The following is a 111757-nucleotide window of genomic DNA, read 5'->3' as shown; positions in this document are numbered from 1 at the left end:
AGCGCCTCGTGCGCCAGGACATCGGCGCCAGGCATGATGCCGAGCGGGATCGGAAAAACCAGGTCGTCCTGGGGATGATCTTCGACGAGGCGGCCGAGGGTCGGCTCTACACCGCCACGCAGTTCGCGGAGGCCTTCGAGAACCAGCATGATCTCGGCGGGCGCTACAGCATCCGCGAGCGGCTGTCGGTGCTCGCAACGAAGGGCCTGATCAAGTTCCGCCGGAGCTTCACGGAGCACGGGTACGCCGGGACGCAATCGCATTTCGGATATCTCGTGATCAGGGACATGCGCTTCGGCCGCGATCCCGTGATCGACACGGACACCGGAGAGGTCCTTGCCGAGGGCGTCGCGGTGCTGCCGACCCACTACAAATGCCCCCATTCGGGCCGCGCGCGCGAGGTCGAGAACCCCGCCGTCTGGGTCTATCCGGAGGAGGTCCATGACTGACTTCCTCATCATGAGCGCGGCCTTCCTCATTCTCATCCCTTCCTCATGGCCCAATGAAATCAATGGGTTGGCGATGAGGATGAGGAAGGCCTTCCTCATCGACCCGCCTCATCCCTTGAGCCTTGAAAAATCAACGGGAACAGAGACTTGCGGCCAGAACATGAGACGAGTGGGCAAGCCCCCATACTACGTATGGGGAGGCCAACCGGCAGGTTTGGCCTCTCCTCCCATACGTCGAGGGTGTCCGCGCGCGGGCTCCGACGCTCCCAGCACATTCCGATCCGACGACGGCGGCCCCGTACCGCCAAGCACCAGGCCACCGTCGTCTTCCACCCGAGCAGCCAACCAGAAGAGGAGACCACCCATGGCTGACTTGACTCTCGCCACCTCCGCCCATGAGGCAATCCCCGATCTGCGGCCTGTCGTCCGCGCCAACCGGGTGACGCTGGCGCTCGACCTCGGCACCACGACGGGCTGGGCGCTGCACGGCATCGACGGGCTCATCACCTCCGGCACGGCGTCCTTCCGCCCCGGGCGGTTTGATGGCGGCGGCATGCGGTATCTCCGCTTCACCAATTGGCTCACCGAGATCGACCGGCTGTCCGGGCCCATCGCCGCCATCTGGTTCGAGGAGGTCCGCCGCCATGCCGCGACCGATGCCGCCCATGTCTATGGCGGGCTGATGGCCACGCTGACCGCATGGGCCGAACTGCGCGGCATTCCCTACGAGGGCGTCCCGGTCGGCACGATCAAGCGCCACGCCACCGGCAAGGGCAACGCAAACAAGGAGGCCATGATGGCGGCGGCCCGGGCGCGCGGCTTCTCCCCCGCCGACGACAACGAAGCCGACGCCATCGCGATCCTGCTCTGGGCGCTCGAGACCCGGGGAGGTGTGCAATGAGCGGCATGCGGTTCACGCCCAAGGGCTACGGCGGCCACCGCCGCAACCCCGACGAGGTCAAGCGCGACGGCTGGAAGGAACAGGGCCTGCTGGCCGTCGCCATCGACGATGACCGCCTGACCTGGCCGGAGCGGGAGCTGGTGCGCCAGCTCGGCGAGCGGCTCTACGGCAAGCGGGAACGGGAGGCGCGTCATGGGTGAGTGGACCACAGCGCAGGTGCAGGATCGGCTTGAACTTGCGGCGGGCGTGATGCGGCAGATGCCGGGCGTCATGCCACAGGGCTTCTTCAACGCATGGCCCGAGTATTTCCACAGCTTCGCCGACAAGGTCGGTCAGGAGCCGCAGATGCGTCGCCCGAGGCCCAGCCCGCGCCAGATCACACAGGCCGAGGAAGCGATGCTCTGGCTGCGCTGGCTCGAGCCCGAGGATGGGCGCCTGGTCTGGGCCCGCGCCGACGGCATGGCGTGGAAGCCGATCTGCTGGCAGTTCGGTCTGTCGCGCACGGCCGCGACCAAGCGCTGGCAGTACGGCCTCGCGGTGATCACCTGGCGGCTGAACGGTCGCGTGCCGTCGCCCCGGCGCTCGCAGCAGTTCGTCATCGAAAACGCCAATCGGCTGTCAAGAAAAATCGTCCTCTGAGGAAATTTTCGGGTGTACATCGCAGGGCCTTACACATTTCGTCGAGGCCGTTAGAAAACCAATATGCTCGGGAGATGAGCGCGCAGGCCGACGCCGTGCCGCTGGCTTCCGGGGTCCATCGAAGGGTCCAGCCGGGGTCCAATGGGCTAACCCATTGAGGTCTTGGTTCCTTCCTGGCGATATTCGTATGCTGGCGGGCGAAGCGCGGAACATCGCCAGCGACAGGGCCGGATTTTTGGGAAGCCACCCGGAAGCCGGAGCCACGCGCGCCCCGCGCAAACACCAATGAACGCTGGCCTTCCGACCGGACACCGCTGGTGGCCGCTGGACCCCGTGTGGAGTCCGGCCCGGCATCCGGAGTCCGGAAGCCACCGGCATCCACCCGACCGAGGAACCGTGCCCATCATGACGTTGAGCTTCGCCCCGGACGCGATCGAGACGTGGCCGCTGTCGCGCCTCCAGCCCTACGCGAAGAACGCGAAGGCGCATGGCGCGGATCAGGTCGCGAAGATCGCCGCCAGCATGGCCGAGTTCGGCTGGACCGTGCCCTGCCTCGTCGGCGAGGACGGCGAACTGATAGCAGGCCACGGGCGCGTGCTGGCCGCGACGCAGCTCGGGCTGACCGAGGCGCCGGTGATCGTGCTCGGGCACCTGACCGAAGCGCAGCGCCGGGCGTACCGGATTGCGGACAACAAGCTGACGGAACTCGGCACCTGGGACGAGGCGCTGCTGTCGGCGGAACTGAACGACCTGCTGGCCGAAGACTTCGACCTGTCGCTGGTCGGGTTTTCCGATGGCGAACTCGACAAGCTGCTGGCCTTCGATCTCGACGGTGGCGGCGAGGAAGAGGGCGCCGGGGGCTCCGTGCCGCCGGTGACCATCCCCGAACCCCCACGCAATCCGGCGTCGCGGACGGGCGATCTCTGGATCCTCGGCGATCACCGGCTGCTCTGCGGCGACAGCACCAGCGCGGCCGATGTGCGCCGCCTGATGAACGGTGAGCGCGCGATCCTTTTCGCGACCGATCCACCGTATCTCGTCGACTACGACGGCTCGAACCATCCGACCCGCAACAAGGACTGGTCGGCGTCCTACGGCACGACTTGGGACGACAGTTCGCAGGGCGCGGAACTCTATGACGGGTTCATCGCTGCAGCCGTGGCGGAAGCCATCGCCGAGGATGCTGCCTGGTACTGCTGGCACGCCTCGCGCCGCCAGGCGATGCTGGAAGCCTGCTGGGAGAAGGCAGGCGCCTTTGTGCATCAGCAAATCATCTGGGTGAAAGACCGGGGCGTCCTGACCCGGTCGCATTACCTCTGGAAGCACGAGCCCTGTTTCATGGGCTGGCGTCGCCCGAACCGCCCGCCGAAGGTGGCCGAGGAAACGCTGCCATCGACATGGGCGCTTCCCAGCTTCGCCAAGGATGACCGGCCTGACCATCCGACGCCGAAGCCGCTCGACGCCTTCGGGATCCCGATGCGCCAGCATGTGGCGCGGGGCGGCCTCTGCTATGAGCCGTTCTCCGGCTCCGGGTCGCAGATCATGGCGGGCGAGGCCAATGGCCGCCGCGTCTTCGCAATGGAGATCAGCGCGGCGTATGTCGATGTCGCCGTGGAGCGTTGGCAGGCCGAAACCGACAAGGACGCGATCCTCGACGGCGACGGCCGGACCTTCGCGCAGGTGAAGGCGGAGCGGCTGGGCGACGTCACCGATACGCCGGACACGGACGCCGAACCCGAACCCGCGCGAAAGCGCCAGACCGCCGCGTGACATGCATGACCTGGCTCTACCTTCCTCCGGAGACGCTTCCGGAGCCGGAGACGCATGTCTGTTCGGCCTCTCCCTCTGCTCCGGCGCGGGCGGTATCGACCTCGGGCTCACCATCGCCATCCCCGGATATCGTGCTGTGGGCCATGTCGAACGGGAAACCTTCGCCGCAGCCACTCTCGTGGCGCGGATGGAAGACGCGTCCCTGGATCAGGCTGTTGTCTGGGACGATGTTGCAACTTTCGACGGCCGCCCGTGGCGCGGCGCGGTGGACATCGTCACTGCGGGCTATCCGTGCCAGCCGTTCTCCGTCGCGGGCAAACGCCGGGGCGCCGACGACCCGCGCCACCTCTGGCCGCATGTCGCCCGCATCATCGGCGAGGTCGAACCGCCCTTCGTCTTCCTCGAGAATGTCGCCCATCATCTCCGCCTCGGCTTCCCCGAAGTCGCCGCAGGACTGGTCGGCATGGGCTACCGCCTTGCGGCAGGCCTCTTCACGGCGGCGGAAGTCGGCGCGCCCCACAAGCGCGAGCGGCTCTTCATCCTCGCCATCCGCGAAGGGGACGAGCTGGCCGACCCCGCGCGCCTGCTCTGGCACCCGGTCGAGTGGCGGGAACCGGACGGAACTGCTGCGGCTCTGGCCGACGCCAAGGGCCAGCGCCAACGAGAACAGGCAGACAATACCGACGCCGTCGCAGAAAGCGGGCCAGCACGGCATGAACCTGGCGACCACGGCTGCGATGTGGCCCACGCCGCAGACCGACAGTTTCCGCAGCCGGGGCGGCGAACGACGAGACGAGAAGGGTCTGGACCGCATGGCGCGGGACTGGCCGACGCCGATGGCGAACGACGGCTGCAAGCCGAGCGCGGGCAACCGCAAGACGGCCGATCTGACCCATGCGGTGGGATTGTGGATGACGCCGACGGCGCGGGATCACAAGGACGGGGCGACGACACTCGCGAACACGCCGGTGAACGGCCTGCTTGGCCGCCAGGTCCTGGTGACGCCGATGGCTGGGAGCGATACCTCCGAGCCGCGCCGGACCTTGAACCCGCTGTTCGTCGAGGCACTGATGGGTTGGCCCACCGGGTGGACCGGCTTCGCCTCTGTGGCAACGGCGTGGTCCCCTTGGTTGCGGCGCATGCGCTGCGAACTCTCGCGGCTGAACTGCTGGCCGATGGATGAGGCAGCGGCATGAAGCAGACCCGCCTCATGTCGCTGGTCGAGTCCGTCGCCAACGTGATCGTCGGCTACGGCGTCGCGGTCGTGACGCAGATCCTGATCTTCCCGATCTTCGGGCTGCACACGACGCTGGCGCAGAACCTGAAGATGGGCGCCATTTTCACCGTCGTCTCGATCGCCCGTTCCTTCGCCTTGCGGCGGGTGTTCGAGGCGATCCGGATGCGGAGCGCCAAATGATCGACCGCCGCCCCGTAGGGACGGCGGTCATCAGCTTGTCGGGGTCCGGCGCGTCAGGCGGCGGGGAGTTTGTACACGCGCCCCCGATCCTCGACCTTCTCCGAGGTCACCTCGAGCCCGAGCTTCTTCTTCAGCGCCCCCGCCATCGCGCCGCGCACCGTGTGCGACTGCCAGCCCGTCGCGGCCATGATCTCCTCGATGGTCGCGCCGTCCGGTGCGCGCAGCATGGCGATCAGCGTGGCCTGCTTGGTGCCCTCGCGCGGTGTGCGCGTCTTGGGCGCGGTTTCGGCTACGGTGGGGGTGTCCGGCGCGGCCTCCTCGGTAGGCGCGTCCGTCGCGCCCGCAGGCGCGGGGTTCGCGTCCTCGGTCTCGATCCCGATGGCGGCAAGGCCCGCGTCGGTGGCAACCAGCGTGACGCCGTGGCCGTCTCCGGTCTCGCGCCACATAAGCTCGCCCTTGCGCGTGTCGGCGTCGACCTCCTGCAGGAAGTTCTTCGCGAGCATCGCGCCGACCACCTTGGCAGCGGCGCCGCCGCGCAGGCTCTCGGGCAGCGGCAGTGCGATGCGGTCCTCGCGCTGTGCGGCGGCGCTGAGGATGATGGCTTGGGTGTCAGAAAGCTTGGTCATGGGATCGTCTCCGTATTCGGGCCCGCGTCATGCGGCGCCTCCTACGACCCCGAGCCGCGCAGGGCGCGCGGCGGGAGTTCCGGCAGTGCCGGAGATCAGCGGGCGTGCTCGCCCTCGCCGAAGGCGCTGTCGGTGATGCGCTTCAGGAGGCTGGCGTAGTGTTCGAGGGTGCCGACATGGCCCCAGTTGATCTCGTCGGGGTGGGCGTTGAAGTGGTCGTCGCTCAGCGTCTGCAGCCGGGCGAGCATCTCGTCGATCTCGGCCTTCTTGCCGATGAAGGCCGCGAGCGCGGCTTCCTTATTCCGGCGCGCCTTCTCGGCGCGGAGTTCGTGGCGCGGGGTGGTGATCGGGTTCAGGCGCGTGGTCATCGTGATGGCTCCTTGGTGAGTTGCATCGTCCTTCTGAACGGACGTTCGCTCCGGTCGCGCTGCTTATCAACTCGATAAGAACATGATTTCGATAGATAATCGGAGCCGTCGATGCAGGGCATGAGCGAGCGCCAGTACGCCGCGCATGTCGGGCTGTCGCGGGGCGCGATCCAGAAGGCCAAGGCCGCCGAGCGGCTGGTCCTCTATCCCGACGGCAGCATCAACGCGGCCGCCAGCGACGCCAGACGTGCCGAGACGACCGACCCGTCCAAGACCCGCAAGCCGCCCACGCCGAAGCTGAAGCCCGTCCCCGAGGCGGCCGTGGCCGCTGTTGGCGACACGCTGCGTGAACAGGGGCTGGCAGTCCCGGCCGTCGGCGGCGGCACGACCTTCCTGCAGGCGAAGACCGCGAACGAGGTGCTGAAAGCGCAGGAGCGGCGCATCCGGCTCCAGAAGCTGAAGGGGGAGTTGATCGAGCGGGCCCGCGCGCTGGCGCTGGTGTTCCGGCTGGCGCGGGAGGAACGGGACGCGTGGGTGAACTGGCCTGCACGCGCGGCGGCGCTGATGGCGGCCGAACTGTCAGCCTCGTGCGCCGACGTGACCGGCCAGCAGATCACCGTGGAGCCAGCCGCGATGCAGAAGGTCCTGGAGAAACATGTACGCGCCCACCTCGACGAACTCGCCGAGGTCCGGCCCGACTTCCGGTGACGATGATGGCCTGATCGACTTCGACGGCGCGGGCGAGATCCTCCGCGCCTGGGGCAACGGGTTGCGGCCCGACCCGGACCTGACCGTTTCGGAATGGGCGGACCGGCACCGGATGCTCTCGGGGCGGGCTTCAGCCGAACCGGGGCGGTATCGCACCGTGCGCACGCCCTACATGCGCGAGATCATGGACCGGCTGTCGCCGGGGGATCCCACGCAGCGGATCGTGTTCATGAAGGCGGCGCAGGTCGGCGCGACCGAGGCGGGCAACAACTGGATCGGGTTCGCGATCCACCAGGCGCCGGGTCCGATGCTGGCGGTCCAGCCGACCGTGGAACTGGCCAAGCGCAACTCGCGCCAGCGCATCGACCCGCTGATCGATGAAAGCCCAGAGCTGCGGGAGCGGGTGAAGCCCGCGCGATCCCGCGATGCGGGCAACACGATGCTCTCGAAGGAGTTCGCGGGCGGCATCCTGATCATGACGGGCGCGAACTCGGCGGTCGGGCTTCGGTCCACCCCGGCGCGCTACATCTTCCTCGACGAGGTCGACGCCTATCCCGCCTCGGCCGACGAGGAAGGCGATCCGGTCACGCTCGCCGAGGCGCGCTCCCTGACCTTCGCCCACCGGCGCAAGGTGCTGCTGGTCTCGACGCCCACGATCCGGGGGCTGTCGCGCATCGAGCGCGAGTACGAGGCCAGCGACCAGCGTCGGTTCTTCGTGCCGTGCCCACAATGCGGCCACGCACAATGGCTGAAGTTCGACCGGCTGCGCTGGCAAAAGGGCCGCCCGGAGACGGCCGAGTATCACTGCGAGGGCTGCGACGCGGCAATCGCGGAACACCACAAGACGGCGATGCTGGAGGGCGGCGAATGGCGGGCGACCGCCACGGCCGCCGATCCGACCACGGTCGGGTATCACCTTTCGGCGCTCTATTCGCCGATCGGCTGGCTGAGCTGGGAGCGGATCGTGCGGTCATGGGAAGCAGCCCAAGGGTCGGACGAGGCGATCAAGGCGTTCCGCAACACGATCCTCGGCGAGACATGGGTCGAGACCGGGGAAGCGCCCGACTGGCAGCGGCTCTACGACCGGCGCGAACGCTGGAAATCCGGCACGGTGCCAGCAGGCGGGTTGTTCCTGACAGCCGGAGCCGACGTGCAGAAGGACCGGATCGAGGTCGATGTCTGGGCCTGGGGTCGCGGCTTGGAAAGCTGGCTCGTCGATCACGTCGTCATCGAGGGCGGGCCCGACCGGCACGACGCCTGGTCGGAGCTGACCGCGCTGCTGGACAGGTCCTGGCCGCATGAACGCCGCGCGCATCTCAGGATCGCGCGGCTCGCCATCGACACCGGCTACGAGGCCCCGGCGGTCTATTCCTGGTCGCGGGCGCAAGGCTTCGCGCAGGTGTCGCCGGTCAAGGGCGTCGAGGGGTTCAACCGCTCGAGCCCGGTGTCGGGGCCGACCTTTGTCGACGCGACCGAGGGCGGCAAACGCCTGCGGCGCGGGGCGCGGCTCTGGACCGTGGCGGTCTCGACCTTCAAGGCCGAAACCTACCGCTTCCTGCGGCTGGCACGCCCGACCGAGGAGGAGATGGCCGACGGGGCGGCGTTCCCGCCCGGCTCGGTGCACCTGCCGCACTGGGTCGAGAACGAATGGCTGAAGCAGTTCGTGGCCGAGCAGCTGGTGACGGTGCGCACCAAGCGCGGCTTCGCCCGGCTGGAATGGCAGAAGCTGCGCGAGCGCAACGAGGCGCTGGATTGCCGGGTCTACGCCCGCGCAGCCGCCTGGATCGCGGGCGCGGACCGCTGGCCCGACGAGAAATGGCGCGACCTCGAGGATCAGCTCGGGGCCGCCCCCACCGACACCGATCCCGCCGGGCAGATCAACCGGCCGGGACAGGCCCCGCAGGGCAAGCGCCGCTCCGACTGGCTCGGGCGGCGGGAGGGATGGTTCTGAACATGATCGACTGGACGGAAACCGAGCTTTCGGCGCTGCGCCGGGCCTATGCCAGCGGCACGACGCGCGTCAGCTATGACGGCAAGTCGGTGGATTACGGCTCGGCCGAGGATCTGCTCGCCCGCATCCGGACCATCGAGCGCGCCATCGCGGGCTTCAGCCGCCCGCTGCCCGTGGCGGGGCTCGCTGGCTTCTCGCGCGGGGATCGCTGATGTCGGCGACCTGGTTCGACCACGCCATCGCCACGGTGGCGCCGCGCATGGCGGCTCGGCGCGTGATGGCGCGTCAGGCATTCGAGACGCTGACGCGTGGCTATGACGGCGCGGCGCGCGGGCGACGGACGGACGGCTGGCGCGCGCCGGGATCCTCGGCCGACACCGAAATCGGCGTCGCCGGGGCGCTGCTGCGCGACCGCATGCGCGATCTGGTGCGCAACAACCCGCATGCGGCCAAGGCCGTGGCGGTGCTGGTCAACAACATCATCGGCGCGGGCATCATGCCCCGCGCCGCTAGCGGCGACGACAAGCTGGACCGGAAGGTCGATGCGCTCTTCGAACGCTGGACGGCGGACTGCGACGCCGATGGCCAGCTTGACTTCTATGGCCTGCAGACGCTGATCTGCCGGGAGATGGTCGAGGCGGGCGAGGTTCTGGTGCGCCGCCGCCTGCGGCGCGCGAGCGACGGCCTGCCGGTGCCGCTGCAATTGCAGGTGCTGGAAGCCGACTTCCTCGACGCCACCAAGTCCGGAGCCCTCGGCGCAGGGCGCCTCGTGCAGGGGATCGAGTTCGACCCGGTCGGGAAGCGCCGGGCTTACTGGCTGCATGCCGAGCATCCGGGCGACGCCTACGGGGCCTTGCAGAACGGGTTGCAGAGCCGCCCGGTCCCCGCGACCGAGATCGCCCATGTCTACGAGAAGCAGCGCACGCAAGCGCGCGGCGTCCCCTGGGGCGCGCCGGTGATCCGGTCGTTGCGTGATCTCGACGACTATGAAGTGGCCGAACTGGTTCGCAAGAAGACCGAGGCCTGCGTCACCGCCATCGTCTTCGGCGACGACGAGGCGCAACAGGGCATCGCGCCCTCCGTGGTCGATGCCGACGGCAACCGGGTGGAACAGTTCGAGCCGGGGCTGATCGCCTATGCCCGCGGCGGCAAGGACATCCGCTTCAACCAGCCCTCGGCGACGGGCGGCTACGGCGAATACAAGCGCGCGAGCCTGCACACGATCTCGGCAGGCTTCCGCGTGCCCTACGAGCTGCTGACGGGGGACCTGTCCCAAGTGAACTACTCCTCGATCCGGGCGGGTCTCGTGGAGTTCCGCCGCCAGATCGACGCCGTCCAATGGCAGCTGTTCATCCCGATGTTCTGCGCCCCGGTGTGGCGGTGGTTCACGGAAGCCGCATGGGCGGCGGGGCAGATCCCGTCGCCGATCGTGCCTGTGGAATGGTCGCCGCCGAAGTTCGAGGCGGTCGATCCGCAGAAGGACGCGATGGCGAACCTGCTGTCCATCCGCTCGGGCACCATGACGCTGGCCGAGGTGATCGCCCGGCAGGGCCGCAACCCCGACGCCGTGCTGGCCGAGATCGCGGCGACCAACGCCAAGCTCGACGCGCTGGGGTTGGTCCTCGACAGCGACCCTCGCCGCGTCACCAAGACCGGCAGCGCACAATCCAAAGACGGGGCCAGCGATCCGGCGAACGATCCGGCCGCCGACGAACCAGACGCCGACGACCCGACCGCCGACGCGGATACAGACCCGGCGCAGGCCGACCAACAGGACTGACCTTCATGGACACGATGATCGAACTGCCGGCCATGCGCCGGTCGGCGGAGCTTGCGCCGAACACGGCCGATGCCGACAACCGCACCGTCGAGGTGGTCTGGTCGGCCGGGGCTCGCGTCCGCCGTGCCACCTTCTTCGGCGAGCCTTATGACGAGGAACTCAGCCTCGACCCGGCCCATGTCCGGCTCGACCGGCTGAACGCGGGCGCGCCGTTCCTGAAGGTGCACGAGCTCGACACGCTCGACGCGGTGATCGGCTCGGTCGTGCCGGGCTCGGCCCGGATCGAGAACGGTCGCGGCATCGCCTTGGTCCGGATCAGCGAGCGTGCCGATGTCGAGCCGATCTGGCGCGACATCCAGGCGGGGCACATCCGCGCCGTCTCCATCGGCTACCAGGTCCACCGGTTTGATATCTCGAAGCCTGATGGCGCCCGCGAGCTCTGGCGCGCGGTGGACTGGACGCCCTTCGAGGTCTCCGCCGTCGCGGTCGGAGCCGACCCAGCAGCGGGCTTCCGCGCCCAGCACCCCCTTCACGACTGCGTCCTCCACCGCCGGGACGCCCCTTCCACCACGAAAGGACCGATCCCGATGACGGACACGACCCAGACCCCGGCGAGCGACGCCGCAACCCCCGCCAACACCCAGCCGACCGCGCCGGTCGAAACCGAGGACACCCCCATGACCGAGCCGAAACCGGCTGCGCCCGACCCGAAGGTCGCGGCCAGCGAGACGCGCAGCCAGAAGACGCAGGTAACTCCCGCGCCCGATACCGAAGTGGTCGCCACCCGCGCCCGCGAGGCCGAGCGCGACCGCGTCTCCACCATTTACGATCTGGCCGGGCGGCTGAACCTCGAGCGCGGCTTCGCCGAGGATCTGGTCAAGCGCGGCGTCAGCATCGACGAGTCCCGCCGACTGATCCTCGACCAGGTCGCCGCGAAATCCGACGAGACCCGGAACTTCCCCCATGTCTCCGTCCCGCTCGGCGGCCGAGACGAGTGCATCACCCGCCGTGACGCGGTGGCGAACGCACTGCTGCACCGCTACAGCCCAACGCTGTTCCAGCTCGAGGACGCCGCGCGCCAGTATCGCGGCATGACGCTGCTGGAGCTCGCCCGCGAAAGCCTCGGCAATGCCGGGGTCAACACGCGCGGCCTGTCGCGTGACGAGGTGGCGACGCGCGCGCTGCACTCGACCTCGGACTTCCCCGAGATCCTGTCGGCCGTCACCAACAAGACGCTGCGGCAGGCCTACGAGGCCTATCCCCGCACCTTCATGCTGTTCTGTCGCCAGGTGCTGGCGACCGACTTCAAGGCGATGCATCGCGTCCAGCTCGGCGAAGCCCCGCAGCTGCTCGAGGTCGGCGAAAGCGGCGAGTTCAAGCGCGGCACGCTGGGCGAGAGCAAGGAGAGCTACAAGGTCAAGACCTATGGCCGGGTGGTCGCCATCACCCGTCAGACGCTGATCAACGACGATCTCGACGCCTTCACCCGCATCCCGGCGATGTACGGCAACTCCATCGCCCAGCTGGAGTCGGACGTGGTCTGGGGCATCATCACCGCCAACCCGGCGATGGCCGACGGCAATGCGCTCTTCCACACCACCCACAAGAACCTGGCAGGCACCGGCGCGGCGCTCGATGTCAGCAGCGTCGGAGCGGCGCGCGCGGCGATGGCCAAGCAGACCGGCCTCGACAAGAAGACGGTGCTGAACGTCCGGCCTGCCTTCCTGATCGTGCCGGCCTCACTGGAACTGAAAGCCGAACAGCTGGTGGCCCAGAACCTCGTGCCCGCCGCGACGTCCAGCGTGGTGCCGCAGTCGATCAGGACGCTGGCGCCGATCAGCGAGCCCCGGCTCGACGCCGCCAGCGAGACCGCCTGGTATCTGGCGGCCAGCCCGAACCAGATCGACACCATCGAGTACGCCTATCTCGAGGGCCAGCAGGGCGCCTATATCGAGACGCGCAACGGCTTCGACGTCGACGGGGTCGAGATCAAGTGCCGCCTCGACTTCGGAGCCAAGGCCATCGACTGGCGCGGCCTCTACAAGAACCCGGGCGCGTAAGGCGCGCTTCCTGAACCCTGACACACGGGCGGTCCTGACGGGCCGCCCTTCGTCTTTCCACGAGGATCCCCATCATGAAAACCTACGTCCAGCCCGGCAACACCATCACCCTGACCGCGCCCTATGCCGTCGCCTCCGGCGATGGCCTGCTCGTCGGCTCCATCTTCGGCATCGCCGCGGGTGCCGCCGCCATTGGCGAGCCCGTCGAGACCGCGCTCGTCGGCGTGTTCGACATCACCAAGGTCGGCTCCCAGGCGTGGACGGTTGGCGCCAAGGTCTATTGGGACGACACCAACAAGCGCACCACGACCGTCGCGACCGACAACACCCTCATCGGCGCGGCCGTCGAGGCGGTGGCGAGCGGCGCCGGCGACACCATCGGCCGGGTGCGCCTGAACGCGACGTTCTGATGTCGGCCTTCGCCGCCGCCATCGGCGCGCTCTTCGCCGATCCGAACATCGGCCGGGACGCGGTCTACATCGCCGACGGCGGTACACCCGTGCTGGTGCGTGCCGTCGCCCGTCGCGCCGACGCGGTCACCGACTTCGGCGACGCGCGGCTCTGGTCCGAAACCACCCGGATCGACCTGCGCGTGGCCGAGGTGGCGAACCCGCGTCCCGGCGACCGCATCGAGATCGACGGCGACGCCTTCCTCATACAGGGCGAGCCGGTCCGCGACCGCGAGCGGCTGGTCTGGACCGTCGACCTGAGGCCCGCGTGAAACTGAAGCTCGACATCGATCCCGACATCGTCGCGATGATGGCGGCCGAGGTCGCGGCGGGTGAACGGGCCGTCACCGCCGCCATTCGCGAGGCCGGGACTGGGCTGAAGACGGCGTGGCGGTTGCAGATCACCGGCGCGGGGCTTGGTACACGGCTCGCCAACTCGATCCGGAGCCAGAACTTCCCGAGGTCGGGCGAGAGCCTTGAGGCTGCGGCGCTGGTCTGGTCGAAGGCGCCGGTAATCGTCGGTGCGCATGACACCGGGCCGCTGATCCGATCGAAGAACGGGTTCTGGCTGGCGATCCCGCTGCCCGCGGCGGGCAAATCCCTGCGCGGCGGCCGGATCACCCCCGGTGAATGGGAGCGGCGACGCGGCCTCCGCCTGCGTTTCGTCTATCGCCGGACGGGCCCCAGCCTGCTGGTCGCCGAGGGGCGGCTGAACACGAAAGGCCAGGCGGTGGTGTCGCGGTCGAAGACCGGGCGCGGAAAGGTCACTGCGCCGATCTTCCTGCTGGTGCCGCAGGTCAAGCTGCCGAAGCGGCTGGATCTGGCGCGGGATGCAGACCGGGCGTTGGACAGCGTGCCGGGGCTGATCGTGGCGAACTGGGTGGGGGGTAGGTTGTGATCGCATCGATGCGCAATCTTGCTCGGCAGCCACGAAACCGACGGCTCGGGTTACCCCGCGCAGCACGACAGCTTCGCGACATCCTTGTCGAAGGTCTGCGCGGCGAGCTTCAGCCCCTCTACCGTGGTCAGATAGGGGAAGATCGTCTCGCCGAGCGCCTTTGTCGTCATGCCGAACTTGAGCGCCATGGCGAGCGTCTGGACACTGTCGGCTCCCTCCGGCGCCATGATCACGCCGCCCAGGAGGCGGTCGGTCGCCCGGTCCGCGACGAGCTTGATCAGGCCGCGCGTGTCGCGGGCGGCGAGCGCGCGGGGCACGTTGTCGAGCGTCAGCACACTGGTCTTGACGTCATGACCCGCGGCGCGCGCCTGCGCCTCGGTCAGCCCGACGCCGGCGACCTGCGGATCGGTGAACACCACCCACGGCATCGCGGCGTTGTCGTAGCGCTCCGCCCCGCCCAGAACGGCGTTGCGGGACGCGAGCTTGGCGCCATAGGCGGCCATGTAGACGAACTGGTCGCGGTCGGTCACATCGCCCGCCGCGAAGATGCCGGCCTTCGTGGTCTGCATGTCGTCGCCCACCCGGATCGCGCCACGCGCGTCGGTCTCGACGCCCATCTCCGCGAGGCCCAGCCCCTCGGTGTTGGCTGCGCGTCCCGTCGTCAGGACGAGGCGGTCGGCCGTCAGATCGCGGTCTGCGCCGTCCACCGTCACCGTCAGGACCGCACGGGCCCCGTCGCGCCGTGCGGCGTCGTAGGTCGCGCCATCGACAACCGCGACGCCCTCGGCGCGCAGCGTCTCCGTCAGCGCCCGGGACACCTCCGGCTCTGTGCGCGGCAGCAGGCGCGAGCGGCAGACAATGGTGACGCGGGTGCCCATCCGCGCCATCATCTGCGCCAGCTCCACGCCGATGTAGCCGCCGCCGAGGAAGATCAGGCTTTCGGGCAACCGGTCCAGCTCCAGCAGCGACGTGCTGTCGAGCGTTGGTGCGTCCTGGATCCCAGGGATGTCGGGCACGGCGGGTCGGCCACCGGTCGCGACGATCACCTTGGGAGCCGTGATCCTGCGCCCGCCGACCTCGACCCCGCCGAGGACGAGACGCGCCGGACCCTCGTCGAGATAGGTCACACCGCCGTAGCCCGGCAGCAGATCGGCGTACTTCTTCTGGCGCAGTGTCGCGACAAGATCGTCCTTGGCCGCAATCAGCGCCGACCAGTCGGCGACCTGCGCCTCGCTGTTCAGGCCCGGGAACCGATGTGCTGTCTGCGCACCGTGCAGGGCTTCCGCGGCCCGGATCATCGTCTTGGAGGGCACACAGCCCACGTTCACGCAGGTCCCGCCGATGGTGCCATGGCCGATCAGCGCGACGCGCTTGCCTCCCTCGGCGGCGGTGATCGCGGCCGAGAACCCGGCCGATCCGGCGCCGATCACGGCAAGGTCGAAATCGCCCTTGGGCGCGCAGCAATCGTCTTTCATCAAGTCATCCATCCGTTCGAGTGGTCTGGCGCCGCTGCCGTCTCCAGACCGCGTACACGGTCAGCGCGACGAAAAAGGCGAGCGCGGGCAGCAGAACGTAGTCGAGCCAACCCAGCCAGGCCGACAGGCCCACGGCACCCAGAAGCACCACCAGCACCGGAGTGAAGCAGCAGAGCGCCGCGATGACGGTGCCGACGATCCCTGTCGCGATCAGCTTGCGGTCGGACTGCTCGGTCATCTCGTCAGCCCGCGACACGCGCCGGGTAGCCTGCATTGGCCGACGCGGTCGCGATGGCGTCGGCGCTCGTCGCGGCGGTGTCGAAGATCACCGTGGCGGTGCGGGCATCGAAGTCGATCTCGACGGCGCGCACGCCCGCGACGCCCTCCATCGCACGCTTCACGGTGACTGGGCAGAGCGCGCAGGTCATGTTGTCCACCGCGAAGGTGACGGTCTGCTCGGCGGCGACGGTCTGCGCGGCAACAGGGATGGCGGTGATCGGCACAACGGCGGTCAGGCCGAACAAGGCGAGTGCAAGGATCTTCTTCATGTGGATGTCCTTTCGGGGTCAGTAGAGAAGCGGGGCCCACCAGTCGATGGTGAGGGCTGCGAGAACGAGGATCAGGGAGGCCCAGAGAGCCGACTTGGTGATGCGCGCCGATGCTGGCCTTGCGCAGTAGGAACCGGGTTCGCAGACGGTTGGCTTGCGGAAATAGACCTGCCAGAAACCCGCCGCGATGAAGCCGAGCGCGATCACGGCGAAGATCGGCTTGTAAGGCTCCAGAGCCGTCAGGTTGCCGATCCAGGCGCCCGAGATGCCGAGAGTCAGAAGCACCAGCGGCCCGATGCAGCAGGCCGAGGCGAGAAAGGCGCCCACCACACCGCCCGCCGCGAGCCAGCCCTTTCGGGCGGGGCGATCCGCGCCCGTGCTGTCCGTTCTGTCGTCTGTCAGCGCCATGTCGCGCACCTCTCGTCTGTGATTGACGATGGGTGTAGGGTCTGTAGCAACTACAGGCTCAAGAGGAAACTTGCCCATGACCGATCACGAGCGCGAGAGCGGCTTCACACGCGGCGACCTGGCCCGGGCGACCGGCTGCAACATCGAGACGATCCGCTATTACGAGAAGACCGGCCTGCTGCCCGACCCGCCCCGCACGGACGCCGGCTACCGGGTCTATTCCGCCGCACACGCCACACGCCTCCGCTTCATCCTGCGCGCCCGCGAACTCGGGTTCTCGATGGAGGACATCCGCGGGCTGATGGGGCTCGGCGACGGCGCCGCGCCGACCTGCGCCGAGGTCAAGGAACGGACGGAGCGGCACCTTGCCGATGTCCGCGCGAGGATCGCGGATCTTCGGCGTATCGAATCCGTCCTCGCTACAACTGCATCCAGGTGTTCGGGCGCCGAAGTCCCCGATTGTCCGGTGCTCGACGCGATTTCCAACTCGGCCGACCCATGACACCTCGCGAAACCATCCTCGTCGCGCTGCACGCGCGGCTCTCGGCGCTGCCCGCCACCGCTCTGCGCGGGGACGTGCTGCCCGAGCGCATGCCGGTCGAGGGCCTGATGATCCTGCGCGATGGCGAACCAGGTGCGCCCGAAGTCACGCTGTCGCCGCTGCGCTATCACTACCAGCACCGAGCCGAGATCGAGGCGGTCGTTCAGGGTGCCGATCGCGACGCCGCCTTTGACACGCTGACCGCCAGCATCGGCGCAGCGCTCGCCGCCGACCGGACGCTGGGCGGGTTCTGCGACTGGGTCGAGGCCGAAGCCCCGCGCCCGGTCGATCTGCCGGTCGAGGGCGCGGCGAGTCTGAAGGCCGCCGTTATCCCGGTCGTGCTGCACTATTCCACGGCCGACCCGCTGGCCTGACCCAACCGACCACAGGAGACGAACATGGCACGAGCCCAAGGGGCGCGAGCGCTGATGGCGCTTGCGTTCGAGACGACCTATGGAACGCCGCCCGTCAGCGGCTTCACCCGCATGCCCTTCGCCAGCACGTCGCTCGGCGCGGAGCAGCCACTGCTGAATTCGGAGCTTCTCGGCTACGGCCGCGATCCGCTAGCGCCGATCAAGGACGCCGTGACGGCCGACGGCGACGTCGTCGTGCCGCTGGACGCCGAGGCGTTCGGCTTCTGGCTGAAGGCAGCCTTCGGCGCGCCCACGACCACGGGCGCGGAGGCCCCGTACAGCCACGAATTTCAGTCGGGGTCCTGGACGTTGCCCTCGATGTCGATCGAGACCGGCATGCCCGAGGTGCCCCGCTATGCGATGTACTCGGGCTGCGTGCTCGACCAGATCACCTGGCAGATGCAGCGCTCGGGCCTGCTCACCGCGACCGCGCGGCTGGTGGCGCAGGGCGAGACGGTCGGCACCACGACCAGTGCCGGAACGCCCGCCGCACTGGAGTTGAAGCGCTTCGGCCATTTCAACGGGGCGATCACCCGGAACGGCACCGCCCTCGGCAATGTGGTCTCGGCCGAGATCACCTACGCCAACAACCTCGACCGGATCGAGACCATCCGCTCGGACGGCCGCATCGATGGCGCGGATCCATCCATTGCCGCGCTGACGGGCCGGATCGAGGTGCGCTTCGCCGACCAGACGCTGGTGACGCAGGCGATCAACGGCGAGGCCTGCGAGATGGAATTCGCCTACGTCCTGCCTTCAGGCGAAAGCTTCTCCTTCACCGTGCACGCCGTCTACCTGCCGCGTCCACGGATCGAGATTTCCGGGCCGCAGGGCGTCCAGGCGACATTCGACTGGCAGGCCGCGCGCGACAGCGTCGTCGGCCGGATGTGCACCGCCACCCTCGTGAATGACGTGGAGACGTATTGATGCTGACGCTCGACCTGACCAACGCGCCGCGCTGGCATGACCTCGCCCCCGGCGTCCGGGTGCAACTGCGCCCGCTGACGACCGCCCTGATGGTCGCGACGCGCAGCGACCCCGCCGTCGAGGCGGTGCCCGAGGAGGCTTCCGACGAGGAGCGCGCCGTCGCCTTCGCCAAGGCGCTGGCGCGACGGGCTGTGCTCGGCTGGGAGGGCATCGGCGATGCCGACGGCAACCCGATCGATCCCACCCCCGAGGCCATCGACGCGCTGCTCGACGTCTGGCCGATCTTCGAGGCCTTCCAATTGACCTACGTGTCCAAAGGCCTGCTGCTGGAACAGGAAAAAAACGCCTCCGCGCTCTCGCCGAGTGGTCCTTCGGCGGGGGCGAGCGCTACTGCGAAGCCTGCGCGCAAGCGTGCGAAGACTGCCCGACGCGCCTGAACCGGCCGCTTACCCATGAGGGCTGGCAGGTCTGGGATCTCGTCGGCCGCCTCGGCGGTCAGTTGCGCGTGCTGCCCGGCGCGGTGGTCGGCTGGGACCTGTCCGCGGCCCTCGCTCTGGGAAATGCGCTCGGCGTCCCGCCCGCTGCTGCGGGTGAACTCTTGCCCGTCATCGAAGCGGTGATGGTGGCCAAGCTCAACGAAAAGATGGATCATTCCCATGGCTGAGAAGAGGGTCAGCGTCCGCCTCGCGGCCGTGGGCGGACGGCAGGTGCGCGCCGAACTCGAAGGCGTGGGCGAGGCCGGGTCGCGCGGCTTCGGACGGCTGAGCCGGGAGATGGAAGCCGCGAACGCCCGGCTCGCGGCCTTCTCGCGGCGGGTGCGGGTCGCGGCTGCCGCTGCCGTGGCCGCCGCAGCCGCTGCTGGCGTGGCGATGATCCGGTCCAGCCTGCAGACGGTCGATGCGCAGGCGAAGCTGGCGCAGTCGCTCGGCACCACCGTCGCCTCGATCCAGACGCTGGAGCGCGCGGGCGATCTGGCGGGCGTCTCCATGTCCGGCATCGAGCAGGCCACCAAGGATCTGACGCGCCGTCTCAGTCAGGCGGCCGCCGGGACCGGCCCTGCTGCCGACGCGCTCGACCGGCTGGGGCTTTCAGCAAATGAGCTGATCGCCTTGCCGCTGGACCAGCGCGTGGGCGCGATCAACGCGGCGATCGAGAGCTTCGTGCCTGCCGCCGAGCGCGCGGCGGTCGCGGGCCAGCTCTTCGGCGAGGAAGGCTCCATCGCGATGAGCCGGATCGACACCGCGACGCTGCGCCAGGCGACAGAGGACGTCCTCGCCTTCGGGGTTGTCGTCTCCGAGCAGGACGCCGACCAGATCGAGCGGACGAACGACGCCATCTCGCGGCTCGGGTTGGTCTGGCGCGGGCTCTCGAACCAGTTGGCGGTCGCAGCGGCACCTGCGCTGGAAGCCGTCGCCGATGCCATGGCGGCGGTGGCCAGCCGCACCGGGCCGCTCGGCATCGCGATCCGCGGTCTCTTGGACAACATCGGCCGCCTGACCACCTATGCCGCCACCTTCGCGGCGTTCCTCGCGGGACGTTGGGTCGCCGGCATGGCGGCTGCGGCGCTCTCGGTCCGGGGCCTCGCCACGGCGCTCGTTGTCCTGCGCGGGGCGCTGATCCGCACCGGCATCGGCGCGCTGATCGTCGGCGCGGGCGAGCTCGTCTACCAGTTCACCCGGCTCGTCTCCGGCGCCGGCGGTTTCGGAGAAGCGATGTCGCTCCTGAAGGACCTCGCGGTCGAGGTCTGGGAACGCATCAGTATGGGCGCGGCGGCGGCGGGCGCGGCCGCCACGGCGATGTTCTTCGACCTGAAGGCGGATGCCGCATCGGGCATGCAGAGCGCCATCGAGAGCGTGGTGGGCTTCGGCAACACGGCCGCGAACACCTTCGAAGGCGCCTACGAGGCGATCAAGGCGATCTGGGGCCTGCTGCCCGCCGCCATCGGCGATCTCGCGTTCCAGGCGGCCAACAGCCTGGTCGATGGCGTCGAGGCGATGCTGAACGGGGTGGTCTCGCGGATCAACGGCTTTATCGGCGGCATCAACCAGGGGCTCGAAGCGCTCGGGTCGGAGCGGCGCATATCGCTGGTTCCGGACCTCGACCTCGGCGAGATCGAGAACCGCTTCGAGGGAGCGGCGACTGCCGCAACCACGGCAGCTCAGGCGGCCTTCGATCGGGCCTTCGAGGACAATCCGCTCTCCGCGCCCGATCTCGGTCTGACCGAGGCGGCGAACAGGGCGCTCGAGTCCGCCAACCTTTACCGCGGCGCGGCGCGCGACCTGGCGGAGGGGGCCCGTGCGCCCCTCGAAAGCTGGCAGGCGCTGCGCGATGCCGTACGCGGCACCGACGAGGACGGCGCCGACGCACTGGCCGAGACCACCGCTGCGGCGGAGCGCCTGGAGACGTCCCTCGGCGACGCCGGGCGCGCCGCAACAGATGCAGGTGTGGCGGCCGGAGCTGCTGCTGCGGTAGCGGAGCCCGCGACCGACGCGGCCGTCACCGGCTGGCGGGCGGTCACCGCCGCGCTCTCCGACTACGCCAGCAAGGCCCGCGAGATCGGTGGCGACATCGGCCAGAGCCTCGTCGGCGCCTTCCAGTCGGCCGAGAACGCGGTGGGCCAGTTCGTGAAGACCGGCAAGCTCGACTTCCGCGATCTGGTGACGTCGCTGCTGGCCGATCTCGCCCAACTGGCGGCGCGGCGGTTCATCCTCGGGCCGATCGCCAATGCGCTCTCCGGCGTCTTCTCCGGGGCGGGCGGCATCTTCGCCAACGTCCTGCATGCGGGCGGGATGGTCGGATCGGCTGGACCCTCGCGGATGGTCCCGGCCATGGCCTTCGCCGCCGCGCCGCGGATGCATGGTGGCGGCATGGCCGGGCTTCGTCACGACGAGGTGCCCGCGATCCTGCAGCGCGGGGAACGCGTGCTGTCGCGGCGGGAGGCACAGAGCTACGGCGCGGGCGGCGGGGTCAACGTGACCATCATGGCCCGCGACGCCGAGAGCTTCCGGCAATCGCGAACGCAGGTCGCCGCGGATATCGCCCGCGCCGTGTCGCTCGGTCGGAGGGGCATGTGATGGCGTTTCACGAGGTCCGGTTTCCCGACAACATCAGCCGAGGTGCGCGGGGCGGACCGGAGCGGCGCACGCAGATCGTCGAGCTCGCCTCGGGCGACGAGGAGCGCAACGCCAGCTGGGCCAATTCGCGCCGCCGCTACGATGTCGCCTATGGCATCCGCCGCGCCGACGATCTGGCCGCCGTCGTCGCCTTCTTCGAGGCGCGCAATGGCCGCCTGCATGGCTTCCGGTTCAAGGACTGGGGTGACCACAAGTCCTGCCTGCCTTCGGGCACGCCGTCGCCCACCGATCAGTCTATCGGCACGGGCGACGGCGCGACGACCGCCTTCCAGCTGGTCAAGCGCTACGCCTCGGGTGCGCAATCCTGGACGCGCGCCGTCGCGAAGCCGGTGACCGGAACCGCGCGCATCGCGCTCGGCGGGGTCGAGCAGCCTTCCGGCTGGTCGGTCGACACCGCCACCGGCGTCGTCACCTTCAGCACCGCGCCGGGCGCTGGCGCCGCCATCACCGCGGGCTTCGAGTTCGACGTGCCGGTCCGTTTCGACACCGACGCGCTCGACGTGACGCTCGACCTCGAGCGGCTCGGCTCGATCACCTCCATCCCGCTTCTGGAACTGCGCCGATGAAGTCCCTCGACCCCGACCTGCAGGCCCATCTCGACGAGGGAACGACGACGCTCGCCTGGTGCTGGCGGATCGTGCGCGCCGACGGCACGAGTTTCGGCTTCACCGACCACGATCGGACGCTCAGCTTCGAGGGGACGGATTTCGAGCCCGAGAGCGGGCTGACGGCCTCCGAGGTCCGTTCCGGCTCGGACCTCTCGGTCGATGCGCAGGACGCCGAGGGCGTGCTGACCTCGGACCGGATTACCGAGACCGACATCCTCGACGGCCGCTGGGATAACGCCGAGGTCGAAGTCTGGCGGGTGAACTGGGCCGACACGAACCAGCGCGTGCTGATGCGGCGCGGGGCCATCGGCCAGATCCGGCGCGGGCGGCTGGCCTTCGTCGCCGAAGTCCGCTCGCTCGCGCATGTGCTTGGCCAGACGATCGGGCGGACGTTCCAGGCGACCTGCGATGCCGCGCTCGGCGATGCGCGCTGCGGCGTCGATCTGGAGAACCCGGCGTTCAAGGGCACGAGCGTCGTGATCGACCTTCTACGCGACCGCGCCTTCACCGCTTCGGGCCTCGGCGGCTTCGCCTCCGGCTGGTTCACCTTCGGGACCATCGAATGGACCAGTGGCTCCAACGCGGGGCGTCGGGCCGAGGTTCTCGGCCATGATGTGACGGACGGCATCGCCGTGCTGACCCTTCTCGAGGCGCCGGTGCGCGAGATCTCCGAGGGCAATGCCTTCACCATCCGTGCGGGCTGCGATAAGCGGATCGAGACCTGCGGCGCCAGGTTCGCCAACACGGCCAACTTCCGGGGGTTCCCGCACATCCCCGGCCAGGATGCCGTGCTGCGCTACGCCACCAAGGATGGCGGCCACGAGGGAGGCGTGCTGTGACGCAACCTCTCGCATCGGCCGACCCCGCGCGTGTCGTCGCCGTCGCACGCTCCTGGCTCGGCACGCCGTACCACGACCAGGCCAGCCTGCGCGGCGTCGGTTGCGATTGCCTCGGGCTCGCGCGGGGGGTCTGGCGCGACGTGGTGGGGCCGGAGCCGTTCCCGATTCTGCCTTACAGCCGCGACTGGGGCGAGACCGGCCCGCGCGAGGTTCTGGCCGAAGGCGCGCGGCGCATGATGATCGAGGTGTCGCCTGCCGAGGCCGGTCCCGGCGCGCTGGTCCTCTTCTGCATGAGGCCCCGCGCCATCGCCAAGCATGTCGGGATCCTCACCGGTCCTGCCACCTTCCTCCACGCCTATGAGCGGCTCGGCGTGATCGAGGAACCGCTCACCAATGCCTGGCGGCGGCGCATCGCCTTCGCCTTCCTCTTCCCGCAACGCTGAGACCCCGACATGGCAACGCTTGTTCTCGGTGCAGCCGGCGCCGCCATCGGCGGTTCGATCGGCGGGGCGATCCTCGGCGTGAGCGCCGCGACCATCGGCGGCTTCATCGGCTCGAGCATCGGCTCGGTCGTCGACAGCTGGATCATCTCGTCGCTGGCGCCGACCCAGCGCATCGAGGGCGCGCGGCTCGACACGCTGCGCATCACCTCGGCCACCGAGGGCGCGGTGATCCCGCGGCTCTATGGCCGGATGCGGATGGGCGGCAACATCATCTGGGCGACCGATTTCCGCGAGGAGACGAAGACCACGACGCAGGGCGGCGGCAAGGGCGGCGGGGGCGGCAAGGTCAAGACCACCGAGTATCTGTACTACGCCAGCTTCGCGGTGGCCTTGTGTGAAGGCCCGATCACCGGCATTGGCCGGATCTGGGCCGACGGCAAGCCGATGGACCTCTCCGGCGTCACCTGGCGCTGGTATCCCGGCGACGAGGCGCAGACGGCGGACCCGTTCATTGCGGGGAAGATGGGCGCAGCCAACACGCCCGCCTATCGCGGCACCGCCTATGTCGTCTTCGAGGAACTGGCGCTTTCGACCTACGGCAACCGCCTGCCGCAGCTGTCCTTCGAAGTCTTCCGGCCGCTCGCCGATCCCGACACCGCCGAGGGGCTGACCCGCGCCGTCACCATGATCCCGGCCTCGGGCGAGTTCACATATGCCACGCAGGCCATCCGCAAGACCGATGGCGGCGCGACGATGCCCGAGAACCTGAACGCGCTGGCCGACTCCACCGACATGGTGGAGGCGCTCGACCGGCTGCAAGCGATGGCGCCTGCGGTCGAGAGCGTCAGCCTCGTCGTGGCCTGGTTCGGCGACGACCTGCGCGCGGGCTCCTGCAAGGTGCGGCCGGGCGTCGAGGTCTCGGCCAAGTCGACCACGCCCGCCAGTTGGTCGGTGAACGGCGTGAGCCGTGCCAACGCCTTCCTGGTCAGCCGCGACGACCAGGACCGCCCGGTCTATGGCGGCACGCCGTCCGACTTCGCCGTGGTGCAGGCGATCCAGGAGATGAAGGCGCGCGGGCTGCGCGTGACATTCTACCCATTCATCCTGATGGACGTGCCGCCCGGCAACACCCTGCCGAACCCCTATTCCGACAACGCCGCCGAGACCGGCCAGCCCGCTTTCCCCTGGCGGGGCCGGATCACCTGTTCTCCAGCGGCAGGCTACGCGGGATCGGTCGACAAGACTGCCACGGCCGCAAGCCAGGTCGCGGCGCTGTTTGGCGCGGCGACACCTGCGAGCTTCAGCGTGGCGGGTCAATCGGTTTCGTGGACAGGCACGCCCGGCGACTGGGGCCTGCGCCGCATGGTGCTGCACTATGCCCATCTCTGCGCGGCGGCGGGCGGGGTCGATGCCTTCCTGATCGGCACCGAGATGCCGGGGCTGACGACGGTCCGCTCGGGCGCGGCCACCTATCCGGCGGTGCAGGGCTATCGGGACCTCCTTGCCGATGTGCGGTCCATTCTCGGGGCCGGGACGAAGATCGGCTACGCCGCCGACTGGTCGGAATACTTCGGGCACCAGCCGGGCGACGGCTCGGGCGACGTGTTCTTCCACCTCGATCCGCTCTGGGCGGACCCGGAGATCGATTTCGTCGGCATCGACAATTACATGCCGCTGTCGGACTGGCGCGACGGGTTCGAGCACGCGGATGCGCAGGCGGGCTGGCCTGCGATCTACGACCGGGCCTATCTGCAGGGGAACATTGCGGGCGGGGAAGGCTTCGACTGGTTCTATGCCAGTGCGGCTGATCGGGTGGCACAGGTGCGCACCCCGATCAGCGATGGCGCGGCGGGCAAGCCATGGGTTTTCCGCTACAAGGATCTTCGCGCCTGGTGGTCGAACGCGCATTACGACCGCCCGGGCGGGGTGGAGAGCGGCACGCTGACGGCGTGGGCGCCGGAGTCGAAGCCGATCTGGTTCACCGAGCTCGGCTGTCCCGCCATCGACCGGGGCACGAACCAGCCGAACGTCTTCTTCGACCCGAAGTCGTCCGAGAGCTTCACGCCGCATTTCTCGCGGGGCTGGCGCGACGACGCGATCCAGCGCGCCTATCTCGAGGCGACGTACCTCTGGTGGGGCGTCCCGGCGAACAACCCGGTGTCATCGGTCTACGGCGGCCGGATGGTGCATGTGCCGGAATGCGCCGCCTGGACCTGGGACGCGCGGCCGTACCCGTTCTTTCCGGCGCTGACCGATGTCTGGACGGACGGGGCGAACTGGCGGCTGGGGCACTGGCTGACCGGACGGCTTGGCGCGGTGTCGCTGGCGGCGCTCGTGCGGCACCTCTGCCTGCGCGCCGGGCTGCCCGAGTCCCGGATCGACGTCACCGGCCTCTGGGGCGCGGTCGAAGGCTACGCCATCACGGCGCTGGAAAGCCCACGCGCCTCGATCACAACGCTGTCGCGGCATTTCGGCTTCGACGCCGTCGAGACAGAGGGGGGGATCCGCTTTGTCATGCGCGGCCGGGCCTCCGTCGCCACCCTCGCGCCCGACGATCTGGTGGCCACCCGCGAGGGCGATGTGCTGGAACTGACGCGCGGCCAGGAGACCGAACTGCCGCAGGCCCTGAAATGGCAGGTCGCCCGCGCCGACGAGGATTACGACGCGGCCCTCGTCGAGGCCCGGCGCATCACCGTGGACACGACCCGGATCGCGTCCGAGTCCTTTCCAATGGCGGTGCCGCCCGAGGAGGCCGAGAGGCGCTGCCGCCGCGCGCTGATGGAGGCGTGGGTGGGCCGCGAGACGGCGGCGTTCCGTTTGCCACCCTCGCGCCTCGCGTTCGATCCGGCCGATGCGATCCGGCTCGCGCATGACGGGCGTCTGGTCGATCTGCGGCTCGTCTCCATCGCCGACGCGGCAGCGCGCGGCATCGAGGCGGTGCGGCAGGACCGTGCGACTTACGATCTGCCGCCCGGCGATCCCCGCGCGGCGTCGCTGACGCGGGCCGTGGTGTTCGGCGCGCCGGACGCGGTGCTGATGGACCTGCCGCAGCTGACCGAGGACCAGCCCGCGCATCGACCGTTTGTCGCGGCGCACGCTCTTCCCTGGCCGGGCGAGATGGCGGTGTTCCGCAGCCCCTCGACGGACGGGTTCGAGTTGCTGACCACGTTCGGCAGCCGCGCCCGGATCGGAGCGCTGGTCTCGGACTTCTATCCGGGCCCCACCTCACGCTTCGACCACGGCAATGCGCTTGTGGTCGATCTGCTCACCGGCACGCTGGAGAGCGTCACCGACCTGACGCTGTTGGGCGGCGCCAATGCGCTGGCTATCGAGAGCGCGCCCGGCACCTGGGAGATCGTGCAGGCGGGCGCGGCCGAGCTGCTGGCGCCGGGTCGATACCGGCTGACCCGGCTCCTGCGCGGCCAGCGCGGCACCGAGGGCGCGATGGGCAATCCGGCGCCCGCTGGCGCTCTTGTCGTGGTGCTGGACGCGTCGCTGGCGTCCCTGCCGATTGCCGAGGCCGATCTCGGATTGCCGTGGAACTGGCGCATCGGTCCGGCGAGCCGCCCCGTCAGCGACGAGACCTATGTGGCGCAATCCTTCACGCCCGCGGGCGTCGGGCTGCGGCCGTTCTCCGGCGCCCATGTCGAGCAGCCGTGGCGCAGGCCGCGCACGCCCGGCGATCTGACGATCCGCTGGACGCGCCGGTCCCGAGCTCTCGCGGCCGACAGCTGGGGCGGGCTAGAAGTGCCGCTCGGAGAAGAGCTCGAAGCCTACGAGGTCGAGATCCTTGATGGCGCGACCGTTAAGCGGGTGCTGAGCACCGCCACCACCAGCGCGGTCTACACCGCCGCAGACCAGACCGCCGATTGGGGCGCGCCGCTCGGCCCCGGTGACACGCTCGACAGCCGCATCTACCAGCTCTCCGCCCTCGTCGGGCGGGGCGCGCCCAAGACCCTCACGCTGATACTCTGAAGGCCATCCCATGTCCGACGCCACGACCCATCTCCTGCTGCCCTACATCCTGGCGGCGCAGGCCCAGAAGCACGTCACCCACAACGAGGCGCTGCGGCTGCTCGACGGGCTCGTGCAGCTCTCCGTGCTCGACCGCGATCTGACAGCGCCGCCCGGCAGTCCCGCCGATGGCGATCGCTACATCGTCGCCTCGGGCGCGACGGGCGAATGGTCCGGATGGGACCTGAACGTCGCGCTCTGGACCGATGGCGCCTGGCTGCGACTTCCCCCGCGGATCGGCTGGCGCGCATGGGTCGAGGACGAGGGCCTGCTGCTGGTCTACGATGGCGCGGGCTGGCTCGGGACCACACCGGCGGCGCTGCAGAACATGGCGCTCCTCGGGGTTGGCACCACGGCGGATGCATCGAACCCGTTCTCGGCCAAGCTCAACGCCGCGCTCTGGACGGCGAGGACCGTGGCCGAGGGCGGCACCGGCGACCTGTTCTACACCATGAACAAGGAGGCGGCCGGCGACGATCTCGGTTTGACCCTCCAGACCGGCTTCGTGACCAAGGCGCTGGTGGGGCTGTTCGGGTCGGACCGCTTCCGGCTCGCGGTCTCCGCCGACGGCAGCACCTTCTTCGACGGGCTGAGCGTCGACAACGCCACCGGCATTGTCGATCAGCCCCGGCTGCCGCGGTTCAAGGCTTACACGAACTACGACAACTACGTCGGCGTCGGCACCTGGACCAAGATCGGCCTTAACAACACCGACTACAACGATCAGGGCGCGTTCGACGCCGTGAACAACCACTTCGTCGCCCCCGTGGACGGCACCTACCTCTTCGGCGCGACTCTGCTGTACAAGATCAACGCCAGCGCCACCGCCCGCATGCGCGGGCGGCTCGTCCTGAACGGCACGACCGAAATCCGCGGCTCCCTCGGCGAAATCTCCGCCACTCATGTCTCGCTCGCTACCGCGATCTGGCTTCAGACCATGGTGCCGCTGACGGCAGGCGATACCGTCGAGCTGCAGGGGTATTTCCGGGTCGCGGACGGCTACTTCGCCGCCGACCACACGTCCTTCTGGGGCTGCAAGGTCGGCTGAGCGGCGGAAGGAGGATCCGATGAACCCACCCCGATCCGAGGGCTTCGTGCGCATGCCCGACGCCGAGTTCGAGGCGATCTTGACCCGGGCGGCGGAGGAAGGCGCCAAGCGTGCGCTGGCCGATGTCGGCCTCGACGGCGACGAGGCCGCGCTCGACATCCGCGATCTGCGCTCCCTGGTCGACTGCATCCGGCTGGTCCGCCGCACCGCGATGCAGACCGCCGTCCGCATGATCACCACCGGCGTCATGCTGGCGCTGCTCGCGGGTATAGCGATCAAGCTGAAGATCTTCGGCGGCGGCCCGTAGCCGCTCAACACCCCCGTTCACCAGCCCAACCGCACCCGCCCTCGAGGCGGTTTTTTTTCGTTTCGGAGGACCCTCATGACCACGACCTTCCACCGCCATTGGCGTGATGTGCCGGAGAGCGCCTGGCGCTGGCCGAATTTCTCGCCCGCCGAGATTGCATGCCGGGGCACCGGCAAGCTGCTCGTGAACGAAACCGCGCTCGACAAGCTGCAGGCGCTGCGCGACCGGCTGGGCAAGCCGCTGATCGTCCGCTCCGCCTACCGCAGCCCAGAGCACAACCGTGCCGTGGGGGGCGCGGGCCGGTCGAAGCATCTCGACGGCGCCGCCTTCGACATCGCCATGGCGAACCACGATCCGGTGGCCTTCGAGGCTGCGGCGCGCGAGGTCGGATTCCTCGGCTTCGGCTTCTACCCGCGATCGGGGTTCATCCATGTCGATCTCGGGCCCGCGCGGCAGTGGGGCGAGCGGTTCCCGGTCCGGGCGACGGCATTTGCAGCCGAGACGCCGCCCGCGCGCGAGGTGCTGGCTGACAGCCGCACCATGAAGGGCGGCGGGGCAGCCGGTGTGGCGACGCTGGGCGCGGCGGGCGTCGAGGTGGCGCAGCAGGTGCTGGCCGAGACCCAGACCGCGATCTTGCCGCTTGTGCCGTATCTCGACACGTTGCGTTGGGTATTCATCGCCGTGGCGCTTGGCGGCATCGCGGTCACGATCTACGCGCGTCTCGATGACTGGCGCCGAGGGCAGCGGTGATGGCCCCGCTCCTGATCGGGTTCGCCGCCAGCCCATGGATGCGGGCCGCTTTGCGCTACGGCGCCATCATCCTCGCCCTGCTCCTGTTCCTGCTTTCGCTTCGGCGGTCCGGCGAGCGAGCGGGACGCCTCGCTGAACGCCTTCAGACCACGGAGAAAGCCAATGATGTCCAACGCCAGATGCTCGAGGCGACGGCTCGTCGTCCTAGGTCTCGCGACGAGCTTGCTGAGCGGCTGCGCAACGGTCGGTTCTGAGCCCGGCATCGCGACCGTCTGCCCGCCCGTGGTAGAGTACAGCCGCGAGTTCCAGGCGCGCGCAGCCGAGGAGCTCGCGCGGCTGCCGCACGGGTCGGCCATCGCCGAGATGCTGAGCGACTACGCCGTGATCCGGGATCAGGTCCGTATGTGTTCTCGCCCCTGATCAAGAGCCGAATTGGAGCCTCAAGGTCAGGCAGCAGCGTAGCTGGTAAAGACCTCGTTCGATCCGTCGCGCCGGATCAGAAACACGTCGTAGGCCTCGCGCTGGCTTTCCGGTCCCATCCCGGGCGAGCCGTAGGGCATGCCTGGCACTGCGAGGCCGACCGCGTCGGGGCGTTCCAGCAGGAGACGGCGAATGTCGGCAACAGGGACGTGACCCTCGATAATGTAACCATCCACACGACCCGTATGGCAGGAGACCATCTCCTGCGGGATGCCGTTGTCCAGCTTGTAGCGCATCAGAAGCGTCCCGGCGCTCGCCTCGGTCGTGACGGCGAAGCCGTCGTTCTCGAGGATCTCGATCCAGGCCGAGCAGCAGCCGCAGTTGGGGTCCTTCATCACGTGGATCGCCGGACCGGCGCCTTGCGCCAGAGCCCTCAAGGGCGACGCAGCCGCCAGCGCAGCTGTACCGATCAGGAGCTTGCGGCGGGAAAACATGTCTTGGGTCATCTGATGTTCCTTTCGAGGTTGGATGTGTGGGCTGGCAGATCAGAGGTCGACCCGCCTGAGCCGCAGGGCGTTGGTGATCACCGAGACCGACGACAGGCTCATCGCCGCCGCCGCGATCATCGGCGAGAGCAGAAGTCCGGTGACAGGGTAAAGCAGCCCGGCGGCGATGGGGACGCCAAGCGCGTTGTAGGCGAAGGCGAAGAACAGGTTCTGCTTGATGTTCCGCAGGGTGGCGCGGGCGAGCTTGCGCGCCCGCACGATGCCCATCAGGTCGCCGCCCAGCAGGGTGATGCCTGCGCTTTCCATCGCAACATCGGCCCCGGTGCCCATGGCGATGCCGACATCGGCGGCGGCGAGCGCGGGGGCGTCGTTCACCCCGTCGCCCGCCATGGCGATCTTGTGGCCGTCGCGGCGCAACTGGTCGATCAGGTCCTTCTTGGCCTCGGGCAGGATGCCTGCGCGCACCTCGTCGATGCCGAGCTTGCCCGCCACCGCCTGCGCCGTGCGTTCGTTGTCGCCCGTCGCCATGATCACCCTTAGCCCTTGGGCATGAAGTTCCCGAATGGCCTGCGCGGTACTCTCCTTGATCGGGTCGGCGACCGCCACGATGCCGACGAGCGCGCCGTCAAGCGCGACGAACATCGCCGTCTTGCCCTCGGCGCGCAGGGTGTCGGCCTTTGACTCGGCCTGCGCGGTGTCGAGCCCCATCTCCCGCATCATCGCCGCGTTGCCTAGCGCCACCGCGCGCCCACCGACCCGGCCCTGTACGCCCTTGCCAGTGACGGCGTCGAAGTCCGTGGCCTCCTGACGCGGCGCACCCTGCGCCTCGGCTCCCTCGACAATCGCCTCAGCCAGCGGGTGTTCCGAGCCACGCTCCAGCGCTGCGGCCAGCGACAACAGGTCGGTCTCGGTGACGTCCCCGAGCGCAACCGTATCGGTCAGCTTCGGCTTGCCCATGGTCAGCGTGCCGGTCTTGTCGACGATGAGCGTATCGACTCCTGCCATTCGCTCCAGCGCCTCGGCGTCCTTGATCAGCACGCCCGCCTGTGCGCCGCGCCCCGCCGCCGTGGTGATGGAGATCGGTGTCGCCAGCCCCAGCGCGCAGGGGCAGGCGATGATGAGGACCGACACGGCCGAGGCGATTGCGAAGACCAGCGCGGGCTCCGGGCCGAAGATCAGCCAGACCACGAAGGCGACGATGGCGATGACCACCACCGTCGGCACGAATATCGCCGACACCCGGTCGGCCAGCCCCTGGATCGGCGCGCGGGACCGCCGCGCGTTCGACACCATCGCCACGATCTGCGCCAGCACGGTATCGGACCCGACCTTGCCTGCCTCCATGACCAGAGAGCCGTTCTTGTTGATCGTGGCGCCCGTCACCTCATCCCCCGGCCCCTTTTCCACCGGCATTGACTCGCCGGTCAGCATGCTTTCGTCCAGCGACGAGCGGCCCTCGATCACCGTGCCGTCGACCGGAATGGCGTCGCCGGGACGGACCCGCAGCCGGTCGCCCTCCATGATGTTCTCCAGCGGCGCATCGTATTCAGTGCCGTCCGGCAGGATGCGCCGCGCGGTCTTCGGCGCCAGATCCAGAAGCGCGCGGATCGCATCCCCGGTGCGTTCTCGCGCTCGGAGTTCCAGCACCTGGCCCACGAAGACCAACGCGACGATCACCACCGCCGCCTCGAAATAGGTGCCGACGCCGTGGCCCATCCGGTACTGTTCCGGAAACACCCCCGGCAGGAACGTCGCGACGAGCGAGTAAAGGTAGGCCGCCGCCACGCCGATGCTGATCAGCGTCCACATGTTTGGGCTGCGGTTCACAATGGAGTCCCAGCCGCGCCGGAAGAAAGGCAAGGCGGCCCAGAGGATGATCGGCGTTGCCAGCACGAACTCGAGATAACTTGCGGTCTGATGCCCGATCCAGTCGCGCACTGGCAGCGCGACCAGTTCACCCATCGTCAGGATGATGAGCGGCACCGCCGCCGCCGCCGAAATCCACATCCGACGCGTGAAGTCGGTCAGCTCCTCGCTGGGCTCATCCGACGGCACCATCGGTTCCAGCGCCATGCCGCAGATCGGGCAGGACCCCGGCGCATCGCGGACGATCTCGGGATGCATCGGACAGGTGTACTGGACGTTGGCCGGAGCAGCCTTCTTCTGTCCGGCGGCCCGGCCCGAGGCGTAGAACCACGGATCCGCCTTGAACTTCGACTGGCATTTCTCCGAACAGAAATGAAAGGTCTCTCCCTGGAACTCGGCGTGACGCCCGTCCGGCTTGACCGCGACCGTCATCCCGCAGACCGGGTCCTTTGCGGTATTCGCCCCCGCCGGAATGTCGGGCGCCGCGTGATGGTGATCGTGCTCCATAGTCTGCCAGCCTTTCGATCTCTTGTTTCAGCTTGCCGCTTCCAGCCGTTGGAAGCTCAAGCTCTTTTCAATGGTGGTCGTGAGCGCCTTCCAGGGCGGGATTCCGTGCGAGGAAGATTCCGACGAACAGGAACACCAGCGCCATGCCGATCGCACCCAGGACGACGATCAAGGGGTCGGACTGCCATTTCATCGCGGCGAAGGCGGCCAGCACCACGGCATCAAGTGCGATTGCCGTCAGCAACACCCAGCCCCGAGCGCCGATTTCTTCGCGCAGATGCCGGAACACGCCGAAATGGATGATCATGTCCATCACCAGATAGAAGAAGGCCCCGAGCGAGGCGATGCGGCTGAGGTCGAAGAAGACCGTCAGGAAGCCTGCGATCACGACGGTGTAGACGAGTGTGTGGTCCTTGATCGTGCCTGGCATCCCGAAATGGCTGTGCGGGATCATCTTCATGTCCGTCAGCATCGCCAGCATCCGCGAGACGGCAAACACGCTGGCGATCAGGCCCGAGGCAGTTGCCACCAGCGCAAGCGCCACCGTCAGGTAGAAGCCGGTTTGCCCGAGGGCTGGTTGGGCCGCTTCAGCCAGCGCGTAGTCCTTCGCCGCCACGATGCGATCGAGCGGCAGGCTGGAGCCGACCGCGAATGCGACCAGCAGGTAGACGACGACGCAGATGGCGATGGACAGGACTATGGCCCGGCCCACGTTCCGATGCGGATTGGTCACCTCGGCGCCGCTGTTGGTGATGGTCGTGAACCCCTTGAAGGCGAGAATGGACAGCGCGACCGACGCCACGAACCCACCCGCACGAAAATCTCCGCCCGACGCTTCGAACGAAATGCCGCTGGCCCACAGACCGGCCGCCCCAAACAGCGCAATGCCGCCCACCTTGAGAATGGCCATGATAATGGACAGCAGCCCGACCGACCGGTTGCCAGAGACGTTCACGAGATAGGCGAAGACGATCAGCCCCACGCCGAGGACCGGCACGAGAATGCTGTCCGGATCGCCGCCGAAGGCTCGCAGGGTGTAGGTTCCGAAGGTGCGAGCGACGAGGCTTTCGTTGATGACCATCGACAGCGCCATCAGGAGAGCTGCGCCCGCCGCGACCGTCGTCGGTCCGTAGGCTTTCTTCAGGATCATCCCGATGCCGCCCGCAGACGGGTATGCGTTCGACATCTTGATATAGGTGTAGGCGCTGAAGGCGGTCACGATGGCGCCGACCACGAACGAGAGCGGGAAGAGAGGCCCGGCGAGTTCGGCGATCTGGCCGGTCAGCGCGAAGATGCCCGCGCCGATCATCACGCCGGTGCCCATGGCTACCGCACCGGAAAGGGTGATGCTGTTCTTCTGGTACTCGCTTCCGGTCATGGATTTCCCTTTTCAGGCTTTTGCCGCATGGCTACCCAAAGCAGTGGCAGGCCCGTCAAGAGGCCGAGGCCAAGTACTGCCCATGTCGCCCGGCCCAGATCTCCGCTCACCGCCTCGCCGCCGAAATGGGCCAGCAGGAAGCTTGCCGGAATGATCCCCGCCAGTGTTGCCAAGGCGAAACGCCAGGCGTGCAATCGGCTCAGTCCGGCCGCGTAGCTGATCATGTCGAAGGACACGAAGGGCATCAGGCGGCTGGCAAGAACCGTCGCCGTCAACGCGTTCTGCGAGCCGAGCAGCCCGGCATCGACGCGGTCCCCGAACACCCGCCGCAGGACGTCATGCCCCAGAACCCGTGCGAGACCGAAGGCGATCAGCGCCCCGAGCTCGGCGCCGATGACGACCTGCACGGTCCCCCAGAGATGTCCGTAGGCCGCTCCGGCCGCCAGTGCGATGGGTGCACTCGGGATTGGGCTGGCCACGACCGCGATGGTCATAAGCGTGACGATCAGGACCGGCCCCCAGAGACCCGCACGCGCCACCAGCGTTTCCAGACGCTCGGGCTCCAGGAGGCTGCGCGCCTCGGCGAACACCGAAGGCGCGAACTGCCAGACAGCGAGCAGTCCGATGCCGAGGATCGCAAGGCCCGCGAGAATGGTGACGCGCAGGCTCATCTCAGACCGCCGCGACGGCCTTCGCCAGGAGGTCGCGCACCTCGCCCGCCACGGCCGTCAGTTCGGCGTTCTCAATCGCCTGCATCGACGCCACAGGATCGATGGCGCTGACTTCCACGCCACCGTCGACCTCGCGCAGGATGACGTTGCATGGCAGCATCGCACCGACGCGCGGTTCGATCCCGATGGCCTGATGCGCCATCTTGGGGTTGCAGGCGCCGAGGATGCGGTAGGCGGGCATCTCGACATCTAGCTTCTTCTTCATCGTCGCCTTGACGTCGATCTCGGTCAGGATGCCGAAGCCGTGGTCGGTGAGGGCCTTCCGCGCGCGAGCGTCGACGTCGTCGATACCGGCGTCGGGGAACATTCGATTGATCGTGTAGGTCATTGCCAACTCCTTTTTTCTATTTCCGAAGATACTTGATCAGCGCTGCTATGGCCAAAACCAGCAGCACGAGGATCAGCAGGCCGAAGAGCCAGCCAAACCCCATTCCGAAACCCATTCCGGGGCCCATGTCGTTCCAGTTCATCATCTCATCCTCCTGATTTTTACCCGCAGGGTGCGTCTTTTGGCCGGCCCTCACGACAACATGGGGCAGGACAGACCAGGATCGGTGCCGGGCGGGGCGCCATGTCCGGACGACCCGCTGGGATCAGACGGACGCCGTGACCGCGAATTCGGTCATCATCCCCGTCGTAAGGTGCGGCATGTGGTGGCAATGCAGCATCCATCGGGCGGCCTCACCGACATCGAGGGCGACATCGACCATCGACATCGGTGGCACGTGAACCGTGTCGCGTAGTGCACCGGCGACCCGACGCCCGTTCAGCCCGACGACCTGGAACACATGGCCGTGCAGATGCATCGGGTGCGCCATCATCGACATGTTGTGGAACGACAGCACGACCCGCTCACCGCTGCGTGCGGTGATCGGCTGGTGCTGGCCCCAGACTGCCCCGTTTATCGTCCAGACGTACGGCTGCATCGAACCGCCCAGCATCAGCATCTGGCTGCGGTCCACGGGTCGATCCGGCAGAGCGTCCAGCGCGATGAGGCGCGCCTCCTGCGCCAGATCGGTGTCGAACGCGGGCGCTTCGGCATCCGCCATTGCATCGAGACGCCGCACTTCGGCACCCTGCGTGGCGAGGATCAGGCCGGTGCGCTCGCGCGCGCCTTCGCGCAGGGCGAGGATCGGCCAGGCGCCGCCTTCGTGCGGCAGGTCGATCTCGATGTCCAGACGCTGGCCCATTGCCAGACCGAACCGCGTGCCGGCGAGAGGTTCGACCGCGTGCCCATCTACCGCGACCAGCCGCGCCTCGGCACCGCCGGTCTCGATCCAGAATACCGTCGCCGCAGCGGCGTTGATGACCCGAAGCCGGATACGGCCACCGCGCTCGACCTGGACCACCTCCGGGTCCGACAGGGTCCGGTCATTGGCGAGATAGGCGTCCCAGTCATAGTCGTTCAGGTCCATGGCCATGCCGCCCATCTGGCCGCCCATACCCATCATCCCGCCCATTCGGGGCATGTTGCCCATCGGCATGCCGCCCGTGGCGCCATGGCCCATGGCCCCGTGATCCATGCCCTGCATCGCCCCCATGCCTCCCATGGGAGCGCCCTGATCGGGCAATGCACCGGCACCATGGCCCGCGCCGTGCCCGCCGCCATGACCTGCGCCGATCTCGGCCAGAACCTCCTCGGGGGCCTTGAAGGAGAAGTCATGAAGGAACATCACGACGTCTTGCCGGTCGGCAGCAACGTCCTCGGCCGAGCGCACGATCAGCGGCGCGGCGAGCAGCTGCATCTCCTGGGTGGGCACATGGCTGTGCATCCAGTGCGTGCCGGGCCGTGCCTCGAAGTCGTAGGATCGGGTTTCACCCGGTGCGAGGAGGGGCATCGGCATGTCCGGCACACCGTCCTGCGCGTTGGGCGGGATCTGTCCGTGCCAGTGGATGATGGTACCGACGTCCAGGTCGTTGGTCAGATCGACCCGGAACCTCTGGCCGGGGTCGAGGATCAGTCCCTGACCGCCGGGGCCGGCAAGCCCGAAGACCGTGGCAGCGCGACCGTCGATGTCGAGCGTGCGCGTCGCAGCGGAGAGGCTGATCGGCGCCACCCCTTGCGCGAAGGCGATGCGGGGCAAGTGTGCAGCGCCAATGGCGGCCGCACTTGCGGCAAGAAAGCCGCGTCGAGAAAGCATGTTCATGGTCGTCTCCTCGGGACTTCCGTCCCGTTCATCAATACCGATGGGGCGCCTCGGGCGTCTGCCCGGGCGCGCTCAGAGGAGACGGAGCTTGGGAGGTCGTTCGTTCAGTCCCGGCGCACGGCTGACGTGGATTGCCGCGGACGGGACGTCATGACTGGCGGCGCCGTAGGCGTGCCCGGCTTCCTCGCCTGCCGACGTCAGGAAGGCAGAGAGGCCTGCGCATACGAACTCGCACATCTCGGCATCGGCCGATCCACAGTGCTCTCCAGCGTCACAGTCGAAGCCCGAAATGACCGGAGAGTGCATCATGTCGGCGACATGCATCGCGTGATCCACACCGGAATTCATGCTCATGCGTGTCGCATGCGCGGAGGTCACCGTCGTCACCACGGTGATCGCGAGTATGGCAAGCATGGTGACGACACGTTCGAGCATGCTGCAAAGATAGGCATTGCTCACGAGAATGTCCATTGTCGCAGGCGCCTCGCCGCTGGCACAACGTGGTCTCGACCAAACGCGAATGTTATTCCGCAGTGATCGGCGATAGACGTCTTGAAAAAAGCTCTCCGAAATACTGTCGTGATCGGTCTGGTCGTCGGAGGTGTGATCCTCGCGGTCTTTGCTGGCTGGCGTTATGCCGGTACCGCATCCACCGCCGTGGCGTCGGCGGACATCATCGCGCAAGGACGCCAGATCTATGCGGATCAGTGCGCCGCCTGCCACGGCGCGGAACTGGAGGGCCAGCCGGGCTGGCGCTCGCCGCTTCCGTCCGGCCGGTTGCCGGCGCCACCCCACGACGCCAGCGGCCACACCTGGCACCATCCTGACGATGTCCTGTTCCGCATCGTTAGGGAAGGCACCGCCGCCGTGGTCGGCGGCGGATACGAGAGCGACATGCCCGGCTTCGCAGACGTGCTGAGCGACGCGGACATCCGCGCCGTTCTCGACTACATCAAGAGCACATGGCCAGAGCGCGAGCGCCGATACCAAGAGAGGGTGTCGGAGGCAAACTGACATTCCCCATGGTCGTCGGCTGCTACTCGCGCCAGGCCAGTTCGCAGACCGAGTTAGAGGAACGTCGCCGACCAGGTCAGCACCATGAAGCCGCCGAGCGACTGCATCATGTTGACCATCCGTATCGGCCCGGTTGCCTCGATCTGCGTGTACCCGAGCGTGGCGAAGTTGACGCCGGAGAAGTAGATCAGGCCGCTCCAGCATGGGTCGTAGCTGCCGTCGAAGCCTCCCACGCCCCAGCCCTGCAGCGCCCTGTAGACTGCGGCGAAAGCCAGGATTTCAATCGTGTGGAGCGCGAGCAGCCCGACGAACGCCACCATGATCGCCGCCTGCGGTCTCTCTTTCGAGTTCGGCTTCACGCCCCGGACGGCCAATAGCCCCGTAGTGGTGCGCGACCAGATGGCGGCCACCAGCGCGAAACCGAGCAGAAGCCCGATTCCAGTTGCAGCATGTTGAGCACTCGCGGCGGAACAGTACCCCGAGGTTTATGTTCTCAGCGCTCGGCCCTGCGGCATGGCAGCGGAACCATCGCCCTGCCGATGATCTGATCTCAGGCCTCACGTTCCGGATCAAACGCAAGAAGCCGCAGCGCGTTCAGTGTGACGAGCACCGTCGCGCCGGTATCTGCAAGGATCGCGATCCACAGCCCGGTAATGCCGAGGATCGTCGTCACCAGAAACACCGCCTTAAGGCCGAGCGCGATCGCCACATTTTGCCTGATGTTCGCCATGGCTGCGCGAGCAAGGCGAATCTTGCCGGCCACATCGGTCACGCGATTGCGCAGGATCGCGGCGTCGGCGGTTTCAAGCGCGACGTCCGTTCCGGAGCCCATGGCAACTCCGATGTGGGCGGTGGCGAGCGCAGGGGCATCGTTGATGCCGTCGCCCACCATCATCACGCGGTCTCTGGCGGTCATCTCACGGATCGCGGCGACCTTGCCTTCGGGCATCAATTCGGCGCGATGGTCAATGCCCAGCCCAGCGGAAATGGCTGCTGCCGTGCGCCGGTTGTCGCCGGTCAGCATCACAGACGCGATGCCAAGCGCCTTGAGTTGCTGCACCGCGCGGGCGGCATCCTCTCGGGGTTCGTCCCGGAGCGCTACGAGTCCGACCAACTGGCTCCGGCGGAAGACCGCGACGACTGTCTTGCCTTCATCTTCCATGCCGACCACCGCCCGGAGCGCGTGGTCGTCCAACACACCGCGCTCCCCGGCGAACCGTGGAGAGCCCACCCAGGCGGTTTCACCCTCAACGACTGCTTCGGCCCCTTTGCCCGGAAGCGCTTTGGCGGCGGTCGCGGCCAGGAACGGCGCTCCCGCAGCTTCCGCGCGGGACAGGATCGCCTCCGCCAGAGGATGGCTCGACCCCGCTTCGACGGCGGCAGCCAGCGCCAGCACCTCTGTCTCCGATCCCGAGATCGGCACCACGTCCGTGACGCGCGGCCGTCCGTGGGTCAGGGTTCCGGTCTTGTCGAATGCGACATGCGTGGTGGCCGCCGCGGCCTCGATCACGGCGCCTCCTTTCATCAGCAGCCCGCGACGCGCGCCTGAAGAAAGCGCAGAGGCGATGGAAGCCGGTACCGAGATCACCAGCGCGCAGGGGCATCCGATCAGGAGAAGCGCGAGCGCCCGGTAGATCCACGTATCCCAGCCTTGCCCGAACGCGAGGGGCGGGACGATGGCCACCAGCACCGCAACTCCGACGACGGCCGGCATGTAGATGCGGCTGAAACGGTCGATGAAGCGCTCGGTCGGGGCCCGGGCGCTTTCCGCTTCCTCGACCAGCCGGATGATACGGGCAATGGTGTTGTCCTCGGCCGACTTGGTGACCCGAACACGCAGCGCCGCCTCGGAATTGATGGAGCCGGCAAAGACGGAGGCACCGGGTTCCTTCAGCTTCGGCACACTCTCGCCCGTGACGGCGCTCTCATCGACGCCCGAGGTGCCCTCGATAACTTCGCCATCTGCCGGGACCCGGTCTCCCGGGCGCACCAGAACGATCTGGTCCACCTGCAGCTGGTCGGCTGGTATCACCCGAGTCCGGCCGCCGATCTCCAGGATCGCGGTCTTCGGTACCAGACGAGCGAGCGCCCGGATCCCGTCGCGGGCCTTGTTCGCCGCAACACCTTCGAGAACCTCCCCGACGGCGAAGAGGAAGACGACGAGCGCCGCTTCCTCGGCGGCGTCGATGACGAGCGCGCCGCTGGCGGCGATTGTCATCAGCATCTCGATCGTGAACGGCATCCCCGCTCTGGCGGACGCGACGGCGCGGCGTGCGATAGGGGCGACACCAATGAGCGTCGCGAGGATGAATGCCCACGTTGCCACATCCTGGGAGGCGAGCAGTTTCACGGCCCATGCCGCCGCGAGGAGGAGACCGGTGCCGATCACCAGTCTGCCCTTCGCGGTCTGATACCAACGCGAACCGGGCCCGGGACCGCTCTCGGGCCCTGTCGATCCAGCGTTGGGCTCGAGTCCTGCGGCATCTCGCGAGCCGTCCGCACGGGACGCTTGCTCATCGTCCGGCAGCACGAAGCCTTTCCGATCGGGGCTCGATCCTTTCGCCGCGATCCCGTAGCCGAGCCGCTTGACGATTGCTTCGATCTGGTTGCGAGGGGTCTGCCCTTCATCCAGAGTCAGCCGAAGCCGCTCGGTCATTAGCGCCACATCGACGTCGCTCACGCCAGGCAGGCGTTCGACCGCACCCCGGACCTTGCCGGCGCACGACGCACAGTCCATCCCGGAAACCGTCCATTCGTAGGTTGCACTGTCGTTCGCCGTCATCACGCCCTTCCAACCCGCCCAGCGGGCAACATTGTATTTGCTGAGTCGGGAACCTAAGGTCTCTAGTAGCTATAGCTTCAAGAGGAAATCTGATGCTCACCATCGGAAAATTGGGCGAAGCGGCCGGCGTGAAGGTTCCGACGATCCGCTACTACGAGCAGATCGGGCTCCTGCCGGAGCCAGATCGCAGTGCCGGGAACCAGCGGCTCTATGGGCAGTCGGCACTGGATCGGCTAGCCTTCATCCGCCATGCGCGGGAGCTCGGTTTTCCGCTGGACGCTATCCGAGACCTTCTGAGTCTCTCTGACAGACCCGATCAATCCTGCGCAGCCGCCGATGTCATCGCCAGGGCGCAGCTGGCCGAGGTTGAAAGCCGCCTTGCGCGCCTGACTGCGCTGAAAGGCGAACTTGAGCGCATGGTCGTGCAATGTGCAGGCGGTCGGATTGCCGATTGCCGGGTCATTGAAGTTCTGGGCGACCATTCGCTATGCGCAACCGATCACCAGCATCCGGAGAGCGAGGCGGCATCGTGAAAGCACCCGGCACCCTCGCCATCTACATCGGTGCCGCTCTGGCCGAGATTGCGGGCTGCTTTGCGGTCTGGGCATGGATGCGGCAAGGCGCGAGCGCGCTCTGGCTGGTCCCCGGCCTCCTGAGCCTGGCCGTCTTCGCTTGGCTCCTGACCCTTGCCCCCTCCGATTTTGCGGGGCGGGCCTACGCAGCTTATGGCGGGGTCTATATCGCAGCCTCGCTCCTCTGGCTGTGGCTCATCGAGAAGCAGCGCCCGGACACTTGGGACCTGACAGGTGCCGCAATCTGCCTCGCCGGTGCGGCCGTCATCCTGTTGGCGCCGAGGGCGGCTGGTGGATGATCGGGGGTGCTCTCCAAGATCAAGGCAGCCGACTGCCGCTCATCGTTGCCGACATCACGATAGAGCCAACCTTTGCGGACGGACTCCCGCTCTTCCAGCGTAGCAGCTGTGCGCATCAAATAAAATCAATGACTTATACTGGAGAAGGTTGGACGTCAGACCCATCCCCTCCGCCATTTCTACCGTGTCGAACGTTCTCCGCACGCGGATGCGGGGCCGAAAGGCCAAGGAACCGCGCGGTTCGCGCGCGAACCTCTGGACTGCGACGCTGGGATACGCAGCACCGAGCGTTCTCCCTCTGACCTTTTTCTCTCAACCTCTGGACTGCGCCGGCGCCAGTACGGACTTCTAAGCATTTGGAATAGTGTAATAATTTACTTCGATCTCATTGCGGATTTGACATCCCCTCCGCCCGACCAGATTCCGTATCATCACCTGAGATCATCGCGCCAGGTCGTCGAGAAACTCGGACGCCGGATCGACGCCGGTGATCAACAGCCGGTCGCGGGCGCGGGTGCAGGCAACATAAAGCAGGTGCCGTTCGGTGTTGTAGACCTCCTCCAGGTCGGACTCGTCTGCCACCGTCTCGATCCGCTCCTGCAGCGGCAGGACCTCGTCGTCGCACGCCATGACCGCGACAGCCCGGAACTCTAGCCCCTTGGCCAAGTGCATGGTGCTGACTGCCACTCTCCCCGGTTCTGCCTCGACCTTGTCGCTCAGTTCGACGGCTGATGCGCCGGCGGTCTTGATCGCGCCCCGCGCGCGTCTCAGTTGCTCGCCGGTGCGAACGAACAGCCCGACCTCGTGCGGCTGGCAACCTTCTTTCAGGCGATCACCGAGCCAGCGCCCGACCGCTTCGCTCTCCTCCGCGGCGGTGTCGAAGGTGCAGATCTCGGGCACCGGTCCGTTGAACACCGAGATCGTGCCGCGGCGGCTCTCGGTATTGCCGTCGACGTCGGAGATGTTCGCCGGCAGTAGCCGGTCCGCCTGGGTGCGGATCTGGTGGGACGTGCGGTAGTTGATTCGCAATGTGTGCGATCGTCCGCGCACATCGATGCCGAGCGATTTCCACGAGAAGGGCTGCTGAAAGATGCGCTGCCCGAGATCGCCGGCAAAGAACAGTCCGTCCGGAGTATGAGAGACCTGTGCGGCCAGGAAGCGGGCTTCGGCGACGCCAATGTCCTGCGCCTCGTCGACCACCGCGAAATCGAACGGGTGCTTCTGCGTCCCTGCGTAGTGGGCCGCCAGCCGGCCGAAGACGCCGGACCATGTCACCGCCTTGCGCTCGGCGAGACCGGCGCGCAACTGCTCGAAGATCGACCAGAGGGATTCCCGCTGCTTGCCGCCGATCCGTGTCTTGCGGCCAAGGCGCGAGACGTCCCGGTACCCCTCCCAGTTCTCGATCTGCCAGGCGTCGACGACCTCCGACCATTCTCCGGCGAGGAAGGGCAAGGAGAACTTCTGGCCATCGTCCTGTCCCGCCGCCTTTGTGAGCAGCGTGTGAACAAGCGACGGCGACGCGATGTTCGGCTGTCCGAAAAGGCTGGAATAGAGATCATAGGCGACGCCCGTGATGGACTGCACCGTGATCCGCGCCAACACGCCGGGTTCGTTTCCGGCCAGATGCTGCAGCTTCACCTTCAATGCATTGGCCAGCGCATTGGAGAACGTCGTCAGCAGAACGCGCGCCTGTGGCTGTGCGCGCGCCAGATGCACCGCGCGATGCAGGGCCACCACCGTCTTTCCCGTGCCCGCGGAACCTGAAATCCTGGCCGGCCCCGAATAGCTGCGCTCCACATATTGCAGCTGGTCGGGATGCAGGAAGACCGCCCATTTCTCCCAGGGATAGTCGAGCGCGCGCTGCAGTTCCTCGATGTTGGTCAGAACCCGGAAACGCCGCTGCGCATCGGGATGGGCGAACGGGTCCGCCTCCACGGGTGCCGTCATCGGCGGCTCCGGCGCCTCGCCGACTGCCAGCTTAAGGAGCGCTTCCTGGGCCTCCTGCGGCAGATGGGAGATGATGTCGAACAGGGTGTCCTCGGTCGCCAGGCGGACGTCGTTCACCCACTCCTCGGGAACGCCGAAACCCATCAACTCGAACTTGCGCAGATTGTCGAACAGCTTCGGCTTCGCGGCAGGTGCTGCAGCGACCGGTTCGGGAACCTCCTTTGGCCTGAAGATCTCCACCTCTTCGACGCGCTCGCGCACCTCGACGAGCTGCATCGCGCCCGTCGTCGGGTGCCGCTCGATCTTGCGCCGTTCGGCCCATTTGTAGGCGTCGTCGTGGTGATCGACATAGACGAGCAGAAGGCTCGATTGCGTGCGGTGGACGATCAGCCGGATGTCGGCGTTCACCCGCACCGACCAGAAGTTCGGGTCCTTGGCGCGGTCCAGCTTGTGAAAGGAAAGCCCGGGCGCGGAGGCATCGAGCTGCAGGTCGAATGCGGTGGTCTTGACCGCCTTCTGTTCCTGCGCCGTCAGCCTGGAGAGGCTGCCAGTGAACGTGTCGGCGATCCGGAAATCCATCATGGAACAAGTGCTTGGCTATTCTTCTTCGAGATATGCAGAAGTCAGAAGATTCTTTATTCCACCGGTACGGCGCTTGCGGACAAATATACCGAACCCGAGATCACGGACCAAACCTGCGGCAATATCGAGAAGCCGGGAAGCCGTGCCCTCAATCCTCTGAATCTCTGTCATGTCATTGTGATTCAGCAACTCATTGAGGAAAAGCAGGTCCATCGCCGACGAATCCAGCCAGTCGACTTCTTTGGAGTAGCCCGCAATCCAGTGTACTCCAATTTCCCTCTCGAACAGGAATGCAGCCAGACGTTCGGACGCAAACAGACAAGATCCGAGATGCAGCCCCCTGAGCTTGGATCTGTCCGTGTCTTTGATCTGGGACAACAGGTTCCGCAACTCTGTTCGGCTAAGTCGCTGGCCGCTCAGCGTTTGGAGGCCGTCGAAATCGCCGTGCATGGCGAGACAAAGATATCGGCATTCGGGGTAGGCGCCGATCCGCGGAATTGCCTCCTTGAGCCCTGCCTCAGAGTTCGCCATTTCGTAGTGATAGGCATTCGGGTTCTCGCAAGCGATATTTGCCACCAGATCGAATAGACCGCGCACTGAGATATTCTGTTTGCGCAACCAGTTGCTTTCAATGACTGCTAGTCCTGTATGCTTCATGTCGCCCTCCTCCCAGTTATTGTTTCGCTCACTCCACCGAAAACACCTTCATGACCTCGTCGCCGAGATGGTTGATCACCTTTACTGCGATCCGGCCGGACGCCGGCTTCGGGAAGGGGCGTGACGTGTCGCTGTGGAGGCTTTCCCACGCCTCCTGGTCGATCTCGGCTTTCAGCGTCGTCTTCAGCGCCTTGTAGGGATCGTTGGCGCCGAGGAAGTAGGCGTGGCGGACGAAGAAGCTTTCCTCGTCGTAGTCGGTGTCCAGCATCCACAGCGCGATGCCGTCGGTGCCCTCGCTCACCACCTCTCCGGTCTGTGGCTTGAAGACGTCGACGCCGAACACCTTCACCCGGATCATGCCGTCGCCGTCATCCTCGATCTTGATGTCGGGCTCGCCGAAGATGACGAACAGGTTGCCGGCGCCGGTCGATTTCAGGTCGCCGCCCATATGAAGGTCTGGGTTCATGCGCGCCTTGAGTACCGGCACGCGGCCGAGCTTGTCGAACTCGGCGGAATGGGCGTCGTAGTTGAAGGCGCAGGCGATCAGCACGTCGAACCCGGCATCGCCCGCCTCGCGCGCCGCGGCGACGAGATCGGGGCGCGAGACGGTGCCGAATTCCGGCCCGATGAAGATGCCGGCGCGTTTCTGCCTGTCGCCCTCCATGAAGAGCCCTTCCGCGCAGATGAAGCGGCCGGGCCAGCCGGTGAGCGCGGTGAAGGTGATCCGGTCCTCCTTGTGCGCCTGCTGCACGCCGGCGGACTTCAAATTCTCCATGATCATCTGCGCGAAGTCGGTCGTCGCTTCGTCGCGATCCCGCGCGGCGCGCGCGCCCTCGGAAGCCTGCAGGATGTCGATCAGTTCGTCGTTCCAGTCGACCGCCAGCGTGCGGTGCGGCGACAGGCTTTCGACCGTGAAGGGCCCGGCGACGCGGACCTTCGAATTGTCCGGGTACGGCTTGTCGTAGAGATATTCGAACTCGGCCTTGGCGGCGATGGAGGCGTCGATCTCTTTCTGCCGCGCGATCCGCGCTTGCCAGAACCGTTCAAGTGCCCCCTTGGCGGATTCGGGCCAGCTTTTCGGCGCCTCGCGCGGAATCTCCCATTCCATGAAGCCGCCGGCGGGAACGGACTCGCCGGAGGGCAGCGTCACCTCCCCCTCCTCGCGGAAGTCGATTGTCTTGCCGACGCGGCCGCCGGTTTCGACCTTGAAGGGTTCGGCATGACCCTTCAGCGCCGCGTTGAGCGCAGCCCGCGCCTCCTCGACGGCGGGCTGCATGCGCTCCCAGATCACGTCGATCTCAGTGTTGTTGGCGATCGACTTCAGGGTGATGTGCGGCACGCGCTCGTAGACGAAGCCCTGGCGGATGTCGCCGCGCGTCGGCGTCGTGCGCGGCGCCGAGCGTGTCACATGCGCTTCCTTCAGCTGGCCCTCGGGCGAGTCGGCGAGGACGTACCAGGGATAGCGCGCGCCCATCAGCCGCGAGCGGGCAAGCGCGATGGCGACGCGGCTCGTATCGATGGTGATCCAGCGCCGGCCCCATTGCTCGGCGACATAGGCGGTGGTGCCAGAGCCGCAGGTCGGGTCCAGCACGAGGTCCCCGGGGTCGGTGGTCATCAGGATGCAGCGTTCGACGACCTGCGAGGAAGTTTGCACAACATATACTTTTGGATCAGACGCAAATCCTACTCTAATATCATTCCAAATATTGTTAATTGGCGATACACTGAAATCAAACATAAATCTCCTATAATTTAGGTGCTTACCTTTTCCTATTAGACGCCCCGATCTAAACAAATTAATCATACCGGCTGGCGTAGTCTTCCAGTGATTTGCCTTTGTCGGTGTATAGCTGCGCCCATAGAATTTTGCAGGCTTGGAAAGCGTTTCACTCCATCCCGATGATGTGAGATTTTCTGTTTGGAATAATTTTAGTCTCTTCTCAATTCCGCTACCTTCGACACTGGATCTTGAATATTCATCAAATGTTTCAGGATCCAAAAAGCGGTTGTACCCTTGAAATACATCCGGATCTTTCTCAAAGTACAGTTGACGGTATTTTAGTTGTTCGTATCTCTTACAATACCACAAAACATAATCACACACAGAAGCTACAGAATTTACCCGGGCGACTGGACTATTTGCCCCCGTCGTTTTTCGAAATACAATCACCGCACATAAATTCTCCTCCCCGAACACCTCATCCATCAGTGCCCGCACGCGGTGGACATTCTCGTCGCCGATCTGCACGAAGATGCTACCGCTCTCGTGCAGCAGGTCGCGCGCGACAGTGAGCCGGTCGCGCAGATAGGTGAGATACGAGTGTATCCCGTCGCGCCAGGTGTCGCGGAAGGCGCGGACCTGTTCGGGCTCGCGCGTGATGTGGTCCTTCGCGCCGTCCTTCACGTCGCGCGAGGTGGTTGACCACTGGAAGTTCGAGTTGAACCTGATGCCATAGGGCGGGTCGATATAGATGCACTGCACCTGGCCGCGCAGGCCTTCGCGCTCGGCCAATGACGCCATGACAGAGAGCGAGTCGCCCGAGATCATGCGGTTCGACCAGTGCTGGTCGTGGGCGTAGAATTCGGTCTTGGCCTCCAGGTCGGGGAGCCCGTTGAAGTCCGCGAAGAGATCCGCGAAGTTTCCTTGCGCCCCTGTCGCGCCTGCTGCCGTCCCCGCCTCCCGAGCGGCGGCCTCGTCGGCCCGCGCCTTCGCCCCGCGCTTCAGGTCGTCGATGATGACCTTGGGCTGCACTTTCTCCTGGATGTAGAGCGGCGGGGCGGAGACGATGAGGTCCGACCAGTCCTGCTCGTCCTTGCCGCGCCAGACCAACTGCGGATCGAGATCGCGGTTGCGGCGTTCATAGGCGAGCTGAACCGGTGTCTTGTCCTCCTCGCGCATGACGCTCTCGAACTCGGCCGTCGGGATGTTCCTGCGCGTCGCCGCATCGTGCTTCAGCGTTTCGACGGAGACGGGTCTCTTCGCCATCAGACTGCACTCCAACCCGTCGGCGGAATCACCACTCGCACTCCGCCTCCCTCGATCATGAGAAACGGGGCGACCATCGCTTCTCCAAGAGTCGTCACCTGAAACCTTTCGTCTCCACAGGTGACGCACCCGCTCTCAAGCAGAGCGCGCATAACGGCGCGATCTGGCCACAAATAACCGTCGTCCAACGTTATGCCTTCCAAACGAATACGGCCCTGTGCGATATCGAGATAGGCACAAAAGTAAGCCACCGTGCGAGGATTGCGCCAATCGGGTGTCGTTCCGCTGTTCTCGCGCCACCAGGTTTCGGCGTGACCCGATTTATTTGGTCCGTTCTTTACAGTTTTGTTTGTGGAAGCTTCTTTGCCATCCAGAAATTGCGTCCAGTGAACAAGCCGCGTCCGTGCATCGTCAAAAAGCATCTGAACTCTCCCAGATAGATGGGCTTTCGATCCGCGCTACATGCTTTCAAACTTAGGCAACGCCCTGTTTGGAATACCTCGCCGTCACCGCCGATGACTCTTGAGCAGACGTACACGGTACCGATACGGGGACGTTTCCTCGACACGGACAATGTCGCCCGCCACGGCATCGTTTGCGGCAAAGAATCGCCGCACCCATGCGCGCTTGCGGAAGAATGCCTTTGTACCGTCGATGTCAGTTTCAACCGGCGAAGGGCCGCCCCAGTCTACGAGCGCACTCCTGACGGCCGCCTTCGACCTGTTCGATCCGCCGATCAGATCGGCAGGAAATCGATGCAGGAACCCCCGCATGTAGAAATGATTGTTGGGTGGGTTCAGATTCCCCTGGGTGATCTCGACCTCTCCCCACATTCCGGACATCGCGTTTTCACTCACTCGTTTGTGCATCAGACCGCCTCCCGAGCGACCAATTTGTCGATGAGATTGTTGAACTCAGCCTCGATCTCGTAGACCTCCGTGAACTCGGCGAAAGCCCAGCGACCGTATCTCTCCAGGTTGTTGACGCCCGGCACCCAGTAGGCCCGCATGGTGTTCGCCTTTTCCTTCGCATCCTCGCCCCGAAAGCCCTTGATCTCGACGATGAGGTTCAGCGGCTCGGGCCCGCCGTCGTCCACCCGAACGATGAAGTCCGGGATGTACTTTCGCGGCGTCGAGCCCATCAGGTAGGGCACTTCGAAGCCGAGGTTCTGGTTCTTGACGTAGGCGCGGACCTTCGGATGCGCCTCGGCCACCCGGCAGAACTCCGCCTCCCAGTCGCTGTCGCAGACGACCCAGTTCACATGGCACTTCTGCGGGTCGGTCTGCCAGCGCGTCTCCTTCGAGGTGGTAAAGTTCACGAACGCCGTCGAGCCGGTGGGATTGTAGGCGTCCAGGATCGCCTTGACCGGGCGATCGCCGGCGAGCGTTTCGGTGATGGCGGCCTTGATCCGTTCGGCCGCCATGTCGGCGATCTCCTTGTAGATGAGCTGTGCCGGATAGGTGCCGCCCGAGCACTTGAGGTAACCGCCCTCCAGCCATTGGCGCGTGATGCGCTTCAGCTGCCCGAACAGGTGGAGCTTCGGCTCGTCGCCCGGATCGCGGTACTTGTTGTAGAGAAGATGCCGCGCGAGGTGGAACAGGACGGTCGAGGATCGCATGTCCTCCAGGTGAGCGACCGTCAGGTCGACGCCCTCGCCGATGATGCCCAGGTTTTTCGTCACCGACGGCCCGACAAGCTCCGGTGTCAGGTGGAGGACATGGTCCGGCCGGAAGGTTGCCTTCAGCCGCTCGTCCGGCAGTTCGACGCGGTAGCCTTCCACGCGCGGAAAGACGATCTCCAACGCATCGCGGTCCGGCTTGACGGCATGGACCCGCACCGTCTCGCGCGGCTTGGCCGGCGGGGAGATGACCGGTTTGGCTGCGAAGTCGAACGGGATACCGAGCACATCGGCATACTCGACGTTGAACAGCCCCTTCTCGTTGAGATCGTAGGACTGCCGGCGCAGGCCGCGGCCGACCACCTGCTCGCACAGAAGCTGCGTGCCGAAGGCGCGAACGCCGAGAATGTGGGTGACGGTGTTGGCGTCCCATCCCTCGGTCAACATCGAGACCGAGACGACACAGCGCACCTGTTCGCCAAGTCGACCCTCCTTGCCGACGGTGTTCATCACCTCGCGCAGGAGTGTCGCGTCGTCGATGCTGTCGGCGGCATGGACGTCGCCGGTGCGCTCGATCATCTCGCGGCGAAAGCGCTCGATCTCGTCGCCCGCCATTTCACGGAAGTCCTTGTCGAGGGCTTCGCCGGATTCAAGCTGCGCCGAGTCGATCAGGATCGTATTCGGGCGTGCGATGCGGTTGCCGTAGTCGTCATAGTTGCGGAACAGGGCGAGGCGGCCGTTTTCCAGCGTCGTCGAGCCGTCGTCGTTCTCGCGATTGAATCCGGAGATGTACTTGTAGATCAGCTCCGAGGTCGAGGTGTTGTTGCACACGACGATGAAGACCGGAGGCACCCCGATGCCTTCGTTGTCCCAGAGATCGAATGTCTTCTGATAGTGGCCATAAAGCGCTTCGAGTGCGGTCAGGAGCTCGGCAGGCAAGCTGAGCGGATCGAGCGATCTCCCGGCACTGCGGCCCTTCTTGGGGAGCTTCTTGCCGATGTGATCCCACAGATTGCGGAACTTGGGGGTGTCGCCCCCGGGGATGTTATCGGCGACCGGCACGCGCGGCAGTTTCACGATGCCGCATTCGATCGCATCCATCAGCGAAAAGTCGCTCATCGTCCAGGGGAACAGGGTGCCTTCCGCATAGCCCGAGCCGCGCAGAAAGAACGGGGTGGCTGACAGGTCGTAGACGAGCGGAATGCCGAGCTTGCGTTTGACCGCCTCGAGCCCGGAAATCCACATCCGCGCCGCTTCGTTGTTGGCCTTCGCCTCGTCCTTGTCCTCCCCCTTGAGATCAGCCTCCGTCTCGCCTTCGGCGTCCTTCACCCGCTCGCGATAGCAGTGATGCGCCTCGTCGTTCAGCACAACGATGTTTCTCATGCCCATCAATTCGGGCATGACCCGCTGGAGCATCTGGCCTTCGGTTTCCAGCGTCTTGAGCGTCTCGCCGCGCCAGCCTTCCAGGGCGGTACGGGTGCCCTTCGAGATTGAGATCCGCTCGCGCAATTTGAAGGCGTGATAGTTGGTAATGACGATCTTGGCCCGGTCGATATCGGCGAGCATGTCGGGCGGCACGATCTCGCGGTGCCGGTAGTAGCTTTCCGGATCGTTGGGCAGCAGGACACGCAGTCGGTCCTTGATGGTGATGCCCGGTGCGACGATCAGAAACCCACGCGAGAATTGCTTGCTGTTTGGATGGCGGACCGCATTGACAGTTTGCCAGGCGATCAGCATCGCCATCACGGTCGTCTTGCCTGCCCCGGTGGCCAGCTTCAGCGCCAGGCGCATGAGTTCCGGATTGGCCTGCGCGTTGCCGCCCTCGATGTGGGCCCAGAACTTTTTCGCCCGGGCGCCGAGCTTCGGCGCGACCTCGGTTAGCCAGATCGCCGTTTCGACTGCTTCAATCTGGCAGAAGAAGGGGCGGATCCCCTCGAATTTGTGGTGGCGCCAATGCGTCAGTAGGCGCGCGGTTTCCGGCGTGACCAACCATTGGTCGGGGTTCGGAAAGTTGCGCCAGGTTTCGACGTAAGTGCGTATTTCGTTGATGATCGGGGTGGGATTGTACTCCTGCTCCTCGTTCGACAGATCATCGTCGCCGCCAAGGATCAGCGAGGCCTGTTTCTGGTTCTGGCGGCGCTTCTTCGGTTTCGGAACCGGTGTGATCAGATCGGAACGCCGACGCATCTCGATGATCCGGTTCGTCGGCTGTCCGTCCTCGTCAAGCTCCCAATGCTGGCGGGGAAATGCGTAGGGCGAATTGAGAATCGGGCGTTCGAAAAACGACTCGCTCACGCTGGAAGCTCCCCATTGTCCTGCCGCGCCAGACCGGGAACGGTTGCATCCCGATTGAACAGAACGATCTTTTGGTCTTGAGGCCCCCCTGCCGTGGGACCGGTATCCAGACCGAGCCTGCGCAGTGCGTAGTAGAGCAGCGCCCTTCGGACCGGGAGAATCGTGTGCGCCGGCGTGTGGGAGGCCGGCGTCGGGTTCAGGAACTGTGGGGCAAAAACTGCGCTGCGGACGTACGCACGCACACTATTGCCGTAGTGCATGTTCTGCGGCGTCATTCCTGTTCAGCGGTCCAGGTCGGTCGACGCCTGGTTCACCAAAACACCTAACGCCTCCACCAGATCGCCCCGATTCATGTGCCCCTCCCAATACACCCCCGGCAACCCGATGAACGTGAGCTGGCGTCCGGCCCCAGCCCAGTTAGGGCTTAGCTGTCGCCCCCTGGACTCCCAATGACACGGCTCACTCGCAAACAAGGCATGCCCATTTACTAGGCTATTCGGTCAGGCTAGTGCGGAGGAAATCGCCGAGCAATAGAAACTCGACAGGCGTTGCGATTTTTTGGTGCATCTGCCGGACGTCAAAGGCCCAGTGCAACCCGCTGTGCGGCCCAATCGAGCGGTAGGGGCTTAGCCAGGGCGTCCACATGAAGGCCTACCGGATGCCTTCCGTCGAGAATAGCCTCAACGATGTCCGGGGCCAGCAGGGTTAAGCGCAGGATCCGGCTCAGATATGATGAGTTGATTTTTTGGCCGTCGGCCAGCTCTGTCACAGAGGCGTAGCATCCTCTTTCCAAGAGGCGCTGCCAGCGGTGGGCCCGGGCAATCGCCTTGATTATGGTGTTGTCGACGAGCCGGCGTGGTTCATCCCGACATGCGCCTCCCGGAAGGATCACCTGCTTGCGTCCGCCACGCTTCACGATGCGGAACGGGACGTGGAGTGTGATTGTCTCCGGGATTCGCGTGCCGCGGTTCACGCCGCTTCTCCGATCCCGCCTGCCAGCATCTCGCCCGCGAGGCCGCCGAGGCCGTTTGCGCGGAGCCGGACGTTGAATGCGTCCGTTCCGAGGTCGACGCGCTCGACCAGCAGCGCCACCATGCGCGCCTGCTCGGCGGGGAAGAGCTCATCCCACAGGGGATCAAGCTGCTGCAGGGCTACGCGCGCATCGGCCTCAGTGACGTCGTCGTCCTGCGCCCTCGCCGCCTTCGACGTCCCCGCCACGATCTCGGGCTGGCGGAACACCGCACGCAGTTGAGCCACGACCACGGCCTCGATCTCGCCGGCAGGGACTCGGCCAACCGGACACGATCCGCCGCCATGCTTCAACACCGTCTGACTGACATAGTAGCGATAAAGTCGCCCACCCTTCCGGGTGTGGGTCGGCGAGAACGCGGCGCCGTCTGGGCCGAACAGCAGCCCCTTCAGCAGCGCGGGCGTGTCGGCACGGGTGTGGGCGGCGCGCTTGCGGGGGCTCTCCTGCAGGATGGCGTGGACCTTGGCCCAAACTTCGTGATCGATGATTGCGTCGTGCTCGCCGGGATAGCTGTTGTCCTTGTGAACCGCCTCGCCGATGTAGGCCCGGTTGTTCAGCAACCGGTAGAGGTACTTCTTGTCGATCGAATTGCCGCGGGGCGTGCGGATGCCGCGCCTGCCGACCTCACGTGCCAGTTCGGTACAGGAGCCGATCTCGAGGAACCGAGCGAAGATCCAGCGGACGTGCCGGGCCCGATCATCGTCGATCAGCAGCTTCCGGTTCTCGACGCGGTAGCCAATGGGTGGCACGCCGCCCATCCACATGCCTTTCCGGCGGCTGGCGGCAAACTTGTCGCGGATGCGCTCGGCCGTCACCTCGCGCTCGAACTGGGCGAATGAGAGCAGGATGTTCAGCGTCAGCCTTCCCATCGATGTGGTCGTGTTGAAGGACTGCGTGACCGAGACGAAGGTCACGTCGTTTCGGTCGAACACCTCGACCAGCTTGGCGAAGTCGGCCAGCGAGCGGCTGAGGCGGTCGATCTTGTAGACCACCACCACGTCGACGAGCCCATCCTCGATGTCCGCGGTGAGCCGCTTCAACGCGGGGCGTTCCAGCGTGCCGCCCGAAATGCCTCCGTCGTCATACTGATCGCGGACGAGGACCCAACCCTCGGACCGCTGGCTGGCGATGTACGCCTCGCATGCCTCGCGTTGAGCGTGGAGGCTATTGAACTCCTGCTCCAACCCTTCCTCGGAGGATTTCCGGGTGTAGACAGCGCAGCGGAGCTTGCGGACGACCTTCGCCTTCTCCGGCGGCTTCGTCATGTCCGCCTCCGGTGGTTCTTGAGTCCGAAGAAGACCCATCCGTTCCAGCGCGTGCCGGTGATGGCGCGGGCGATCGACGAGAGCGACTTGTAGGGACGGCCCTGCCATTCGAAGCCGTCGGCGGTGACGGTGACGATCTGTTCGACCCCCTGCCATTCGCGCAGCAGACGTGTACCGGTGATGGGACGGTCGCGATCGGCGCGGATGCGGCGCTTGGATCGGTCGCCTCCATCGAGCTCCTCGCCGAGTTGCTCCAGACGCCGGATCGTCTCGGGCTTGAGGCCGCCATATGCGAGTTCCTGGATGCGGTAAGCCAGTCGGCTCTCCAGGTAGCGGCGGTTGAACGGCGGCGGCTCGCTGTCGAACAACTCCCGCCACTGCTGCTTCAACTCAAGGATAGGGGTGGTCTTCAGCGCGGCCAGGCGCGCGGGGATCGGATCGGGGGTCATGCGTTTCTCCGGTGAGTTGGAGTTGCATGACGGCATTGGTCGGGCGGGTAGTGTAGCGAACTATCTCCGCCGGACTCGAAGTGTTCACTTGACTGGCGGAGCCGAAGCCGGAGCAGTCCGCGGGACAGGATCGCGCAGAGTTCGGCGCGCCGTTCCAACGGCTTCATGTGGCGGGGGTGCAGCGGGTTCATTCGCCTGGCTCCGCCGAAGTCGAGGACCAGTGGATGCCAATTCCCGACCACCCCCGGCCGCGGCGGACGGTGGTCGGCCTGAACCCGCGTGCGCGTAGAGCCTCTCCGAGAGACTTCTGAGATCCCGGCGCGAAACCTCCCTCCTCGGCCCAGGCCTTCCATGATTGAAAGAGCTGTGCTGCCGCCGCAGTGCATTCCGGACTGCGGATGCAGCGCTCCTGAATCCATTGTCCGACCAGGTCTTCGGCTTCGAAGTAGTCTTCGGCAGCAGCCATGACGCACGCTGGCGGTGCGAGTCCCTCGCGCTGCCAGGCCGCGCATCCCGCAAGCATCCACCCCAGGATGCCGTCGCGCTCGGCGAGGAGTTTTTCGGCGAGTCGTGCGTCCCTGTGTTCTGCGGGGATGGTGACCGCGAACGGGACGAGGTGGAGGCGGCGTCGCATTGCCTCGCCAACGCCGACCAGGGCGGGACGATGGTTGCCGGCGACGAGGAGCTTGAACTGCGGAACGAACTCGAAGTGATCGCGGCGCATGAAGTTCGCGCGCAACTTTTCTCCACCGGTGACCGCCTTGATGCGCCCCTCGGCCCAACTGCGCCCGGCCTCGGTCTCGGAGACGAGGACCAGCCGTGCAGCTCGAAGTCCGGCCAGTTCCGTCAGGTGCCGATCGGCCCGCGACGCCATGAACGTGTCGAGGGCGGCGGTCGCGGCATAGCTGCCCATGATGGACGCCAGCGTCTGAAGGAATACGGACTTGCCGTTTGCTCCGTGGCCATGCAGGAAGGCGAAGGCCTGTTCTCTGGTCGACCCCGTGAGGCAGTAGCCGGCGAGGCGCGCGAGGTAAGCCTGCAGCGCAGCATCCCCATCGGTGATCTCGCGCAGGAAGGTCGTCCACCGCGGACAATCGCTGCCGCGTGAGGCCGTGGTCATCTGGCTGATGAGCAGGTCGGGACAATGGGAGCTGATCTCGGCGGTCGTCAGATCGATGACGCCCGAGGGCGTGTTCAGCAGCATCTGGTGGGCGTCCCATCGCGACGGAGCGACAGCGATGCGCGGATCGGCTGCCGCAACGCGCAGCACGGCCGACATCTTCTTGTCGCTGGCCATGTGCCGCGCTTCACCGGGTTTGCTTGCCTGCCGCGCGGCCGATCGGCAGACCTGGCGCGCCAGTTCGCGCACCAATCCCGTTACGTCGGGCTTCCAGACGTTGCCGCACCACTGGTGCCAGGCCCCCCAGGCAGGTACGTACTTCCAGTTCTGTCCATGACTATCGGCGAAGTCCGCCGCGATGGCATCATCGCTGAGAGGCGGCGCGATCGGCGTGGGGTCGCCCTCGAGACCACCCTGCCCCCGAGTGGGCAGGTGTCCCTTGTCGGCGATGTCCTTTGCGAGCAATGCGTCGAACTCCCGCCTGAGGCGGTCCTCCTCCCATGGCGGAACCATCATGGCGGCGTTGTGGTCCTGGACGGCGTTCCAGGCAGCTTCGATGGTGCAGACACCCAGGCGGGCATTACGAAGCCAGTGGCCGATGACCTTGGACAAGGCGGTAAAGCGTGTCTCCCCGCCCTGTCCTCCTGCGGCGATCGTCGTCGTCGCGAGATCGTGTGGGGTGAGACCGCCAGGGCCGACGCGGTCCCTTTCCAACGGACCCGGAAGACCGGGCATCGGCGGCATACCGGCAATGATCTCGGCCAACTCGCCGAGTTCATATTCGTGCGCCCCTTGAGCGAGGATCCGCACGCTCGCGCGGCGGCCGCCCTTGCCATGAATGGTGCCCGCCACCCGGATCGGCTGGTGGCCGCTGCGAAACGCCGGATCGCCATCCACCCTGGCGGCGAGCAGTCCACGCAGCGCTGCGACGCGAACCACGTCTTCGCCAGAGGCCGCTTCGATCAACCGCCAGTACAGGTGGCGCTTCGCCTGGCCGTCATCGGTGATCCCGCCCGAGGCAACCTCGAGCGAAGGATGCCCGAGATGCCGAACGAGGTGATCGCGTTTTGCGGCGATGTCGCCGTGATCGAGATCGACGAGGATGACGCCGGTCTGCACCACGTCCCTCGCCCGGGCTGACCCTGGCGAGGCGACGGTTCCCGGAACCACGAACACGCCGCGCTGGCACATGTCCGCTTCGGGCGAGATCGTGATCAGCCGGTCGGCGACTGCGGCGGTGTCGGGAAACTCAAGCCGTGGCTGCTGGTCCGGCGTGCCGGACTCCGAAAGAAGCCTGATCGGGACGAAGCCTTCCAGGTAGCCGAAAAGGACGTTGCAGTAGCTGCGGATCGATTCCGGCTCGACGACCGCGTCGAAGGTGGATTCCAGTGGTGCCGTCATGACGCGCCACCAGCGCGCCGCATCCGCTCCTCAAAGGTAAGGACGTCTGCCATCCGATAGCGGACAGCGCCGCCGATCAGGATATACGCTGGCCCCGAGCCGCCGGCTCGCCAGCGCTGCAGCGTCCGGCGCGATGTCTTCCAGCGCTCGGCGAGTTCGCGTTCGCGGATCAGGAGCCAGGGATCGTCCGGACCGAGTGACTTGTGTGGATCGTTCGCCATGACGCAAGCGTAAGTCCGAAGCGCCGACGTTTGTCGGCTGGCGGCGTGACATGACGGCGGCCCGGCGTGACGAAGAGCGAGCACGAATCTCTCGAATCGTCCACGTCAACCTTCGACGACGTGACAAAGCCCACCATGACGTGACAAGGGCGCTTTTCGATCGCGCCCAAGTGCACCCTGCTCACGCGCGTCCAGCCGTCCGATTCGACGAAACGACGACAATGGACGGATCGAGACGATAGCCCCTCGACGGCCGGGTCTGGATCAGCATGTGTTCGGGGGCGGTTCACCGTGCAGCTGCCGGTATTCTTCCGCAAGCTGTTTGCGACAGCGCTGAACCAACTTCCGGATCGTACCCTTGTTCATGTCGGTGAGGTCGGGAAGTGTCGTTCCGACCCTGTATTGATGGTCTTCGGGGGCGACCCCGTTGCGTCGGTCCTCGTCGAAAGAAGGCTTCAGCGCGTGGGGCACACGAGCAGATCGTCCCGTCACCGACGCTAGTCCGATCACGTCCACGACGTGACTTCCCTCGTCAATGTAGAATCTCACTCGCAGCGGCGCTCCCGGTTGCGGAACTTCATCGATTTCATCGACTTCATCGCCGTCCCCGTTCGGCTCCCGAATGAATTGTCGGCGAAGGTACTCCGGAACCTGTTGGAGGAGCGCATCACCCGAGCCGAGATGAAGACGGACGAGAGACGTCTCCGGGAGACGGTGGGCGACGAGATCGGCTGCCCTCTCACGCAGGACATTCTCGAGGACATCGTGGACCGCGCGCGAATGGCGATGGTGCATCTTGAGCGTCAGCTCGAGCGCGGTTTTGGGCGGGAGATCGGAATGTCCACGTAAGATCCGGCTGGCCTCATGGCCGAAGCTCTCCATGAACCCCTTCTCGTCGAGTTTACCCAGGCGAAGGGCATGGCGCGTCCATTCGACCGCCATCGTGACGGAGCGCTCGCTGAGACGTTCTCCGACCAGGACGTCCGTCGCATAGATTTCGTCCGGATCGTGTTCTGCCAGCCCTGCGTGCAGAATGGCGAACCGCCGATCGAAACACTGCGTGCACGCCCCGCAGTGCGTGTAGAGCTTGTCCTGTTCGCGGATGCTCGTGCAACTGACGGCGAGCGGAATCTGGCTGGCGGCGCCGTACTCGTGGATCCGCGAGACCACCTCGGATTTGGTCGACCACTGGAACGGATTCTCGATCGGTGCGGCGTCCGAGACGACGAGTTGCATGAGGCGACGGATGTTCGTCAAGGCAAGCGGGTGCGTCGTTCTCGTCGCCATGGTGCTGACGATCTGCGGGCTGAGCGGCAGGTTGTGGCTGACGATGCCATTCTCGAAGAAGCGGATGCGCCGGGCACCGAATGCCTGAGCAACGGCCTGGCCGAGAGCAGAAAAAAGCAGGGTACGGGAGCGTTGGGTGGAATCCGCAGCTGCCTGCTCGACTCGCCGCGCCAGGACGTGAACATGCAGCACCCTGCCCGAAAACCTATCGGCCAGGTACTGCCCCAGCCGGACCTGTCTCGGGATCACCTTCTGTGCCGATCGATGCGTCACCAGAACGACCCGGCTCGATGTGGTTGCCAGGCGCTCCAAGGCGCCCGCGAGGGAATCGAGACCTCCTGAGAACAGAAGCACCTCGTCGGCCCGGAATGTTGCACCCGCGGGATCGAAATCGAGATATCGCTGCTGCAACGGGCCGGGCTCTGCCGGCATGAACCGAAAGCTGACACTGTCCCCGGTCAGTGTCTCGACGGCTTCGCAAAGCGCTGCCGCCACTTCCGTGCGCTGCCAGAGTTCCGGGTTCCGGACGGGGATCTCCAAGTCGAACCGTCGATACCAGTCCTCGCCCATGTTCGGCCGTGTCGGACCTCCGCGAGGAATGGCGCCGTCGGCGGCAAACACGGTCGCGGCAATCTCCATCAGATCGAGAAGTGCCGGATGAAGGTCGAGAAGCGCCTTCTTCTCCAGCGAGTCGGTCGCCAGCCTGAAGGTTGGCTGCTGACCGTTGATGCGGACGACGACAGGCTGTGTTCGGCCCCCGACCCGCGCAACGGCCTCAAACATCTTTCGCGCCCCTGGCACGAAGTTCCGACACGGTCTTCTTCAGGGCCACCGCGCCGAACGTCGCGGCGTCCCCGGTGCCAAAGCCGCCTTTGCCATGCAGCGTCTTGCCGTACCAGCCGCTCGAGAACTCCTGGATGATGCGTGTTGCTTCGCTTGAAAAGCGGTCCAGTTCGCTGTCGAAGGCGTTGCGGGCGGTGGCGGACGGAAATCGCCTGCCTTCGCCGATCTGGACAGCCAGCGTCCTGTCGAGCCAGTACGAGAGTGTCCCGGAAACGAGACTTCCGAAGAATTCCCTCGTGAACCCGGAAATGCCCTTCGACCAGGACATCCTGCGTGCGACGGCCTGCACGTCGTCCGGGGTAGCACCGAAGAGGGATGGAAGCGTGTCGCCCATGGAGGAAGACAGCGTCCTGGTCAACGCACGTGCCGCGATCTCTCCGAGATCGGAGCGTGACCGCGTCTCGCGCCGTACCGTGTCGAGCCGTTCGGCAGCGGACGCGACCAGGTCGAGAAGCTCGGGCCGGTTGCCCACTGTCAGCCCGATGTCGCGGAGCGCCTGCCCGAAATCCTCGGAACGTGCAGCCAGCGGGATGTTGAGGAGCAGGCGTACCGCCTCGACGAACACGGGGTCGTCACCTGCGCGCAGCATGTCCTTCTCGGCTGCGCGCGCGCTGGCTGCAACGACATCGCTGTCCGCGGCACCAGTGTCGAGCAAGCCGACGACATCCCGCCAGAGCCTGCTCCTCGGCAGGACTCCGAGCATGTTGTGACCCATTTGGGTTCGTCCTCCCCGATCAAGTTGAACCCGGACAACGTGGGGCTGTCAAAGTCGGAAAAGCTGCCGGGCGACAGATGCAACGGATGCGACGTGAGAACACCATCAGTTCTCGCGCGCACGCGCGCAGGCCGAGAACGGATTCTCACGTCGCATCCGTTGCATCCGTTGCATTTCGCAGGTTGCCGAGACAGGTCACGGCCCGGACGTCGAACAGCCATGCGCTGAGGCACTCATGCATCGCGCATAACTGCGCCGTCGAATGGCGGCGATTGGCGGAGAAAGACGGAAAGTGTCTATATTTCAGAGACTTGATGGTTCTGGTAGGTTGCGGGAGAAGGTCCACTCGCCGGAATTCGGAGGCACGCGATGGGGCAGCAATGGACCGCCGAGGCAGTCGCCGATCACTTCGAGGAGGCATATCGCACCATGCGCAAGCTGCCGCCGGTCACGGTGCAGGGCTACTTCAACGCCTGGCCCCACGTGCGGCGCAGCGCCCGCGAGATCGCCTGCATGCAGGCCGAGCCGATGTGCATTCGCCCTTCGGCTGCGGCAATCAGCCGGCTCGAGCAGACATCGGACTGGGTACACTGGATCGACGAAGCGGAGCGCAAGCTGGTCTGGACCCGCGCGGCCCGCGTGCCGTGGAAGCTGATCAGCCACGAGCTTGGCTGCGACCGCACGACGGCCTGGCGGCGCTGGACGCTGGCACTCACCAAGATTGCTGCACGGCTGAACGCGGCGTGAACCCAAAGTTTTGCAACACTTTTCCATGCAACAGATCGGGGCAAATCGGGTAGATTGATTTTTAGAGTTGGCGCCCTGCGCACGACGAAGCCATGCTGGCGAGGGTCGCTGTTCCAGGCGCCGGCATTCCCCGCAACCATTACTGATTTGACTACCGTGCCCGTCCGCCCACCGATCCATCGCCCGGTCGGACGGCGCGACAAGCGCGAGCGCGACCGTGACTACCAGCGCAGGCGCGATCCGGTTGCCCAGGCACTCTACCACTCCAAGCGCTGGCAGAGCGAACGCGCAGCCTTCCTGCACGATCATCCTCTGTGCATCGAGTGTGAGAGAGGCGGCGTGATCCGCGCGGCGACCGTCGTCGACCACATCGATCCGCATTACGGCAACGAGACGGTGTTCTGGAACAGGTCGCGCTGGCAGTCGCTGTGCGCGCCCTGCCACGGCCGCAAGACCGCCAGCATGGACGGCGGCTTCGGCAATCCGAGACGCCGATCCTGAGCCCCCCGGGGTGGTCGGATCTCTGGAGAGTTCGACGACAGGACCGCGCGGGGAGGAACGCGCATCCATGGCCAAAATGGCGATGGGGGGGTGCATCTATAACCGATTGATATTGTTGAACACGGAACATGCAAATGGCTGATCCAGCGCATATCGACGCCGTACACGGCGACCGCCAGCTCGCGGTCGACTACCGGTCCCTCGACGAGCTGGTGCCGTATGCCCGCAACGCCCGCACCCATTCCGACGCGCAGGTCGCCGGGATCGCCGGCTCGATCCGCGAGTTCGGATTCACCAACCCGGTCCTGATTGCCGAGGACGGCACGCTGATCGCCGGCCATGGCCGGGTGCTGGCGGCACGCAAGCTCGGCATGGAGACGGTGCCGGCGATCGTGCTGGCCGGCCTGTCGGAGACGCAGCGCCGCGCGCTGGTGCTTGCCGACAACCGGATCGCCCTGAATGCCGGCTGGGACGACGATCTGCTGGCACTCGAACTGACCGACCTGAAGGAGGCAGGCTTCGACCTGGGCCTGACCGGGTTCGACGCCGGCGAACTGCGCCAGCTTCTGGAGGACGGTCCGGGCACGGGTCTGACGGACGAGGACTCGGCTCCGGATGTCCCGGAGGAGCCAGTAACCCGACCCGGCGATCTGATCCTGCTGGGCGACCACCGCCTGCTCTGCGGCGATGCGACGAAACCGGATGACGTGGCCCGCCTTCTGGGCGGCGCGCGGCCGCATCTGATGGTAACCGATCCGCCCTATGGCGTGGACTACGATCCGAACTGGCGCAACGAGGCAGGCGTGTCGTCGACCAGCCGGACGGGCAAGGTCGCCAATGACGACCGGGCCAACTGGCAGGAGGCCTGGACGTTGTTCTCCGGCGACACCGCCTATGTGTGGCACGCGGCGATCCACGCCACCACGGTGGCCGAGAGCCTGATCGCCTGCGGCTTCGACATCCGGGCGCAGATCGTCTGGTCGAAGAACCGCTTCGCGCTCGGGCGTGGCGACTATCACTGGCAGCACGAGCCCTGCTGGTATGCGGTCCGCAAGGGCACGCGCAGCCACTGGCAGGGCTCACGGAACCAGTCGACGATCTGGGCGATCGCGGCAGCGGGCGCCGAGGACGCAGCGACGCGGCATGGCACACAGAAGCCCGTCGAGGCCATGCGGCGCCCGATCGTGAACAACAGCGAGCGTGGCGACGCCGTCTATGAGCCGTTCTGCGGCTCGGGCACGACACTGATCGCGGCCGAGACGGTCGGCCGGAACTGCCTTGCGATGGAACTGGACCCGGCCTGGTGCGACGTGATCGTCAGGCGCTGGCAGGAGTTCACCGGGAAGGCTGCGAAACTGGAGGGCGATGGCCGCAGCTTCGAGGAGATCGCCGCCGAGCGCGTGCCCGAGGCCGCGGATGCGGCAGGGGCATGAGGCGGTCGAGCGGCATGTCGCTGGTGGAAGTCGTAATGGTGGGCGGTCAGATGGCGTAGTTGCCGAAGGGCTTTCCGAACCTCCTAACTCCTGACTTTCCCAACAGGGTCAGCTTGTTGTGCAGCTTATGACCGGGTGATGCGTTTCGGGCCTCGCGCGCCCACACCTTGGCATCAACCTCCCAGACATCGAAATTCGTTCCGTCCGATGTGAAGGCGCAAAGAACGACATCTATACGTTCGAGAAGGGTGTTGAGACATCCCCACTGGGTGTTACGCCCCTTCGCCGTGCGTAGTGTCGCCCGACGACCATCTGGCAGACAAAGCTCGGTTGCCACAGGGCTAATAAGCTCGCCGATTTGGCTCGCGAGGGCCCTACCTGCCGAGACGCCGAACTCGTAGCCCTCGCGGCCGGACACCTCGTCCTGTCCGCCGCCCGAGTTGGACGGTTTCTTCGATAGGCTATTGTCAGCTTTCGGAAGGTATTCGTCCAGGGCGCGGACGGCCACGGAAGCACCGGAAAGACTGGGGTTTTCAACCAGATACTTGCCAAGGCGGGATGCCAGAACATTGTCCAGCCTGACTGTGATTGCGTCGACCATTCGTCATACCTTTCTAGAGGGTTGATGCATCCATCTTGTCACTCGCGATGAGGCGCGTCAAGAGGGACGACGCATCCCTCTTGACACATTCACGCTCAACAATGATGCGGTGCCTTCAGACGATCCGGTAGACCCGCCCGCGGCCCTCGACCTTGTCGGAGGTGACGTTCAGGCCGAGCTTCTTCTTGAGTGCACCGGCGATCGCGCCACGCACCGTGTGCGGCTGCCAGCCTGTAGCGTCGACGATCTGCGCGATGGTCGCACCCTCGGGCGTGCGCAGCATGGCGATCAGCGCCGCCTGCTTTGTGCCCTCTCGCGGCGGGCGGGTCGTTGCGCCGGCGGGCGCCGTGGGCGCACTCTCGGCTGCGGTGGCGTCATGGTCCGCCGGCGTTGCAGTCGCGCCCGTGTGGCCGCCTGTGGCGCCTTGTGACGCATCCGTCTCGGGCGTGTGGTCCGGAACAATGCCGAGGGCTTCGAGCCCCGCGTCGGTGATGACGAGCGTCGTGGCGTGACCGTCGGTCTCGCACCAGATCGGATCGCCGAGATCCGGGTCGAGGCCAGCGCGCCGCGCCTCGATCTCTTCGATGAGACCCTTGGCGATCAGGCTGGCAACGACCTTGGCAGCGGCGCCGCCCTTCAGGTTGGCCGGCAGTGGCAGGGCGATACGGTCGTCTCGGCGGGCCGCGGCGCTGAGGACGACGAGTTGCGTGTCGGATAGCTTTGTCATCGGGTGGTCTCCCGTGGTCGGGCGCGCGGGATGCAGGCCCTTCTACGAGGCCGAGCCCGCCAGTCGGCGGGCCGGACCCGGCGGGCCGGAATCCGAAGTGTCGGGCACCGAAGGCTGGCGCTACCCGGCGTGTTCGCCCTCGCCGAAGGCGCTGTCGCTGATCTCGCGCAGGCGGGCGGCGTAGTGGTCGAGGGTGCCGACATGGCCCCAGTTCACGTCGTCGGGCAGGACGTCGAAGTGGTCGTCGCAGAGAGCCGAGAGGCGTTCCAGCATGGCTTCGATCTCCATCTTGCGGGCGATGAAGGCGTCGAGGGGCCCCGTGGGGGCGCTGGTCTGGTCGTTCGACCGGGTGCTGTTCGTCATGGCCGTCTCCTTCGTTCTGGCCATGACACTGATGCTCTGATCGACACGACTATCAACGGTCAACTCGATCATATCATTGCTGTTTTTGACGCCGACACGATTGACGCGGCCGGCGCGCGGGAGAATCGCCATGGCCGGCCGCAAACCGCTGCCGACGCATCTGAAGCTGCTCAAGGGCACCGCCCGGCCGCACCGGATGAACAAGGCCGAGCCGAAGCCTGTGGTGGCAACGCCGGAGCCGCCCGATCATCTCGACGAGGCCGCCCGGGCGACGTTCGCCGGGGTGGCCGCGCTGCTTGCCCGCCACGGCGTGATGACCGAGCTCGATGCCGGCGCGCTCGCCCGCTACGTCGTGATCCGGGGACGCTGGCTGGAGGCGGAAGCCGAAGTGAAGCGGCGCGGTCCGGTGGTGAAGACGTCGAACGACAACATCATCCAGAACCCGTTCCTGGCCGTTGCCAACCGGTGCCTGGCGCAGATGGCGCAGATCGAGAGCGAGTTCGGGCTGACCCCCTCGAGCCGCTCGCGCATCCGCATGGCCGAGCCCGCCGAGGCGGCCGATCCGTTCGAGGACTTCCTGAGCCGTGGCAAGAAGGCCTGAACAAGGAAACCGACGAAAGACGCGCGGCCGGGCGACACCGCCCTGCCCGGTCACGGCCTATGCCCGCGATGTGGCCGGCGGCAGGATCGTCGCCGGTCGGCTCGTGCGGCTTGCCTGCGCGCGGCATCTGGCCGACCTGAAGTCGGGCGGCCGGCGCGACCTCGTCTGGGACGGCGACGCGGCACGGCACGCGATCGACTTCTTCGGCCACCTGCGCCATTCGACCGGGCAATGGGCGGGCGAGCCGTTCGTGCTGCAGCCCTGGCAGGCCTTCGTGGTCGGCGCGCTCTTCGGCTGGAAGCGGAAAGACGGCCTGCGCCGCTTCCGCACGGCCTATGTCGAGGTGGCGAGGAAGAACGGCAAGTCGGTGCTGCTGGCGGGAACCGCGCTCTATGCGCTGATCGCCGACGGGGAGCCAGGCGCGCATGTCTATTCGGCGGCGACGACCCGCGACCAGGCACGGATCGTCTTCGGCGAGGCCGAACGCATGGTGGCGGCAAGCGCGGCGCTGCGATCGAGGATCACACAGACGGTGAACAACCTGGCGGTGTTGCCGACCTCGTCCTGGTTCCGGCCGCTGTCGGCGGATGCCTCGAAGATGGACGGGTTGAACATCCACTTTGCCGCCGTCGACGAGGTGCATGAACATTCAGGTCCGCAGATCATCCAGAAGCTCAACACGGCAACCGGGGCGCGGCGCCAGCCGCTGATCTTCGAGATCACAACGGCCGGTCACGACCGCCATTCGATCTGCCGCCAGCATCACGAGTTCTCGGTCAAGGCGCTGGAAGGCACCGTGCCGAGGGAGGCTGCCGACAGCTGGTTTGGTTATATCGCCACCATCGACGAGGGCGACGACTGGACCGACGCGGATGTGTGGGTGAAGGCCAATCCGAGCCTCGGCGTGACGGTGAAGGTCGACGACCTGAAGCGCCAGATCGACGAGGCCAGGGAGATGCCGGCGCAGCAGAATGCGATCCGCCGGCTCAGACTGAACGAATGGACCGAGCAGGTCACGCGCTGGCTCGACATGAGCGTCTGGGAAGTCGGCGGGCCGCCAGCGGCCACCGACTGGCGCATCGCCAAACATGATCTTGAGGAACTGGAGCAGAAGCTTCTCGGCCGCGAATGCTATGGCGGGCTCGATCTCGCCCGCGTCAACGACCTGTCGGCCTTCGTGCTGGTCTTCCCGCCGACGCGCGACGATGACCTCGGTATGCTCGCCGACAAGTGGATCGTCCTCTGCCGGTTCTGGATACCGGAGGACGACATCCTCCGCCGCGCGCGGCGCGACCGCGTTCCCTACGATGTCTGGCGCGACCAGGGGTTCCTGACCGCGACGCCCGGCAACGCCACCGACTTTGCCTTCGTCGAACGGGAGATCATATCCCTGGCAGCGCGCCACGACCTGCGCGAACTGTCCTACGACCGCACCTTCGCCGGCGAGATCGTCCAGCATCTGCAGGACGAGGGACTGACCCTCGTCCAGTTCGGTCAGGGGTTCCTGAGCATGGGGGCACCGACGGCCGAGCTGGAGCGGCTCGCCGTATCGCGGGCGCTCTGGCATGGCGGCCATCCGGTGCTGCGCTGGAACGCCTCCAACGTTGCGGTGCGCCACGATCCGGCCGGCAACATCAAGCCGGACAAGGAGCGCTCTTCCGAGCGCATCGACGGCATCGTTGCGATCTGCAACGCGCTTGGCCGCGCCCTGGTGCGCGACGTCAATGCCGGGCGCTCGGTCTACGAGGGTCGCGGCATCCTGATGCTGTGACCTGCGGCCCCGCTACTGCGGCCCAGACCTTTAGCAGGCAAGAGAACAAACTCGATGGCATTCTGGTCGAACTGGTTCGGCGGCTCCAGTCCGCCAGGCACGACTCCACGTGCGGCGTTCCAGCAGGCGGGCGGCGGCATCGTCGTCACCACGGCGCAGCAGCTGGAAGAGGCGCTGCGGGCGGGCGCGCTCAGCGCATCGGGCGCCATGGTGACGCCCGACACCGCCATGCGGGTGGCAGCCGTCTATGCCTGCGTGCGGATCATCTCCGGGGCGGTCGCGACCCTGCCGCTCCACATCAAGCGCCGTGTCGACGAGCGCACCCGCGAGGATGCCTCCGACGACCCGCTCTGGATGGTGCTGCGGCGCAGGCCCAACCGCTGGCAGACGCCATCGCAGTTGCGCCGCATGCTGCAGGCGCATCTGCTGCTGCGCGGCAATGCCTACGCGATGATCGTGCGCTCGCGCGGACGGGTGCGGGAGCTGATCCCGCTGCATCCCGACCGGGTCGAGGTGACGCAGACTGCGGAGCTGGCACTCGACTACGTCTACACCCGCGCCGACGGCCGGCGTATCCGGCTGGCGCAGCACGAGGTCCTGCATCTGGTCGGGCTGACGCTCGACGGCGTCCATGGCGTCTCGCCCATCTGCTATGCCCGCGAGACGATCGGCCTGTCGCTGGCCATGGAGGATCACGGCGCCACGACGTTCCGCAACGGCGCCCGCGTCAGCGGCGTCTTGAAGCATCCGAACAAGCTCGGTCCCGAGGCGGTCGCCAACCTGAAGGCCGGGCTCGAGGCGTTCCGCGCCGGCGGCGATCAGGACGGCAAGAACCTGATCCTCGAAGAGGGCATGGACTATGCCCGCATCGCCATGACCGCCGAGGATGCGCAGTGGATCGAAAGCCGGAAGTTCTCGCGCACCGACATCGCGATGTTCTTCGGCGTGCCGCCGCACATGATCGGCGACACGGAGAAGTCGACCAGCTGGGGCACCGGCATCGAGCAGCAGTCGATCGGCTTCGTCGCCTACACGCTCGAAGACCACCTAACGATGTGGGAAGAGGCGATCAACCGCGACCTGATCGGACCCGATGACGCACTCTATGCCCGCTTCAACCGGGCAGCGCTCGTCAAGGGCGACATCAAGGCGCGCTGGGAGGCCTACGTGAAGGGCCTGCAATGGGGCGTCTACAGCCCCAACGAGATCCGCGCCCTGGAGGACCAGAACCCGCGCGACGGCGGCGACGTCTTCTATCCGCCGCCGAACACCGCCGGCACGCCGGAGCGTGAGGATGGCGCCACCGAAGCGGCGCCGCGCCGGGAGGATACCGACACATGAGCCTTCGCACCCTGCCCGAGGCGCGGACCTTGCCGCGGCCGCAAGGCTACCGCTGGGATGCCCCCTCCGACGCACTTGCGAACTGGGCCGACACGCCCCTTGCCGCCGACGGCGACACCGACACCACGATCTCGATGTTCGACGTCATCGGCGCCGATCCCTGATCGGGCGGCGGCGTGACCGCGGCCCGCATCGCGGCGGCACTGCGCAGGATCGGCGCCCGCGAGGTCACGGTGCGGATCAACTCGCCGGGCGGCGACATGTTCGAGGGGATCGCGATCTACAACCTGCTGCGCGGCCATCCCGCGAAGGTCACCGTCGAGGTGCCCGGCTGGGCGGCGTCGGCTGCCGCCATCATCGCCATGGCCGGCGACGAGATCCGCATGGGCATGGGCGCCTTCATGATGGTTCACAATGCCTGGGGCGCCGTGATCGGCAATCGCCACGACATGCGTGAGGCCGCAGGCCTGTTCGACCGCTTCGATGCAGCCCTTGCCGACATCTACGAGGCGCGCACCGGACTGGACCGGGCCAGGGTCGTCGAACTGATGGACGCCGAGACCTTCCTGACCGCGTCCGAAGCCGTCGAGACCGGCTTTGCGGATGCCGCCGACGCGGACGCACCGGAGCCTGCCGCCACCGACGAGGCCCGGCGCGGCGTGCAGGCCAAGCGCCGGCTCGACGCCCTTCTCGCCCGCCAGGGAATGCCGCGCTCCGAGCGCCGGCGCCTGATGCGCGAGGCAACCGATTGCGGCACGCACGACGCTGCCGCCTCCGCCACGCATGACGCTGGCATCGACCCCGCCGCCCTGCGGCGGCTCATTGACACCATCCGATCATAGGAGACCCGTCATGGGTATCGAACTCAATGCCCGCGCCCGCGGGATCAGGAGCGTGCGCGCCGATTCCGGCAATGCCGGCCTGATCCTCGCCGAGCTGCAGACCACCTTCGAGGCCTTCAAGGCCGAACGCGAGGAAGAACTGAAGGGGATCAACGCGCGGTTTGCCGACGTGGTGCAGACCGAAAAGGTCGATCGCATCAATGCCGAGATCACCGCCCTCCAGACCGCGCTCGACGAGACCAACGCGGCCCTTGCCGCGGTCAGAGTCGGCGGGGCCGGCGACGTCGCGCCGCACGCTGCCGAACGGCGTGAACATGCCCAGGCCTTCGACCGCTTCTTCCGCAAGGGCGCGGAGGCGGGCCTGCGCGATCTGGAGGTGAAGGCTGCGATCCGCACCGACTCCGATCCCGACGGCGGTTATGTCGTGCCCGACCAGATGGAGCAGACGATTGACCGGGTGCTGGGCACCGTCTCGGCGATGCGGTCGATCTCGCGTGTCCTGTCGATCTCGGCCGGCACCTACAAGAAGCTCGTCAACCAGGGCGGCGCTGCGGCCGGCTGGGTCGGCGAGCACGATGCACGCCCCGAGACGGCGACACCGAAGCTCTCGGCGCTGGAGTTCCCGACCATGGAGCTCTACGCCAATCCGGCTGCGACCCAGACCCTGCTCGACGATGCCCGCATCGACATCGCCGCCTGGCTTGCCGACGAGGTGTCGACCACCTTCGCCGAGCTTGAGGGAACGGCGTTCATCTCCGGGTCCGGAGTCAGCATGCCCCGGGGGCTGTTGTCCTACGACACCGTCGCCGACACCAGCCACGCCTGGGGCAAGCTCGGCTTCGTCGCCTCCGGCGTGGCGGCAGCCCTCACCGATTCCACCCACAACGGCGCCGACGCACTGACCGATCTGGTCTATGCGATCAGGCAGGGTTATCGCCAGAATGCGCGGTTCCTCATGAACCGGAAAACGCAGGCCGTCGTTCGCAAGCTGAAGTCGAAGACCGAAGAGCTGTACCTCTGGCAGCCCTCCATCCAGGTCGGCCAGCCGGCGACCCTGTTCGGCTATCCGATCACCGATGACGACAACATGCCCGACATCGGCGCCGAGGACGTCCCGGTCGCCTTCGGCGACTTCCAGCGCGGCTATCTGATCGTCGACCGGATGGGCATCCGGGTCCTGCGCGATCCCTTCACCAACAAGCCGTACGTCCACTTCTACACCACCAAGCGCGTGGGCGGCGGCGTGCAGAACTTCGAGGCGATCAAGCTCCTGAAGATCGCCGCGTCGTGAACCTCGGGCGGCCCCGTGCCGCCCGTCCCCTCCCCCTCCCCCCGAAAAAGGACTTCTCCCATGAAGGACATCCACTCCGGCCTCACCGTGGTGCAGGCGATCGGTGCAGCCGTGCTCGATGCCGACAACACGCCGGCTGCGATCAATCTGCAGGGCCATGACGCAGCCGAGATCGTGCTTGCCGTCGGCATCGGCGGCATCACCTTCTCCGGCACCAACAAGATCGATTTCAAATTGACCCATTCCGACGACGACGACACCTACGCCCCTGTCACCATCGACGACATGCTCGGTCTTGCCAGCGTCGGCACCGGCGGCATCATCAAGGCACTCACAGCCGCCCATGCGGCGGCGGGCGTCTACCGGTGCGGCTATGTCGGCAGCAAGCGCTACCTCAAGCTGCTCGCCGACTTCTCTGGCACGCATGGCGCCGGCACGCCGATCGCCGCCCTGGTCATCAAGGGACGCGGCGCCATCCAGCCCGAGGCCGATCAGGCCTGACGACGGGGCGGCCGGGATACCCGGACAAGCAGATCCCAAGCTTCCCGCCGTGTGCCCAGCCGGCCCGACATCCCTCCGAGGTCCCCATGCTCACCCCTGTCCGCATTGCCGCGCCGGCGACCACCCCGGTGTCGCTGGACGAGGCCAAGGCGCATCTGCGCGTCGATCATGACGATCAGGACGGGCTGATCGCAGCACACATCGAGGCGGCCACCGCCTGGGTCGACGGGTTCACCGGCATCGTCGGCCGCGCGCTCGTCACCCAGACCTGGCGGCAGGACTTCGCCGGCTTCGCGCCACGCCTCTGCCTGCCCCTCGTGCCGGCGAGCGCGATCGTCTCTGTCAGCTACTTCGATGTCATCAACGATCCGCAGACGCTCGATGCCGGAACCTGTGCGCTCCTGAGCGACGCCCGCGGGGCCTACGTGGTTCTCCAGCCCGGACACTCCTGGCCAGCCACCTGGCGCCGCGACGACGCCGTCTCGGTGATCTTCACCGCCGGCTATGGCGATCCCGCCGACGTGCCCCAGCCCCTTCGCCAGGCAATCCAGCTGCTCGTCCAGCGCCTCTTCGACGGCGCCGATGCAAGCATCGATGCAGCCAACGACCGGGTCGTTGATACGCTGATCGCGCCGTATCGTCGAAGGGCGCTGTGATGGGGGACAAAACGGCGAGGAGTGTTGGGCTATGCGAAGCGCTTGCCGGATCAACGATTCGGAGACCGTTAGAACTTAGTTTCGGCCCTCTGACGCGGGTTCGGTGCGACAATCATTCCTAGTATCCAAAAGCGAACCGTACTCTGGACCATCTTTGATGGGGCAGACCAACCGAACCTCCTCCAGCAGATGCTTCACCAGGCTTAATCTCCGTCGACCGGCAGCCAATAGCGCCTTGGCCCGGACGAAGGGAGCAATCTGCAGGGGCCTTGCCACCAAATTCGGCAGCAGTTCGATCGTCAAAGCGTCCACGAGAGCAATTCCGATCCCGACGTCGGCGAGGGAGCAGGCGGTGAAGGAGTCCGTCACCTCGATCGATAGGCGGAGGTCTACCGAGTGGCGTTGGGCACTCTCCACAATGGCGGCACCGATCGGAAGGTTGGCGGGAAGCGATATCAGGCGTGAGAGTTGCATTGCATCGATGCCGAACATCTCGTGCTCAGCCTGGGGATTATCGGCTCGCATGGCGGCCATGATCGGTATTGGACCCAGTTCTATGCTGTCGAGGTCTGGATAGTCGGGTGGCACGAAGACGAAACCGATATCGGCGCGGCCATTTGCGACCGCACTGGCCGCCTCGAAATTCGCCATCGTCTCCAGGGAGATTGCCGCGCGCCCATACCGCTCCTCAATCCGATGGATCACATTCGGCAACACGCAGGTCGAGATTGCCGGGGTCGAGACGATCCGAAGTCGCTGCAGTTCTGCGGTTTGCAGTTCCGCTGTGGCGCGCTGGGCGGCTTCGAGGCTCTCGAATAGCTTTTCGATGTAGGGGAAGAGAGACCAGGCGACATCCGAGGGGCGCAGCCGCCCACGGCCCCGAATAAAGAGCGCAAGCCCCAATTTGTCTTCTGTATGTCTTAGCAGACGGCTCACCGCCGGCTGTGTGATCCCCAACATGCGCGCGGCCTCCGTGACAGTTCCGCTGCGCATGACCGCTCGAATGACCTCAAACTGGCGGAACGATATCAAGGGTATGCCTCCATGTTATGGAAATGGCATTTCTAGGCATTAGACAGCAAGTCCTACATTCGGCACTCTCAAGCCAATCAAGAAGATCGGACGACGATGTCCGATCGGCAGGTCCGGGTCCACGAACCATACCTAGGGAGTTGCATCACCATGAAGCGTCGCAGTTTCATCGCCGGATCTCTCGCGGTCGCAGCAGCGTCGGGCCTTGCACGGCCTGCGATTCTACGCGCGCAGTCGGGAGAAAAAACGCTCCGTATGGGCCACATTTTTCCTGAATCGCATCCCTATCAGAAGGGACTTGAGCGGTTTCGGGACGAACTGAGCAGGCTCACCGATGGCGCCATAAACGTTGAGGTGTATTCCTCGAGCCAGCTTGGCGGCGAGATCGAAATGCTCGGCGGCATGAAACTGGGAACGATCGACGGGTGCGCCTGCGGGGTCAGCCATGTGGCGACCAGCGACAACATCCGGAAGTTCTATTTGCTCGACATGCCGTTCCTGTTCAAAGACTTTGCGGCCATAGAAAGCTTCTTCAGCAGCGAACTGGCCAGCGAGTTCTTCGGAGACCTTCCGGAGGCTGCGGGCCTGCGGATCGTCGCGAACGGTACAGCGGGCTTTCACCAGATCCTGAACTCGAAGCGTCCGATCGTAGAGCCGAAGGACCTGTCGGGTCTGAAGATCCGTATCTGGGAATCGCCGTCTGCGATCCTCGCCCTTGAGATTATGGGCATGACTCCGACGCCTATGGCCTTCTCGGAAGTCTTCACATCGATCCAGCAAGGTGTCATCGACGGCATCACCAATAGTCTCACGACCTTCTACACAACCAAGCTATACGAGACGGCGAAATACGTTTCGATCACGAACCACATGTACGTCTTCATCCCGATCATCGTCTCGGAGCATGTGTTCCAGAGCCTGGATTCCGACGAGCAGGCGGCGGTTCTGAAGGCCGGCGAAGCCGCCGGGCAGTATTGGCGCAATCTGTACGCGACCGACGACGAAAAGCATGCCGCATTGCTGGAGCAGGTGGGAGTCGAGATCAACCGGGCCGACGTTGAGGCGTTCCGTGCGCACGTCGAAAAAGGCTATGACCGGTTTGTGGAACTCGTAGCGCAACCAGGTACGGAAGAACTGGTCGAGCGCCTGAAATCCGTAGGCGGCTTCTAGGGCCGGGCAGTCGCCCCCCTTTGGGGGGCGGTGGCAAATATCGCCCCACAATTGGTATGTCCAGATCGGCGACGTCCATGACGGTGCTCACGGCAGTTTTCAGGTGGATCCTCATCCTGACCATGCTCGTCATGGTCGGCAGTGTCGCGCTTGGCGTAATCTCACGATACGTGGTCGGGCAACCACTGTTCTGGACCGACGAAGCGGCCCGGTTTGCGCTGGTCTGGATGACGTTCGTCGGAGCGGCCGCACTTCTGGCCAGCCGTGATGGCCACATCCGAGTGGATCTGGTCGTCTCGTACCTGTCGAAGCGCCTCGCTCGGCTGTTCGGCGTGGTATCCGACCTTATCGTGCTCTTCCTGATGCTCCTCGTCCTGGCCGGGAGCATACTCTGGATCAGCATCAGTATGCGGCACTACTCACCAGCAATGTCTGTACCCATGCCGCTGGTCTACGCTGTCCTGCCGTTGAGTGCGTCGATTGCGAGCTTCCTCGTCGCCCGCCGTATCGTGCGCGCGCTTCGCGGATCGGGGAACTGATGGAGATCCTCGTTTTCTGTGTGACTCTAGGGGTCGCACTCGCGATAGGCGTACCCGTCGCCTTCGGGCTTGCCCTCGGTGCGCTCGTGCTGGTCTTCGGCTTCTCCGACGGCCTGCCACTCAAGGGCATGATCGTGATCATGTCGCAGCGAGTCTGGACCGGAACGGACTCGTTTCCGCTGCTGGCCATGCCGCTGTTCTTCCTGGCAGGCGGGCTGATGGAGGCGGGCGGAATCTCCGAGCGGTTGGTCCGGCTCGGCGTCGCGATCGTCGGTTGGGTCCGTGGTGGCCTTTCAATGGTAGCCGTACTTGCGTCCATGATGATGGCCGGGATCAGTGGCTCAGCCAGCGCCGATGCGGCCGCAATCGGATCCGTGATGATCCCGTCGATGGAGCGCCGCGGATATCCTCGCGCCTATGCAGCCGCCCTGCTCGCGTCCGCTGGCTCGCTTGGCCCTATTATCCCGCCGAGCATACTGCTCGTCATCTACGGCTCACTCGCAAACGTCTCCGTCAGTCGTCTTTTTATCGCTGGCATCGTGCCTGGAATCGTGTTTGGCGCGGCACTGCTTGCTCTCTGCTACGTTCTCGCCCGGCGCGGCGACTTTCCGCGTGAGGAGAATAAGGGCCTCAGATATCTCGCCCGTACTGCCGCCGATGCGATCTTTCCGCTCATGGCACCAGTCATCATTCTGGGAGGCATTCTGGGCGGAGTGTTTACGGCGACAGAGGCCGCCATGGTTGCGGCCGTATATTCATTCCTGGTGAGCAAATTCATATATCGCTCCTTAAGTTGGCAGGAATTCTTCGATGTTTGCTACACGACAGCGATTTCGTCTGCCCGGGTTATGTTCATCATTGGAATAGCTGCTTTTGTCAGCTGGATACTTGCACGCGAGCGTGTGCCGCAAACGCTTGGCGATCATATTCTGTCAATTGCCTCTGATCCGCTTGTCCTGCTGCTCCTGATCAACGGGATCGTCCTGATTTTTGGCATGTTCCTCGAGGCAACAGCAATAATGGTAATATTGCTGCCGACATTCCTTCCTTTGGTCGCTCAGATGGGTATCGATCCTGTGTTCTTCGGGATTATCCTGATTGTTAATTTAGCGATTGGAACGGTTACACCGGCTCTGGGAACTAGTCTCTTTGTCACAACAGCGATCTCGCGCGCGCCCTATGCCGAGGTTGCCAGGAATGTATTGCCCTTTGTCGGAACGATGATTCTTGTCCTTGTTGTTCTAACGCTATTGCCGAAGATCGTTCTTTGGCTTCCCAACACTCTGATGTAGGTCCTAGCGTCGATGATATCCTCTCATTCTATTGAATCATACGATATTTCGGTATTATCGATGCCTCTACGGGAGCCCTTCCGCATGGTGACGAACACGATAGTCACCGTGGATGCTGTTGTTTTACGCTTGTACTTGAAATCCGGCCTGGTAGGTAATGCATACCTGTTCTCTTACGACCGTCGACTCACACGGATACTAGCCGAACTGTGTGACTGGCTCGTAGAAGCCATCCAGCAAAGTGATATTTCCGACCCCGAGGCCTGTTGGCGTCTACTCAATCGTTCGATCACTCTCGTCGGCCCGGAAGGGCTCGCCATGATGGCGGTGGCAGCGGTTGACGTCGCCATCTGGGACCTTAAGGCTAAGTCTCTCGGTGTGCCGCTATGGCGCCTTCTGGATCGTCCGGGCGAGGGGACTGCCGTCTATGGTAGCGGGGGCGGCCTGGGAAGTTCCATCGACGCCTTGCTGCGGGAGGCGACAGACTTCGTGGCGATGGGGTGTGGCGGCTACAAGATGAAGGTCGGCCAGCCTCGCCTCCGCGAAGATGTTGAACGGGTCCGGTCGGTGCGTGAGGCAATCGGGCCCGGAGTCGCGCTGATTGCCGATGCAAATCAAGGCTGGGATTACGAGACAGCAATCCGCTTCGCCGATGAGATAGCCGACCTTGACCTCCTCTGGCTCGAGGAGCCCTTAGCGGTGCGGGACAAGGAAGCCAATCGCTTATTGCGGTCGCGGTTGAGCATGCCGTTGGCTGGCGGTGAGAACGAGTTCGGATCGTATACATTTCAGGGTCTCGTGGAATCCGACAGCCTCGACATCATCATGCCAAATCTACAGCGTTCGGGCGGTATCACCGGATGGCTCGAAATTGCAGAGATCGCTGCGCGAAGCGATTGCGCGGTGTCTATGCATCTCTTCTGCGAGATAGCTGCGCAATTGATGGATGGCCTCCCGAATGGCGGCTGGGTCGAATATCTCCCCTGGTGGGACCGGATGATGGTGACCCCGCACGCGTTCGATGGCGGAAAGATCCGGCCGCCGGCGACGGCGGGAGTAGGCCTCGAATTCGACGAAAGCGCCGTGAAGCGGTACTCGGCAATATAGAGTAATCCGAATGTCACTGATCTCTACCGCACGTGGCGACATCGCAATACTCCGGCCGGACATTGCCGAAGCGGCACAGGGGGGCTTGCCGACAATCCTGGTGCATGGTTCGGGCGGGCGCGCGGATATCTGGAGCCCAGTGCTTTCGCTTTTCACCGAGCTCGACCCGATTGCCATTGATCTACCCGGACATGGCCTATCGCCTGGGCCGCTCTGTAGGTCCGTTGAAGATGCTGCCGATGTCGTCGATGCGGTTCGTCGAGCGCTCGGCCTGAGCCGAGTTGCCGTCGTGGGACATTCTCTGGGTGGGGCGATCGCACAATCCTATGCACTTGAGCAAAGCGAACATTGTGCCGGGATCGTGATCGCCAATTCGGGCTGCGTGTTTTTCGTCGACAGAGAGGGACTGCCCCGCATCCTAGACAACTGGCCGGTCATGATGGAGCATTTTGCAAGAGGACAGGTCTCGCCGCGCGCTTCTCAGTCGATGATGGAGGCCGCACGCCAATTGGTCATGAAACGTGATCCCGCCGTGCTCACGCACGATCTGGAACTCTGTGCGGGATTCGATTCCCGAGACTGGGTTTCCAAGATCCAGCCGGCCTGCCTGATCGTGACGGCCTGCGAGGACCAGTTGACCCCCTTCGAGCATTCGACCGATCTGCTGGCTCGAATCCCGCACGCACAATTCACCGCAATTGGCCCCGCCGGGCACTCGATAATGCTTGAACATCCCATCCGGTTCGCTGGGGCGATAGACAGCTTTTTTCGGGAGCTTCGCGAATCCTGCACAGTCAACGAGGAGCCAGCTTGATGATCAAGCACTTCGTCGCTTTTCGGTTCAAACCGGAGGTTCCACCTGACGAACAGGCGCGAGTCCTCGATGAATTGAACGAATTCCCAAGCCGGTTTCCCGCCATGAAGAACTGGTCGCTCGGCCGCAACATCAGCAGGCGTGACGACACGTTCAGCCACGCGTTCGTCGTCGAATTCGATCGCGAAGACGAGCTGCTCTCGTATCTCAATTCGGAAGAGCATGAGCAGTTCGTCGCGACACACTTCCGTCCGTTCGTCGCGACGCGCGGGATAGTCAGCTTAGAAATTCCGGACCCGCGATAGAGCGCACAATCTGACCCACTGATGAGTGGGCCACATTTGTTGGCTAAACTAAATTGAGGTTGACGAGTAGCGCGGAGAACGATACGGCCGCCTCTGAATTCACGGGGACACCGGGAATCTCAATCCTGAGCTCCTTACCCGGACCTGACAACAGGACTTCACGGTCATCTGCCACACCTCGGCCTTGCCGTCCTCCCGATAAGCGCGATTGTCGCCATCAGCTACTTCGATGCCAGTTCGAGCCCTTTGGACAGGGGATTAGACTGTTCGTCGAACGCCTCATCGACGGCGCGGGACACCATCGACGCGGCCAATGACCGTGTCGATCATGTGCTGATCACGCCATATTTTCGGAGGGCGCTGTGATTGCCCCGGTGAACGCCAGTGAGCTGCGGAGCGAAGGCGCCATAGCGCGCACCTCCGTTGAAGTGCCGTGGCCGGTGTGCACCCCTTTTAACGAGGCTGGTACGGCAGCAAAAAGCGGCGCTGGACCAGCAGCTCGCCCTAAAACAGATCGACAATTGAAATAGATTCTTAGATCACCAGAATTTTTTAGACGATCCTACCAATAGAGATCCTTAATTTGCATAGTAAATAGCATATTTCCCGACAGATTACTCGCCCGAAATTTCAGCATACCGGACTCTTCAATATTAATTCTATCAATGCTTATCTGGATTCGCCTTTTCCTCCTCTATACTATCCAGTACCTCGCGCTCAATCAGACGCCAGATGCGGTCGACATAATCGACGCTTTCGGGCCTCCGTTTGGTTGTGAGATCCCGCGGTCTCGGCAGGTCGATGTCGAGAACCTCGCGGATACGGCCCGGCCGACGGGCAAGTACGATGATTCGGTCGGAAAGAAAAACCGCTTCGTCAATTTGGTGGGTAACGAACAGCACGGTCTTTTTGCCGTGCTGCCAAATCCGATTGAGCTCTAGCTGCATTACCTCGCGCGTCTGGGCATCGAGCGCCGAAAATGGCTCGTCCATCAGCAGGATCTCGGGATTGATAGCAAGCGCACGGGCAATGTTGGCACGCTGACGCATGCCGCCTGACAATTGACGAGGATAGTAGCCCTCGAAGCCTTCTAGGCCCACCATTCGGATCAGCTCGAGGGCCTTAGCGATTTCGTCTCGGGACCGCGAGCCATCCCGAATTTCGATTCCTATCAACACATTACCCAGCACAGTGCGCCAAGGCAGGAGATTGTCGGCCTGGAAGACATACCCCCGCTCGAACCCAGTGCCCGTGATCTGCTTTCCGTTGAGGCGGGCGGAACCCTCGGTGGCACGCTCGAGCCCGGCTACAATGCGCAGAAGAGTGGTCTTGCCGCAGCCGCTGGGGCCGACGATGGAGATGAACTCGCCATCTTCCACTCGCGCGCTCACGTGCGAGAGCGCCGTCAGGTTTCCAAACTCCATTGAGAGGTCTGAGAATTCTAGTTTGGGTACGTTTCGCGAAGACATTCGTCGATTTGTCCCTCAGGTCCAGTGAACGATCCGGCGTTCCAGCGCGTGGAAAGCAGACGTGAGCAGGATACCCGCCGCCGCGAGCAGCAGTACACCGACAAAGAGGTTGGGCATGTTGAAGGTTTCCGCCGACTCCGCGATCAGACGGCCGAGCCCGGCGCGCGAGCCGAACAATTCACCGACTACAACGCCGATGAGGCCACGCCCAATACCCAGACGCATGCCGGCAAAGATAAAGGGCAATGCCGAAGGTATCATCACCTTCAGAAAGACCTGTACCCGACTCGCCCCGAAACATCGGATTGCTTCGACATAATTGTGCGGCGTGGAGCGGATCCCCGCCTCGGTGTTGATGATAACCGGGAAGATCACGACGCTGACTACGACAAAAACCTTCGACCAGATACCTATGCCGAACCAAAGTATAACAAGCGGCGCGATCGCTATGACAGGCGTGGCGTAAAGACCGTCTACCCACGGACTCAAGATAGCACGAAACCGGGGCGAGACCGCCAGAAGAAGACCAATCGGCAATCCTATAGCGATGGCGATCACATAGCCGATGATGAATTCGCTGAAGCTAACAATGATGTGCCGCTGCAGAACACCGGCAGCCCAAAGTTTGACGGCCGCCTCGACGATCTGGCTGGGGACCGCGAGGAACAAGCTTTGTCCGACAAGGAAGCGGCCGGCAAGCTCCCAAAGTAGAAACCCGCCGACCACAGATGCGAGTGAAAGATACCGCACGTCGATGCTTACTGAGCCAGATAGCTCGTGTCGCCGATCGTATCGGCAGCCAGCGTGGCATCGACGTCGCCCCAGTCCGCGAGAAGTGCGATGACGCCTTCCACATCCGCCATGGCGAATTCTGAACCTTCTTTAAAGCCTTGAATCTCAACGACGAGATCGTGGGTCAAGGCCGCCTCGTCCGCTGAAGCTTGGGTGCTCTCGACAAGGATGTCGATCGCTTCCTCGCGGTTGGCGGGATCATAGAGGAAATCAATCGCCTTGCTGTGGGCGCGGATGAATGCCTTTACGGTTTCGGGATTGGCCTCGGCCCAGGCGCGGTTGGCATGCCAAGTCATGTAGGGGACGTTGGGAAGCAGCGGCCCGAGAACGCCAAGATTATTGTATCCTTCCTGGATGGCCGTGAAGGCCAGAGGTGTAGCCACCGCAGCGGCTTGTACCGCACCGCCTGCAAGTGCACCAAACCGCGCAGACGTACCGCCGCCAAAGATGACCTCCACGTCTTCTGTCGGGTGGAGTCCGTTTTGTTCGGCGAGCGCGCTCCACCACACCATTGTGATGTCCTTTGCGCCACCGACGCTGACGCGTTTGCCCTTGAGCTGTTCGACCGAGGTTATGTCCTTGGCGCCGAGCATCATGGTGGTAGCGTTGACCAAGCTGCTTGCCACAATTACCAGCGGCGCACCGCCGGCGACCCCCCGCACAGTGTCGAGCCAAGAGGAACTGCCAATGTTAATCGCGTCGGCGGCAACCATCTGCGCCGAATTCGCGCTGCTACCTGTAGTGACGAGATCAAGCGCCACGTCCTCAGCCTCGAAGTAGCCCTTCTTCTGCGCCACGAAGATGGGGTAGTACTCGACGGTCGGCCCGATTATTCCGAGGATTAGTGGCATCGTGCCCTGAGCGGACGCGCGGCGCGGAAGGAACGCGTTGGCACCGAGTGCGGTCAGGCCCGCAAGTGTGGTTCTGCGGGTAATATGTGTTAAGGTCGACTTGTCCATTTCAAATTCCCCTCAGTTCGTAGTCAGCTTTTGACGCCGACGTTTGGGTTAAAGCGCTCTTCTGGGTAGCGTTTGGTGAAGTAGTCGTAGATCTCACCGCCCGTCGTGACCCAGACGCCCTCGTGGCTGGTGATGTGCGCCAAGACCCTATCCAGCATGTCGATACGGTGGGGGGCGCCTATGACATAGGGATGCAGGCAAAGCGCCATTACCTTGCCGCTTTGCTCTCCCTCCCGATAGAGAACGTCGAACTGACGTTTGCAGATCTGCTCAAATTCATCGGTGGACAGCTTGTCGGACTTGATCAGGACGTCGTTGGTTTCCCACGAATAGGGCATAGACAGCAGTTGCCTGCCATTCGCGAGGTTCATATAGTAGGGTTGGTCGTCGTTCACCCAATCGCAGATGTATTGGAGACCCTCATCGGCCAGATAGTCCAAAGTGTTCCAGGTCTCGGCTAATCCCGAACCCAGCCAGCCGCGTGGCCGACTGCCGGTGCTGTCCCCGATGGTGGAAAATACCTCGGCGATCGCGCCCGGCTCCTGTTCCGGCGCCATTTCGTTGAGACGAACCGCATTGGTCCGCCCATGGCCCATGAACTCCCAGTCGAGTTCGCGGCAGGCCTGAATGATCTCGGGATGATGGATGCAGATCTCGCTATTTAAAGCCACCGTTCCGCGCACACCGTAGCGTCTCATTACGTCCATTACGCGCCAGACGCCGACCCGGTTGCCATAGTCTCTGTGAGCCCAGGAATAGACAAACGGGATTTTCGCCTTCTCCTTAGGAACGCGTTCATTGTTGTCCCCTGGCATTGGCTCGCGCAGGTCGAAGAACTCGATATTGGGAATCACCCAGAAGGCTACTCGAGCGTTGTTTGGCCATTCAATGCGCGGCCGAACCGGCGCTGGCCAGAACGGAAATGGTCCATATGGTCTCGGTTCCATTGTAGTGCTCCTTTCAGGCGCCCGCGTCGCGTCCATCGAGCGCCGACAGCAACGTGTCGGTCGTGAAGACATCCGCATATTTGTGATGCAGGTCGAAGAGGCTGATCTTGTGTGACAGGATCGATCGGTCGAAGACACAGTCTTCGGCGATGACCGTATGAAAGCCGTATGAATAGCTGTCGACCGCCGAGGCGCGCACGCAGCCACTTGTGGTCTCGCCCGCGATCACGACGCTATCGATGCCCTGCTGAACTAGAGAAGTCGCGAGTGGCGTCCCAAAGAAGGCACTGGCCCGCTTCTTGTAAATGAACTGTTCTCCGTCGATCGGCTCGAACTCTTGTTTGATCTGATAAAGTCGGGGATCGTAGGCATATTTCTTGCGGAACGTCGGAACCATTCCCTGATGATCCGTTTCTGGACGGTCGTCATAGGTCACATGGATCACCGGCAATCCCTGCGCCCGAAAATAAGCGAGGAGTCGTTGAGTCGGCTCTATCGCGGCCCAGGCATACTCGCCGCAGGATGAGGAGTACTGATCCACGATCTGGTGGACGGGGCGTGCTCCACCCTCGTAGACAAGATTGTACAGGTCGACCATGACCAACGCCGGCCGTCGCCCGACGCGGAGCCCTCGCCGGTAGTGCGAGAACACCTTGAGAATTTCCGGAGGCACCAAATCCTTCCAGACGTGATCCTCAAAGGTATCGTTGGCCGTGATGCTCATATCGCCCTCCTGTTGACACTATGTTGACAGAGATTGCGGAATTGTCGAGGCCATGCCACAAAAAACTGAAATTTTCGGTGACATTGTTGACAATATGAGGAGATTGTTGGCACATGACGAACATGAAAATTGCGGGAGGAACAGGGGATGACGGTCGTCCGCAGGAGACCCGCTGCGACCGCGCGACCGCGTTCATCCTCAAGGAAATCATCGACGGGCGGATCGGCCCCGGTGCACGCATAAATGAGCAGGATGTCGCGCAACGTCTGGACATGAGCCGCGGACCGGTTCGAGAAGCGATACGCGGGCTGAGCGCTAGAGGCCTTCTGTCGTTTGAGCCGAACGTCGGCGCCCGCGTGGTACTACTCGACCCGAAGTTGATCGCGGATCTTTACGAAGTCCGTGCCGAACTCGAGGGTCTTGCGGCCCGGAACGCCGCCAAATGGATGACGGAGGAAGATCGCGCTGCGTTGCTCGATCTGCTGGCACAGCACGATTTGCAAATCGAGAAGGAGCCGCTTGGCCCCTACCCACTAAGTAGTTTCGATCACGACTTCCATACGATGATACTGCAAGGTTCGAAGAATCGCATGGTCTGGCGGATCTGCGGTCACGACCTTCGTGATTTGCTGATCCTGGTTCGGCGCCAACATTCTATCCGACCCGGCCGGGGCCGCGACGCACTACAGGAGCACCGTCAGATCGCTGAGGCGATCGTGAAGGGCAATTCGCCCTTGGCCGAGTTATTGATGGTGCAGCATATCGAGGCATCGCGGGAAAGCCTGCTGGCCTCATTGTCGGTCATCTCAACACCGCAGCGGCGGCGATAAGGAGAGTGATTGTGCCTGCCACGTGGCTTGAGAGCAAAATGACTGCGGGCGACCACGCCACCGAATTGCAGCGCCTGATCAAGATGCAGCGGACGGTGCCGGTGGCGGGCGTCTACGATGGTCTTTCGGCGATACTCGCTGCGCGCGCGGACTTTGAGGCGCTCTATCTTTCTGGCGCCGCGCTTTCGGCATCTATGGGCTTGGCCGACCTCGGACTGCTCACGCTCGACGATGTGGTGCACGCCGCCCGCTCGATTGCTCGGGTCTCCTCTCTGCCGCTGATTGTCGACAGTGACACGGGCTTTGGCGAAACACTCAATGTGATGCGTGCCGTCGTGGAACTCGAACAAGTCGGCGCGGCGTGCATCCAGATAGAGGATCAGGATTTCCCCAAAAAGTGCGGACATCTCTCCGATAAGCGCTTGGTACCCAGTGAAGACATGTGCCGCAAGATCGCAGCGGCCAAGCGCGCTTCAAGGCATCTCTTGGTGTGCGCGCGAACCGATGCGGGGGCTATTTCCGCTGACGAAGCGATCCGGCGCGCCAAAGCCTATCAGAATGCCGGCGCGGATATAATTTTCGTCGAGGCTCCGACTGATGTCGCCGAAATCCGACGGATTCGCGAGGAGATTACCGGTCCCCTGCTCGGCAATATGACCGAATTTGGACGGACGCCGTTTATATCTGCCTCCGAATGGGAAGAACTCAGCTACGAGTTAGTCATCTTTCCGGTTTCGGCGCTTCGCGTCTCTGCACGAGCAGTCGAGGATTTTTATAGATCCTTGCGCGCCAATGGCGATGTCTCGGCGCATATCGATGCGATGATGACCCGCAAAGAGCTCTACGACGTGATCAAATATTTCGAGTATGAAGCGCTGGACGACAAGATCGTCAAGAGCACCCTTCCGCACGATTAGAGGCCTACAGCCGCGAATAATCGAGCCACGGAACCAATTATGGTACTCACGACGGAATTCAAATCTGGGGGATATCGCTACGTTTCCGGCGTATTTCAGTATTCGGGCGGGGTGGCTGCATTGCCTGGTCATCGGTTGGTGAGGGTTCGTTTTTCGACGCAGCTCCCGCTTGTCGAGGGCATGAAGCGCGCCGAAAGCATCACGGCGTCTCAGGGTCGCCCTGCCAAGGCGATCTGCGCGTTCGAGCTGCGCTCTCCTGCTCCCTTCACAGAGGCCGGGTTCAGGACTTTCAACGAACTCTATGTTGGCCAACTCGACGCCTGGGGCGTTATCGACGGCGATCGCAACCCTGTTGCCCGCAGTAATGTGTGCCCAATGAACGCGCCGCCGCCAGAGCCCAGCGTCCACGCTTTTACCTTTGCTGTGCAAGGTGATGGCCCGCCATCAGCAGCGATCTCGGGAAGCGCCGAGGCTCCAGAGGGTAAGGTCAACTATCGTGACCATATCGTTGCGCTGGGTGATACCAGTAAACCTGCTCTTTTGAAGAAGGCTGAATTCGTCGTCAACGAGATGGAAAGGCGATTTCACGCTCTCGACTTCCGATGGTCGGATGTGACGACCTCACAGATCTATTCAGTGCACAACATCCATCCGCTGATGAGCCGCGACCTGCTGCTGGGAGGAGCGGCACGAAGCGAGCTGGTTTGGCATTTCTGCAGACCTCCAGTGGTCGGCATGGAGTTCGAAATGGACTGCCGGATTGTTCACGAGGAGTGGGTTGTATGACTACAGGCAAGCAGAAGAGGTACTATGCCCGACAAACTGAGTATCGCGCTTGGGGTTTACGATCGCACTCTGCCGTTGATAGCAGGTCTTACTCCCATCGAGGGCGTCGAGTCTACTTTTGTGTGCGACCCGCTTGAATCGATCTTCCACCGCGCTTTCGATGAAGTGGCATTCGACGTCAGCGAACTCTCCTTCAGCAATTTTCTCCACTTAGCCGCCGCTGGGACCTGCCCTTATGTGGGCATTCCTATCTTTCCCTCACGGGCGTATCGTCACTCGATCGTTTATGTCCGTACCGATCGGGCAATCGCATCGGCGAAGGACCTGGCCGGACGCCGCGTCGGAGTACGTGAGTATTCGATGACGGCGGCGCTTGTCGCTCGCGGCTTGCTGAAGGACGATTTTGGACTAGAGGCCGCGTCGATACAATGGACGTGCGGACGGGTAGATGCCAGCGATACACCTCCCGTCGTCCGTGTCAGGCCGCGAGGCATTGAGCTAGACCAGTTGGATGACGAGGACAATCTGTCGGATGCGCTATTGGAGGGCCGCATCGATGCGATGTTCGCCTACCGCCCCCCGCCGGCCTTCACCGTCGGCAGCGGCGTCGGCCGCCTGTTTACCGATCACATCGCGTCCGAACAAGACTACGCCCGTCGCACGGGCATCTTTCCGATCATGCATTTGATCGGTATCCGGCGCGACCTTGCCCAGGGGGACCTCCCTTTCAGGATCGCCATGGCGTTCGAAGCATCGAAGGCCTTCGCGATAAAGCGCCTGGGGGACTCACAGGCGCCCTTCTCGAGTCTACCTTGGTCTGCCGGTGAGTTTCATCACACTCGCGCACTACTTGGTGCAGATTATTGGAGCTATGGCATCCAGAATAATATGGCGGAACTCGAATCTCTGGTACGCTATTCCGTTGATCAGGGCATTATTGAGCGAGAGATGGAGATAGAAAACTTGTTTTGTCCATCGTTACTGAACTGGAATACTTAAGACCGCGGCGCGGAATTTCGGTAGAAGCGCCGAGGCCGGAGGGTGCGTGTAGAGGGCATCCGGGGGGTGCTGCTTTGACCGCCACTGTCAGTGACACTCCCAAACACGGGGACACGCCCAAACACGGGCTCGCGCAATCATGTTTCATGTCGACCGGCATGTGTCACCAGGTTCACCGCATTCCACCCACAATAGCATAGGTCCTGGATCAACACCGAACTAACCTAAGACGTCTAACATGTATCAGTGCCGGCACCATATACGACTTCAATTCTTACGTGGGGCTGGGCGTTGGGCGGAGAAGGTTCGATCCCGGTTCCATCCCCTCCGCCAATCATCCCACGGTCCATTCCGGGGATGGCGCCTCGGAAACTGCCGAGCTCGTCGAAACGGATATGTCGGAAGGCCTGAGCCACGCGTCGCGTCATAGATCTCCATCATCCTGCGCGGCGGCCGGCGAGGCGAGCGATCAGGATATGCTCCAGATCCTTCAGCGCCGCCGCGGCAGTCGCTAGGGGCTCCGTCCCGGAGCCGATTGCGACGGTCTCGCCCATGGCGTCGGTGGTGATGCGGATCGCCTTGTTCTTGCCCGTGACCCGCGCGAGCGGGTCGTTCGCGCCATAGAGCCGGATGCCGACCTCGGCGCTCACGCCTCGTTCCTCCCGCACGAGTCTACCCACGAGCTTCGGCGAGAGCCCCTGCTGCCGCCATGCCGCAATCTGATCCTGCGTCACCGCTTCGATCCCGGTGACAGCCAGATCCTCTAGCGCCAGATCAAGGCCGAGACCGAAATTGGCGAGCAGCAGAAGTTTCGCGGCCGTATCCCAGCCCTGCGTGTCGTTGCGCGGGTCGGGCTCTGCAAACCCGCCGGACTGCGCCTCGCGCAGAGCCTCCTCGAAGCCGATGCCCCGGGTCGCCATCGCGTCGAGGAGGTAGTTGGTGGTCGCGTTGAGGATGCCCTCGGCCGAGACCACCGTAGCGCCCAACAACCCGTGCTCCAGCAGGTCGATTGCCGGCAGGGCCGCGCCGGCCGCGCCGCTGATCCTCAGCATCGACCCCGAGCCTTTCGCGAAACCGCGCAGTTCCCGGCCGCCGCGGACGAGCGGGCCCTTCGAGATCACGATGGCGTCGAGCCCCCCCGACAGGGCAGAGCGGAGGTAGGCGAGCCCAGGCCCGCCCGTGCGATAGTCGCTGGGACCCGCCTCGACGAGAATCTCTGCGCCGCTCGTTGCGATGAAGTCCGTTCCCGTCAGTCCCAGCTCCAAGTCGTCCAGCCGATGCGGCTCGAGACCCTCGGCATCGGCGAGGCCGGCCCTCGAGCCGCAGACCGCCACGAGACGGACGTCCGCACAGTAGAGCCGGCGGTAGCGTTCGCGGCGCGACAGGAGCAGATCGCCGGTAGCGCGGCCGATCCTCCCGAAACCCGCGATCGCGACCTTCAGCACATGCACTCGCTCACCCTCTCTCACGCATCAACGCCTCCGCATCAGGATCATCTTCTCCTCTGCCAGGTCGCGCATGGTGTAGGGGATGCCGCCGGTGCCGTAGCCGGATTCCCGGCGCCCGGCGAAAGGCATCCAGTCGGTCCGGAACGCGGTGGGATCGTTGATCATGACGGCCGAGGCGTCCAGACGATCGGCCGCGCGCATCGCGACGTCGATGTCCTGCGCGAAGACGCTGGCCTGGAAGGCCGTGGGCAGGGCATTGGCCCGCGCGATCGCGTCGTCGAGATTGCCGTAGCGATACACCGCAACCACCGGGCCGAATATCTCCTGCGTGGATATCTTGGCGTCCGCTGCTGGATCGAGCAGCACTGCAGGCTGCAGCGTGGTCTCGGAGAGACGCCTTCCCCCCGTGGCGAGGGTCGCCCCTCCTTTCACCGCCTCCTCGACCCATTCCCCGACCCGGTCGGCCTCGCGTGGAAGGATGAGGGGCCCGACTTCGGTATCCTTCAGCACGGGGTCGGCCGTCCGCAGAGTCTCGACACGGGCGATGAGCCTCTGTGTGAAGTCGTCGGCCACGTCTTCGTGAACGAAGATCCGCTGCGTCGACACGCAAACTTGTCCCGCGTGGTAATAGCCGCCCTTCACGACCGGCTCGACGACCCTGTCGAGATCGGCGCTGCGGTCGACGATCGCAGGGGCTGCGCCGCCATGCTCCAGTGCCGCCCGCGCACCGGGGGCAAGCTTCGCCCGCAGCGACCAGCCGACCCGCGCCGACCCGATGAAGCTCAGGAAGGCGACGCGTCGGTCGATCGCGAGCCTCTCGGCAAGTTCGTTCCCCCCGGGGACGAAGGTCTGGCACCACGCCTCGGGAAGGCCCGCTTCACGGACGAGCGACACGAGCTCGACGCAGGACAGCGGGGTCGTGGTCGCCGGCTTCACGATGACGGGACAACCCACGGCGATCGCCGGCGCCACCTGATGGACGATCAGGTTCAGCGGATGATTGAAGGCCGAGATCGCCGCGACAACGCCGATCGGCTCCCTTGTCGTGAAGGCCCAGCGGTTCTCCGACGGAGCCGAGAGGCCCATCGGAATCTCCCGACCGGCGAAGTTGCGCAACTCGTCTGCGGCATTCTGTACGCCGTCGATGGCGCGGGTGGTCTCGACGATGGCGTCCGGCAGGGGCTTGCCGCCCTCGCGCGCGATCTGCAGCGCGAGATGATCTCGCCGTCCCTCCATCAGCGCGGCGAGCTTGCGCAGAACCGCGATCCGCTGGTGCGGCTTCAGCCAGCCATCGCGGTCCCGGAACACACGCTCGGCGGCCTGCAGCTTGCGCTCCAATGCCGCGGCATCGTCGGTAGGGATCTGCGCGAACGGCGCGCGGTCGAAGGCCTGCACCACCTCAAGCATGATCGGTCTCCCTTTTTCTGTAGCGGCCCAGGACGAAGTCGCTCGTTCAGGCGCAGTCGACATCCGGCGTGCGGTTGTGCAGTTCGTCCACCAGCACGCGCGTGTTCTCGGAATAGTCGACCGGCACCTCGACCAGATGCACACCGCCACCTTCGAACGCGGTCTCGAGCGTCGGGACGAGATCCTCCGCCGCACCCACGCGCGAGCCCTGCGCTCCGTAGGCTTCGGCATAGCGCACGAAATCCGGGTTCTTGAACCTCATGCCGAAATCCGGGAACCCATCCACCGCCTGCTTCCAGCGGATCATGCCGTAGGCGCTGTCGTTCAGGACGAGCACGACGAGGTTCAATCCGAGCCGGACCGCCGTTTCCATCTCCTGCGAGTTCATCATGAACCCGCCATCGCCGCATACCGCCATGACACGGCGGTCCGTATGAAGTATCGCGGCCATCATCGCCGACGGCAGGCCCGCCCCCATCGTCGCGAGGGCATTGTCGAGGAGAAGCGTATTCGCGACGTGGGTGCGGTAGTTGCGCGCGAACCAGATCTTGTACATGCCGTTGTCGAGGCACACGATCCCGTCGTCCGGCATGACCGCACGAACGTCGTGCACGAGGCGCTGAGGCGTGACCGGGAAACGATCCTCGTCGGACCGGTCGTTTATTCGCGCGAGGATCCGGCCGCGCAGCTCGATCATCCCCTCATCCCCCGGCAGCCGACCGGCGAGGCGCGCGCCCAGGGCCTCGACGGAGCTCGCGATGTCGCCGATCACCTCAATGTCCGGGTGGTAAACCTGTTCGACCGTCGCGGACTGGTAGCCGACGTGGATGACCTTGGGCCCGCCCGCGCTCTTCATCAGGAAAGGCGGCTTCTCAACCGTGTCGTGACCAATGGCGATGACGAGATCCGAGCGCTCCACGGCCTCGTGCACATAGTCGCCCTCCGAGAGCGCGGCGGTGCCCATGTAGAGGTTGGAGCCGCCGTGAACGGCGCCCTTGCCCATCTGCGTGTTGAAGAAGGGAAGCCGGGCCCCCGTCACGAACGCCGAGAGCGGCTCGACCAGCGACGGCCGGTTCCCCGCAGCGCCGATCATAACGAGCGGCCGCCTGGCTGCGAGAATGTGTTCGGCCGCCCGGTCGAGCGCGGCGGGGGAGGCGACGGGACGTTCGAGTGGATGGACAGGAATGAGGGAGGCATGCTCCACCTCGGCGGCCGCGACGTCCTCGGGCAGTTCGAGATGCACCGGCCCCGGCCGCTCCTCAATCGCGGCGCGGAAAGCCTCCCTGACCACCGACGGGATGGCCGCGGGGCTGACGATCTGGCGGGTCATCTTGGTCAGGGGCTTCATCGAGGCCACGATGTCGACGATCTGGAACCGGGCCTGCTTCGCGCTCATCACCGGCTTCTGGCCCGTGACGAGGATCATCGGCATCGCGCCCAGATGCGCAAAAGCGGCCCCGGTCGAGAAGTTCAGGGCGCCCGGGCCCAGCGTTGCGAGGCAGACGCCCGGCCGCCCCGTGAGACGACCGTAGGTTGCGGCCATGAAGGCGGCCGCCTGCTCGTGCCGCGTCAGGACGAGCTCGATCCCAGAGGTCCGCAGCGATTCCAGGACGTCGAGGTTTTCCTCGCCCGGAACGCCGAAAATGCGTTCCACCCCTTCATTCTCGAGCGCCGCGACAAACAGGTCCGACCCCTTGGTCATGTTCTCACCTCCTGTACATCAGTCGCTAAACGGTACTCGTTCGTGGGCGCGCTTTGTGGAAAAGCTGAAATCACCGGCGCTGCGGCAAGCGCAGTAAGAATCGAATGACCCGGATAGCTGCTCATTGTCCGCCGCTCCCGCCCGGTGCGATCGGCGTCAATGCTTGCCTTAGATCGTCGATCGCCTCTGCTATCGGCACGGTTCCACCAGTGACCTCGAGGATCAATCGACTGAGGTCAGGTGATCGCAGGAGCGCCACAATTGTCGAGGCGACGTCATCTCGGGTGATCTCGACATGGACTTTGGCGAGACCCAGATCGACGCGGCCCGTTCCAGGCTCAGTCGTGAGCGCCGACGGACGGACGATCAACCAGTCGAGACTTGTCTGGACCAGCTGGATCTCCGCTTTCTTCTTCTCGACCATGTAATGCTCGAAGGATGCGTCCATGCGCCGCTCGCGCCATGCCTCGGGAAAGACCGAGACGAGGACGAAGCGGCGAATACCAGCGCGTTCCGCCGCAGCGGCGACCTTGCCCGGCCCATCGCCATCTATGCGTGTTGTTGCAGCGTCGTTTTCCTTGCCACCGGCACCGGCGCTGAACACAATCGCGTCCGAACCCCGCATCGCGTCAGCCAGTTCATCGACCGACATGGCGACCAGATCGCCCAGGATGGTTCGAGTTCCGCCGGAGGCGAGAGCCTCCACCTGTTCCGGCCGCCTTACAAGGCCAGTGGGTTCGTCGCCGGCCGTGGCGAGCTGTTGTCCTACCCGGCGACCGACGCCACCTGCGATACCGATGATAAAGACCTTCATTCGGGCTCTCCTTCGTTGGTGGAGTTGACAGTCGCACGTCTTCCCGCGGCAGCCCGGCGGTGATCATGGGGTGAAGAAACAGAGTCATCGCCAGGATCGCCGCACTCACTGCGACGAGTAGCCATAGGGGTGCTTCAAAGCTGCCGTTTGCGTCGCGCATAGGACATGTCATCGACGGTCCCGTCGCGCCGACGGGATAGATCACCAGCCTGGATCGGCGGTCAGCCGTCCGTTCCCGCGACGAGGTGGACTTGGCCCGTGGTGCCCTGCAGGCGATGCGGAAGCGCCGCCCGGTATCGGGGGGCCCTGTACCCGGCTTTCGCCGCCTCCATCGTGGGGTAGCTCAAGATCGCGATGCCGTCGACCGGATGGCCCGCGAGCCCTTCGGGAGGGCAGTAGAAGGCGAGCGGTTCGAGCGGATGCGCGCCCCGTGCGGCGGGCGTGAGCGCACTGTAGCGATCAAGTGCCTCGGGGTCGGTGACGCTGGCTTGAACGAAGACGGCGAAGGTGGTCATGCAGCGGCCTCGAGTTCCTTGATCAGGCGCCCCGCGGCTTCGGCGGAGGAGCCCGGGTTCTGGCCCGTGATCAGCAGTCCGTCCTGCACGACGTAGGATCCCCAGTCGGGCCCTTTCGAATAGATGCTGCCCTTGGCCTTCAACTCGTCCTCGACCAGGTACGGCACCACCTCGGTCAACCCGACCGCGGCCTCTTCGCTGTTGGCAAAGCCTGTGACCTTCCTGCCTTTAACAAGTGGCTGGCCATCAGGCGTCGTAACGTGGCGCAAGACGCCGGGCGCGTGGCAGACCAGGGCAACCGGCTTGTTTGCCGCGAGGAAGCTTTCGATCAGTGCCCGTGAGTCCGGGCTCTCCGACAAATCCCACAGCGGACCGTGCCCACCGGGGTAGAACACCGTGTCAAAGTCCGCCTCGGACACGTCCGCGAGCTTGGCTGTGTTCGCAAGAAGTTCGTTGGCTTCTCTGTCAGTCTCGAACCGACGCGTCTGATCGGTCTGGAAGTCGGGCTCGTTGCTCTTGGGATCGAGAGGAGGCTGCCCGCCCTTCGGTGAGGCCAGTGTGATCTCGGCGCCTGCGTCCTTGAATGCGTAATAGGGAGCGGCCAACTCCTCCAGCCAGAAACCGGTCTTGCGGCCAGTGTCGCCAAGCTGGTCATGCGATGTAAGAACCATCAGAACTTTCATGTCTCATTTCCTTCGGCAGGGCTGCAATTCATGGTTCGGCTCCCCTCCCTTTCCCGAGGCAGATGACGGCTTACGACGGGCGGTCGCGAATCGCGCTGTGGATCGCGGCTACGCGCCACGCCCGTGGGCGCTCACCTGGTCACGAACTCCAGAAGGTCGGCGTTCAGGTCGTCGGCGTTCACCGTCAGCATGCCGTGCGAGAACCCGGGATAGGTCTTCAGCATCCCGTCTTGCAGCAGTTCGATCGCCTTCAGTGCCGAGGCGGCGATCGGAACCACCTGGTCGTCCTCGCCATGCAGGACCAGCGTCGGCACGGTAATCGCCTTGAGGTCCCCGGTCTGGTCGGTTTCCGAGAAGGCCTTGATGCCATCGTAGTGCGCCTTGGCGCTCCCCATCATGCCTTGCCGCCACCAGTTTTGAATCACGCCTTCATGTACTGTCGCACCCTCACGGTTAAAGCCGTAGAACGGGCCCGATGGGACGTCGCGAAAGAATTGCGCACGGTTGCCGGCCAGTGCGGTCCGAAAGTCGTCGAAGACCTCCAGCGGTGTGCCCTCGGGGTTGTCGTCGGTCTTTAGCATCAGCGGCGGAATGGCGGCGACGAGGATGGCCTTGGCCACCCGACCCGCAGGTTCGCCGTGCCGCGCCACGTACCGCGCCACTTCGCCGCCTCCGGTGGAATGGCCGATGTGAACCGCGTTCCGCAGATCCAGCGCCTCGGCGACGGCGAAAGCATCGGCCGCGTAATGGTCGATGTCGTGACCCTCGGCAACCTGCCCAGAGCGACCATGGCCACGCCTGTCATGTGCGATGACGCGATAGCCTTTCGACAGGAAGAAAAGCATCTGCGCATCCCAGTCGTCGGAACTGAGCGGCCAGCCATGGTGGAAAACGATGGGCTGAGCGTCCGGCCGACCCCAGTCCTTGTAGAAAATCTGTACGCCGTCGCCGGTTGTGACAAAGCCCATGCTGGTTTCTCCTTCTGGAAAGTCTCGGGTGGAAAGCCCCGCATGCACGGCCGCAGTGGAAAGGCGTAACTCGCGGCAAGCGCCGATGCGGAGACAATGGCGTGGTGGCGGTTGAACGGCAGGCCGGCGGCGAACTGGCAGCATTTGAATATTCGGGCGAGATAGGCGGGGAGTTCCATCGCACACCCAAGGCTGCACAATTATCAGGGATCTGGACGCGCCGAAGGCGGCCGGATTTCCGGAAAGGCCTCAAGGGAGCAGGTACCCCGCAACTGAGCGAAGCGCATGGTTTCCGTCCTGAGGTGACGGGTGCCCGGATGGTCGAGGCTGACGGTGTTCGCAGCCCGGCGCTGGCCCGACAGGTCGACGAAAGAGCCGTCATTTTCCTTCGGCGACCCAAAGATCGTGGCGAAGGATGCGATTGACAGGGTCATGTTCAGCGGCCCTTGCGTCAGCGTGCGACCAGCACCCTTAGGGATAATGGACCCCACCGGTTGCTCTCTGCGGGGCATCCTGGCGGTCGGGCAGCGGGATGAACTCGGCCTCGTCGCCGGGGACGGTGTCGAAGCGGCCCCGCGCCCATTCCTCCTTGGCAGCGGCGATCCGCTCCGGTCGGGAGGACACGAAGTTCCACCAGATGTACCGCGGCCCCTCCATTGGCGCGCCGCCGAAGAGCATGAATCGAGCTGCGGTCGAAGCTGTGACAACGAGCGCCTCGCCTGGCCGCAGCACCAGCAGCTGACCTGGCCCGAAGCTGTCCCCGGCCACCTCGATAGTCCCGGAGATCGTGTAGAGCGCGCGCTCCTCGTATTCCCGGTCGATCGGCAGTCGCGCACCGGCTGCAAGCTGCACGTCGGCGTAGAGTGTCTCCGACCCAGTCACGAGCGGCGAGGTGAGTCCGAAGGCGCTGCCCGCGATCAGCCGGGCACGGACGCTGTCCACTTCGAGCGTCGGCAAGGCCGCCTCATCGTGATGCAGGAAGGCCGGATCGTCTTCCTCCTGGTCGGAGGGAAGCGCCATCCAGGTCTGGATGCCGAAGAGCCGCTGACCGTTCCGTTTGCGCTCCTCCGCCGTTCGCTCGGAGTGCACAATGCCTCGACCCGCGCGCATCCAGTTCACCGCACCAGGCTGAATCGCCTGCTCGGTTCCGAGCGAGTCGCGGTGCAGGATCTCGCCCTCGAACAGGTAGGTCAGCGTCGCGAGGTTGATATGAGGGTGCGGTCTCACGTCGATGCCCTGGTCGGTCAGAAACTCGGCCGGCCCCATCTGGTCGAAGAAGATGAACGGCCCGACCATCTGGCGCTTCGTCGAGGGCAGTGCCCGGCGTACCGTCATCTCCCCGAGATCGACCGCACGCGGCACGATGAGGGTTTCGATCGCATCCGTAGTCGCTCGGTCGCCGAGGACGGGATCCGGGCTGGGACTCCAGCTCATGGCTTGATCCTTTCTTGTTCATCGGACCCGTTATCGTTCCAACGGGCCACCAGGTGGCGCACGAGTGGACGTTTGGCGCCGGCCGGAAGGCCCCAGACGACGACCTGATCAGCCTTGTCGGTATGGGTGAGCCGACTGGCCACGGCGATCGCGGCCTCATGAGGTACCGTGTCATAGGCACGGACGCGCGGCCTGACCGCCGAAACAAGTTCATCTGTCGCCGGCCCGTTCCGCCAGCGCTCAAGCAAGCGCCACTGTGACGTCATTACGTAAGCTCCCGCTTGGCCATGTACTGCATGGAGCAGTTCGTGGACTTCGAGCGAGAGGATGCATCAAGGTCCACGGGTCGTAGCAATCGTGCGCAAGTATCGGTCCGCTACGGCCATGGCATGATCGTTCCGACCGGGGAGCGTTGCAGGCTTCGGGCACCGTGCGATGTCATCTGCACTTCCTCGTTGCGCGGCGGAATGCGAGGCAGCAATATCTCCGCCGTTATGTCGCGCCTTGACGGGATCACGCCGAACCGGTCCGACCTCGTGCATGCCGGGGGAGCCGGAAACGAACGTTCAGCGACCACCGGCTTGCGCAGCGACGATCAGGATCTGCTGAACAGCTCTCCGCCCAGCACCACCCAGAAGAAGATTGCGCTGGCAATGGTCGTGGTCATGACAATCGTGGTCGTGGCCGCCACGCCCGCTGCGCGCTATGTTCTGAGCGGCACGGAAGCGCTGCTGCCCGGCTATGCTGCGGCCCGCCTACTTGTCGAGCTCATGACGGCGGCGTTGCTGATCGCCCACTTCGCAGCCCATCCCTCCCCAGCCATACTGACCCTTGCAAACGGATATCTCTTTTCCGCCTTGCTCGTCGTGCCGTGGGCCCTGACCTTCCCTGGCGTCCTGGAGGCATTCGGACTCGGTCCAACCGACCAGAGCACCGCGTACGTTGCCGCCATTCGCCGCATTGGCTTTCCCCTGTTCATCCTCGCATATCTCGCGAGACGCTCCGCGCCGCAGCTCCCCTCCGGCACTGCCGCGTCGCGGATACTCACAAGTGTGTTGGCAACAGCTGCCGCAGCAGCAGCGCTGTCCTGGGGTGTCATCATCAATGACGACCAGCTGCCTCCCTTGATGCTTAATGAGCGCCGCATCGCGGCCGCGTGGAACATCGTTCCCTCCGTGTCCATCGTACTCTACGTGATCGCGCTGTCGCTCCTCTGGCGGCGCCGGACGTGCTCGCTGGACCTCTGGCTGGCGATCGTGCTCGGGACGCTGCTGGCTGAGATAGTTCTCCTCTCCTACATCAGCGGCGGCATCCGATTGAGCGTCGGCTGGTGGACTGGCCGGGCATTCGGACTGCTCTCGGCCAGCATCGTCCTCGTCGCGCTGCTCGTCGAATCGATGTCGCTCTACTCGCGTCTCGCCCGCTCGGTCGCCGCGGAACGGCGAGTCCGGGAGAGCCGCTTGTCGGCGATGGAGGCGATGTCGGCGACGGTCGCGCATGAGGTCACGCAACCAGTGGCAAGCATGGTTACGAACGCCAACGCGGCGCTGCGTTGGCTCGACAAGCCGCGCCCCGAGATCGGCGAGGCCGAAGGCGCATTGCGGCGCATCGTCGATGACGGCCATCGAGCCGGAGAAGTCATAAGCAACATCCGGACACTGTTCAGGAAGGACGCGCGCGATCGAGGCCCGCTCGACATACGCCAGCTGATCGAGGACGTACTCTCCCGCAGTCGACGCGAGGCGGAGGCCGCGCGGGTTCTACTCCGCGCCGACGTGGCGCCGTGCGATGTAGTCGTGATCGGAAACCCCGTGCAGCTTTCGCAGGCCATCTCCAACCTCGTGGCGAACGCGATCGACGCGACTAGGTCCGTCGCTGAGAGAGAGGTTGTGGTGCGTTGCGACACGATAGTGCCCGAAGGGCTGACCGTTTCGGTGGAGGACACAGGCCCCGGCATTGCATCCGATCTCCGCAAGCGCATTTTCGAGCCGTTCTTCACCACCAGGCCGGACGGCATGGGCATGGGGCTCATGTTCAGTCGGGCCGTAGTCGAGTCCCATGGCGGGCGGCTCTGGGTCGATGACGTCGTGCCGCGCGGGGCGGCATTCCGCTTCACGCTCCCGGTACTCGGCGGGATCGAGAGCGAAGGGAGGGCAACACGCAATGGCTGAACCCGAGGCCGTGGTTTACGTCATCGATGACGACGCCTCGATGCGGGCGTCGATCGAGAGCTTGCTCCGCTCGGTAGGCCACACCGTCGTCACATTCGACTCGACGCAGTCCTTCCTGGAGTTCAGCCGCCCGGAGGGTCCGGCCTGCGTGGTGCTCGACGTCCGTATGCCGGGCGCGAGCGGCCTCGAGTTGCAGCGAGAGCTCGCCGCTGCAGGCAGCGCCATCCCGATCATATTCGTCACCGGCCATGGCGATATCGCCATGTCGGTCGCCGCAATGAAGGCCGGGGCGCTCGAATTTCTCACGAAGCCATTCCGCGATCAGGACCTGCTCGACGCGGTCCACCGCGGCCTCGAGGAGGATCGGCGTCGAAGCCGTCGCGACTTGCATCTCGACGCGCTGCGCGAGCGGTATGCCTTGCTGACATCGCGCGAGCGGCAGGTAATGCGGATGGCCGCCGCGGGCCTTCTCAACAAGCAGATCGCCGCGGAGTTGGCGCTGAGCGAAGTGACCGTCAAGGTGCACCGCGCCAACGCGATGCAGAAGATGCAGGCGCGATCGCTGCCGGATCTCGTCCGGATGTCCGACTCGCTCGGCGCTCACATACAAGAGTCCTAGGCCAACGATCCCCTCGCACAATTGCGTTGCCACCCCCCTCGTTCCGATGATCGTGGCCAAGGGTGGCCTTGCGGCATGCCCTGACGAGAGGACGAGAGATTGGCTGAGGTCCCGCTGGTTGCGATCGTGGACGACGATGCCTCGGCGCTCGCAGCCGGGGCCAGCCTCATCCGGGCGCTCGGATTTGCAGCTAGCGGCTTCACGACCGTAGCCGCCTTTCTCGCATCGGACGCGCTGACGCTGGCTGTCTGTGTCGTTGTCGATGTCCGAATGCCAGAAATGGGAGGATTCGAACTGCTTCGCAGGCTCGTCGCTCTGGAACGGCAGGTGCCGACCGTGCTGGCGACTGCGTTTCCGGACGCAGTGGAACGGTCTTGGGCGCTGACGATGGGGGCGATCGATTACCTTTCCAAGCCACTTCGCGCCGAGGATCTACTTCGCTGCGTGCGGCTGGCAGCAACCGTCCGAGGCGCTACCAGCGGAGGCGGCCCCGGATGACTCTCCGCACTGAATCTCGCGCCAGCCGTCCGAGCTGCATCCATTTCGACGGCAACGGACACGCTTTTCAAGTCCCGAGCAGTGGCCGTGCCGGTAGCAGGAAAGTGTAGGAAATGAGTAACGTTTGGCCCCGACTCGACTATCTTGAATGGCGCGAGACCTGTTCCGCCCTGCATCTGTATCTGCAGATCGTCGGAAAGTACCGGCTGGCCCACACACCGTGGCTAAACCATTCCTGGAACGCCACATTCTACGTCACGCCAACCGGCCTGACATCCTCACCGATACCTGACGGTGCGGGCATCGAGATCCGGTTCGATTTTCGGGAGCACATGGTTATCGGCACCTCCGGCAACGGCCGCGAGGCGAGATTCGCGCTGGCACCGTCCACAGTTGCGGCGTTCCGCGCCAACGTCGTGCGGATGATCGCCGATATCGGCGGCACGCCGACGTTCCACGACACGCCGAACGAAGTCCCCGACCCCATCCCGTTCAGCGAGGATCATCGGGACCGACCCTATGACCGGGATGCGGTGCAGCGATTTCACCGGGCACTGGTGGCGATTGACAGAGTATTGGGCAGGTTCCGCACCTCCTTTCTCGGCAAGTCCAGCCCCGTTCACCTGTTCTGGGGGTCTATGGATCTCGCGGTCACCCGTTTCTCGGGACGACGCGCGCCGCTCCACCCTGCCGGGATCCCTTCGCTGCCGGACGACGTGGCACAGGAAGCGTACGACCGGGAAGTGTCCTCGGCAGGTTTTTGGCCGGGCGGCAATGGCATCGACTACGCCGCCTTCTATGCCTACGCCTATCCGTCGCCCGGCGGATATAGGGGCGCGCCAGTCCGGCCCGAGGCGGCTTTCTGGCATGACGGCCTGTCGGAATTCATGCTGCCATACGATGCCGTGCAGACGTCCTCGGATCCCGACGAGGCGCTGATGGCTTTCCTGGTCTCCACATACGAGTCGGCAGCCAACCTCGGACACTGGGACCGCGCGTTGTTGGAATGTGCACAGGGCCGACCGCGCCGTGTGCGCCGCCCCAACCCGGAACGGGCGAATGCGGGGTCGGAGCAGGCTGAACCTTCCCCGACAGACCCACCGGTGAAACGGGAAGATGGGGCATCGAAGGGGCGCTACCGTTTGGTAATCGATGGCAACGAAGCCGAGATGACCTACAGCCGGGCCGGAAAGGGGCAGATCATCATCGATCACACCGAGGTTCCCGGCGTCTTGCGTGGCCGCAAGGTGGGAGAAAGGCTTGTACGACAGGCGGTCGAGGATGCGCGGCGGGACGGGGCGGTCATCATACCGCTCTGCCCGTTCGCGAAGTCACAGTTCGATCGCCATCCGGATTGGCAGGACGTGTTACGCCAGCCGAAGACCTGAACGCCGATGGGCCGACCCTCGCTCTGGACGGACCATTCGAGGCCCAAGGATAGGGCCCTGCGGTGCCGCCGGTCCTTGTGCCGCGCAGCATCACGATCGGCGAAATGCCGCCGGACCGACGGAGCTTCGCCCGCTGCCGAAGCGGTCCGGCGGCCGGCACCACAGTGGAGACGACGCTCGGCGCTGCCGGGCGTCGGCGTTGCGAATTCCAAGGGGCGAGTCGATGGCTGCAGAGGGGTTGGGGGCCGTCATTGGCCCGGCGGTCGTGCTGATGGGCGCAGCAGTGATTGCCGTGCCGCTGTTCCGGCGTCTGGGGTTGGGGTCGGTGCTGGGGTATTTCGCAGCCGGTACTCTGGTGGGTCCATCGGTACTCAGGTTGTTCACCGACCCTGAGGCGATCCTGCATTTCGCAGAGCTGGGCGTCGTGATGTTCCTGTTCATCATCGGGCTGGAACTGCGCCCGCAGAAGCTCTGGGCGTTACGTGGACAGATCTTCGGGCTGGGTCTGGCGCAGGTGAGCCTTGCGATTGTTTTGCTAACGCTGGCGGGCGTCGTGGTCTTCACGTTTCCCCCGATCACGGCGTTCATTGCCGGTGCCGGATTCGTGCTGTCCTCGACAGCCGTCATCATGTCCACCTTGCAGGAACGCGGGCAGATCGCCAGCCATGAAGGGCAGAAATCCGTCTCGATCCTGCTTTTCGAGGATTTGCTGATCGTGCCCTTGTTGGCGGTCGTGGCCTTCCTGTCGCCTGTCGGTCAGGGCGATGGTGGGTTGGCCGACGTGGCGCTGGCACTCGCCGGGCTGGTGGCGCTGCTTGTGGCCGGCCATTGGCTGCTTGATCCGTTCTTCGCCCTTTTGGCGCGGGCCCGTGCCCGCGAGGTGCTGAGCGCCGGGGCGCTCCTGGTCGTGCTGGGGGCCGCACTCCTAATGGAGGCGGTCGGCCTGTCCATGGCGATGGGCGCATTTCTTGCCGGCGTCCTGCTCTCAGGCTCCAGCTATCGCCATCAGATCGAAAGCGACATCGAGCCGTTCAAGGGCCTTCTGATGGGGCTGTTCTTCCTGGCCGTCGGCATGTCTCTGGACCTCGCCATCGTCGCCGCGGAATGGCCGCTGCTGCTCGCCATGCTGGTGGTCTACGTGCTGGTCAAAGCGGCGGCCATCTATGCCACGGCACGAGTGTTCGGCGCAGCCAATCTGCCCGCCTTGCGCCGATCCGCGATGTTTGCCCAGGGCGGCGAGTTTGCCTTTGTGCTCTTCACGGCGGCCCTGGCGAGCCAGGTCATCAATGCGCGGGAGAATGCGATCTTCTCGACTGTCGTGATCTTGTCCATGGCGATCACGCCGCTCATACTGATCGCCGCCGACAGGCTGCTGCGTGCCCCGGGGGCCGCGCTGGATGGGGTCGAGGAGGCGAACGGGCTGCGCGGACAGGTCCTGGTGATCGGCTTCGGTCGCTTCGGACAGATCGCCCTGCAGATACTGTTGGCGCGGCGTGCGCAGGTCTCGGTCATCGAGAATAACCCCGACCGTATCCGGGAGGCAGCGCGCTTCGGGTTCAAGGTCCATTACGGCGATGGCACGCGACTGGACATCCTGCGCGCTTCGGGCGCGGCGGAGGCGCAGGTAGTCCTGATCTGCGTCGACGATCGCCGTACGGTCAGCGCGATCGTCGAACTGATCCAGCACGAGTTTCCAAATGCGGCGGTGCTGGCACGCAGCTATGACCGGGGCCATTCAATGGAACTGATCCGCGCGGGTGTGGATTTCGAAATCCGAGAGACAGTGGAGTCGGCCCTGATGATGGGGGCCGAAGGGCTGCGCCGCCTCGGCTGGGACGAGGCCGCCGTGACCGAGGCGCTGAACGATATCCGCCGCCGCGACGCGCAGCGTCTGACTGAGCAGGTGCAGGGCGATATCATGGCCGGGCAGGACAAGATGCTGACAGCTCCAGTGCCCGAACCTCTGGCTCCCGCCCAACTCCTGCAAAAAGCAGATAACGAAAAAAACGATTCTTGGCCGTAGGTGGGCGTTCGGCTGTCCATGGGGGTCGACCCGGCATCCTTGTCGTCGCGTTGAAAGGTCCTGCCGGAGCTTGGGACGGTCTGTTCCGCCCGAATCCCTGCTGCGGCCCCCTATTTCGAGGTGCCAACGCGCGCCGATCTACGCTGTCTACACTCTGCAAACTCCCGGCGCCTTGTCGGTAATTTCTTGCCCGTCCTGGGAACCACCGTCCGAGTCTTCGGTTATCTCTCCGGAGGAGGGGATCGGATGTCCTTGCAAACACGGCGTCGCGTTCTGCAGTTCATGCTGCTCGGGAGCACGGCCTTCGCGGCCCCGCGCGGCCTGTTCGCTGCAGAATACGGGCGCGGCAAGGGGATGCCTTGGTCGCCTCTGAAGGGGGAGACTCCCTACTACGGAACGAACGACGACCGCTTCTTCAGTCCCGCGGAACGCGAGACCGTCGCCGCGATCTGCGCCCGCCTCATTCCCAGCGACAGCGACGGCCCGGGTGCCAGCGAGGCCGACGTCGTCACCTTCCTTGACCGGCAGATGGCCGGCTTCTACGGGCGCGGCCAGCACTGGTACATGCAGGGCCCCTTCGGCGAGGGAACCGCGACGCAGGGCTACCAGAGCGAACACCCGCCCGCGATGCTCTACAGGCTCGCGCTCGCCGAACTCGATTCATACTGCCGTACCGAGAATGGCTACCCGTTCGTCGACCTCCCGGCGGAGACGCAGGACGAGATCCTCACTGGCTTGGACGAGGAGACGATCGAGTTCAAGGGCGTCTCGGCGAAAGCCTTCTTCGACCTGATCCTGAAGAACGCCGTCGAGGGCTTCTTCGCGGATCCGATCTACGGCGGCAACCGCGACATGATCGCCTGGCGATACATAGGCTTTCCCGGCACCCGCTACGACTACCGCGATTTTGTCGGGCACGGCGGAGCGGCGGTGCGGCTCGAGCCGGTCAGCCTGATGGGCCGGCCGGGCTGGAACAGATCCTAGATGCGTCGCAGTCGAGGTATTCGATGACGAAGCAATTGCGTAGCGTCGACGTCGTTCTCGTCGGCTTCGGCTGGACGGGGGCGATCTACGCCGAGAAGCTGACGGCGGCAGGGCTCGAGGTCAGGGCGTTCGAGCGGGGGCCGTGGCGCGACACGCCGGGGGATTTCGCAACCACGTTCGCCCAGGACGAGTTGCGCTACTACTGGCGACACGGAATGTTCCAGGAAGCGTCCCAGGCGACGCTGACCTTCCGCAACAACGGCGCCCAGACCGCGCTGCCGATGCGGCACTGGGGATCGTTCCTGCCGGGCAACGGCGTCGGCGGCGCCGGCGTGCACTGGAATGGGCAGACATACCGTTTCCTGCCCTCGGATTTCGAGGCGCGCTCGCACAACGAGGACCGCTACGGCCCCCTCCCCGAGCACATGACCGTCCAGGACTACGGAGTTACCTACGAGGAGCTCGAGCCGCATTTCGACTATTTCGAGAAGATCTGCGGCATCTGCGGGCAGGCGGGCAACCTGAACGGCAGGACGGTGGACGGCGGCAATCCGTACGAGGGTCCGCGCAGCGACGACTACCCGAACCCGCCGATGCAGATGACATTCTCGCAGGACCGTTTCGCCGCCTCCGCGCGCGAACTGGGGCTGAATCCCTTCCCCGTCCCCTCCGCCAACATGTCGCGCGCCTACGTCAATCCGCTGGGACTTCAACTCGCGCCCTGCACCTATTGCGGCTTCTGCGAGAAGCACGGGTGCGGCAACTATTCCAAGTCGTCGCCGCAGACGACCATCATTCCGGTCCTGATGCAGCGGCCGAACTTCAGCCTCCTTACGAATTCGGAAGTTCTCAGGATCGAGAAATCCGCCGACGGTTCGCGCACCACCGGCGTCACCTACGTCGACACCAGCGGCGACACCTACTTCCAGCCGGCCGAAATGGTCGTCCTGTGCGCCTATCCGCTGGAGAACACGCGCCTGTTGCTGCTGTCGCAGATCGGCGAGCCCTACGATCCCCGGACCGGGGAGGGCGTGGTCGGCAAGAACTACTGCTATCAGGTCATGTCGTCGGCCACCGTCTTCTTTGAGGAGGAATTCACCAACGGCTTCATCGGCGCCGGCGCGCTCGGCATGGTCGCGGACGACTACAACGGCGACAATTTCGATCATTCAGGTCTCGGGTTCATCGGCGGCGGCTACATCGCCTGCCACACGACCAACGCCCGCCCGATCGAGAGCCATCCGGTTCCGGACGGTGTCCCCCGTTGGGGCAGCAAATGGAAGCGCGCCGTGCGCGAGAATTTCCTGAAGACGACCAGCGTCGGCGTGCACGGTGCGTCGATGGCCCACCGCAGCAATTATCTCGATCTCGATCCGACCTATACCGACGCCCACGGGCGCCCGCTGTTGCGCATGACCTATGACTTCACGCTCAACGACCGGCGGCTGACCCAGCACCTGACGCCCGTCGCCGAGCAGATCGCGCGCGGCATGGGCGGCCGCGAGGTGAAGGTCAACGACCGGCGCGGGTCGTACGACTCCGTCCCCTACCAGACGACGCACAATACCGGCGGCACGATCATGGGCGCCGATCCCGCGACCAGCGTGGTCAACCGCTACTGCCAGAGCTGGGACTGTCCGAACCTGTTCGTGGCGGGCGCCGGTCTGTTCCCCCAGAACGCCGGCTACAACCCCACCGGCACGGTCGGAGCGCTCGCCTACTGGTCGGTCGACGCCATCATCAACCAGTATCTCCGCCAAACCGGCCCGCTGGTGCAGACATGAGGCCGGCGCGCGGGACGTTCCTGATCGTTCTTGCAGCCGCCGGAATGGCGGGACTGGCACTCGGCACAGGTGCGCCCCAGGCGCAGGAGCTGTCATATTCGCAGGTGGAACGGGGCCGCTATCTGACGATCGCCGGCGACTGCAAGGCCTGCCACACCGACATCGAATCGGATGGCGTGCCGTTTGCGGGCGGGCGGGGCCTGCAAACCCCCTTCGGCACGATCTATTCGTCCAATCTGACCCCCGACATGGAGACGGGTCTCGGTCGCTGGACGCGCGAGGAGTTCTACGACGCGCTCAACGAGGGCGTCGACCGGGAGGGGCACCATCTCTATCCGGCGATGCCGTACCCCTATTTCACGTTGATGACGCGGGAGGATACGGATGCCATCTTCGCCTACCTGCGCACGCTGGAGCCGATCGCGTCGGACGTGCCGGAGAACGATCTCCCCTTCCCGCTAAGCCTCCGGCAATCTGTCTGGGGCTGGAAGCTCCTCTTCTTCGAGGACAAGGAGTTTGCGAGGGACCCCGAGATGTCGGAGGAATGGAACCGGGGACGCTATCTCGTCGATGGACCGCTCCACTGCGGCGGCTGCCACACGGGCAAGGGCGCGCTCGGCGCTGACGATGACGACGAGTACCTGCGCGGCGGCGTGCTGGAGCACTGGTTCGCGCCGAACATCCGCGGCGGCGAGAACGGCGGCATCGCCGACTGGGACCGCGACGACATCGTCGCGTTCCTGCGCGACGGGCGCGCCAGGCATACGGCGCCGATGCAGCGCATGGGCGAGGTGGTCGCGATGTCCACCCAGCATCTGAGCGAGAAGGATCTGCAAGCGGTCGCCATCTACCTCAAGACCCTCGACGACGGACCGCGGGAGGAACAGGACCTGGCCGAGGCGGATCGTCTGGAGATCGGCGAAGGGATCTATTTCGACAACTGCGCGGCCTGCCACGCGGCGGACCGCTCCGGCGTCCCCTATTTCTTCGCCCCGCTCACGACGTCGAACAAGGTGCTTGCCGAAGACCCGTCGACCGCTATCCGGATCATCCTCGGCGGTGCCCGCGCGCAACCGACGGAGGCGGTTCCCAGCGTGCTGGCAATGCCGCCCTTCGCCTGGAAGCTCACCGATGAGCAGATTGCCGACCTGCTGACCTACCTTCGCCAATCAGGCGCCAGGAAGGCCGCCCCCGTGTCGGCATCGGAGGTTGTCGACATGCGCGACTACCTCGCCGAAGAATATTGAGGGCCGGTTCATGTTGCGTCTTGTCCAGCTGTCCTTCGTCCTGCTGTTCGGTTCCGTGGGGATCAGCCTGGCTCAGCCCATCTATCTGGGCGAGCAGGAGTTCGATACCGGCGACCGCGACGCCATGGCAGCGCTCATCGAACGCTGCACAGAGCTTGCCGAGGAGGATTTGGCCGGGTCGTCGGCTCCCCCGACATCGCCTCCGATGCGCATGAGCGGGGAGGCGGAAGCGGGAGAAGCGCCTCCGGAGACGCGGCAGCCTGCGGAAGCACCAACCGATGACGTGGCGGTCGCCGATCGCGAGATGCTGAGCATCGACATCGAGGGTCTGGCGTCGGGAGACGGCAAACAGGAAGCAGCCGGCGAAGGCGCCGGTCCGGGCGCCCCCCATGCCGAAGGCTCCGACAGCGAAACGCAGCCGGATTTGGCAGACGTGACGGTGCAGGCCTGCCGGGAAGCGGGTGTCGTATACTGATCGAGCGAACGGTCCGCGGTGGGGTACGCACGCCGGTCGGCCAAGGGCGACACCTTTCGAAGTAGAAGACGACTGCGCCGGCCAGTATCCTGAGCCATGGCGCAGATTGGTGCTGTCGCATCACCGAATCGCGGACGGACGGCCGGGAAGGCCCCGACCCCGCTTCTGTGCGGCGAAGGGTGGTTTGGCAAGGGAGAGGACGCGCAGCCGATGGTGTCACCACGGTGCTAGACTGGCTGATCGCTACCATCCCCTTCTGGAAGGCGGTGCACCTGATCGCTCTCAGCATCTGGTGCAGCGGTCTGATCGTGCTTCCCATGATGCTGTCGCTGCACAAACCGGCGGTATCGCAGGATGACTTCCGCGTCATTCGTCACAGCACTCACCTCACATATACGTCCGTGGTGACTCCCGCCGCCGTGGTGGCCGTCATCGCCGGAACCTGGCTGATCTTCCTGCGGCAGACGTTCGTGCCATGGATGTTCGCGAAGCTCGTCTTCGTGGCTTTGCTCATGGTCTTGCATGCGTGGGTCGGCAACAGCATCGTGCGGATCGCGGAGGAGCCGGGGTCCCACACGCCGCCACGTCCCTATCTCGTCGGCACCGGCGTGATGGCGTGTGCGGTCGCCATCCTGCTGCTCGTCCTGGGGAAGCCCGATTTCGACTGGATCGACTTTCCCGACTGGCTGAAGACCCCTCGCGGCGGTCAGTTGCCTTTCGAAGTGCCCAGCCGGTAGTCGAAGACGAGCTTGCCGCCATGCCAGCCCGTGAACCCAACGACCAGCACGCAACACGCAGAAAGCAGAATTCCGTAGGGAAGCACCGCGCTCTCGTAGCCGTGCAGCCTGTAGCCCCAGTTGGCGCCGAGAAGGGAGATGAGCGTCACCGCGACGATGAAGTGCGTCCAGGGCGCCGCGCGGGCGCGAATGCCGGAGACCAGGAGCAGTTCGGCCGTCCCGGAGAAGCCGGCAAGCATGCCGAACAGGAAGCCTGCACCGACCGCCCACATGGCGGCGCGGGCCCAGAACGCATCGCCGGTCCACCAGTAGAGCAGGTCGGCCCCGAACGTGCAGAACGTCAGCGCCACCGGAAACGCGACGCTCATGGCGTGGACGGGATGCCCGAGTATGGCGATGCGCGATTCGGTATCGTCGAAGCCCGGACTGTCCGCGACCGGATCGATCAGTTTTTCGTTCGCACCCTTTATCGTCCGCTGCACCATGTCAGGCATCTCCTGAAGCCGTCCCTGCTGTTCACAACGGCCGCCGTCGTATCTGGTTGCGCACGGCCGCTTTCGACCCTTGATCCCGCAGGCCCCGCGGCGCGCTCGATTGCCACCCTTTGGTGGGTGATGTTGATTGCCGCCGTTGCCATCTTCGTGCTCGTGATGGTGCTTCTGGCGGCCGGTTGGCGTGCTGCGGCCGGGTCGACGGCGCCGACGGCAATGGCGGCGAAAGGAAGCGAACGCATATGGATCCTTGGCCTCGGCCTCGCCTTTCCCTCAACGGTGCTGCTGGCCCTGCTGTCCTACGGGCTGTGGATCGGCGAACGGCTGCTGCCGCGCGAGGGTGCTGATGTCACGCGGGTCGAGGCCCGGGCAAGCCAGTTGTCCTGGACCTTTTCGTATCGCGACGCCCCGGGACGGGCAACCGAGAACGTGCTGCACATACCCGCCGGCCGCCCGGTGGACGTCGCGATCACGAGTGCAGACGTGATCCACAGCTTCTGGGTGCCGCGCCTTGCCGGCAAGCTCGACGCCATACCCGGTCACGTCAACGTGCTGCGGCTGGAGGCGGATCGGCCGGGGACCTACGCCGGGCTGAGCGCGGAGTTCAGCGGACCGGGCTACGACAACCTCACCTTCACTGTCGTCGCCCACCCGCCCGAAGCATGGCAGGGCTTCCTGGAGGATAGCCGATGAACGCCCTGGCCCGGCACCGTCGCCTGACGGCCATCTGGTCGTCCAGACCCGGCTGGAAGGGCTGGTTCTCCACGGTGAACCACAGCGACGTGGGGCTCATGTTCCTGGCCACGGCGTTCTTCTACTTCCTCGTCGGCGGCATCCTGGCGATGCTGATCAGAGCTCAGCTGGCTACCCCGCACTCGGCCTTCGCCGGCCCCGAGATCTACAGCCAGTTCTTCACCATGCACGGAACGATCATGATGTTCCTGTTCGCGATCCCGGTGATCGAGGGCCTGGCGATCTATCTGCTGCCGAAGATGCTGGGCACCCGCGACCTGGCCTATCCCCGGCTCACCGCCTACGGGTACTGGTGCTACTTCTTCGGGGGCGGAATGCTGATCATCTCGCTGCTTTTCGGCATCGCGCCGGACGGCGGCTGGTTCATGTACCCGCCGCTCACCGGCAAGATCCACTCCCCGGGAATAAACACCGACTTCTGGCTGATCGGCATCACGTTCGTCGAGATCTCGGCGATATGCGCGGCGGTGGAATTCACGGTCTCGGTGCTGAAATACCGGGCCCCCGGCATGTCGCTCGACAGGATGCCGATCTTCGCCTGGTACATCCTGGTCACCGCGCTGATGATCCTGTGCGGCTTTCCGCCCCTGATCCTGGGATCGATCCTGCTCGAGCTGGAACGCGCCTTCGGGATGCCCTTCTTCCAGGTCGGGCTTGGCGGCGACAGCCTTCTTTGGCAGCACCTCTTCTGGCTGTTCGGCCATCCCGAGGTCTACATCATCTTCCTGCCGGCCGCCGGCGCGATCTCGACGATCCTTCCGGTGATGGCCTCGACGACGCTGCTCGGATACCGCTGGGTGGTTGCCGCCGCCGTCGCGCTGGCGATCCTGAGCTTCGGGCTCTGGGTGCACCACATGTTCACCACCGGCATCCCGCACATGGGGCTCGCGTTCTTCTCCGCGGCCTCGACGCTGGTCGCGATTCCAACGGCGGTGCAGGTCTTCGCCTGGATCGGGACGCTGTGGAAAGGATCGCCCCGGCTGCGCTTGCCGATGCTGCACATTCTCGGCTTCTTCTTCACATTCGTCATCGGCGGCCTCACGGGCGTCATGGTCGCCGTGGTGCCTTTCGACTGGCAGGTGCACGACACCGCCTTCGTCACCGCCCATCTGCACTACGTGCTGTTCGGCGGATTCGTCTTTCCGATACTGGCCGCCGTGTACTACTGGCTGCCGCTGGTCACCGGCAGAAAGCGGTACTTCCGCCTCGGAGAAGTGGCGTTCGCGCTGATCTTCCTCGGGTTCCAGATAACCTTTCTGCCGATGCACTGGGTCGGGCTCATGGGTCAGCGGCGGCGCATTTCGACCTACGGGGCGGAAGACGGCTGGACGGCGATCAACCTGATCTCGTCCGTCGGTGGCTTCGTGCTCGCCTTCGGCCTTGCCATGGTGCTTCTGGAAGTGATGCTGAACGTCATCGTGCGTCACCGGTCCGAGCGCAACCCCTGGCTGGCGGGCACCCTGGAATGGGCCACGCTTATGCCGGCCCCGGCGTACAATTTCGCCAGCCTGCCGCACGTGGACTCCCGTGATCCGCTTTGGGACGATCCGGACCTTCCGGTACGGCTCGCGCGCGGTGAGGGATATCTCGGCGACCCCGTAGGCGATCGGCGGGAAACGATCGTCGTGGATGTGGCGACGGGGGCGCCTGAGCAGCACGTGATCTACCCCGCCAACACCTTTCTGCCGATCGTCATGGCGGCCACGACAGGCGGCTTCTTCCTCTCGGTCCTCGTCAAGCTCTACTGGGTGGCGCCGGTCGCCGTCCTCGGCGTCGCAGTACTTGCGTGCATCTGGGTCTGGCGGCTGGGGTCGCGGGAGGACCCGGGCGACCAGTCGATCGGTCGTGGCATACAGGTACCCAACATCACCGCCGTCGACCGACCGCCGGGCTGGTGGGGCTCGGCATTCCTGCTCGTCGCGAACGCCATCTTCTTCGGCTCGCTGCTCTTCGGATACGCCTTTCTGTGGACCGTCGCCCCGGACTGGCCGCCGCCGGCTTTCGTCGCACCGTCGATCTTCGTACTGACAGCCGCACCGGTCGGGGCAGTGATTGCCATCGTCGCATGCGCCCTGGCGGTCAGGAACAACCGGGCCGGCAAGCAGCCGGTTGTCGGCCTGCTGCTCGCGCTCGGCGGAACCCTCGGCGTCGCCGCGGCATTCGGCGTGTTCCTGATCCACGCGCCTTCCCCCACCGCCCATGCCTACGGCGCCACGCTGTGGGTATTCGGGGTATATGTGGTTCTGCACGCCCTGCTGGCGGCGCTGATGCTGGTCTTCCTCCTGTGCCGCCACAGAGCCGGCTATATCTCGGCTGTCCGGCGCGCGGAACTGGCGATCGCGCCCATCTGGATCGGCTATCTCGGCGTCGTGACGCTGCTCGTCACCGTCGCGGCCTATCTGCCCGGTCTGGTGACATGACGGACCTGCTGCGCATCCTCATCTCGCCCGTCGTTTGGCTGGCTGCCTTCAGCGCCGTCTACGGCCTGCACGGGGTGCTGTGCGAGATCAGTATCGACGGAACCGGGTACAGCAGGGCGTGGGCAAGGCCGATGCTTGTCGGTGCGTTCGCTCTCGCGCTGCTTGTTCAGATGGGCCTGCTGGCCCTGCTCTACTCCACGTCGTTCCAGGCGCGGCCGGGTTTCGCGCGAACGGTCAGCCGCACCAGCGGGTGGGTGGGACTGGTCGCGACGATCTGGACATTGTTTCCCACCCTGGCGGTCACGGCATGCGGGTGACCGGGGGCTGGCCGCTGGCAGTCGGCCTGCTGCTGCTCGGCTGGCTGTGGCTCGGTCCGCTCCCGGACATGGCCCGCAGGGCTTTCTCGCCGCACATGATCCTTCACCTGGGCGTCGCGGTGACCGCTGCGCCGCTGATCGTCATTGGCCTGCTGCGGCTTTCTCCCGGACGGGGGACGCTGCGGTACCCCGTACTCGTCGCCGTCGCAGCATCCGCATTGGAGTTCGCCGTGGTCTGGGGCTGGCACGCACCCGCGATGCACGAAATGGCCGCGCGCTCCCATTCGCGCTTCGCGCTTCAGCAGCTCAGCTTCCTGGTGGCCGGCATCGCGCTCTGGTGGGCCTGTCTCGCCGGCCGCACCAGGGAGGAGCTTGCCATCGGCGGCGTCGCCACACTGTTTGCGTCGATGCACATGGCGATGCTCGGGATCCTTCTGATCCTTGCGCCGCAGCTCATCTACGCGCCGCAGTTCTGCCTGGGAGCCTTCGGCCTGCGTCCCCTGGCCGATCAGCAGCTCGGCGGCGGACTGATGGCGTTGTTCGGGACCCTGCCATTCGTCGCGGCCGGCGCCTGGATTGCCTCGCGCTTGGCACGACAGGAACCGGCCGGACGCCGATGACCGGGCAGCGCGGCCGCACCGCCCTGCGGTTGCTGCGGGACCGCTGCGGTCGGGTGTGGGGGGGGGGGGGGGGGAGGGGGGGGGGGGGGGGGG

117 protein-coding genes and 1 pseudogene (1 of these 118 only partly in view) are annotated in these 111757 nt (G+C 65.2%); 69 read left to right on the top strand and 49 right to left on the bottom strand.

The window, feature by feature from the left end; all coding sequences use genetic code 11:
- From V3328_RS05010 to V3328_RS04975, 8 genes and pseudogenes are all read left to right on the top strand, one after another.
- Positions 1-449: the end of an AAA family ATPase gene (locus tag V3328_RS05010; RefSeq protein ID WP_340328521.1), read on the top strand. Its footprint begins 1870 nt before the window's first position; only the last 449 of its 2319 coding nucleotides appear in the window; its start codon lies beyond the left edge, outside the window; its stop codon occupies positions 447-449.
- Between the two features lie 364 nt (positions 450-813).
- Positions 814-1350 carry a hypothetical protein gene (locus V3328_RS05005; RefSeq protein WP_340328520.1) on the top strand — a complete coding sequence of 179 codons (537 nt, stop codon included), beginning with the start codon at positions 814-816 and terminating at the stop codon, positions 1348-1350.
- Complete coding sequence (locus V3328_RS05000; protein ID WP_081969308.1) at positions 1347-1550, top strand: hypothetical protein; 204 nt, start codon at positions 1347-1349, stop codon at positions 1548-1550. The genes V3328_RS05005 and V3328_RS05000 overlap by 4 nt, the downstream gene beginning before the upstream one ends.
- Positions 1543-1989 carry a DUF6362 family protein gene (locus tag V3328_RS04995; protein ID WP_023851473.1) on the top strand — a complete coding sequence of 149 codons (447 nt, stop codon included), beginning with the start codon at positions 1543-1545 and terminating at the stop codon, positions 1987-1989. Before V3328_RS05000 ends, V3328_RS04995 begins: the two co-directional genes overlap by 8 nt.
- A 405-nt stretch (positions 1990-2394) precedes the next feature.
- Positions 2395-3759, top strand: a complete 1365-nt coding sequence (locus tag V3328_RS04990) for a site-specific DNA-methyltransferase (RefSeq protein WP_093359550.1) — start codon at positions 2395-2397, stop codon at positions 3757-3759.
- Between the two features lies 1 nt (position 3760).
- Positions 3761-4270: pseudogene (locus V3328_RS04985) on the top strand (DNA cytosine methyltransferase); the annotation flags it as partial.
- A 202-nt stretch (positions 4271-4472) separates the two neighbouring features.
- Positions 4473-4955, top strand: coding sequence for a hypothetical protein (locus V3328_RS04980; RefSeq protein ID WP_177208252.1), 483 nt, complete (start codon positions 4473-4475; stop codon positions 4953-4955).
- Positions 4952-5176, top strand: coding sequence for a DUF7220 family protein (locus V3328_RS04975; RefSeq protein WP_028720220.1), 225 nt, complete (start codon positions 4952-4954; stop codon positions 5174-5176). Before V3328_RS04980 ends, V3328_RS04975 begins: the two co-directional genes overlap by 4 nt.
- A 53-nt stretch (positions 5177-5229) precedes the next feature.
- On the opposite strand, the gene V3328_RS04970 is transcribed toward V3328_RS04975, so the two are convergent.
- Positions 5230-5802 carry a DUF3489 domain-containing protein gene (locus tag V3328_RS04970; RefSeq protein ID WP_028720221.1) on the bottom strand — a complete coding sequence of 191 codons (573 nt, stop codon included), beginning with the start codon at positions 5800-5802 and terminating at the stop codon, positions 5230-5232.
- Positions 5803-5897: 95 nt separating this feature from the next.
- Positions 5898-6170 (bottom strand): hypothetical protein, encoded by a 273-nt coding sequence (locus V3328_RS04965; protein WP_028720222.1) that lies wholly within the window; start codon positions 6168-6170, stop codon positions 5898-5900.
- A gap of 111 nt (positions 6171-6281) precedes the next feature.
- Here V3328_RS04965 and V3328_RS04960 point away from each other — a divergent pair, with 111 nt between their 5' ends.
- From V3328_RS04960 to V3328_RS04925, 8 genes are all read left to right on the top strand, one after another.
- Positions 6282-6878, top strand: a complete 597-nt coding sequence (locus V3328_RS04960; RefSeq protein ID WP_028720223.1) for a hypothetical protein — start codon at positions 6282-6284, stop codon at positions 6876-6878.
- Complete coding sequence (locus V3328_RS04955) at positions 6826-8829, top strand: phage terminase large subunit family protein (protein ID WP_083548831.1); 2004 nt, start codon at positions 6826-6828, stop codon at positions 8827-8829. Before V3328_RS04960 ends, V3328_RS04955 begins: the two co-directional genes overlap by 53 nt.
- A 2-nt stretch (positions 8830-8831) precedes the next feature.
- Positions 8832-9041, top strand: a complete 210-nt coding sequence (locus tag V3328_RS04950) for a phage head-tail joining protein (RefSeq protein ID WP_177208251.1) — start codon at positions 8832-8834, stop codon at positions 9039-9041.
- Positions 9041-10609: a phage portal protein gene (locus V3328_RS04945; protein WP_123644170.1), complete on the top strand. Its 1569-nt coding sequence runs from the start codon at positions 9041-9043 to the stop codon at positions 10607-10609. Before V3328_RS04950 ends, V3328_RS04945 begins: the two co-directional genes overlap by 1 nt.
- 5 nt (positions 10610-10614) lie before the next feature.
- Entirely contained in the window at positions 10615-12669 is a 2055-nt protein-coding gene (locus tag V3328_RS04940; protein WP_062563542.1) for a prohead protease/major capsid protein fusion protein, read from the top strand.
- A 74-nt stretch (positions 12670-12743) separates the two neighbouring features.
- Positions 12744-13079 carry a DUF2190 family protein gene (locus V3328_RS04935; protein WP_062563543.1) on the top strand — a complete coding sequence of 112 codons (336 nt, stop codon included), beginning with the start codon at positions 12744-12746 and terminating at the stop codon, positions 13077-13079.
- Entirely contained in the window at positions 13079-13390 is a 312-nt protein-coding gene (locus V3328_RS04930) for a head-tail joining protein (protein ID WP_062563544.1), read from the top strand. Before V3328_RS04935 ends, V3328_RS04930 begins: the two co-directional genes overlap by 1 nt.
- Complete coding sequence (locus V3328_RS04925; RefSeq protein ID WP_062563545.1) at positions 13387-14016, top strand: DUF6441 family protein; 630 nt, start codon at positions 13387-13389, stop codon at positions 14014-14016. Before V3328_RS04930 ends, V3328_RS04925 begins: the two co-directional genes overlap by 4 nt.
- Before the next feature lie 50 nt (positions 14017-14066).
- Here V3328_RS04925 and merA read toward each other — a convergent pair whose 3' ends face one another.
- From merA to V3328_RS04905, 4 genes are read right to left on the bottom strand one after another with little or no spacing between them, the layout of a single operon-like run.
- On the bottom strand, positions 14067-15491 hold the full coding sequence (merA, locus tag V3328_RS04920; RefSeq protein WP_228189482.1) for a mercury(II) reductase: 1425 nt from the start codon (positions 15489-15491) through the stop codon (positions 14067-14069).
- 4 nt (positions 15492-15495) lie between these two features.
- A complete protein-coding gene (merF, locus tag V3328_RS04915; protein WP_123644184.1) occupies positions 15496-15729 on the bottom strand; it encodes a mercury resistance system transport protein MerF in 234 nt (77 codons plus the stop codon).
- A 4-nt stretch (positions 15730-15733) separates the two neighbouring features.
- Entirely contained in the window at positions 15734-16039 is a 306-nt protein-coding gene (locus V3328_RS04910) for a heavy-metal-associated domain-containing protein (RefSeq protein WP_062563548.1), read from the bottom strand.
- An 18-nt stretch (positions 16040-16057) separates the two neighbouring features.
- Entirely contained in the window at positions 16058-16447 is a 390-nt protein-coding gene (locus tag V3328_RS04905; protein ID WP_062563549.1) for a mercuric transporter MerT family protein, read from the bottom strand.
- 76 nt (positions 16448-16523) lie between these two features.
- On the opposite strand from V3328_RS04905, the gene V3328_RS04900 reads away from it, so the two are divergent.
- From V3328_RS04900 to V3328_RS04835, 14 genes are all read left to right on the top strand, one after another.
- The gene (locus V3328_RS04900) at positions 16524-16949 is read left to right on the top strand and encodes a MerR family transcriptional regulator (protein WP_062563550.1); all 426 of its coding nucleotides are present in this window, start codon (positions 16524-16526) and stop codon (positions 16947-16949) included.
- Positions 16946-17362, top strand: coding sequence for an acyl-CoA transferase (locus tag V3328_RS04895; RefSeq protein WP_083548833.1), 417 nt, complete (start codon positions 16946-16948; stop codon positions 17360-17362). Before V3328_RS04900 ends, V3328_RS04895 begins: the two co-directional genes overlap by 4 nt.
- Before the next feature lie 24 nt (positions 17363-17386).
- Positions 17387-18328 (top strand): phage tail tube protein, encoded by a 942-nt coding sequence (locus tag V3328_RS04890; protein WP_083548834.1) that lies wholly within the window; start codon positions 17387-17389, stop codon positions 18326-18328.
- Positions 18328-18765, top strand: coding sequence for a hypothetical protein (locus V3328_RS04885; RefSeq protein ID WP_083548835.1), 438 nt, complete (start codon positions 18328-18330; stop codon positions 18763-18765). The genes V3328_RS04890 and V3328_RS04885 overlap by 1 nt, the downstream gene beginning before the upstream one ends.
- Before the next feature lie 68 nt (positions 18766-18833).
- Positions 18834-18992, top strand: a complete 159-nt coding sequence (locus V3328_RS04880; protein WP_419181863.1) for a DUF7697 family protein — start codon at positions 18834-18836, stop codon at positions 18990-18992.
- Entirely contained in the window at positions 18985-21402 is a 2418-nt protein-coding gene (locus V3328_RS04875; RefSeq protein WP_093359546.1) for a phage tail tape measure C-terminal domain-containing protein, read from the top strand. The genes V3328_RS04880 and V3328_RS04875 overlap by 8 nt, the downstream gene beginning before the upstream one ends.
- Complete coding sequence (locus V3328_RS04870; protein WP_083548837.1) at positions 21402-22028, top strand: DUF2460 domain-containing protein; 627 nt, start codon at positions 21402-21404, stop codon at positions 22026-22028. The genes V3328_RS04875 and V3328_RS04870 overlap by 1 nt, the downstream gene beginning before the upstream one ends.
- Positions 22025-22909, top strand: coding sequence for a DUF2163 domain-containing protein (locus tag V3328_RS04865; RefSeq protein ID WP_093359545.1), 885 nt, complete (start codon positions 22025-22027; stop codon positions 22907-22909). The genes V3328_RS04870 and V3328_RS04865 overlap by 4 nt, the downstream gene beginning before the upstream one ends.
- Positions 22906-23352 (top strand): NlpC/P60 family protein, encoded by a 447-nt coding sequence (locus V3328_RS04860; RefSeq protein ID WP_093359544.1) that lies wholly within the window; start codon positions 22906-22908, stop codon positions 23350-23352. The genes V3328_RS04865 and V3328_RS04860 overlap by 4 nt, the downstream gene beginning before the upstream one ends.
- 9 nt (positions 23353-23361) lie before the next feature.
- On the top strand, positions 23362-27327 hold the full coding sequence (locus V3328_RS04855) for a baseplate multidomain protein megatron (protein WP_123644175.1): 3966 nt from the start codon (positions 23362-23364) through the stop codon (positions 27325-27327).
- Between the two features lie 10 nt (positions 27328-27337).
- A complete protein-coding gene (locus V3328_RS04850; RefSeq protein ID WP_093359542.1) occupies positions 27338-28414 on the top strand; it encodes a DUF2793 domain-containing protein in 1077 nt (358 codons plus the stop codon).
- A gap of 19 nt (positions 28415-28433) precedes the next feature.
- A complete protein-coding gene (locus tag V3328_RS04845) occupies positions 28434-28721 on the top strand; it encodes a DUF6127 family protein (RefSeq protein WP_075784372.1) in 288 nt (95 codons plus the stop codon).
- A gap of 75 nt (positions 28722-28796) precedes the next feature.
- Complete coding sequence (locus V3328_RS04840) at positions 28797-29471, top strand: YcbK family protein (protein ID WP_062563563.1); 675 nt, start codon at positions 28797-28799, stop codon at positions 29469-29471.
- Positions 29471-29725, top strand: a complete 255-nt coding sequence (locus V3328_RS04835; RefSeq protein WP_203561091.1) for a hypothetical protein — start codon at positions 29471-29473, stop codon at positions 29723-29725. The genes V3328_RS04840 and V3328_RS04835 overlap by 1 nt, the downstream gene beginning before the upstream one ends.
- A 192-nt stretch (positions 29726-29917) precedes the next feature.
- Here the strand turns inward: V3328_RS04835 and V3328_RS04830 are convergent, their stop codons facing one another.
- The 8 genes from V3328_RS04830 to V3328_RS04795 all read right to left on the bottom strand — a co-directional run bounded on the left by V3328_RS04830 (position 29918) and on the right by V3328_RS04795 (position 37497).
- Entirely contained in the window at positions 29918-30397 is a 480-nt protein-coding gene (locus V3328_RS04830; protein ID WP_045685040.1) for a DUF411 domain-containing protein, read from the bottom strand.
- A gap of 39 nt (positions 30398-30436) precedes the next feature.
- Entirely contained in the window at positions 30437-32770 is a 2334-nt protein-coding gene (locus V3328_RS04825) for a heavy metal translocating P-type ATPase (RefSeq protein ID WP_062563565.1), read from the bottom strand.
- Positions 32771-32837: 67 nt separating this feature from the next.
- Entirely contained in the window at positions 32838-34148 is a 1311-nt protein-coding gene (locus V3328_RS04820; protein WP_045681289.1) for an APC family permease, read from the bottom strand.
- Positions 34145-34819 carry a TVP38/TMEM64 family protein gene (locus V3328_RS04815; protein ID WP_045681287.1) on the bottom strand — a complete coding sequence of 225 codons (675 nt, stop codon included), beginning with the start codon at positions 34817-34819 and terminating at the stop codon, positions 34145-34147. The genes V3328_RS04820 and V3328_RS04815 overlap by 4 nt, the downstream gene beginning before the upstream one ends.
- Position 34820: 1 nt before the next feature.
- A complete protein-coding gene (locus V3328_RS04810) occupies positions 34821-35207 on the bottom strand; it encodes a DUF302 domain-containing protein (protein ID WP_045681285.1) in 387 nt (128 codons plus the stop codon).
- Between the two features lie 16 nt (positions 35208-35223).
- The gene (locus tag V3328_RS04805; protein ID WP_268951256.1) at positions 35224-35349 is read right to left on the bottom strand and encodes a hypothetical protein; all 126 of its coding nucleotides are present in this window, start codon (positions 35347-35349) and stop codon (positions 35224-35226) included.
- 123 nt (positions 35350-35472) lie between these two features.
- Complete coding sequence (locus V3328_RS04800; protein ID WP_062563567.1) at positions 35473-37026, bottom strand: multicopper oxidase family protein; 1554 nt, start codon at positions 37024-37026, stop codon at positions 35473-35475.
- Between the two features lie 72 nt (positions 37027-37098).
- Entirely contained in the window at positions 37099-37497 is a 399-nt protein-coding gene (locus tag V3328_RS04795) for a hypothetical protein (RefSeq protein ID WP_045681279.1), read from the bottom strand.
- 108 nt (positions 37498-37605) lie between these two features.
- Here V3328_RS04795 and V3328_RS04790 point away from each other — a divergent pair, with 108 nt between their 5' ends.
- Entirely contained in the window at positions 37606-38040 is a 435-nt protein-coding gene (locus V3328_RS04790) for a c-type cytochrome (RefSeq protein WP_123193412.1), read from the top strand.
- A 53-nt stretch (positions 38041-38093) separates the two neighbouring features.
- Here V3328_RS04790 and V3328_RS04785 read toward each other — a convergent pair whose 3' ends face one another.
- Both V3328_RS04785 and V3328_RS04780 read right to left on the bottom strand, forming a co-directional pair.
- The gene (locus V3328_RS04785; protein ID WP_123193413.1) at positions 38094-38360 is read right to left on the bottom strand and encodes an ion channel; all 267 of its coding nucleotides are present in this window, start codon (positions 38358-38360) and stop codon (positions 38094-38096) included.
- Between the two features lie 230 nt (positions 38361-38590).
- Positions 38591-40822 (bottom strand): heavy metal translocating P-type ATPase, encoded by a 2232-nt coding sequence (locus tag V3328_RS04780; protein ID WP_208997431.1) that lies wholly within the window; start codon positions 40820-40822, stop codon positions 38591-38593.
- Between the two features lie 92 nt (positions 40823-40914).
- On the opposite strand from V3328_RS04780, the gene V3328_RS04775 reads away from it, so the two are divergent.
- Both V3328_RS04775 and V3328_RS04770 read left to right on the top strand, forming a co-directional pair.
- Entirely contained in the window at positions 40915-41355 is a 441-nt protein-coding gene (locus tag V3328_RS04775; protein WP_045681275.1) for a MerR family transcriptional regulator, read from the top strand.
- The gene (locus V3328_RS04770) at positions 41352-41693 is read left to right on the top strand and encodes a YnfA family protein (protein WP_244304760.1); all 342 of its coding nucleotides are present in this window, start codon (positions 41352-41354) and stop codon (positions 41691-41693) included. Before V3328_RS04775 ends, V3328_RS04770 begins: the two co-directional genes overlap by 4 nt.
- Positions 41694-42134: 441 nt before the next feature.
- Here the strand turns inward: V3328_RS04770 and V3328_RS04765 are convergent, their stop codons facing one another.
- From V3328_RS04765 to V3328_RS04705, 14 genes are all read right to left on the bottom strand, one after another.
- Positions 42135-44222, bottom strand: coding sequence for a 3'-5' exonuclease (locus tag V3328_RS04765; protein WP_340328519.1), 2088 nt, complete (start codon positions 44220-44222; stop codon positions 42135-42137).
- A 15-nt stretch (positions 44223-44237) separates the two neighbouring features.
- Positions 44238-44879, bottom strand: a complete 642-nt coding sequence (locus V3328_RS04760; protein WP_340328518.1) for a hypothetical protein — start codon at positions 44877-44879, stop codon at positions 44238-44240.
- A gap of 28 nt (positions 44880-44907) precedes the next feature.
- Positions 44908-47865, bottom strand: coding sequence for a site-specific DNA-methyltransferase (locus V3328_RS04755; protein ID WP_340328517.1), 2958 nt, complete (start codon positions 47863-47865; stop codon positions 44908-44910).
- Positions 47865-48287 carry a hypothetical protein gene (locus V3328_RS04750; RefSeq protein ID WP_340328516.1) on the bottom strand — a complete coding sequence of 141 codons (423 nt, stop codon included), beginning with the start codon at positions 48285-48287 and terminating at the stop codon, positions 47865-47867. The genes V3328_RS04755 and V3328_RS04750 overlap by 1 nt, the downstream gene beginning before the upstream one ends.
- 84 nt (positions 48288-48371) lie before the next feature.
- The gene (locus V3328_RS04745; protein WP_340328515.1) at positions 48372-48734 is read right to left on the bottom strand and encodes a hypothetical protein; all 363 of its coding nucleotides are present in this window, start codon (positions 48732-48734) and stop codon (positions 48372-48374) included.
- Positions 48734-51778 carry a BPTD_3080 family restriction endonuclease gene (locus tag V3328_RS04740; protein WP_340328514.1) on the bottom strand — a complete coding sequence of 1015 codons (3045 nt, stop codon included), beginning with the start codon at positions 51776-51778 and terminating at the stop codon, positions 48734-48736. Before V3328_RS04740 ends, V3328_RS04745 begins: the two co-directional genes overlap by 1 nt.
- A complete protein-coding gene (locus V3328_RS26610; protein ID WP_479691312.1) occupies positions 51775-52038 on the bottom strand; it encodes a BrxR family transcriptional regulator in 264 nt (87 codons plus the stop codon). The genes V3328_RS04740 and V3328_RS26610 overlap by 4 nt, the downstream gene beginning before the upstream one ends.
- 317 nt (positions 52039-52355) lie before the next feature.
- Complete coding sequence (locus tag V3328_RS04735; protein WP_340328513.1) at positions 52356-52751, bottom strand: hypothetical protein; 396 nt, start codon at positions 52749-52751, stop codon at positions 52356-52358.
- A complete protein-coding gene (locus V3328_RS04730; RefSeq protein WP_340328512.1) occupies positions 52748-54073 on the bottom strand; it encodes a recombinase family protein in 1326 nt (441 codons plus the stop codon). The genes V3328_RS04735 and V3328_RS04730 overlap by 4 nt, the downstream gene beginning before the upstream one ends.
- The gene (locus V3328_RS04725) at positions 54070-54522 is read right to left on the bottom strand and encodes a DUF2924 domain-containing protein (RefSeq protein ID WP_340328511.1); all 453 of its coding nucleotides are present in this window, start codon (positions 54520-54522) and stop codon (positions 54070-54072) included. The genes V3328_RS04730 and V3328_RS04725 overlap by 4 nt, the downstream gene beginning before the upstream one ends.
- Positions 54523-54709: 187 nt before the next feature.
- Positions 54710-56764 carry a phage/plasmid primase, P4 family gene (locus tag V3328_RS04720; RefSeq protein ID WP_340328510.1) on the bottom strand — a complete coding sequence of 685 codons (2055 nt, stop codon included), beginning with the start codon at positions 56762-56764 and terminating at the stop codon, positions 54710-54712.
- Between the two features lie 275 nt (positions 56765-57039).
- On the bottom strand, positions 57040-57264 hold the full coding sequence (locus tag V3328_RS04715) for a helix-turn-helix transcriptional regulator (RefSeq protein WP_340328509.1): 225 nt from the start codon (positions 57262-57264) through the stop codon (positions 57040-57042).
- 264 nt (positions 57265-57528) lie between these two features.
- The gene (locus V3328_RS04710) at positions 57529-59334 is read right to left on the bottom strand and encodes a 7-cyano-7-deazaguanine synthase (RefSeq protein ID WP_340328508.1); all 1806 of its coding nucleotides are present in this window, start codon (positions 59332-59334) and stop codon (positions 57529-57531) included.
- Entirely contained in the window at positions 59327-60097 is a 771-nt protein-coding gene (locus tag V3328_RS04705; RefSeq protein ID WP_340328507.1) for a hypothetical protein, read from the bottom strand. Before V3328_RS04705 ends, V3328_RS04710 begins: the two co-directional genes overlap by 8 nt.
- Positions 60098-60478: 381 nt before the next feature.
- On the opposite strand from V3328_RS04705, the gene V3328_RS04700 reads away from it, so the two are divergent.
- From V3328_RS04700 to V3328_RS04690, 3 genes are all read left to right on the top strand, one after another.
- Positions 60479-60856, top strand: coding sequence for a DUF6362 family protein (locus tag V3328_RS04700; protein ID WP_340328506.1), 378 nt, complete (start codon positions 60479-60481; stop codon positions 60854-60856).
- 156 nt (positions 60857-61012) lie between these two features.
- Positions 61013-61357: an HNH endonuclease gene (locus V3328_RS04695; RefSeq protein WP_340328505.1), complete on the top strand. Its 345-nt coding sequence runs from the start codon at positions 61013-61015 to the stop codon at positions 61355-61357.
- A 134-nt stretch (positions 61358-61491) separates the two neighbouring features.
- Positions 61492-62790 carry a site-specific DNA-methyltransferase gene (locus V3328_RS04690; RefSeq protein ID WP_340328504.1) on the top strand — a complete coding sequence of 433 codons (1299 nt, stop codon included), beginning with the start codon at positions 61492-61494 and terminating at the stop codon, positions 62788-62790.
- Between the two features lie 46 nt (positions 62791-62836).
- Here V3328_RS04690 and V3328_RS04685 read toward each other — a convergent pair whose 3' ends face one another.
- From V3328_RS04685 to V3328_RS04675, 3 genes are all read right to left on the bottom strand, one after another.
- Positions 62837-63391, bottom strand: a complete 555-nt coding sequence (locus V3328_RS04685) for a hypothetical protein (protein ID WP_340328503.1) — start codon at positions 63389-63391, stop codon at positions 62837-62839.
- Positions 63392-63506: 115 nt separating this feature from the next.
- Positions 63507-64118 carry a DUF3489 domain-containing protein gene (locus V3328_RS04680; RefSeq protein WP_340328502.1) on the bottom strand — a complete coding sequence of 204 codons (612 nt, stop codon included), beginning with the start codon at positions 64116-64118 and terminating at the stop codon, positions 63507-63509.
- Between the two features lie 120 nt (positions 64119-64238).
- Positions 64239-64481 carry a hypothetical protein gene (locus tag V3328_RS04675; RefSeq protein ID WP_340328501.1) on the bottom strand — a complete coding sequence of 81 codons (243 nt, stop codon included), beginning with the start codon at positions 64479-64481 and terminating at the stop codon, positions 64239-64241.
- Positions 64482-64611: 130 nt separating this feature from the next.
- Here V3328_RS04675 and V3328_RS04670 point away from each other — a divergent pair, with 130 nt between their 5' ends.
- The 8 genes from V3328_RS04670 (at position 64612) to V3328_RS04635 (ending at position 71484) form a co-directional block, all read left to right on the top strand.
- Positions 64612-65082 carry a phage terminase small subunit P27 family gene (locus V3328_RS04670; RefSeq protein WP_340328500.1) on the top strand — a complete coding sequence of 157 codons (471 nt, stop codon included), beginning with the start codon at positions 64612-64614 and terminating at the stop codon, positions 65080-65082.
- Positions 65066-66853 carry a terminase large subunit gene (locus V3328_RS04665; RefSeq protein ID WP_340328499.1) on the top strand — a complete coding sequence of 596 codons (1788 nt, stop codon included), beginning with the start codon at positions 65066-65068 and terminating at the stop codon, positions 66851-66853. The genes V3328_RS04670 and V3328_RS04665 overlap by 17 nt, the downstream gene beginning before the upstream one ends.
- 54 nt (positions 66854-66907) lie before the next feature.
- Positions 66908-68194 (top strand): phage portal protein, encoded by a 1287-nt coding sequence (locus V3328_RS04660; protein WP_340328498.1) that lies wholly within the window; start codon positions 66908-66910, stop codon positions 68192-68194.
- The gene (locus V3328_RS04655; RefSeq protein ID WP_340328497.1) at positions 68191-68358 is read left to right on the top strand and encodes a hypothetical protein; all 168 of its coding nucleotides are present in this window, start codon (positions 68191-68193) and stop codon (positions 68356-68358) included. Before V3328_RS04660 ends, V3328_RS04655 begins: the two co-directional genes overlap by 4 nt.
- 12 nt (positions 68359-68370) lie before the next feature.
- A complete protein-coding gene (locus tag V3328_RS04650; protein WP_340328496.1) occupies positions 68371-69036 on the top strand; it encodes a head maturation protease, ClpP-related in 666 nt (221 codons plus the stop codon).
- Positions 69037-69046: 10 nt separating this feature from the next.
- Complete coding sequence (locus V3328_RS04645) at positions 69047-70327, top strand: phage major capsid protein (protein WP_340328495.1); 1281 nt, start codon at positions 69047-69049, stop codon at positions 70325-70327.
- Positions 70328-70387: 60 nt separating this feature from the next.
- On the top strand, positions 70388-70828 hold the full coding sequence (locus V3328_RS04640) for a hypothetical protein (protein ID WP_340328494.1): 441 nt from the start codon (positions 70388-70390) through the stop codon (positions 70826-70828).
- Positions 70829-70914: 86 nt separating this feature from the next.
- Positions 70915-71484, top strand: a complete 570-nt coding sequence (locus V3328_RS04635) for a head-tail connector protein (protein WP_340328493.1) — start codon at positions 70915-70917, stop codon at positions 71482-71484.
- 75 nt (positions 71485-71559) lie between these two features.
- On the opposite strand, the gene V3328_RS04630 is transcribed toward V3328_RS04635, so the two are convergent.
- Positions 71560-72516 carry a LysR family transcriptional regulator gene (locus V3328_RS04630; protein WP_340328492.1) on the bottom strand — a complete coding sequence of 319 codons (957 nt, stop codon included), beginning with the start codon at positions 72514-72516 and terminating at the stop codon, positions 71560-71562.
- Between the two features lie 150 nt (positions 72517-72666).
- On the opposite strand from V3328_RS04630, the gene V3328_RS04625 reads away from it, so the two are divergent.
- The 6 genes from V3328_RS04625 (at position 72667) to V3328_RS04600 (ending at position 77743) form a co-directional block, all read left to right on the top strand.
- On the top strand, positions 72667-73686 hold the full coding sequence (locus tag V3328_RS04625) for a TRAP transporter substrate-binding protein (RefSeq protein WP_340328491.1): 1020 nt from the start codon (positions 72667-72669) through the stop codon (positions 73684-73686).
- Between the two features lie 77 nt (positions 73687-73763).
- Positions 73764-74225: a TRAP transporter small permease gene (locus tag V3328_RS04620; protein ID WP_340328490.1), complete on the top strand. Its 462-nt coding sequence runs from the start codon at positions 73764-73766 to the stop codon at positions 74223-74225.
- Positions 74225-75517: a TRAP transporter large permease gene (locus tag V3328_RS04615; RefSeq protein WP_340328489.1), complete on the top strand. Its 1293-nt coding sequence runs from the start codon at positions 74225-74227 to the stop codon at positions 75515-75517. Before V3328_RS04620 ends, V3328_RS04615 begins: the two co-directional genes overlap by 1 nt.
- Before the next feature lie 12 nt (positions 75518-75529).
- Positions 75530-76624 (top strand): mandelate racemase/muconate lactonizing enzyme family protein, encoded by a 1095-nt coding sequence (locus V3328_RS04610; RefSeq protein ID WP_340328488.1) that lies wholly within the window; start codon positions 75530-75532, stop codon positions 76622-76624.
- A 10-nt stretch (positions 76625-76634) separates the two neighbouring features.
- The gene (locus V3328_RS04605; RefSeq protein WP_340328487.1) at positions 76635-77438 is read left to right on the top strand and encodes an alpha/beta fold hydrolase; all 804 of its coding nucleotides are present in this window, start codon (positions 76635-76637) and stop codon (positions 77436-77438) included.
- Positions 77438-77743 (top strand): Dabb family protein, encoded by a 306-nt coding sequence (locus V3328_RS04600; RefSeq protein WP_340328486.1) that lies wholly within the window; start codon positions 77438-77440, stop codon positions 77741-77743. Before V3328_RS04605 ends, V3328_RS04600 begins: the two co-directional genes overlap by 1 nt.
- A gap of 662 nt (positions 77744-78405) precedes the next feature.
- On the opposite strand, the gene V3328_RS04595 is transcribed toward V3328_RS04600, so the two are convergent.
- Genes V3328_RS04595 through V3328_RS04575 form a run of 5 tightly spaced genes read right to left on the bottom strand, consistent with a single transcriptional unit; the run spans position 78406 to position 82634 of the window.
- Positions 78406-79212 carry an ABC transporter ATP-binding protein gene (locus V3328_RS04595; RefSeq protein WP_340328485.1) on the bottom strand — a complete coding sequence of 269 codons (807 nt, stop codon included), beginning with the start codon at positions 79210-79212 and terminating at the stop codon, positions 78406-78408.
- A gap of 15 nt (positions 79213-79227) precedes the next feature.
- Positions 79228-79962, bottom strand: coding sequence for an ABC transporter permease (locus tag V3328_RS04590; RefSeq protein ID WP_340328484.1), 735 nt, complete (start codon positions 79960-79962; stop codon positions 79228-79230).
- Positions 79963-79970: 8 nt separating this feature from the next.
- Complete coding sequence (locus tag V3328_RS04585; RefSeq protein ID WP_340328483.1) at positions 79971-80963, bottom strand: ABC transporter substrate-binding protein; 993 nt, start codon at positions 80961-80963, stop codon at positions 79971-79973.
- A 23-nt stretch (positions 80964-80986) separates the two neighbouring features.
- Positions 80987-81910 (bottom strand): polysaccharide deacetylase family protein, encoded by a 924-nt coding sequence (locus V3328_RS04580; protein WP_340328482.1) that lies wholly within the window; start codon positions 81908-81910, stop codon positions 80987-80989.
- Between the two features lie 13 nt (positions 81911-81923).
- On the bottom strand, positions 81924-82634 hold the full coding sequence (locus V3328_RS04575) for an isochorismatase family protein (protein ID WP_340328481.1): 711 nt from the start codon (positions 82632-82634) through the stop codon (positions 81924-81926).
- A gap of 113 nt (positions 82635-82747) precedes the next feature.
- Here V3328_RS04575 and V3328_RS04570 point away from each other — a divergent pair, with 113 nt between their 5' ends.
- The 4 genes from V3328_RS04570 to V3328_RS04555 are packed head-to-tail and all read left to right on the top strand — an operon-like array spanning position 82748 to position 86166.
- On the top strand, positions 82748-83464 hold the full coding sequence (locus V3328_RS04570; RefSeq protein ID WP_340328480.1) for a GntR family transcriptional regulator: 717 nt from the start codon (positions 82748-82750) through the stop codon (positions 83462-83464).
- Between the two features lie 38 nt (positions 83465-83502).
- Entirely contained in the window at positions 83503-84381 is an 879-nt protein-coding gene (locus V3328_RS04565) for an isocitrate lyase/PEP mutase family protein (RefSeq protein WP_340328479.1), read from the top strand.
- A gap of 39 nt (positions 84382-84420) precedes the next feature.
- The gene (cnbZ, locus tag V3328_RS04560; protein WP_340328478.1) at positions 84421-85167 is read left to right on the top strand and encodes a 2-amino-5-chloromuconate deaminase CnbZ; all 747 of its coding nucleotides are present in this window, start codon (positions 84421-84423) and stop codon (positions 85165-85167) included.
- A 24-nt stretch (positions 85168-85191) separates the two neighbouring features.
- Positions 85192-86166 carry an ABC transporter substrate-binding protein gene (locus tag V3328_RS04555; protein WP_340328477.1) on the top strand — a complete coding sequence of 325 codons (975 nt, stop codon included), beginning with the start codon at positions 85192-85194 and terminating at the stop codon, positions 86164-86166.
- A 437-nt stretch (positions 86167-86603) separates the two neighbouring features.
- On the opposite strand, the gene V3328_RS04550 is transcribed toward V3328_RS04555, so the two are convergent.
- The 7 genes from V3328_RS04550 to V3328_RS04520 form a co-directional block, all read right to left on the bottom strand.
- Positions 86604-87617: a homoserine dehydrogenase gene (locus V3328_RS04550; protein WP_340328476.1), complete on the bottom strand. Its 1014-nt coding sequence runs from the start codon at positions 87615-87617 to the stop codon at positions 86604-86606.
- A gap of 21 nt (positions 87618-87638) precedes the next feature.
- On the bottom strand, positions 87639-89021 hold the full coding sequence (locus tag V3328_RS04545) for an aldehyde dehydrogenase family protein (protein WP_340328475.1): 1383 nt from the start codon (positions 89019-89021) through the stop codon (positions 87639-87641).
- 46 nt (positions 89022-89067) lie between these two features.
- Positions 89068-90723, bottom strand: coding sequence for an acetolactate synthase large subunit (locus V3328_RS04540; protein ID WP_340328474.1), 1656 nt, complete (start codon positions 90721-90723; stop codon positions 89068-89070).
- 121 nt (positions 90724-90844) lie between these two features.
- Positions 90845-91537, bottom strand: coding sequence for an NAD(P)H-binding protein (locus V3328_RS04535; RefSeq protein WP_340328473.1), 693 nt, complete (start codon positions 91535-91537; stop codon positions 90845-90847).
- Positions 91538-91758: 221 nt separating this feature from the next.
- Complete coding sequence (locus tag V3328_RS04530) at positions 91759-92052, bottom strand: DUF1330 domain-containing protein (RefSeq protein ID WP_340328472.1); 294 nt, start codon at positions 92050-92052, stop codon at positions 91759-91761.
- Positions 92049-92735 (bottom strand): type 1 glutamine amidotransferase domain-containing protein, encoded by a 687-nt coding sequence (locus tag V3328_RS04525; protein ID WP_340328471.1) that lies wholly within the window; start codon positions 92733-92735, stop codon positions 92049-92051. The genes V3328_RS04530 and V3328_RS04525 overlap by 4 nt, the downstream gene beginning before the upstream one ends.
- A gap of 131 nt (positions 92736-92866) precedes the next feature.
- Complete coding sequence (locus V3328_RS04520) at positions 92867-93703, bottom strand: alpha/beta fold hydrolase (protein ID WP_340328470.1); 837 nt, start codon at positions 93701-93703, stop codon at positions 92867-92869.
- A 101-nt stretch (positions 93704-93804) separates the two neighbouring features.
- Between V3328_RS04520 and V3328_RS04515 the strand changes: the two genes are divergently transcribed.
- Positions 93805-94128 (top strand): hypothetical protein, encoded by a 324-nt coding sequence (locus tag V3328_RS04515; protein ID WP_340328469.1) that lies wholly within the window; start codon positions 93805-93807, stop codon positions 94126-94128.
- 46 nt (positions 94129-94174) lie between these two features.
- Here V3328_RS04515 and V3328_RS04510 read toward each other — a convergent pair whose 3' ends face one another.
- Positions 94175-95137 (bottom strand): pirin family protein, encoded by a 963-nt coding sequence (locus tag V3328_RS04510; RefSeq protein WP_340328468.1) that lies wholly within the window; start codon positions 95135-95137, stop codon positions 94175-94177.
- Positions 95134-95403, bottom strand: coding sequence for a hypothetical protein (locus V3328_RS04505; RefSeq protein ID WP_340328467.1), 270 nt, complete (start codon positions 95401-95403; stop codon positions 95134-95136). Before V3328_RS04505 ends, V3328_RS04510 begins: the two co-directional genes overlap by 4 nt.
- A 30-nt stretch (positions 95404-95433) precedes the next feature.
- Between V3328_RS04505 and V3328_RS04500 the strand changes: the two genes are divergently transcribed.
- The 10 genes from V3328_RS04500 to V3328_RS04455 all read left to right on the top strand — a co-directional run bounded on the left by V3328_RS04500 (position 95434) and on the right by V3328_RS04455 (position 107063).
- Entirely contained in the window at positions 95434-97308 is a 1875-nt protein-coding gene (locus tag V3328_RS04500) for an ATP-binding protein (protein WP_340328466.1), read from the top strand.
- Positions 97301-97927, top strand: a complete 627-nt coding sequence (locus V3328_RS04495; protein WP_340328465.1) for a response regulator transcription factor — start codon at positions 97301-97303, stop codon at positions 97925-97927. The genes V3328_RS04500 and V3328_RS04495 overlap by 8 nt, the downstream gene beginning before the upstream one ends.
- A 99-nt stretch (positions 97928-98026) precedes the next feature.
- Positions 98027-98425 (top strand): response regulator, encoded by a 399-nt coding sequence (locus tag V3328_RS04490; RefSeq protein ID WP_340328464.1) that lies wholly within the window; start codon positions 98027-98029, stop codon positions 98423-98425.
- Positions 98426-98538: 113 nt separating this feature from the next.
- Positions 98539-99813 (top strand): DUF5996 family protein, encoded by a 1275-nt coding sequence (locus tag V3328_RS04485; RefSeq protein WP_340328463.1) that lies wholly within the window; start codon positions 98539-98541, stop codon positions 99811-99813.
- Positions 99814-100036: 223 nt separating this feature from the next.
- Complete coding sequence (locus V3328_RS04480) at positions 100037-101836, top strand: monovalent cation:proton antiporter-2 (CPA2) family protein (RefSeq protein WP_340328462.1); 1800 nt, start codon at positions 100037-100039, stop codon at positions 101834-101836.
- A gap of 246 nt (positions 101837-102082) precedes the next feature.
- Entirely contained in the window at positions 102083-102820 is a 738-nt protein-coding gene (locus V3328_RS04475; RefSeq protein ID WP_340328461.1) for a gluconate 2-dehydrogenase subunit 3 family protein, read from the top strand.
- A 23-nt stretch (positions 102821-102843) separates the two neighbouring features.
- Positions 102844-104604, top strand: a complete 1761-nt coding sequence (locus V3328_RS04470; RefSeq protein WP_340328460.1) for a GMC family oxidoreductase — start codon at positions 102844-102846, stop codon at positions 104602-104604.
- Positions 104601-105851, top strand: a complete 1251-nt coding sequence (locus V3328_RS04465; protein WP_340328459.1) for a c-type cytochrome — start codon at positions 104601-104603, stop codon at positions 105849-105851. Before V3328_RS04470 ends, V3328_RS04465 begins: the two co-directional genes overlap by 4 nt.
- A 10-nt stretch (positions 105852-105861) precedes the next feature.
- Positions 105862-106326, top strand: coding sequence for a hypothetical protein (locus V3328_RS04460; protein ID WP_340328458.1), 465 nt, complete (start codon positions 105862-105864; stop codon positions 106324-106326).
- A gap of 224 nt (positions 106327-106550) precedes the next feature.
- Entirely contained in the window at positions 106551-107063 is a 513-nt protein-coding gene (locus V3328_RS04455) for a CopD family protein (protein WP_340328457.1), read from the top strand.
- On the opposite strand, the gene V3328_RS04450 is transcribed toward V3328_RS04455, so the two are convergent.
- Positions 107033-107548, bottom strand: coding sequence for a DUF2231 domain-containing protein (locus V3328_RS04450; protein WP_340328456.1), 516 nt, complete (start codon positions 107546-107548; stop codon positions 107033-107035). The two genes, V3328_RS04455 and V3328_RS04450, sit on opposite strands and share 31 nt — an antisense overlap.
- Positions 107549-107677: 129 nt before the next feature.
- On the opposite strand from V3328_RS04450, the gene V3328_RS04445 reads away from it, so the two are divergent.
- Genes V3328_RS04445 through V3328_RS04430 form a run of 4 tightly spaced genes read left to right on the top strand, consistent with a single transcriptional unit; the run spans position 107678 to position 111664 of the window.
- Entirely contained in the window at positions 107678-108247 is a 570-nt protein-coding gene (locus V3328_RS04445; RefSeq protein ID WP_340328455.1) for a cytochrome c oxidase subunit II, read from the top strand.
- Positions 108244-110727: a cytochrome c oxidase subunit I gene (gene ctaD, locus V3328_RS04440; RefSeq protein ID WP_340328454.1), complete on the top strand. Its 2484-nt coding sequence runs from the start codon at positions 108244-108246 to the stop codon at positions 110725-110727. Before V3328_RS04445 ends, ctaD begins: the two co-directional genes overlap by 4 nt.
- Entirely contained in the window at positions 110724-111044 is a 321-nt protein-coding gene (locus V3328_RS04435) for a hypothetical protein (protein WP_340328453.1), read from the top strand. Before ctaD ends, V3328_RS04435 begins: the two co-directional genes overlap by 4 nt.
- Positions 111035-111664 carry a cytochrome c oxidase assembly protein gene (locus tag V3328_RS04430; RefSeq protein ID WP_340328452.1) on the top strand — a complete coding sequence of 210 codons (630 nt, stop codon included), beginning with the start codon at positions 111035-111037 and terminating at the stop codon, positions 111662-111664. The genes V3328_RS04435 and V3328_RS04430 overlap by 10 nt, the downstream gene beginning before the upstream one ends.
- Positions 111665-111757 lie beyond the last annotated feature (93 nt).

Source organism: Microbaculum marinum (assembly GCF_037855135.1).
In the GTDB taxonomy this organism is placed as follows: domain Bacteria; phylum Pseudomonadota; class Alphaproteobacteria; order Rhizobiales; family Tepidamorphaceae; genus Microbaculum; species Microbaculum marinum.
The sequence above is the reverse complement of the archived record's forward strand: the minus strand, read 5'-3'. Positions and strand labels throughout refer to the sequence as shown.

What these genes read in the sequence shown, in the direction of transcription:
- V3328_RS04965 (WP_028720222.1), bottom strand. Translation starts at nt 6,170, where the DNA reads ATGACCACGCGCCTGAACCCGATCACCACCCCGCGCCACGAACTCCGC.
- V3328_RS04870 (WP_083548837.1), top strand. Translation starts at nt 21,402, where the DNA reads ATGGCGTTTCACGAGGTCCGGTTTCCCGACAACATCAGCCGAGGTGCG.
- V3328_RS04785 (WP_123193413.1), bottom strand. Translation starts at nt 38,360, where the DNA reads ATGGTGGCGTTCGTCGGGCTGCTCGCGCTCCACACGATTGAAATCCTG.
- V3328_RS04450 (WP_340328456.1), bottom strand. Translation starts at nt 107,548, where the DNA reads ATGGTGCAGCGGACGATAAAGGGTGCGAACGAAAAACTGATCGATCCG.
- V3328_RS04745 (WP_340328515.1), bottom strand. Translation starts at nt 48,734, where the DNA reads ATGCACAAACGAGTGAGTGAAAACGCGATGTCCGGAATGTGGGGAGAG.
- V3328_RS04690 (WP_340328504.1), top strand. Translation starts at nt 61,492, where the DNA reads ATGGCTGATCCAGCGCATATCGACGCCGTACACGGCGACCGCCAGCTC.
- V3328_RS04850 (WP_093359542.1), top strand. Translation starts at nt 27,338, where the DNA reads ATGTCCGACGCCACGACCCATCTCCTGCTGCCCTACATCCTGGCGGCG.
- V3328_RS04795 (WP_045681279.1), bottom strand. Translation starts at nt 37,497, where the DNA reads ATGGACATTCTCGTGAGCAATGCCTATCTTTGCAGCATGCTCGAACGT.
- V3328_RS04775 (WP_045681275.1), top strand. Translation starts at nt 40,915, where the DNA reads ATGCTCACCATCGGAAAATTGGGCGAAGCGGCCGGCGTGAAGGTTCCG.
- V3328_RS04890 (WP_083548834.1), top strand. Translation starts at nt 17,387, where the DNA reads ATGGCACGAGCCCAAGGGGCGCGAGCGCTGATGGCGCTTGCGTTCGAG.
- V3328_RS04975 (WP_028720220.1), top strand. Translation starts at nt 4,952, where the DNA reads ATGAAGCAGACCCGCCTCATGTCGCTGGTCGAGTCCGTCGCCAACGTG.
- V3328_RS04680 (WP_340328502.1), bottom strand. Translation starts at nt 64,118, where the DNA reads ATGACAAAGCTATCCGACACGCAACTCGTCGTCCTCAGCGCCGCGGCC.
- V3328_RS05000 (WP_081969308.1), top strand. Translation starts at nt 1,347, where the DNA reads ATGAGCGGCATGCGGTTCACGCCCAAGGGCTACGGCGGCCACCGCCGC.
- cnbZ (WP_340328478.1), top strand. Translation starts at nt 84,421, where the DNA reads ATGGTACTCACGACGGAATTCAAATCTGGGGGATATCGCTACGTTTCC.
- V3328_RS04545 (WP_340328475.1), bottom strand. Translation starts at nt 89,021, where the DNA reads ATGCTTGAGGTGGTGCAGGCCTTCGACCGCGCGCCGTTCGCGCAGATC.
- V3328_RS04485 (WP_340328463.1), top strand. Translation starts at nt 98,539, where the DNA reads ATGAGTAACGTTTGGCCCCGACTCGACTATCTTGAATGGCGCGAGACC.
- V3328_RS04725 (WP_340328511.1), bottom strand. Translation starts at nt 54,522, where the DNA reads ATGACCCCCGATCCGATCCCCGCGCGCCTGGCCGCGCTGAAGACCACC.
- V3328_RS04570 (WP_340328480.1), top strand. Translation starts at nt 82,748, where the DNA reads ATGACGAACATGAAAATTGCGGGAGGAACAGGGGATGACGGTCGTCCG.
- V3328_RS04600 (WP_340328486.1), top strand. Translation starts at nt 77,438, where the DNA reads ATGATCAAGCACTTCGTCGCTTTTCGGTTCAAACCGGAGGTTCCACCT.
- V3328_RS04655 (WP_340328497.1), top strand. Translation starts at nt 68,191, where the DNA reads ATGAGCCTTCGCACCCTGCCCGAGGCGCGGACCTTGCCGCGGCCGCAA.
- V3328_RS04520 (WP_340328470.1), bottom strand. Translation starts at nt 93,703, where the DNA reads ATGGGCTTTGTCACAACCGGCGACGGCGTACAGATTTTCTACAAGGAC.
- V3328_RS04945 (WP_123644170.1), top strand. Translation starts at nt 9,041, where the DNA reads ATGTCGGCGACCTGGTTCGACCACGCCATCGCCACGGTGGCGCCGCGC.
- V3328_RS04830 (WP_045685040.1), bottom strand. Translation starts at nt 30,397, where the DNA reads ATGACCCAAGACATGTTTTCCCGCCGCAAGCTCCTGATCGGTACAGCT.
- V3328_RS04990 (WP_093359550.1), top strand. Translation starts at nt 2,395, where the DNA reads ATGACGTTGAGCTTCGCCCCGGACGCGATCGAGACGTGGCCGCTGTCG.
- V3328_RS04715 (WP_340328509.1), bottom strand. Translation starts at nt 57,264, where the DNA reads ATGGCGAACGATCCACACAAGTCACTCGGTCCGGACGATCCCTGGCTC.
- V3328_RS04435 (WP_340328453.1), top strand. Translation starts at nt 110,724, where the DNA reads ATGACGGACCTGCTGCGCATCCTCATCTCGCCCGTCGTTTGGCTGGCT.
- V3328_RS04635 (WP_340328493.1), top strand. Translation starts at nt 70,915, where the DNA reads ATGCTCACCCCTGTCCGCATTGCCGCGCCGGCGACCACCCCGGTGTCG.
- V3328_RS04760 (WP_340328518.1), bottom strand. Translation starts at nt 44,879, where the DNA reads ATGAAGCATACAGGACTAGCAGTCATTGAAAGCAACTGGTTGCGCAAA.
- V3328_RS04625 (WP_340328491.1), top strand. Translation starts at nt 72,667, where the DNA reads ATGAAGCGTCGCAGTTTCATCGCCGGATCTCTCGCGGTCGCAGCAGCG.
- V3328_RS04610 (WP_340328488.1), top strand. Translation starts at nt 75,530, where the DNA reads ATGATATCCTCTCATTCTATTGAATCATACGATATTTCGGTATTATCG.
- merF (WP_123644184.1), bottom strand. Translation starts at nt 15,729, where the DNA reads ATGACCGAGCAGTCCGACCGCAAGCTGATCGCGACAGGGATCGTCGGC.
- V3328_RS04640 (WP_340328494.1), top strand. Translation starts at nt 70,388, where the DNA reads ATGAAGGACATCCACTCCGGCCTCACCGTGGTGCAGGCGATCGGTGCA.
- V3328_RS04430 (WP_340328452.1), top strand. Translation starts at nt 111,035, where the DNA reads ATGCGGGTGACCGGGGGCTGGCCGCTGGCAGTCGGCCTGCTGCTGCTC.
- V3328_RS04480 (WP_340328462.1), top strand. Translation starts at nt 100,037, where the DNA reads ATGGCTGCAGAGGGGTTGGGGGCCGTCATTGGCCCGGCGGTCGTGCTG.
- V3328_RS04980 (WP_177208252.1), top strand. Translation starts at nt 4,473, where the DNA reads ATGAACCTGGCGACCACGGCTGCGATGTGGCCCACGCCGCAGACCGAC.
- V3328_RS04875 (WP_093359546.1), top strand. Translation starts at nt 18,985, where the DNA reads ATGGCTGAGAAGAGGGTCAGCGTCCGCCTCGCGGCCGTGGGCGGACGG.
- V3328_RS04805 (WP_268951256.1), bottom strand. Translation starts at nt 35,349, where the DNA reads ATGAACTGGAACGACATGGGCCCCGGAATGGGTTTCGGAATGGGGTTT.
- V3328_RS04580 (WP_340328482.1), bottom strand. Translation starts at nt 81,910, where the DNA reads ATGGAACCGAGACCATATGGACCATTTCCGTTCTGGCCAGCGCCGGTT.
- V3328_RS04800 (WP_062563567.1), bottom strand. Translation starts at nt 37,026, where the DNA reads ATGAACATGCTTTCTCGACGCGGCTTTCTTGCCGCAAGTGCGGCCGCC.
- V3328_RS04835 (WP_203561091.1), top strand. Translation starts at nt 29,471, where the DNA reads ATGGCCCCGCTCCTGATCGGGTTCGCCGCCAGCCCATGGATGCGGGCC.
- V3328_RS04465 (WP_340328459.1), top strand. Translation starts at nt 104,601, where the DNA reads ATGAGGCCGGCGCGCGGGACGTTCCTGATCGTTCTTGCAGCCGCCGGA.
- V3328_RS04930 (WP_062563544.1), top strand. Translation starts at nt 13,079, where the DNA reads ATGTCGGCCTTCGCCGCCGCCATCGGCGCGCTCTTCGCCGATCCGAAC.
- V3328_RS04960 (WP_028720223.1), top strand. Translation starts at nt 6,282, where the DNA reads ATGCAGGGCATGAGCGAGCGCCAGTACGCCGCGCATGTCGGGCTGTCG.
- V3328_RS04865 (WP_093359545.1), top strand. Translation starts at nt 22,025, where the DNA reads ATGAAGTCCCTCGACCCCGACCTGCAGGCCCATCTCGACGAGGGAACG.
- V3328_RS04855 (WP_123644175.1), top strand. Translation starts at nt 23,362, where the DNA reads ATGGCAACGCTTGTTCTCGGTGCAGCCGGCGCCGCCATCGGCGGTTCG.
- V3328_RS04730 (WP_340328512.1), bottom strand. Translation starts at nt 54,073, where the DNA reads ATGACGAAGCCGCCGGAGAAGGCGAAGGTCGTCCGCAAGCTCCGCTGC.
- V3328_RS04525 (WP_340328471.1), bottom strand. Translation starts at nt 92,735, where the DNA reads ATGAAAGTTCTGATGGTTCTTACATCGCATGACCAGCTTGGCGACACT.
- V3328_RS04530 (WP_340328472.1), bottom strand. Translation starts at nt 92,052, where the DNA reads ATGACCACCTTCGCCGTCTTCGTTCAAGCCAGCGTCACCGACCCCGAG.
- V3328_RS04815 (WP_045681287.1), bottom strand. Translation starts at nt 34,819, where the DNA reads ATGAGCCTGCGCGTCACCATTCTCGCGGGCCTTGCGATCCTCGGCATC.
- V3328_RS04445 (WP_340328455.1), top strand. Translation starts at nt 107,678, where the DNA reads ATGTTGATTGCCGCCGTTGCCATCTTCGTGCTCGTGATGGTGCTTCTG.
- V3328_RS05005 (WP_340328520.1), top strand. Translation starts at nt 814, where the DNA reads ATGGCTGACTTGACTCTCGCCACCTCCGCCCATGAGGCAATCCCCGAT.
- V3328_RS04495 (WP_340328465.1), top strand. Translation starts at nt 97,301, where the DNA reads ATGGCTGAACCCGAGGCCGTGGTTTACGTCATCGATGACGACGCCTCG.
- V3328_RS04585 (WP_340328483.1), bottom strand. Translation starts at nt 80,963, where the DNA reads ATGGACAAGTCGACCTTAACACATATTACCCGCAGAACCACACTTGCG.
- V3328_RS04505 (WP_340328467.1), bottom strand. Translation starts at nt 95,403, where the DNA reads ATGACGTCACAGTGGCGCTTGCTTGAGCGCTGGCGGAACGGGCCGGCG.
- V3328_RS04670 (WP_340328500.1), top strand. Translation starts at nt 64,612, where the DNA reads ATGGCCGGCCGCAAACCGCTGCCGACGCATCTGAAGCTGCTCAAGGGC.
- V3328_RS04660 (WP_340328498.1), top strand. Translation starts at nt 66,908, where the DNA reads ATGGCATTCTGGTCGAACTGGTTCGGCGGCTCCAGTCCGCCAGGCACG.
- V3328_RS04540 (WP_340328474.1), bottom strand. Translation starts at nt 90,723, where the DNA reads ATGACCAAGGGGTCGGACCTGTTTGTCGCGGCGCTCGAGAATGAAGGG.
- V3328_RS04780 (WP_208997431.1), bottom strand. Translation starts at nt 40,822, where the DNA reads ATGACGGCGAACGACAGTGCAACCTACGAATGGACGGTTTCCGGGATG.
- V3328_RS04750 (WP_340328516.1), bottom strand. Translation starts at nt 48,287, where the DNA reads ATGCTTTTTGACGATGCACGGACGCGGCTTGTTCACTGGACGCAATTT.
- V3328_RS04475 (WP_340328461.1), top strand. Translation starts at nt 102,083, where the DNA reads ATGTCCTTGCAAACACGGCGTCGCGTTCTGCAGTTCATGCTGCTCGGG.
- V3328_RS04845 (WP_075784372.1), top strand. Translation starts at nt 28,434, where the DNA reads ATGAACCCACCCCGATCCGAGGGCTTCGTGCGCATGCCCGACGCCGAG.
- V3328_RS04460 (WP_340328458.1), top strand. Translation starts at nt 105,862, where the DNA reads ATGTTGCGTCTTGTCCAGCTGTCCTTCGTCCTGCTGTTCGGTTCCGTG.
- V3328_RS04955 (WP_083548831.1), top strand. Translation starts at nt 6,826, where the DNA reads ATGTACGCGCCCACCTCGACGAACTCGCCGAGGTCCGGCCCGACTTCC.
- V3328_RS04510 (WP_340328468.1), bottom strand. Translation starts at nt 95,137, where the DNA reads ATGAGCTGGAGTCCCAGCCCGGATCCCGTCCTCGGCGACCGAGCGACT.
- V3328_RS04705 (WP_340328507.1), bottom strand. Translation starts at nt 60,097, where the DNA reads ATGCTCGGAGTCCTGCCGAGGAGCAGGCTCTGGCGGGATGTCGTCGGC.
- V3328_RS04615 (WP_340328489.1), top strand. Translation starts at nt 74,225, where the DNA reads ATGGAGATCCTCGTTTTCTGTGTGACTCTAGGGGTCGCACTCGCGATA.
- V3328_RS04500 (WP_340328466.1), top strand. Translation starts at nt 95,434, where the DNA reads ATGGAGCAGTTCGTGGACTTCGAGCGAGAGGATGCATCAAGGTCCACG.
- V3328_RS04675 (WP_340328501.1), bottom strand. Translation starts at nt 64,481, where the DNA reads ATGACGAACAGCACCCGGTCGAACGACCAGACCAGCGCCCCCACGGGG.
- V3328_RS04910 (WP_062563548.1), bottom strand. Translation starts at nt 16,039, where the DNA reads ATGAAGAAGATCCTTGCACTCGCCTTGTTCGGCCTGACCGCCGTTGTG.
- V3328_RS04905 (WP_062563549.1), bottom strand. Translation starts at nt 16,447, where the DNA reads ATGGCGCTGACAGACGACAGAACGGACAGCACGGGCGCGGATCGCCCC.
- V3328_RS04565 (WP_340328479.1), top strand. Translation starts at nt 83,503, where the DNA reads ATGACTGCGGGCGACCACGCCACCGAATTGCAGCGCCTGATCAAGATG.
- V3328_RS04555 (WP_340328477.1), top strand. Translation starts at nt 85,192, where the DNA reads ATGCCCGACAAACTGAGTATCGCGCTTGGGGTTTACGATCGCACTCTG.
- V3328_RS04810 (WP_045681285.1), bottom strand. Translation starts at nt 35,207, where the DNA reads ATGACCTACACGATCAATCGAATGTTCCCCGACGCCGGTATCGACGAC.
- V3328_RS26610 (WP_479691312.1), bottom strand. Translation starts at nt 52,038, where the DNA reads ATGCACTACGGCAATAGTGTGCGTGCGTACGTCCGCAGCGCAGTTTTT.
- V3328_RS04940 (WP_062563542.1), top strand. Translation starts at nt 10,615, where the DNA reads ATGGACACGATGATCGAACTGCCGGCCATGCGCCGGTCGGCGGAGCTT.
- V3328_RS04765 (WP_340328519.1), bottom strand. Translation starts at nt 44,222, where the DNA reads ATGATGGATTTCCGGATCGCCGACACGTTCACTGGCAGCCTCTCCAGG.
- V3328_RS04970 (WP_028720221.1), bottom strand. Translation starts at nt 5,802, where the DNA reads ATGACCAAGCTTTCTGACACCCAAGCCATCATCCTCAGCGCCGCCGCA.
- V3328_RS04995 (WP_023851473.1), top strand. Translation starts at nt 1,543, where the DNA reads ATGGGTGAGTGGACCACAGCGCAGGTGCAGGATCGGCTTGAACTTGCG.
- V3328_RS04645 (WP_340328495.1), top strand. Translation starts at nt 69,047, where the DNA reads ATGGGTATCGAACTCAATGCCCGCGCCCGCGGGATCAGGAGCGTGCGC.
- V3328_RS04755 (WP_340328517.1), bottom strand. Translation starts at nt 47,865, where the DNA reads ATGGCGAAGAGACCCGTCTCCGTCGAAACGCTGAAGCACGATGCGGCG.
- V3328_RS04710 (WP_340328508.1), bottom strand. Translation starts at nt 59,334, where the DNA reads ATGTTTGAGGCCGTTGCGCGGGTCGGGGGCCGAACACAGCCTGTCGTC.
- merA (WP_228189482.1), bottom strand. Translation starts at nt 15,491, where the DNA reads ATGAAAGACGATTGCTGCGCGCCCAAGGGCGATTTCGACCTTGCCGTG.
- V3328_RS04535 (WP_340328473.1), bottom strand. Translation starts at nt 91,537, where the DNA reads ATGAAGGTCTTTATCATCGGTATCGCAGGTGGCGTCGGTCGCCGGGTA.
- V3328_RS04950 (WP_177208251.1), top strand. Translation starts at nt 8,832, where the DNA reads ATGATCGACTGGACGGAAACCGAGCTTTCGGCGCTGCGCCGGGCCTAT.
- V3328_RS04895 (WP_083548833.1), top strand. Translation starts at nt 16,946, where the DNA reads ATGACACCTCGCGAAACCATCCTCGTCGCGCTGCACGCGCGGCTCTCG.
- V3328_RS04825 (WP_062563565.1), bottom strand. Translation starts at nt 32,770, where the DNA reads ATGGAGCACGATCACCATCACGCGGCGCCCGACATTCCGGCGGGGGCG.
- V3328_RS04595 (WP_340328485.1), bottom strand. Translation starts at nt 79,212, where the DNA reads ATGTCTTCGCGAAACGTACCCAAACTAGAATTCTCAGACCTCTCAATG.
- V3328_RS04685 (WP_340328503.1), bottom strand. Translation starts at nt 63,391, where the DNA reads ATGGTCGACGCAATCACAGTCAGGCTGGACAATGTTCTGGCATCCCGC.
- V3328_RS04935 (WP_062563543.1), top strand. Translation starts at nt 12,744, where the DNA reads ATGAAAACCTACGTCCAGCCCGGCAACACCATCACCCTGACCGCGCCC.
- V3328_RS04605 (WP_340328487.1), top strand. Translation starts at nt 76,635, where the DNA reads ATGTCACTGATCTCTACCGCACGTGGCGACATCGCAATACTCCGGCCG.
- ctaD (WP_340328454.1), top strand. Translation starts at nt 108,244, where the DNA reads ATGAACGCCCTGGCCCGGCACCGTCGCCTGACGGCCATCTGGTCGTCC.
- V3328_RS04900 (WP_062563550.1), top strand. Translation starts at nt 16,524, where the DNA reads ATGACCGATCACGAGCGCGAGAGCGGCTTCACACGCGGCGACCTGGCC.
- V3328_RS04575 (WP_340328481.1), bottom strand. Translation starts at nt 82,634, where the DNA reads ATGAGCATCACGGCCAACGATACCTTTGAGGATCACGTCTGGAAGGAT.
- V3328_RS04820 (WP_045681289.1), bottom strand. Translation starts at nt 34,148, where the DNA reads ATGACCGGAAGCGAGTACCAGAAGAACAGCATCACCCTTTCCGGTGCG.
- V3328_RS04885 (WP_083548835.1), top strand. Translation starts at nt 18,328, where the DNA reads ATGCTGACGCTCGACCTGACCAACGCGCCGCGCTGGCATGACCTCGCC.
- V3328_RS04700 (WP_340328506.1), top strand. Translation starts at nt 60,479, where the DNA reads ATGGGGCAGCAATGGACCGCCGAGGCAGTCGCCGATCACTTCGAGGAG.
- V3328_RS04620 (WP_340328490.1), top strand. Translation starts at nt 73,764, where the DNA reads ATGACGGTGCTCACGGCAGTTTTCAGGTGGATCCTCATCCTGACCATG.
- V3328_RS04470 (WP_340328460.1), top strand. Translation starts at nt 102,844, where the DNA reads ATGACGAAGCAATTGCGTAGCGTCGACGTCGTTCTCGTCGGCTTCGGC.
- V3328_RS04840 (WP_062563563.1), top strand. Translation starts at nt 28,797, where the DNA reads ATGACCACGACCTTCCACCGCCATTGGCGTGATGTGCCGGAGAGCGCC.